General features: G+C 71.5%; 109 protein-coding genes and 1 tRNA gene (2 of these 110 cut by a window edge). 37 read left to right on the forward strand and 73 right to left on the reverse strand.

Annotated elements, in window-relative coordinates; translation table 11 throughout:
• Both BCF33_RS05510 and ilvN read left to right on the forward strand, forming a co-directional pair.
• Nucleotides 1–386: the end of a BCCT family transporter gene (locus tag BCF33_RS05510; RefSeq protein WP_106159870.1), read on the forward strand. Its footprint begins 1,330 nt before the window's first position; only the last 386 of its 1,716 coding nucleotides appear in the window; its start codon lies off the left edge, out of view; the stop codon is at nt 384–386.
• Between the two features lie 70 nt (nt 387–456).
• Complete coding sequence (ilvN, locus tag BCF33_RS05515) at nt 457–1,026, forward strand: acetolactate synthase small subunit (protein ID WP_106159871.1); 570 nt, start codon at nt 457–459, stop codon at nt 1,024–1,026.
• A 56-nt stretch (nt 1,027–1,082) separates the two neighbouring features.
• Here ilvN and BCF33_RS05520 read toward each other — a convergent pair whose 3' ends face one another.
• From BCF33_RS05520 to BCF33_RS05560, 11 genes are all read right to left on the reverse strand, one after another.
• Nucleotides 1,083–1,631 carry an EF-hand domain-containing protein gene (locus BCF33_RS05520; protein WP_106159872.1) on the reverse strand — a complete coding sequence of 183 codons (549 nt, stop codon included), beginning with the start codon at nt 1,629–1,631 and terminating at the stop codon, nt 1,083–1,085.
• Nucleotides 1,632–1,830: 199 nt separating this feature from the next.
• Complete coding sequence (locus BCF33_RS05525; protein ID WP_106159873.1) at nt 1,831–2,277, reverse strand: EF-hand domain-containing protein; 447 nt, start codon at nt 2,275–2,277, stop codon at nt 1,831–1,833.
• Nucleotides 2,278–2,387: 110 nt separating this feature from the next.
• Nucleotides 2,388–3,164, reverse strand: coding sequence for an enoyl-CoA hydratase-related protein (locus BCF33_RS05530; RefSeq protein WP_106159874.1), 777 nt, complete (start codon nt 3,162–3,164; stop codon nt 2,388–2,390).
• 26 nt (nt 3,165–3,190) lie between these two features.
• The gene (locus BCF33_RS14450) at nt 3,191–3,322 is read right to left on the reverse strand and encodes a hypothetical protein (RefSeq protein ID WP_281260005.1); all 132 of its coding nucleotides are present in this window, start codon (nt 3,320–3,322) and stop codon (nt 3,191–3,193) included.
• A complete protein-coding gene (locus BCF33_RS14180; protein WP_170073276.1) occupies nt 3,319–3,492 on the reverse strand; it encodes a hypothetical protein in 174 nt (57 codons plus the stop codon). Before BCF33_RS14180 ends, BCF33_RS14450 begins: the two co-directional genes overlap by 4 nt.
• Nucleotides 3,485–3,961: a holin family protein gene (locus BCF33_RS05535; RefSeq protein WP_106159875.1), complete on the reverse strand. Its 477-nt coding sequence runs from the start codon at nt 3,959–3,961 to the stop codon at nt 3,485–3,487. Before BCF33_RS05535 ends, BCF33_RS14180 begins: the two co-directional genes overlap by 8 nt.
• Nucleotides 3,952–4,560, reverse strand: a complete 609-nt coding sequence (locus tag BCF33_RS05540) for a holin-associated N-acetylmuramidase (protein ID WP_106159876.1) — start codon at nt 4,558–4,560, stop codon at nt 3,952–3,954. The genes BCF33_RS05535 and BCF33_RS05540 overlap by 10 nt, the downstream gene beginning before the upstream one ends.
• 78 nt (nt 4,561–4,638) lie before the next feature.
• Nucleotides 4,639–5,082, reverse strand: a complete 444-nt coding sequence (gene ccmE / locus BCF33_RS05545) for a cytochrome c maturation protein CcmE (RefSeq protein ID WP_106159877.1) — start codon at nt 5,080–5,082, stop codon at nt 4,639–4,641.
• Complete coding sequence (gene argC, locus BCF33_RS05550) at nt 5,079–6,101, reverse strand: N-acetyl-gamma-glutamyl-phosphate reductase (protein ID WP_106159878.1); 1,023 nt, start codon at nt 6,099–6,101, stop codon at nt 5,079–5,081. The genes ccmE and argC overlap by 4 nt, the downstream gene beginning before the upstream one ends.
• A 39-nt stretch (nt 6,102–6,140) precedes the next feature.
• Nucleotides 6,141–6,950: a glutamate racemase gene (locus BCF33_RS05555; protein ID WP_106159879.1), complete on the reverse strand. Its 810-nt coding sequence runs from the start codon at nt 6,948–6,950 to the stop codon at nt 6,141–6,143.
• 49 nt (nt 6,951–6,999) lie between these two features.
• Nucleotides 7,000–10,413 carry an indolepyruvate ferredoxin oxidoreductase family protein gene (locus BCF33_RS05560; RefSeq protein ID WP_106159880.1) on the reverse strand — a complete coding sequence of 1,138 codons (3,414 nt, stop codon included), beginning with the start codon at nt 10,411–10,413 and terminating at the stop codon, nt 7,000–7,002.
• 147 nt (nt 10,414–10,560) lie between these two features.
• Here BCF33_RS05560 and BCF33_RS05565 point away from each other — a divergent pair, with 147 nt between their 5' ends.
• Nucleotides 10,561–11,460 (forward strand): LysR family transcriptional regulator, encoded by a 900-nt coding sequence (locus BCF33_RS05565; protein ID WP_106159881.1) that lies wholly within the window; start codon nt 10,561–10,563, stop codon nt 11,458–11,460.
• Between the two features lie 177 nt (nt 11,461–11,637).
• On the opposite strand, the gene BCF33_RS05570 is transcribed toward BCF33_RS05565, so the two are convergent.
• Nucleotides 11,638–12,135 carry a hypothetical protein gene (locus BCF33_RS05570; protein ID WP_106159882.1) on the reverse strand — a complete coding sequence of 166 codons (498 nt, stop codon included), beginning with the start codon at nt 12,133–12,135 and terminating at the stop codon, nt 11,638–11,640.
• A 67-nt stretch (nt 12,136–12,202) separates the two neighbouring features.
• Here BCF33_RS05570 and purL point away from each other — a divergent pair, with 67 nt between their 5' ends.
• The 3 genes from purL to grxD all read left to right on the forward strand — a co-directional run bounded on the left by purL (nt 12,203) and on the right by grxD (nt 15,103).
• Nucleotides 12,203–14,353, forward strand: a complete 2,151-nt coding sequence (gene purL / locus BCF33_RS05575; RefSeq protein ID WP_106159883.1) for a phosphoribosylformylglycinamidine synthase subunit PurL — start codon at nt 12,203–12,205, stop codon at nt 14,351–14,353.
• A 127-nt stretch (nt 14,354–14,480) separates the two neighbouring features.
• On the forward strand, nt 14,481–14,717 hold the full coding sequence (locus BCF33_RS05580) for a BolA family protein (RefSeq protein WP_106159884.1): 237 nt from the start codon (nt 14,481–14,483) through the stop codon (nt 14,715–14,717).
• Between the two features lie 11 nt (nt 14,718–14,728).
• A complete protein-coding gene (gene grxD / locus BCF33_RS05585) occupies nt 14,729–15,103 on the forward strand; it encodes a Grx4 family monothiol glutaredoxin (RefSeq protein ID WP_106159885.1) in 375 nt (124 codons plus the stop codon).
• Here the strand turns inward: grxD and BCF33_RS05590 are convergent.
• Nucleotides 15,100–15,534 carry a cell division protein ZapA gene (locus BCF33_RS05590; protein WP_106159886.1) on the reverse strand — a complete coding sequence of 145 codons (435 nt, stop codon included), beginning with the start codon at nt 15,532–15,534 and terminating at the stop codon, nt 15,100–15,102. The two genes, grxD and BCF33_RS05590, sit on opposite strands and share 4 nt — an antisense overlap.
• Nucleotide 15,535: 1 nt before the next feature.
• A complete protein-coding gene (locus BCF33_RS05595; RefSeq protein ID WP_106159887.1) occupies nt 15,536–16,054 on the reverse strand; it encodes a hypothetical protein in 519 nt (172 codons plus the stop codon).
• 198 nt (nt 16,055–16,252) lie between these two features.
• On the opposite strand from BCF33_RS05595, the gene tkt reads away from it, so the two are divergent.
• The 5 genes from tkt to BCF33_RS05615 are packed head-to-tail and all read left to right on the forward strand — an operon-like array spanning nt 16,253 to nt 20,317.
• Nucleotides 16,253–18,268 (forward strand): transketolase, encoded by a 2,016-nt coding sequence (gene tkt, locus BCF33_RS05600; RefSeq protein WP_106159888.1) that lies wholly within the window; start codon nt 16,253–16,255, stop codon nt 18,266–18,268.
• Entirely contained in the window at nt 18,268–18,411 is a 144-nt protein-coding gene (locus BCF33_RS14185; protein WP_170073277.1) for a hypothetical protein, read from the forward strand. The genes tkt and BCF33_RS14185 overlap by 1 nt, the downstream gene beginning before the upstream one ends.
• Before the next feature lie 59 nt (nt 18,412–18,470).
• Nucleotides 18,471–19,484: a type I glyceraldehyde-3-phosphate dehydrogenase gene (gap, locus tag BCF33_RS05605; RefSeq protein ID WP_106159889.1), complete on the forward strand. Its 1,014-nt coding sequence runs from the start codon at nt 18,471–18,473 to the stop codon at nt 19,482–19,484.
• Nucleotides 19,485–19,537: 53 nt separating this feature from the next.
• Nucleotides 19,538–19,897, forward strand: coding sequence for a RidA family protein (locus BCF33_RS05610; protein WP_106159890.1), 360 nt, complete (start codon nt 19,538–19,540; stop codon nt 19,895–19,897).
• Between the two features lie 30 nt (nt 19,898–19,927).
• On the forward strand, nt 19,928–20,317 hold the full coding sequence (locus BCF33_RS05615) for an STAS/SEC14 domain-containing protein (RefSeq protein ID WP_106159891.1): 390 nt from the start codon (nt 19,928–19,930) through the stop codon (nt 20,315–20,317).
• Between the two features lie 4 nt (nt 20,318–20,321).
• Here the strand turns inward: BCF33_RS05615 and BCF33_RS05620 are convergent, their stop codons facing one another.
• Both BCF33_RS05620 and BCF33_RS05625 read right to left on the reverse strand, forming a co-directional pair.
• Nucleotides 20,322–21,113: an extensin-like domain-containing protein gene (locus tag BCF33_RS05620; protein WP_158259354.1), complete on the reverse strand. Its 792-nt coding sequence runs from the start codon at nt 21,111–21,113 to the stop codon at nt 20,322–20,324.
• Nucleotides 21,110–22,066 carry a L,D-transpeptidase family protein gene (locus tag BCF33_RS05625; RefSeq protein WP_106159893.1) on the reverse strand — a complete coding sequence of 319 codons (957 nt, stop codon included), beginning with the start codon at nt 22,064–22,066 and terminating at the stop codon, nt 21,110–21,112. Before BCF33_RS05625 ends, BCF33_RS05620 begins: the two co-directional genes overlap by 4 nt.
• A 170-nt stretch (nt 22,067–22,236) precedes the next feature.
• Between BCF33_RS05625 and BCF33_RS14190 the strand changes: the two genes are divergently transcribed.
• Nucleotides 22,237–22,395, forward strand: a complete 159-nt coding sequence (locus BCF33_RS14190) for a hypothetical protein (RefSeq protein WP_170073278.1) — start codon at nt 22,237–22,239, stop codon at nt 22,393–22,395.
• An 80-nt stretch (nt 22,396–22,475) separates the two neighbouring features.
• On the opposite strand, the gene coaD is transcribed toward BCF33_RS14190, so the two are convergent.
• Both coaD and BCF33_RS05635 read right to left on the reverse strand, forming a co-directional pair.
• Entirely contained in the window at nt 22,476–22,979 is a 504-nt protein-coding gene (gene coaD, locus BCF33_RS05630; protein WP_106159894.1) for a pantetheine-phosphate adenylyltransferase, read from the reverse strand.
• Between the two features lie 54 nt (nt 22,980–23,033).
• Nucleotides 23,034–23,465: a CBS domain-containing protein gene (locus tag BCF33_RS05635; protein ID WP_106159895.1), complete on the reverse strand. Its 432-nt coding sequence runs from the start codon at nt 23,463–23,465 to the stop codon at nt 23,034–23,036.
• 116 nt (nt 23,466–23,581) lie between these two features.
• On the opposite strand from BCF33_RS05635, the gene BCF33_RS05640 reads away from it, so the two are divergent.
• Entirely contained in the window at nt 23,582–25,081 is a 1,500-nt protein-coding gene (locus BCF33_RS05640) for a CoA-acylating methylmalonate-semialdehyde dehydrogenase (RefSeq protein WP_106159896.1), read from the forward strand.
• A gap of 117 nt (nt 25,082–25,198) precedes the next feature.
• On the opposite strand, the gene BCF33_RS05645 is transcribed toward BCF33_RS05640, so the two are convergent.
• Nucleotides 25,199–26,356, reverse strand: coding sequence for a M20 aminoacylase family protein (locus BCF33_RS05645; RefSeq protein ID WP_106159897.1), 1,158 nt, complete (start codon nt 26,354–26,356; stop codon nt 25,199–25,201).
• 345 nt (nt 26,357–26,701) lie between these two features.
• Between BCF33_RS05645 and BCF33_RS05650 the strand changes: the two genes are divergently transcribed.
• From BCF33_RS05650 to BCF33_RS05665, 4 genes are all read left to right on the forward strand, one after another.
• Complete coding sequence (locus BCF33_RS05650) at nt 26,702–28,417, forward strand: peptide ABC transporter substrate-binding protein (protein WP_106159898.1); 1,716 nt, start codon at nt 26,702–26,704, stop codon at nt 28,415–28,417.
• A 67-nt stretch (nt 28,418–28,484) separates the two neighbouring features.
• A complete protein-coding gene (locus BCF33_RS05655; protein WP_106159899.1) occupies nt 28,485–29,522 on the forward strand; it encodes an ABC transporter permease in 1,038 nt (345 codons plus the stop codon).
• Complete coding sequence (locus BCF33_RS05660) at nt 29,515–30,558, forward strand: ABC transporter permease (RefSeq protein ID WP_106159900.1); 1,044 nt, start codon at nt 29,515–29,517, stop codon at nt 30,556–30,558. Before BCF33_RS05655 ends, BCF33_RS05660 begins: the two co-directional genes overlap by 8 nt.
• 66 nt (nt 30,559–30,624) lie before the next feature.
• A complete protein-coding gene (locus BCF33_RS05665; RefSeq protein ID WP_106159901.1) occupies nt 30,625–32,025 on the forward strand; it encodes an MATE family efflux transporter in 1,401 nt (466 codons plus the stop codon).
• Here BCF33_RS05665 and BCF33_RS05670 read toward each other — a convergent pair.
• From BCF33_RS05670 to BCF33_RS05695, 6 genes are all read right to left on the reverse strand, one after another.
• Entirely contained in the window at nt 32,009–33,304 is a 1,296-nt protein-coding gene (locus BCF33_RS05670) for a DUF3422 family protein (protein ID WP_106159902.1), read from the reverse strand. The two genes, BCF33_RS05665 and BCF33_RS05670, sit on opposite strands and share 17 nt — an antisense overlap.
• Before the next feature lie 338 nt (nt 33,305–33,642).
• Nucleotides 33,643–34,467, reverse strand: coding sequence for a glutathione-dependent disulfide-bond oxidoreductase (yghU, locus tag BCF33_RS05675; RefSeq protein ID WP_106159903.1), 825 nt, complete (start codon nt 34,465–34,467; stop codon nt 33,643–33,645).
• A 94-nt stretch (nt 34,468–34,561) separates the two neighbouring features.
• Nucleotides 34,562–35,122, reverse strand: a complete 561-nt coding sequence (locus tag BCF33_RS05680) for a hypothetical protein (protein WP_106159904.1) — start codon at nt 35,120–35,122, stop codon at nt 34,562–34,564.
• 186 nt (nt 35,123–35,308) lie between these two features.
• A complete protein-coding gene (locus BCF33_RS05685; RefSeq protein ID WP_106159905.1) occupies nt 35,309–36,808 on the reverse strand; it encodes an NAD(P)(+) transhydrogenase (Re/Si-specific) subunit beta in 1,500 nt (499 codons plus the stop codon).
• Nucleotides 36,805–36,996, reverse strand: coding sequence for a hypothetical protein (locus BCF33_RS05690; protein ID WP_106159906.1), 192 nt, complete (start codon nt 36,994–36,996; stop codon nt 36,805–36,807). Before BCF33_RS05690 ends, BCF33_RS05685 begins: the two co-directional genes overlap by 4 nt.
• A complete protein-coding gene (locus BCF33_RS05695) occupies nt 36,993–38,558 on the reverse strand; it encodes a Re/Si-specific NAD(P)(+) transhydrogenase subunit alpha (RefSeq protein WP_106159907.1) in 1,566 nt (521 codons plus the stop codon). The genes BCF33_RS05690 and BCF33_RS05695 overlap by 4 nt, the downstream gene beginning before the upstream one ends.
• Before the next feature lie 185 nt (nt 38,559–38,743).
• On the opposite strand from BCF33_RS05695, the gene kynU reads away from it, so the two are divergent.
• Nucleotides 38,744–39,937, forward strand: coding sequence for a kynureninase (kynU, locus tag BCF33_RS05700; RefSeq protein ID WP_106159908.1), 1,194 nt, complete (start codon nt 38,744–38,746; stop codon nt 39,935–39,937).
• 53 nt (nt 39,938–39,990) lie between these two features.
• Nucleotides 39,991–40,434 (forward strand): GNAT family N-acetyltransferase, encoded by a 444-nt coding sequence (locus BCF33_RS05705; protein ID WP_158259355.1) that lies wholly within the window; start codon nt 39,991–39,993, stop codon nt 40,432–40,434.
• On the opposite strand, the gene BCF33_RS05710 is transcribed toward BCF33_RS05705, so the two are convergent.
• The 3 genes from BCF33_RS05710 to BCF33_RS05720 form a co-directional block, all read right to left on the reverse strand.
• Nucleotides 40,431–41,516: an HWE histidine kinase domain-containing protein gene (locus BCF33_RS05710; protein WP_106159910.1), complete on the reverse strand. Its 1,086-nt coding sequence runs from the start codon at nt 41,514–41,516 to the stop codon at nt 40,431–40,433. The two genes, BCF33_RS05705 and BCF33_RS05710, sit on opposite strands and share 4 nt — an antisense overlap.
• Nucleotide 41,517: 1 nt before the next feature.
• Complete coding sequence (locus BCF33_RS05715; RefSeq protein WP_211292356.1) at nt 41,518–41,877, reverse strand: response regulator; 360 nt, start codon at nt 41,875–41,877, stop codon at nt 41,518–41,520.
• Between the two features lie 77 nt (nt 41,878–41,954).
• Complete coding sequence (locus BCF33_RS05720) at nt 41,955–42,659, reverse strand: D-lyxose/D-mannose family sugar isomerase (RefSeq protein WP_106159912.1); 705 nt, start codon at nt 42,657–42,659, stop codon at nt 41,955–41,957.
• 84 nt (nt 42,660–42,743) lie between these two features.
• Here BCF33_RS05720 and BCF33_RS05725 point away from each other — a divergent pair, with 84 nt between their 5' ends.
• Nucleotides 42,744–43,331 carry a hypothetical protein gene (locus BCF33_RS05725; protein ID WP_106159913.1) on the forward strand — a complete coding sequence of 196 codons (588 nt, stop codon included), beginning with the start codon at nt 42,744–42,746 and terminating at the stop codon, nt 43,329–43,331.
• Here BCF33_RS05725 and BCF33_RS05730 read toward each other — a convergent pair.
• From BCF33_RS05730 to BCF33_RS05750, 5 genes are all read right to left on the reverse strand, one after another.
• Complete coding sequence (locus BCF33_RS05730) at nt 43,328–44,095, reverse strand: gamma-glutamyl-gamma-aminobutyrate hydrolase family protein (protein WP_106159914.1); 768 nt, start codon at nt 44,093–44,095, stop codon at nt 43,328–43,330. The two genes, BCF33_RS05725 and BCF33_RS05730, sit on opposite strands and share 4 nt — an antisense overlap.
• A gap of 86 nt (nt 44,096–44,181) precedes the next feature.
• Nucleotides 44,182–44,607 (reverse strand): GlcG/HbpS family heme-binding protein, encoded by a 426-nt coding sequence (locus BCF33_RS05735; protein WP_106159915.1) that lies wholly within the window; start codon nt 44,605–44,607, stop codon nt 44,182–44,184.
• Nucleotides 44,608–44,704: 97 nt separating this feature from the next.
• Nucleotides 44,705–46,837, reverse strand: coding sequence for a malate synthase G (locus BCF33_RS05740; protein ID WP_106159916.1), 2,133 nt, complete (start codon nt 46,835–46,837; stop codon nt 44,705–44,707).
• Nucleotides 46,838–46,872: 35 nt separating this feature from the next.
• Complete coding sequence (locus BCF33_RS05745) at nt 46,873–47,058, reverse strand: DUF2256 domain-containing protein (protein WP_106159917.1); 186 nt, start codon at nt 47,056–47,058, stop codon at nt 46,873–46,875.
• A 140-nt stretch (nt 47,059–47,198) separates the two neighbouring features.
• Entirely contained in the window at nt 47,199–47,396 is a 198-nt protein-coding gene (locus BCF33_RS05750) for a hypothetical protein (RefSeq protein ID WP_106160231.1), read from the reverse strand.
• A gap of 99 nt (nt 47,397–47,495) precedes the next feature.
• On the opposite strand from BCF33_RS05750, the gene pepN reads away from it, so the two are divergent.
• Together pepN and BCF33_RS05760 are read left to right on the forward strand one after the other, a co-directional pair.
• Nucleotides 47,496–50,054 (forward strand): aminopeptidase N, encoded by a 2,559-nt coding sequence (gene pepN / locus BCF33_RS05755; protein ID WP_106159918.1) that lies wholly within the window; start codon nt 47,496–47,498, stop codon nt 50,052–50,054.
• 119 nt (nt 50,055–50,173) lie between these two features.
• Complete coding sequence (locus BCF33_RS05760) at nt 50,174–51,049, forward strand: 1-acyl-sn-glycerol-3-phosphate acyltransferase (protein ID WP_106159919.1); 876 nt, start codon at nt 50,174–50,176, stop codon at nt 51,047–51,049.
• Nucleotides 51,050–51,123: 74 nt separating this feature from the next.
• Here BCF33_RS05760 and BCF33_RS05765 read toward each other — a convergent pair whose 3' ends face one another.
• Nucleotides 51,124–51,684, reverse strand: coding sequence for a type 1 glutamine amidotransferase domain-containing protein (locus BCF33_RS05765; RefSeq protein ID WP_106159920.1), 561 nt, complete (start codon nt 51,682–51,684; stop codon nt 51,124–51,126).
• Between the two features lie 56 nt (nt 51,685–51,740).
• Nucleotides 51,741–52,403, reverse strand: a complete 663-nt coding sequence (locus tag BCF33_RS05770) for a transglycosylase SLT domain-containing protein (protein ID WP_106159921.1) — start codon at nt 52,401–52,403, stop codon at nt 51,741–51,743.
• Nucleotides 52,404–52,566: 163 nt separating this feature from the next.
• On the opposite strand from BCF33_RS05770, the gene gatB reads away from it, so the two are divergent.
• Nucleotides 52,567–54,075, forward strand: coding sequence for an Asp-tRNA(Asn)/Glu-tRNA(Gln) amidotransferase subunit GatB (gene gatB, locus BCF33_RS05775; RefSeq protein WP_106159922.1), 1,509 nt, complete (start codon nt 52,567–52,569; stop codon nt 54,073–54,075).
• A 62-nt stretch (nt 54,076–54,137) separates the two neighbouring features.
• A complete protein-coding gene (locus tag BCF33_RS05780; protein WP_106159923.1) occupies nt 54,138–54,704 on the forward strand; it encodes a hypothetical protein in 567 nt (188 codons plus the stop codon).
• On the opposite strand, the gene BCF33_RS05785 is transcribed toward BCF33_RS05780, so the two are convergent.
• Nucleotides 54,701–54,973, reverse strand: a complete 273-nt coding sequence (locus BCF33_RS05785) for a BolA family protein (protein WP_245883732.1) — start codon at nt 54,971–54,973, stop codon at nt 54,701–54,703. The two genes, BCF33_RS05780 and BCF33_RS05785, sit on opposite strands and share 4 nt — an antisense overlap.
• Nucleotides 54,974–55,106: 133 nt before the next feature.
• On the opposite strand from BCF33_RS05785, the gene BCF33_RS05790 reads away from it, so the two are divergent.
• The 3 genes from BCF33_RS05790 (at nt 55,107) to cobS (ending at nt 58,125) form a co-directional block, all read left to right on the forward strand.
• Nucleotides 55,107–55,733, forward strand: a complete 627-nt coding sequence (locus BCF33_RS05790) for a J domain-containing protein (protein WP_106159925.1) — start codon at nt 55,107–55,109, stop codon at nt 55,731–55,733.
• Nucleotides 55,734–55,882: 149 nt separating this feature from the next.
• Complete coding sequence (locus BCF33_RS05795) at nt 55,883–57,064, forward strand: sensor histidine kinase (protein ID WP_106159926.1); 1,182 nt, start codon at nt 55,883–55,885, stop codon at nt 57,062–57,064.
• Between the two features lie 77 nt (nt 57,065–57,141).
• Nucleotides 57,142–58,125 carry a cobaltochelatase subunit CobS gene (gene cobS / locus BCF33_RS05800; RefSeq protein WP_106159927.1) on the forward strand — a complete coding sequence of 328 codons (984 nt, stop codon included), beginning with the start codon at nt 57,142–57,144 and terminating at the stop codon, nt 58,123–58,125.
• Nucleotides 58,126–58,167: 42 nt separating this feature from the next.
• Here cobS and BCF33_RS05805 read toward each other — a convergent pair whose 3' ends face one another.
• Nucleotides 58,168–59,118: a hypothetical protein gene (locus BCF33_RS05805; RefSeq protein WP_106159928.1), complete on the reverse strand. Its 951-nt coding sequence runs from the start codon at nt 59,116–59,118 to the stop codon at nt 58,168–58,170.
• Nucleotides 59,119–59,270: 152 nt separating this feature from the next.
• Here BCF33_RS05805 and cobT point away from each other — a divergent pair, with 152 nt between their 5' ends.
• From cobT to BCF33_RS05820, 3 genes are all read left to right on the forward strand, one after another.
• Entirely contained in the window at nt 59,271–61,136 is a 1,866-nt protein-coding gene (gene cobT / locus BCF33_RS05810; RefSeq protein ID WP_106159929.1) for a cobaltochelatase subunit CobT, read from the forward strand.
• 84 nt (nt 61,137–61,220) lie between these two features.
• Nucleotides 61,221–63,017 carry an aminopeptidase P family protein gene (locus BCF33_RS05815; protein WP_106159930.1) on the forward strand — a complete coding sequence of 599 codons (1,797 nt, stop codon included), beginning with the start codon at nt 61,221–61,223 and terminating at the stop codon, nt 63,015–63,017.
• A 90-nt stretch (nt 63,018–63,107) separates the two neighbouring features.
• Nucleotides 63,108–63,446: a DUF427 domain-containing protein gene (locus BCF33_RS05820; protein ID WP_106159931.1), complete on the forward strand. Its 339-nt coding sequence runs from the start codon at nt 63,108–63,110 to the stop codon at nt 63,444–63,446.
• Between the two features lie 7 nt (nt 63,447–63,453).
• Here the strand turns inward: BCF33_RS05820 and BCF33_RS05825 are convergent, their stop codons facing one another.
• The 14 genes from BCF33_RS05825 to BCF33_RS05890 form a co-directional block, all read right to left on the reverse strand.
• Nucleotides 63,454–65,139, reverse strand: a complete 1,686-nt coding sequence (locus BCF33_RS05825) for a chloride channel protein (RefSeq protein ID WP_106159932.1) — start codon at nt 65,137–65,139, stop codon at nt 63,454–63,456.
• 94 nt (nt 65,140–65,233) lie between these two features.
• Nucleotides 65,234–66,877 carry a DNA repair protein RecN gene (gene recN / locus BCF33_RS05830; RefSeq protein ID WP_106159933.1) on the reverse strand — a complete coding sequence of 548 codons (1,644 nt, stop codon included), beginning with the start codon at nt 66,875–66,877 and terminating at the stop codon, nt 65,234–65,236.
• Between the two features lie 855 nt (nt 66,878–67,732).
• Nucleotides 67,733–68,563: an outer membrane protein assembly factor BamD gene (locus tag BCF33_RS05835; protein ID WP_106159934.1), complete on the reverse strand. Its 831-nt coding sequence runs from the start codon at nt 68,561–68,563 to the stop codon at nt 67,733–67,735.
• Between the two features lie 77 nt (nt 68,564–68,640).
• Complete coding sequence (gene lpxC / locus BCF33_RS05840; RefSeq protein WP_106159935.1) at nt 68,641–69,561, reverse strand: UDP-3-O-acyl-N-acetylglucosamine deacetylase; 921 nt, start codon at nt 69,559–69,561, stop codon at nt 68,641–68,643.
• A 208-nt stretch (nt 69,562–69,769) separates the two neighbouring features.
• Nucleotides 69,770–71,455, reverse strand: a complete 1,686-nt coding sequence (gene ftsZ, locus BCF33_RS05845; RefSeq protein WP_106159936.1) for a cell division protein FtsZ — start codon at nt 71,453–71,455, stop codon at nt 69,770–69,772.
• Between the two features lie 300 nt (nt 71,456–71,755).
• Nucleotides 71,756–73,084 carry a cell division protein FtsA gene (ftsA, locus tag BCF33_RS05850; protein ID WP_106159937.1) on the reverse strand — a complete coding sequence of 443 codons (1,329 nt, stop codon included), beginning with the start codon at nt 73,082–73,084 and terminating at the stop codon, nt 71,756–71,758.
• The gene (locus BCF33_RS05855; RefSeq protein ID WP_158259356.1) at nt 73,081–73,968 is read right to left on the reverse strand and encodes a cell division protein FtsQ/DivIB; all 888 of its coding nucleotides are present in this window, start codon (nt 73,966–73,968) and stop codon (nt 73,081–73,083) included. Before BCF33_RS05855 ends, ftsA begins: the two co-directional genes overlap by 4 nt.
• The gene (locus BCF33_RS05860) at nt 73,956–74,909 is read right to left on the reverse strand and encodes a D-alanine--D-alanine ligase (RefSeq protein WP_211292357.1); all 954 of its coding nucleotides are present in this window, start codon (nt 74,907–74,909) and stop codon (nt 73,956–73,958) included. The genes BCF33_RS05855 and BCF33_RS05860 overlap by 13 nt, the downstream gene beginning before the upstream one ends.
• A 70-nt stretch (nt 74,910–74,979) precedes the next feature.
• Nucleotides 74,980–75,906 (reverse strand): UDP-N-acetylmuramate dehydrogenase, encoded by a 927-nt coding sequence (gene murB / locus BCF33_RS05865; RefSeq protein WP_106159938.1) that lies wholly within the window; start codon nt 75,904–75,906, stop codon nt 74,980–74,982.
• Nucleotides 75,907–75,979: 73 nt separating this feature from the next.
• On the reverse strand, nt 75,980–76,240 hold the full coding sequence (locus BCF33_RS05870) for a DUF2484 family protein (protein ID WP_106159939.1): 261 nt from the start codon (nt 76,238–76,240) through the stop codon (nt 75,980–75,982).
• Nucleotides 76,237–76,506 carry a DUF2484 family protein gene (locus BCF33_RS05875; protein ID WP_106159940.1) on the reverse strand — a complete coding sequence of 90 codons (270 nt, stop codon included), beginning with the start codon at nt 76,504–76,506 and terminating at the stop codon, nt 76,237–76,239. The genes BCF33_RS05870 and BCF33_RS05875 overlap by 4 nt, the downstream gene beginning before the upstream one ends.
• Nucleotides 76,503–77,927 carry a UDP-N-acetylmuramate--L-alanine ligase gene (gene murC, locus BCF33_RS05880; RefSeq protein ID WP_106159941.1) on the reverse strand — a complete coding sequence of 475 codons (1,425 nt, stop codon included), beginning with the start codon at nt 77,925–77,927 and terminating at the stop codon, nt 76,503–76,505. The genes BCF33_RS05875 and murC overlap by 4 nt, the downstream gene beginning before the upstream one ends.
• Nucleotides 77,924–79,030 (reverse strand): UDP-N-acetylglucosamine--N-acetylmuramyl-(pentapeptide) pyrophosphoryl-undecaprenol N-acetylglucosamine transferase, encoded by a 1,107-nt coding sequence (locus BCF33_RS05885; protein ID WP_425432751.1) that lies wholly within the window; start codon nt 79,028–79,030, stop codon nt 77,924–77,926. Before BCF33_RS05885 ends, murC begins: the two co-directional genes overlap by 4 nt.
• Nucleotides 79,027–80,187 carry an FtsW/RodA/SpoVE family cell cycle protein gene (locus BCF33_RS05890; RefSeq protein ID WP_106159942.1) on the reverse strand — a complete coding sequence of 387 codons (1,161 nt, stop codon included), beginning with the start codon at nt 80,185–80,187 and terminating at the stop codon, nt 79,027–79,029. The genes BCF33_RS05885 and BCF33_RS05890 overlap by 4 nt, the downstream gene beginning before the upstream one ends.
• Nucleotides 80,188–80,498: 311 nt before the next feature.
• Here BCF33_RS05890 and ileS point away from each other — a divergent pair, with 311 nt between their 5' ends.
• Together ileS and BCF33_RS05900 are read left to right on the forward strand one after the other, a co-directional pair.
• Nucleotides 80,499–83,495, forward strand: coding sequence for an isoleucine--tRNA ligase (ileS, locus tag BCF33_RS05895; protein WP_106159943.1), 2,997 nt, complete (start codon nt 80,499–80,501; stop codon nt 83,493–83,495).
• A complete protein-coding gene (locus BCF33_RS05900) occupies nt 83,479–83,718 on the forward strand; it encodes a DUF3253 domain-containing protein (protein ID WP_106159944.1) in 240 nt (79 codons plus the stop codon). The genes ileS and BCF33_RS05900 overlap by 17 nt, the downstream gene beginning before the upstream one ends.
• Nucleotides 83,719–83,783: 65 nt before the next feature.
• On the opposite strand, the gene BCF33_RS05905 is transcribed toward BCF33_RS05900, so the two are convergent.
• The 4 genes from BCF33_RS05905 to BCF33_RS05920 form a co-directional block, all read right to left on the reverse strand.
• Entirely contained in the window at nt 83,784–84,506 is a 723-nt protein-coding gene (locus BCF33_RS05905; RefSeq protein WP_106159945.1) for a DsbA family protein, read from the reverse strand.
• 149 nt (nt 84,507–84,655) lie between these two features.
• Complete coding sequence (locus BCF33_RS05910) at nt 84,656–86,551, reverse strand: acyl-CoA synthetase (protein ID WP_106159946.1); 1,896 nt, start codon at nt 86,549–86,551, stop codon at nt 84,656–84,658.
• Nucleotides 86,552–86,801: 250 nt separating this feature from the next.
• Nucleotides 86,802–87,206, reverse strand: a complete 405-nt coding sequence (locus tag BCF33_RS05915) for a response regulator (RefSeq protein ID WP_106159947.1) — start codon at nt 87,204–87,206, stop codon at nt 86,802–86,804.
• Nucleotides 87,203–88,693 carry an ATPase domain-containing protein gene (locus BCF33_RS05920; protein WP_158259357.1) on the reverse strand — a complete coding sequence of 497 codons (1,491 nt, stop codon included), beginning with the start codon at nt 88,691–88,693 and terminating at the stop codon, nt 87,203–87,205. Before BCF33_RS05920 ends, BCF33_RS05915 begins: the two co-directional genes overlap by 4 nt.
• Before the next feature lie 254 nt (nt 88,694–88,947).
• On the opposite strand from BCF33_RS05920, the gene BCF33_RS13890 reads away from it, so the two are divergent.
• Nucleotides 88,948–90,105 carry a sensor histidine kinase gene (locus tag BCF33_RS13890; RefSeq protein WP_146132786.1) on the forward strand — a complete coding sequence of 386 codons (1,158 nt, stop codon included), beginning with the start codon at nt 88,948–88,950 and terminating at the stop codon, nt 90,103–90,105.
• An 18-nt stretch (nt 90,106–90,123) separates the two neighbouring features.
• Here BCF33_RS13890 and BCF33_RS05940 read toward each other — a convergent pair whose 3' ends face one another.
• From BCF33_RS05940 to BCF33_RS05965, 6 genes are all read right to left on the reverse strand, one after another.
• Nucleotides 90,124–90,486, reverse strand: a complete 363-nt coding sequence (locus BCF33_RS05940; RefSeq protein ID WP_158259358.1) for a response regulator — start codon at nt 90,484–90,486, stop codon at nt 90,124–90,126.
• Nucleotides 90,487–90,508: 22 nt separating this feature from the next.
• A complete protein-coding gene (locus BCF33_RS05945) occupies nt 90,509–91,759 on the reverse strand; it encodes a sensor histidine kinase (RefSeq protein ID WP_158259359.1) in 1,251 nt (416 codons plus the stop codon).
• 80 nt (nt 91,760–91,839) lie between these two features.
• Nucleotides 91,840–93,639: an ABC transporter transmembrane domain-containing protein gene (locus BCF33_RS05950; protein ID WP_106159953.1), complete on the reverse strand. Its 1,800-nt coding sequence runs from the start codon at nt 93,637–93,639 to the stop codon at nt 91,840–91,842.
• A 115-nt stretch (nt 93,640–93,754) separates the two neighbouring features.
• Nucleotides 93,755–93,828, reverse strand: a tRNA-Gly gene (locus tag BCF33_RS05955).
• Nucleotides 93,829–94,143: 315 nt separating this feature from the next.
• On the reverse strand, nt 94,144–94,815 hold the full coding sequence (locus BCF33_RS05960) for an SOS response-associated peptidase (protein WP_106159954.1): 672 nt from the start codon (nt 94,813–94,815) through the stop codon (nt 94,144–94,146).
• A gap of 48 nt (nt 94,816–94,863) precedes the next feature.
• Complete coding sequence (locus tag BCF33_RS05965; protein ID WP_106159955.1) at nt 94,864–95,910, reverse strand: aldo/keto reductase; 1,047 nt, start codon at nt 95,908–95,910, stop codon at nt 94,864–94,866.
• 211 nt (nt 95,911–96,121) lie between these two features.
• Here BCF33_RS05965 and BCF33_RS05970 point away from each other — a divergent pair, with 211 nt between their 5' ends.
• On the forward strand, nt 96,122–97,150 hold the full coding sequence (locus BCF33_RS05970) for an L-dopachrome tautomerase-related protein (protein WP_106159956.1): 1,029 nt from the start codon (nt 96,122–96,124) through the stop codon (nt 97,148–97,150).
• Between the two features lie 108 nt (nt 97,151–97,258).
• On the opposite strand, the gene ychF is transcribed toward BCF33_RS05970, so the two are convergent.
• Nucleotides 97,259–98,356: a redox-regulated ATPase YchF gene (gene ychF, locus BCF33_RS05975; protein WP_106159957.1), complete on the reverse strand. Its 1,098-nt coding sequence runs from the start codon at nt 98,354–98,356 to the stop codon at nt 97,259–97,261.
• 325 nt (nt 98,357–98,681) lie between these two features.
• Between ychF and BCF33_RS05980 the strand changes: the two genes are divergently transcribed.
• Nucleotides 98,682–99,653, forward strand: coding sequence for a threonine dehydratase (locus BCF33_RS05980; RefSeq protein ID WP_106159958.1), 972 nt, complete (start codon nt 98,682–98,684; stop codon nt 99,651–99,653).
• On the opposite strand, the gene BCF33_RS05985 is transcribed toward BCF33_RS05980, so the two are convergent.
• Nucleotides 99,650–99,838: a hypothetical protein gene (locus tag BCF33_RS05985; protein WP_106160235.1), complete on the reverse strand. Its 189-nt coding sequence runs from the start codon at nt 99,836–99,838 to the stop codon at nt 99,650–99,652. The two genes, BCF33_RS05980 and BCF33_RS05985, sit on opposite strands and share 4 nt — an antisense overlap.
• A gap of 112 nt (nt 99,839–99,950) precedes the next feature.
• Here BCF33_RS05985 and trpA point away from each other — a divergent pair, with 112 nt between their 5' ends.
• Nucleotides 99,951–100,742, forward strand: coding sequence for a tryptophan synthase subunit alpha (gene trpA, locus BCF33_RS05990; RefSeq protein ID WP_106159959.1), 792 nt, complete (start codon nt 99,951–99,953; stop codon nt 100,740–100,742).
• Nucleotides 100,743–100,751: 9 nt separating this feature from the next.
• On the opposite strand, the gene BCF33_RS05995 is transcribed toward trpA, so the two are convergent.
• Nucleotides 100,752–102,065, reverse strand: a complete 1,314-nt coding sequence (locus BCF33_RS05995) for an aminotransferase family protein (protein WP_158259360.1) — start codon at nt 102,063–102,065, stop codon at nt 100,752–100,754.
• Nucleotides 102,066–102,166: 101 nt separating this feature from the next.
• On the opposite strand from BCF33_RS05995, the gene BCF33_RS06000 reads away from it, so the two are divergent.
• Nucleotides 102,167–103,345, forward strand: coding sequence for an alpha-hydroxy acid oxidase (locus tag BCF33_RS06000; protein WP_106159961.1), 1,179 nt, complete (start codon nt 102,167–102,169; stop codon nt 103,343–103,345).
• Here BCF33_RS06000 and BCF33_RS06005 read toward each other — a convergent pair.
• From BCF33_RS06005 to cyoE, 9 genes are all read right to left on the reverse strand, one after another.
• Entirely contained in the window at nt 103,342–104,760 is a 1,419-nt protein-coding gene (locus tag BCF33_RS06005; RefSeq protein ID WP_106159962.1) for an FAD-binding oxidoreductase, read from the reverse strand. The two genes, BCF33_RS06000 and BCF33_RS06005, sit on opposite strands and share 4 nt — an antisense overlap.
• 344 nt (nt 104,761–105,104) lie before the next feature.
• Entirely contained in the window at nt 105,105–105,701 is a 597-nt protein-coding gene (locus tag BCF33_RS06010; RefSeq protein WP_106159963.1) for a GNAT family N-acetyltransferase, read from the reverse strand.
• A complete protein-coding gene (locus BCF33_RS06015; protein ID WP_106159964.1) occupies nt 105,701–106,969 on the reverse strand; it encodes a M16 family metallopeptidase in 1,269 nt (422 codons plus the stop codon). Before BCF33_RS06015 ends, BCF33_RS06010 begins: the two co-directional genes overlap by 1 nt.
• Nucleotides 106,966–108,351: a threonine synthase gene (gene thrC, locus BCF33_RS06020; RefSeq protein WP_106159965.1), complete on the reverse strand. Its 1,386-nt coding sequence runs from the start codon at nt 108,349–108,351 to the stop codon at nt 106,966–106,968. The genes BCF33_RS06015 and thrC overlap by 4 nt, the downstream gene beginning before the upstream one ends.
• Entirely contained in the window at nt 108,351–109,001 is a 651-nt protein-coding gene (locus BCF33_RS06025; protein ID WP_106159966.1) for an SURF1 family protein, read from the reverse strand. Before BCF33_RS06025 ends, thrC begins: the two co-directional genes overlap by 1 nt.
• A gap of 139 nt (nt 109,002–109,140) precedes the next feature.
• Nucleotides 109,141–109,941 (reverse strand): cytochrome c oxidase subunit 3, encoded by an 801-nt coding sequence (locus BCF33_RS06030; RefSeq protein WP_106159967.1) that lies wholly within the window; start codon nt 109,939–109,941, stop codon nt 109,141–109,143.
• Between the two features lie 4 nt (nt 109,942–109,945).
• Nucleotides 109,946–110,512 (reverse strand): cytochrome c oxidase assembly protein, encoded by a 567-nt coding sequence (locus BCF33_RS06035; RefSeq protein ID WP_106159968.1) that lies wholly within the window; start codon nt 110,510–110,512, stop codon nt 109,946–109,948.
• A complete protein-coding gene (locus tag BCF33_RS06040; RefSeq protein ID WP_106159969.1) occupies nt 110,513–110,734 on the reverse strand; it encodes a hypothetical protein in 222 nt (73 codons plus the stop codon).
• On the reverse strand, nt 110,731–111,147 hold the final stretch of the coding sequence (gene cyoE / locus BCF33_RS06045) for a heme o synthase (RefSeq protein ID WP_106159970.1). The gene runs 519 nt beyond the window's last position; only the last 417 of its 936 coding nucleotides appear in the window; the start codon falls outside the window, past its right edge; its stop codon occupies nt 110,731–110,733. The genes BCF33_RS06040 and cyoE overlap by 4 nt, the downstream gene beginning before the upstream one ends.

Genomic DNA, 111,147 nt, shown 5'->3' on the forward strand with positions numbered 1-111,147 from the left:
TCCAGTTCTCCGAGACGGGCTACGCCGGCGTGGCCGACGCCCCGCTGGAGCTGCAGCTCTTCGCGATGCTCGCCGAGCTGCCGCTGGCGCAGATCACGTCGCTGCTGGGGATCGTCCTGGTGATCGTGTTCTTCGTCACCTCGTCGGACTCGGGCTCGATCGTGATCGACACGATCACCGCGGGCGGCAAGATCGACGCGCCGGTGCCGCAGCGGGTGTTCTGGTGCACCTTCGAGGGCGCGATCGCCGTCGCGCTCCTGCTGGGCGGTGGGCTCGCCTCGCTGCAGGCCATGGTCGTCTCGACCGGCCTGCCCTTCACGATCGTCCTGCTGCTGATGTGTTGGGCAATCCTCAAGGGCCTCGCGTCCGAGCGGAAGGCCCAGTGATCCCTCGGCGGCGCCCTTCCGGGGGCGCCGCCGACTTGACCCGCGCCCCGGGCCGGGCGCAGATGCACCCATGTCAGCGCTGAAGATCGAACCCGGCTCCACCAGCCATTCCGCCTACGACCTGCGCGCGGGCTACGAGGCCCGGGACGAGCGGCACACCCTCGCGGTGATCGTCGACAACGAGGCGGGGGTCCTCGCCCGCGTCATCGGCCTCTTCTCCGGCCGCGGCTACAACATCGAGAGCCTGACGGTCGCCGAGGTGGACCACGAGGGGCACCGCTCGCGCATCACCATCGTGACCACCGGCACGCCCCAGATCATCGAGCAGATCAAGGCCCAGCTCGGCCGCATCGTCCCCGTCCACGAGGTCCACGACCTGACCGTCGACGGCCCCTCCGTCGAGCGCGAGCTCGCGCTCTTCAAGGTGGCGGGAACGGGCGACAAGCGGGTCGAGATGCTGCGCCTCGCGGACGTGTTCCGCGCCAACGTCGTCGATTCGACCCTCGAGTCCTTCATCTTCGAGGTGGTCGGCACGCCTCAGAAGATAGACGCCTTCGCCGACCTCGTGCGCCCCCTCGGCCTCGCCGAGATGGCCCGTACCGGCGTCGCCGCCCTCTCCCGCGGCTCGGCCGCGGTCTGAGAACGAAGAAAGGGGCCGCCCGAGGGCGACCCCTTCTTCAATCCGTCATCCGCCGATCAACGGTTCAGGATCACGATCGCGTCGTCGGAGTAGAGCTCCGTGAAGTCGAGGCGATTGTCGTCGTTCACGTCCATGTCCTGATAGTCCGCCTGCTCGAGGCCCGGGAAGTAGGGCGTCAGCTCGGCATACTCGACGAAGCCGCTATCGTTGGCATCGACGGTCTCGCGATCGATGATGCCCTCGAGCATCGGGACGTCCGTGATGATCACGTTCGACTCGATCTCTGCCGGCAGACCCGGCTGCAGGTCGTCCGCCGCGATGGCCGTCGCGTTCTCACCGTTGATGAGGACGTTGTTGCCGTAGCGGGCCAGGATGTCCTGCGCTTCGCTTGTGTCGTACTCGCGCGAGTCGAGGCGGTTGTCGTCGTTGATGTCCATGTCGTTGAAGAACACGGGGTCGAAACGGGGCCAGATCGACTCGATTTCGGCGAGGCTGATGAAGCCGTCATCGTCGATGTCGGCGGCCTCGAATTCGATGAAGCGGTCGGTGTCGGCGAAGGCCGCCGTGCTGGCGAGGATCGCGGCGGTGGCGAGAATGCGTTTCATATGCGTCGTCCTTTCAGAAGTGCGTGTGCGACGGCTCGCTAAAGCCGTTGCACCTACAATGCCGCCCGGCGGACATGGGTTCCTGATGGATAACAGATACTTGAACGATCATCCCAAGCGATGGCGGCCATCCGACGCGAGCGGGCCGCCCCAACTTCGGGGGCGGCCCTCAGGATCTTGGCGTCGGTGCCCTTCAGGATCAGTACCGGTTCAGCTCCGCCTGCACCTCGTCGGCGTAAAGCTCGTTCGCATCGACGAGGCCATCGCCATTGGCGTCGATCCGGCCGTAATAGCCCTGCTGCAGTCCGGGGTAGGACCGCTCCAGCTCGTCGTAGGACACGAGGCCGTCGCCGTCCGCGTCGATCACCCGGATCCCGACCACGTTCGCATCGGCCGGTTCATAGCGGGACAGCACCGTCTGCGCCTCGGGGGCGACCAGCTCGGACGCGTCGATCCGGTTGTCGTCGTTGGTGTCCACGTCGTCGAAGAAGACGCGCTGCAGCCCGGGGTAGGACGCCCGAAGCTCGCCGAACGAGGCGAAGCCGTCGCCGTTCAGATCGACGTCGGCGATGTCTTGGACGGCGTGGGCGGCGGTCCCGGCGAGGGCGGCGGCCGCCGCGGCGGCGAGGATGGAGAGACGGGTCATAATGGACGATCCTTCTTCTGCGTGCGTTCGCCCCTCAACCCGAACCCCCGGAGGGAAGGTTCCGCCCGCGCCTTTCGGCCCGCGCCGCGTCGCAAGGCCCCGGCGCCCCCTCAGCGGCCTTCGAAGGCCGGGGGGCGCTTCTCGGCGAAGGCCACGACGCCTTCCTTGAAGTCCCGCGTTGCGCCCATTCGGCCCTGCACCCGCGCCTCCAGCGCAAGCTGATCCTCCAGCCCGTTGCCCCAGGCGCCCCGGATCGCCTCCTTCACGCCGCGATAGGCTTCCGTCGGGCCGCAGGCGAGGTGCCGGGCCCGGTCCCACCAGTGCTGGGCGAACCCCTCGTCGGGGACGGCCTCCCAGATCAGGCCCATCCGGTCGGCCTCCCCCGCCGTGACCTTGTCCGCGAAGAGGGCCATGCCCATCGCCTTCGCCGCGCCCACCTGCCGGGGCAGCCACCACGTGCCGCCCGCATCCGGTATCAGCCCGATCCGCGTGAAGGCCTGGATGAACACCGCCCCCTCGGCCGCGATCACCACGTCGGCCGCCAGCGCCAGGTTCGCCCCGGCCCCAGCCGCCGGCCCGTTCACGGCGGCGATCGTGGGCACCCGGCAGTCGAAGATCGCCCGCAGCATGGGCACGTACTCGTCCCGCAGAGTCCGCTCGAGGTCGATGTTGGCCACGTTCGCCCGGTCGCCCAAGTCCTGCCCCGAGCAGAACGCCCGCCCCTGCCCGGTGATCACCAGGCACCGCGCCTCGCGCTCGGCGGCCTTCACGGCATGGGTGATCTCGGCGCGCATCTGCGTGGACAGCGCGTTCATCACGTCGGGCCGGGCGAGCGTCAGGATGGCCACGTCCTCGCGCACCGCGTACTTGATCGCCTGGTATTCCATCCGCCCGCCCCGCTGAACCGCTCCGTTCATTCCCTGCCACGCCCCGCCCTCGTTGGCGAGGCCGAACGCAGCGTCTGCGCCGCCCTCTCCGCCGCGCGCCGCTGCGCCTCGGCCTCGGCCTTCAGGGCCTGCCCGGTCAGCCGCTTCCACAGGGTCATCGCATCCGCTCCCGCACCGTGACCGACAGCTCGGTCAGCACCTCCGAATTGCGGCGAAGCGCCTCGCGCACCGCCGCCTCCTTCTGCAGGTCCCGCCAGAGCAGGAAGAACACCAGCGCCACCCAGGGCCCCCCCTCGGCCAGGGCGGCGATCCAGAACCCCTCACCCATCGCGCCATTCCTCCAGGGCGGCGTTGGGGCGGGGACGGGCCGCCGCGATGGCACGCCCCGCGGCCAGCGTCTCCGCGATCGACCGGCGGAACTCCTGCGCGCGGGTCTGGTGGCGGGCGCCGAAGTAGAACGACACGATCGCCCCCATCAGCCACCACAAGGGCTCGGGCACCAGCGCGATCCCGGCCATGCGCGCGGCGAACCATTCGGGCGCCCACATCGCCGACACGAAGAGGCCCAGCGTCCCCAGCGCCATCGCCGGGCGCGGCAGGCGGTTCACCCCGTCCATCACCCGGTCGAAGAGGCCCCGCCCGCCCCGGAACTCCGCCCCGAACTGCGCGAGGCTCTCCATCCGTCCCTCGTGCGCCCGCACGCCCGCCCCTTCGGCGTTCTCGCGGAAGACCTCCGCGACCTCGCGCAGCCCGTCCCGCCCGAAGACCAGGTCCAGCACCCTCCCGATCAGCCCCATCCCGCGACCCTCTCCCGATGCTCGGCGGACGTCAGGCGGAAGCGCTCGGCCACGAACTCCTCCGCGCGCAGGATCCAGCCGCCCTTGCCGCCGTCCCTTCGCCGCGCGAACTTCCGCAACCGGGGCCGCCGGCGCGCCAGGGCGTAGTACCATTCCCGCCGGGCGATGCCGTAGGCGTCCGCCAGATGCGCCGGGGCGCGGGCCAGCGCCCGGTGCGCCGCGCCCGCCGTGAGGGGCCCGATGATCCCGTCCACGACCAGGGGCTCGCCCATCTCGGTCAGCAGCTCCTGCAGCACGCGCACCGCCGCCGACCCCGCGTTGACGTAGAAGTCGAAGACGGACGGCCTCAGCGCCTCGGGCAGCAGGGCGATCCCCGGCCTGTCGTGATACTCCCTCACGAAGATGGCGGCGGCCCGCTCTGGCGTCATCGCGCGCACGTCCGCCACGCCAACCCGGCCGTCCCCCGTCAGGTCCAGTCCCAGCCTCCGCAACGTCCCCACGGTGACGCCGTGCTTGGTCGCGCCGCCCGGATCGTCCGGGTCGTCCACGAACCCGCCCTCCCGGCGCACGATGTCCCTTGCGATCCCCGATACGTCCATCTCCGCCCCCACGGCTGCCCGTGCGAGGAAGGATGCCCGCCGGAGGTTAACGGCGGCCGAACGCACCGTACGGTGCCCTCAGCCCTCCTCGCCCCCGCGATAGACCCCCTGCTCGCGCAGGGCGTCCGCGACCTCGCGGGGCATGTAGGTCTCGTCATGGCGGGCCAGCAGCTCCGACGCGGTGAACACCCCGTCCTCCAGCCGCCCCAGGGCGACCACCCCCTCGCCTTCGCGGAAGAGGTCGGGCGTGATCCCGGTGTAGCTGACGCGCACCGCCGCGCCCCCGTCGGTCACGTCGAACACCACCGTCTCGCCCTGGCTGACGAGGGTTCCCTCGGCCACCAGCCCGCCCACGCGGAACACCTCCGAAGGCGGCGGCGGCGCCTCGGCCACCTGCGAGGGCGAGCGGAAGAACGAGATCCCGTCCCGCATCGCGTAGCCCACCAGCGCGGTCGAGGCCGCCAACAGCACGACCGCCAGCGCGATCACCTGTATCCGCCGTGTCTTCTTCAACGATCTCATGGGAATACCGGGACGACTTCAAGTCCCGCCTCCTCTGGCAGCCCCAGCATCAGGTTGGCGTTCTGGATCGCCTGCCCGCTCGATCCCTTCGCCAGGTTGTCGAGGGCGCCGACCACCAGCGCCCGACCCGGAACCCGGTCCTCCGCGACCCCGATCTTGCAGAGGTTCGACCCCCGCACCGACATGGTCGAGGGCAGCCCCTCGGGCATCACGTGGACGAACCGTTCGCCCTCGTAGGCGGCCTCCAGGGCGTTCCGAACCTCTCGCGCGTCGCCCTTCACGTAGGCCGTCGCCAGGATGCCCCTGTTCATCGGCACGAGATGCGGCGTGAACCGGATACGGACGTCACGCCCGGCGGCCAGCGACAGCTCCTGGTCGAACTCGCCCAGGTGCCGGTGCGTCCCCCCGTAGCCATAGGCCGACGCGCCCTCGGCCAGCTCGGCGTAGAGCAGCCGCTCCGTCGCCGAACGCCCCGCCCCCGTGGGCCCGCATTTCAGGTCGAGGATCAGATCGTCCGGGTCCGCCACCCCGGCGGCCACGAGGGGGCGCAGCACGAAGAGCCCGCACATCGCATTGCAACCCGTGCCCGCGACCAGCCGGGCCTTGGAAATCTCGTCCCGATAGACCTCCGTCAGCCCGTAGACCGCTTCGGGCTGCACCTCCGGGGCGAGGTGTTGCGTGCCGTACCACCTCTCGTACTCCGCAGGATCGCGCAGACGGAAGTCGGCCGACAGGTCCACGACCTTAAGGTCGCGCGGGAAGTCCTTGATGACGCTCTGGCTCGTCCTGTGCGGCAGCGCGCAGAAAACCAGGTCCAGCGCGGAGAGGTCGATTTCCTCGATCTTAACCAGTTCGGGAAGATCGAGATGGTCGAGATGCGGGAACACCTTCTCGATCGGCCGCCCCGCCTTCGAGTTGGCCGAGAGGGCCCCGATGCGAATCGACGGATGCCCCGCCAGCAGCCGGATCAGCTCGGCCCCCGTGTAGCCGGAGGCGCCCAGGATGGCGACGTTCTTCATCGTGCTCGAACCTATGTGGGAAACGGGGAAACGGAAGGCTCACGCGCCCTCGAACCGCACCTCGCGCTTCAGGAACCGGGTCGCGTGGTCCGCGACCCTGCGCGGATCGCCCGTCGTGACGAACCCCCCCTCGCCCGTGCCGCCCATACCCGGATGCCGCCCGAGGTAGTTCGCCAGCGATTCGGCCACCAGCGCGGGCTGCGACAGCACCCGGCAGCCCTCCGGCAGCGCGTCGCGGAAGACGTCCTCGACCAGCGGGTAGTGCGTGCACCCCAGCACGGCCGCGTCCGGCCCCGGCATCTTCCTGAGCAGCGCGTCGACATGGCTGCGGACGAGGGCCTCGGCCAGGATCATGTCCCCCTCCTCGATCGCGTCCACCACGCCCCCGCAAGCCTGCGCCTCCACGTCCACGCCCACGGCGCGGAACGCCAGCTCGCGCTGGAACGCGCGGGAGGCCACGGTGGCGGGCGTCGCGAAGAGGGCGACGTGCCGCGCCCCCACCTCCCGCGGGGGCGAGTTGTCGCCCCAGTCCCGTTCGGTCAGCGCCTCGATGAGTGGCACGAACACCCCCAAGACCCGCTTGCCCTCCGGCACCCCCGCCTCCTGCATCCGGCGCAGCGCCGCGGCGCTCGCGGTGTTGCAGGCCAGCACGACCAGATCGCAGCCCCGTCCCCACAGGTCCCGGACGGCGCCGTCCGTCAGGTGGAAGATGTCCTCGGCGTCGCGCACCCCGTAAGGCGCGTTGGCGCTGTCTGCGTAGTAGAGGAAGGGCGTGTCCGGCAGCGCCCTCTCGGCCTCGGCCAGCACGGTCAGCCCGCCCAGCCCGCTATCGAAAACGCCAACCGCCATGCACCGATCCTCCAGCCCCGGCCCGCCTAGGCCGGGCGGGCGCGGATGTCTATTCGGCCGCCTCCCGCACCGGCCCCGCGCGCAGCGCCGCCAGCAGCTCCCCGCGCCGCGCGGCCGCGGCCCTGGCGTTCGCCGCCTTGACCGGCCCGAAGCCGCGGATGGACAGGGGCAGCCGCGCCCAGGCCTCCGCCGCCTCGGGGTTCCCGGCGGCGAGGGGCAGCACCGCGCCGAGGTCCCGCTCGTACTCGTCGATCAGCGCGCGCTCCATCCGGCGCTCCTCCGTGCGGCCGAACGGGTCCAGCACGGTGCCGCGCAACCCCCGCATCCCCGCCAGCAGCGGCCAGACCCGGTCCATCCACGGGCCGAAGCGCCGCTTGCGGGGCCGCCCGGCGGGGTCCCGGCCCGGCAGCATCGGCGGGGCGAGGTGGTAGGACACCCGCCCGCCCCCCTCGAACGCCTCGGCGACCCTGCGGCGCGTGTCGCGATGCAGCCGGGCGACCTCGTACTCGTCCTTGTAGGTCAGGAGCTTGCCGAACCCTTCGGCCACGGCGGGGCGCAGGAAGCCCGGCGCGCGGCCCACCGCGGCACGGAACCGGGCCACGGCCCCCTCGCCCGAATGGTCCCGGACCCGCCCCTCCCAGGCGGCGATCCGCTCCTCGTCGGTGCGGGGCGTCGCCGGGGCCTCGGGCGCCAGGAAGGCGGCGGCCTCCTTCGGGCGGGCGACGGCCCAGCGGCCCAGGGCGAAGGCCCGGACGTTGCCCTCCACCGCGGCGCCGTTCAGCTCGACCGCCCGCAGGATCGCCGCCTCCGACAGCGGGACGAGCCCGCGCTGCCAGGCCGCGCCCACCATCAGCATGTTGGCGAAGATCGTGTCCCCCAGCGCCGCCTTCGCCAGCGCCGAGGCATCCAGCGCGGCGAGCCTCGCGCCCAGCCGCTCCTCCAGCCGTGCGCGCAGCGTCTGCGCCGGCAGCGCGAACCCCGGGTCGCGCGTGAAGTCGCCCGTCACGGTCTCGGCCAGGTTCACGACCGCGCCCGTCCGGCCCGGCGCCGTCAGCGCCAGCGTCGCCGCCCCGGCGGTCGTCACCAGATCGCCGCCGATCACCGCGTCGGCCTCGCCCAGGGCGACGCGCACGGCGCTGATGTCGCCCGGCTCCTCCGCGATGCGCAGGTGGATGTGCACCGCCCCGCCCTTCTGGGCGAGGCCAGCCATCTCCATCATGCCGGCGCCCTTGCCCTCGAGATGCGCCGCCATCGACAGGACCGCGCCGACCGTCACCACGCCCGTCCCTCCGATCCCGGTGACGACCGTGGCGTGGGTGCCCTCGATCGCGGGCAGGTCCGGCACCGGCAGGGGGCCGACCTCGACCGCGCGGGCCTCGGCGCGGCGGGGCGCGGCGCCCGCCACGGTGACGAAGGCCGGGCAGAACCCGTTCACGCAGGACGCGTCGAAGTTGCACGAGGACTGGTCGACCATCCGCTTGCGGCCGAACGGCGTCTCCAGCGGCACGAGCGAGACGCAGTTCGACTGCACGCCGCAATCGCCGCACCCCTCGCAGACCTCCGGGTTGATGAAGACCCGCTCGGCGGGGGGCGGGAAAGCCCCGCGCTTGCGGCGGCGGCGCTTCTCGGCCGCGCAGGTCTGCACGTAGAGGATCGCCGTCACCCCGGGACGCGCGGCCATCTCGCGCTGCACCGCGTCGAGCTCGCGGCGCTCGCGCACCTCGACCCCGGCCGGCAGGCCCTTCGGATCGAACCCTTCCGCGGGGTCGTGGACGACCGCCACGCGGCCGACCCCCATCGCGACCAGCTCCGCCGCGATGCGATGGGGGCCGAGGCCCCCTTCGTTGCCCTGCCCGCCGGTCATGGCGACCGCGTCGTTGTAGAGGATCTTGTAGGTCATCGTCGTGCCGGCCGCGACCGCGGCGCGAACCGCCTGTATGCCCGAGTGGTTGTAGGTCCCGTCGCCGAGGTTCTGGAAGACGTGCCCGCGCGTGCTGAACGGCGCCTCGCCGATCCAGTTCGCGCCCTCGCCGCCCATCTGGGTGAAGCCCGTCGTCTCGCGGTCCATCCACTGCACCATGTAGTGGCAGCCGATCCCCGCATAGGCGCGCGCGCCCTCCGGCACCTTGGTCGAGCTGTTGTGGGGGCAGCCCGAGCAGAAGTAGGGCAGCCGCGCCGCGACGTCGGGGGCGCCCGCGCGCCGCGCCTCCGCGATGCGCGCCAGCGCGGCCTCGATCCGGTCGGTGCGCCGCCCCTCCTCCAGGAGGATGCCGCCGAGCTTGGCCGCGATGTCCACGGGGTCGAGCGCCATGCGCGTCGGGAACAGCTCCTCTCGCCGTGCCCCGGCCTGCGATCCGCCCTTGTGCCAGCCATGGACCCGCCGGCCCTGGCGGTCGTCGAAGATGGCCTCCTTGATCTGCACCTCGAGCAGCTTGCGCTTCTCCTCGACCACGACGATCAGGTCGAGGCCCTCGGCCCACCCGCGAAGCCCCTCCATGTCCAGCGGCCAGACCTGCCCGACCTTGTAGGTGGTGATCCCCAGCCGCGCCGCCTCGTCCTCGTCGATCCCGAGAAGGCCGAGTGCGTGGACGAGGTCCAGCCAGTTCTTCCCCGCCGCGACGAGGCCGATCCGCGCCCCGCGCCGGCCCCAGACGCGCCGGTCCATCCCGTTCGCGCGCGAGAACGCCTCCGCGGCGGCGCGCTTGTGGTCGATCATCCGCGCCTCCTGGGCCTGCGGCGTGTCCGCCAGCCGGATGCCCAGCCCGCCCTCGGGCATGGGGACGTCCGGCCGGACGAGGCGCAGCCGGTGCGGGTCGCCGTCCACCACGGCGGTCGCCTCGACCGTATCCTTCATCGTCTTGAGGCCGACCCAAACCCCCGCGAAGCGGCTCAGCGCCCAGGCGTAGAGCCCATGGTCGAGGATCTCCTGCACCCCGGCCGGCGAGACGACGGGCATGTAGGCGTCCACCATCGCCCAGTCGGACTGGTGCAGCGTGGTCGACGACTCGCCCGTATGGTCGTCCCCCATCGCCATCAGCACGCCGCCCAGGGGCGCGGTGCCGGCCATGTTCGCGTGCCGCATCACGTCGCCCGAGCGGTCCACGCCCGGGCCCTTGCCGTACCAGAGGCCGAACACCCCGTCGTATCGCCCCTCGCCGCGCAACCCCGCCTGCTGCGTGCCCCATAGCGCGGTCGCGGCGAGATCCTCGTTCAGGCCGGGGTGGAAGGCGATCCGATGCTCGGCCAGCAGCCGCGACGCGCGGCCCATCTGCATGTCCACCGCCCCGAGGGGCGAGCCCCGATAGCCCGTCACGTAGCCGGCCGTGTCGTACCCGGCGGCCGCGTCCCGCGCGCGCTGCATCAGCACCAGCCGCACGAGCGCCTGCGTCCCGTTGAGAAGGACCGGCGACTTCGAAAGGTCGAGCCGGTCGTCCAGAGAGACTTCGCGAAGTCCTGCGGTCACGTCCTGCCCTCCCCATTCCGGATCGCGGCCACTCTAGGTCAGCTTTGCTGACCGACCAAGCCGCAAAGCGCGCCATCGCGGCGTTACCGCTACCGAACGACGACCCGAGGTCGTATGCCCGGCCCCATAGCACCAGGAGAATCGCCGATGGACTGGGACAAGCTGCGAATATTCCACGCGGTGGCGGACGCCGGCAGCCTGACGGCGGCGGGCGATACGCTGCACCTGTCGCAGTCGGCCGTCTCCCGCCAGATCCGCGGCCTGGAGGAGCAGCTGAACACGACCCTCTTCCACCGCCACGCCCGCGGCCTCATCCTGACCGAGCAGGGCGAGCTGCTGTTCGACGCGACCCGCGCGATGACCAAGCGCCTCGACGCCGCGTCCGCCCGCATCCGCGACAGCGAGGAGGAGGTGTTCGGCGAGCTTCGCGTGACCTCCACCGTGGGGTTCGGGATGCTCTGGCTCGCGCCGCGCCTGTCGCGCCTCTACGACCGTTATCCCGACCTCAACCTCGACCTCATCCTGGAGGAGCGGGTCCTCGACCTGCCCATGCGCGAGGCCGACGTCGCCATCCGCATGAAGGAGCCCGCGCAGGCCGACCTCGTCCGCAAGAAGCTGCTGTCGATCCGCATGGCCCTCTTCGCGACGCGCGAGTACCTGGATCGCCACGGCGCCCCGGAGGACGAGCGCCAGATCGGCCAGCACCGCCTGATCTGCCAGCACCCGAACGCGATCCAGGTCGCGGCCGGCGCGCAGCTCGTCCAGGGGCTGATGACCCATGGCGTCCCCAACGTGTTGTGGGTGAACAATTATTTTGGGGTCGGGCAGGCGGTGGTGAACCATCTGGGGATCGGGATCCTGCCGAACTACATGGCGGGCGACGACCCCCGCCTGATCCGCGTCCTGCCCGAGGTGGAATCGGGCGAGGTGCCCGTCTTCCTCGCCTACCCGGAGGAGCTGCGCTCCTCGAAGCGGGTGGGCGCCTTCCGCGACTTCGTCACCGAGGAGATCACCGCCGCCCGCCGGGCCGGCGCGCTCGATGGCTGACGGCGCCCGGAAAACAGGCGGTTTGCCGCGGATGCATAGCGGATATGCAAAGCGATCGGTCCATCGCGCTTGATCGGCCCCGGCGGCGATCATAGCTGGCCGCTGTCCGGGAGGACTCGCTTCTCCCGTACGACCTCCCTGTTGGACTTGGCCGGAGCGAAGGCTCCGGCCTTTTTTTCATCCGAGCAGGCAGTCCCCCAGGGACAGGGCCACCGTGATCCGATCGCCCGGCCCCCTCGGGATGCCGTCCACGTCGATCTCGATCCGGTCCGCCTCGATCCTCACCCGCTCCGGCGGCATGGGGATGCTCGTCTCCTCCGCCACCAACGCACCGCCCTCGAACGTGGTGCATCCGGCCCCGGCGAAGGTCAGGACGTAGCCGTTGAAGGTGCCCAGCCGGTCGCCCCCCTCGATTGCGCGATCCGGCCCGTATCCAATGGTCAGCCGGTCGCCCGCGACGTCCACCACCGCCGGGACGGCGCGGTAGCCGCCGTCGTCGTCGGCCGCGTCGAACCCGAACTCCGGCCCGTCGCCCACCACGGCCGCGCGCGGATCGGCCGAGGCGAGGATGGCGCCCCCCTCGCCGCGCAGCTCGATCCACATGGTCAGCCGGAGCCCGTCCAGGCCCTCGGCGCCCGCGGACGTCGCCAGCAGGATCAGGGCCAGGGCGCGCATGCCCCTGCCCTAGCACCTCGGCGGGGGCCGGGCTAGGACGCCGCCCGGGCACCCGGGGGGGAGATTCATGGATCCGAAGATCACGCCGGAGCTGGTCGAGGCGCACGGGCTCAGCCCCTCCGAATGGGACCGCGTGCTGGACATCTGCGGCCGCGAGCCAACCTGGACCGAGCTGGGCATCTTCTCGGCCATGTGGAACGAGCACTGCTCCTACAAATCCTCGAAGCGCTGGCTGCGGACCCTTCCCACGAAGGGCCCGCAGGTCATCTGCGGCCCCGGCGAGAACGCGGGCGTCGTGGACATCGGGGACGGCGACGCGGTCGTCTTCAAGATGGAGAGCCACAACCACCCCTCCTACATCGAGCCCTTCCAGGGCGCGGCGACCGGGATGGGCGGCATTCTGCGGGACGTCTTCACCATGGGCGCGCGGCCCGTGGCGGCGATGAACGCCCTCTCCTTCGGGGGGGTGGATCATCCCCGCACCCGGACCCTCGTCCACGGCGTCGTCGCGGGGATCGGCGGCTACGGCAACGCCTTCGGGGTGCCGACCGTGGGCGGCGAGGTGCGGTTCGATCCCGCCTATGACGGCAACTGCCTCGTGAACGCCTTCGCCGCCGGCATCGCGAAGGCGGACGCGATCTTCTACTCCGCGGCCTCGGGCGTGGGGCGGCCGGTCGTCTACCTGGGGGCCAAGACGGGGCGCGACGGCGTCGGCGGCGCCACCATGGCCTCGGCCGAGTTCGACGACACGATCGAGGAGAAGCGCCCGACCGTGCAGGTCGGCGATCCGTTCACCGAGAAGAAGCTGCTCGAGGCGTGCCTCGAGCTGATGGACACGGGGGCGGTGATCTCGATCCAGGACATGGGCGCGGCGGGGCTGACCTGCTCGGCCGTCGAGATGGGCGACAAGGGCGGCCTCGGCATCCGCCTCGACCTCGACGCGGTGCCCGTCCGCGAGGAGGGGATGACTGCCTACGAGATGATGCTCTCCGAAAGCCAGGAGCGAATGCTCATGGTGCTCGACCCCGCGAGGGAGGCCGAGGCGCGGGCCGTGTTCGACAAGTGGGATCTGGACTTTGCCGTCGTGGGCGAGACGATAGCCGAGGATCGCTTCCTGGTCCTGCACGGCGGCGAGGTGCAGGCCGACCTGCCCCTCTCGACCCTCGCATCCTCGGCCCCCGAATACGACCGTCCATGGGAGGCGACGCCCCCCGCCGAGCCGACTGGCGAGCTGCCCCGGATCGGCGCCATCGACGCGCTGAAGGCTTTGATCGGCCACCCGAACCATGCCCGCAAGCAATGGGTGTGGGAGCAGTACGACCACACCGTCCTCGCCGACACGGCCGTGCCGCCGGGGCGGGGCGCGGGGGTGGTGCGGGTCCACGGCAGCGGCAAGGCGCTGGCGTTCACGGCTGACGTGACCCCGCGCTACGTCCTGGCGGACCCGGTGGAGGGCGGCCGCCAGGCGGTGGCCGAAGCGTTCCGCAACCTCTGCGCGAAGGGCGCGACCCCTCTCGCCGCGACGGACAACCTGAACTTCGGCAATCCCGAGAAGCCCCGCATCATGGGTCAGCTCGTCGGCGCCATCCAGGGGATCGGCGATGCGTGCGAGGCGCTGGGCACCCCGATCGTGTCGGGCAACGTGTCGCTCTACAACGAGACGGACGGCCAGCCGATCCTGCCCACGCCCACCATCGGCATGGTCGGCCTGCTGGACGACCTCGGCGACCTCATCGACGGCGATCCCCGCGAGGGCGACCTCGCCCTCCTCCTCGGCGGCGCAGGGGGGCATCTCGGGCGCTCGGCGCTCCTGGCCGCGCTGGGCCGCGACGAGGGGCCGCCGCCGCCCGTCGACCTCCGCGCCGAGCGCGCGGCGGGCGAGTTCGTGCGCGAGAGCCGGGCCCTCGTCGGTGCGTGCACGGACCTGTCGGACGGGGGGCTCGCGCTCGCCGCGTTCGAGATGGCGGCCGGGGCGGGCCTCGGCGTTCGCATCGAAGGCGACCTTCCCACCCTCTTCGGCGAGGATCAGGGCCGCTACCTCGTCGCCGCGAGCTTCGATCAGGCCGAGGCGCTGATGGTGGCCGCCGGCCGCGCCGGCGTGGCGGTGGAGGCGGTGGGCGGCTTCGGCGGCGCCGAGGTCCGGCTGGGCGGCGACGCGGCGCCACTCGCGGACCTCGAGGCCCTCTGGCGCGGGGCCTTCGCGAAGGCGCTGGGGTGAGGCCTCCGCCGTCGGGCCGGGAAGCCGGACCGGGAATGCGCCCGGAGGAAGGCCCGGCCGCGCGGTGCCTGTCCCATTGCACGCCCCCCGCCATCCGCCTACCTCTGACCGGGAAAGGACGCCGCCCATGCCCATGCACACCCACCAGATCGAGACCCTGCTGCGGGAGAGCTTCCCCAACGCCCGGATCGAGGTCTCGGGCCAGGACGGGGTCCACATGTCGGCGGTCGTCGTCGACGAGAGCTTCCGGGGTCTCAACCGCGTCCAACAGCAGCGCGCGGTCTACGCCGCCCTGAAGGGCAGGATGGACGGCCCCGACGGCGAGCTGCACGCCCTCGCCCTCACCACCCGCGCCCCCGACTGATGGAGAGACCGATGCCCGACGCCACCGCCCCCGCCCAGGACCGCATCCGCGAGACCGTGGAGGCCAACGACGTGGTCCTCTTCATGAAGGGGACCAAGGCGATGCCTCAGTGCGGGTTCTCCGCCAAGGTCGCGGGCGTCCTGAATTACATGAACGTGCCCTACAAGGACGTGAACGTCCTCGACGACATGGACGTCCGGCAGGGGATCAAGGACTTCTCCGACTGGCCGACCATCCCTCAGCTCTACGTGAAGGGCGAGTTCGTCGGCGGCTGCGACATCATCACCGAGATGACCCTGTCGGGCGAGCTGGACGAGATGCTGGAGGCCAAGGGCGTCGCCTTCGACAAGGATGCCGCCGAAGAGATCCGCAAGCACAACGGCTAGCGGCCGGGGGCCCGGCCCGCCGGCTCGGCCTCCTCCTCCTGGGGCAGCGACTTCTCCAGCCGCTCGGCCATCGCCTCGGCGCGGCGGGCGGCGGCCTCGACGGCGGCGGGCAGGCCCGGGGGCACGATCCCGACCTCGACGGTGCGCGGCTCGGGCTCGGGGCGGTCCTTCAGCTCGGCCAGCTTGGCGTCGCGTTCCGCGACCGCCGCCTCCGCACGGCGCAGCTTCTCCTCCAGGCCGGCGGTCTTGTCGGCCAGCATGAGCCCGGACATCAGCAGAAGCTGCCCCTCGGGCATCCTGCCCATCTGGCCGACCAGCACGCCCGCCTCGCCATCCAGAAGCCCTGCGGCGGCGCGGAGGTAGTGCTCCTCGCCTTCCTGGCAGGCGACCTCGAACTCGCGGCCTCCGATGGTGACGGTCACGGCGGGCATCTCAGGCCTCCTCCGGCATGGCCATGATGGGCGAGACTTCCTCGATCAGACGGTCCAGGTCGTCGCGGTCCGCCTGCCGCTGCAGGCGCAGGGCCTCCAGCTCGGCGGCCGTGGCGCGGTTGACGAGGTCCGGCTCCGCCAAGCCCTCGGCCATGGCGTCCCGCAGGGCGCCGCAGTTCTCGCGCAGGCGCTGGTTGACGCCCCGCAGCTGGCGCGCCTCGCGCTCGTGATCCTCGAGGCGGGCGCGCAGATCCGCAAGCTCGGCCTCCAGCTTCGCGACATGCGTGGTCTGCCTGCGCTTGAGCGCGCGCACCCGGTCGTCGAGCTGCGCGGCGGCGTCACGCTCGGCCTCGAGCTCGGCCTCGAGACGCTCGACCTCGGCGGGGTCGGCGGGCTCGGGGCGCGGGGCGGCCGAACGCTCGACCGCGCCCTCCAGCCGGTCGAGCGCCTCGACCAGCCGGCGCTCCGCCTCGGCGAGCTCGGCCGGCATGCCGCCTTCGATGTGCACGGAATCCTCCATCCGGTCCCCCGTCCCGATCCTCCGGGCCGCCGCCTTACGCACGGCCCGTCCCCTTCGCCCGATTCGCGTCACCATACCGAGGATTGCGCGCTTGGCACCCCCCGGCAGGACGGCGGCGCCCCCGTGGCGGGCGGTTGCCGCCTCCTGCCGCCTTCGCTAGCAGGCGAAACGACAGCCCGCACCAAGGAAGGACGCCCCATGGACATCGCTGCCCTTCGCGAAGCGCACCCGGACCACTGGCGGCGCGCCGCGGCGATCCGCACGCTCACCCTCGACGCCGTGGCCGCGGCGAACTCCGGCCATTCGGGCGCGCCGATCGGGCTGGCGGACGTGGCGACGGTCCTCTGGTCGAAGCACCTGAAGTTCGACGCGGCCCATCCGCAATGGCCTGACCGCGACCGGTTCATCCTGTCGAACGGCCATGCCTCGATGCTGATCTACGCGCTGACCTACCTTACCGGGATGCCCGGGATGGACCTGCAGCAGATCAAGGACTTCCGGCAGTGGGGGTCCAAGACCGCCGGCCACCCCGAGCGCGGGCACGCCCCCGGTGTCGAGACGACGACCGGCCCGCTGGGCCAAGGCCTGGCCAACGCGGTCGGCAAGGCGATGGCCGAGGCGCACCTGCGCGCCGTCTGGGGCGAGAAGGTCGTCGACCACCACACCTTCGTCTTCGCCGGCGACGGCTGCCTGATGGAGGGCATCTCGCACGAGGCGATCGCGCTGGCGGGAATGCAGAAGCTCGACCGGCTGATCGTCTTCTTCGACCACAACGGCATCACCATCGACGGCAAGGTCTCGCTGGCCGACATCACCGATCAGCGCGAGCGTTTCGACGCGTCAGGGTGGGACACCTTCGCCTGCGACGGACACGACCCCGACGACATCGACCGCGCCATCCGCGAGGCGAAGGCCTCGCCCCGCCCCGCGATGATCGAGTGCCGGACCCACATCGCCCTCGGGGCGCCTCAGCAGGACACCGCCAAGGGCCACGGCGCGATCACCAAGCCCGAGGACGTCGCCGCCACGAAGGAGGCCTACGGCATGGCCGCGGGCTCCTTCGTCATCGAGGACGAGGTGAAGTCCTGGTGGGAGGAGGTCGGCGCCCGCGGAGGCGAGGCCCATGCCGAATGGCGCGCCAGGCTCGACAAGCTCTCCAAGGGCAAGCGCGCCGAGTGGGACCGCGTCGAGGCGGGCGAGGCGCCGAGGAAGCTGCAATCCACGATCCGCGCGCTGAAGAAGCAGGCCGTCGAGGCGATGCCCAAGCTCGCCACGCGCGCGGCCTCCGAGAAGGTGCTGGAGGTGGTGAACCCGATCATGCCCGAGACCTTCGGCGGCTCGGCCGACCTGACGGGGTCCAACAACACCCAGGCCGGCGGCATCACCGTGTTCGACCCGGAGAACCGGGCCGGCCGCTACGTCCACTACGGCATCCGCGAGCACGGGATGGCCGCCGCCATGAACGGCATCGTCACCCATGGGGGCCTGCGCCCCTATGGCGGCACGTTCCTCGTCTTCTCGGACTACGCGCGGGGGGCGATCCGCCTCTCCTCGCTGATGGCGGTGCCGACGGTCTACGTGATGACGCACGATTCCATCGGCCTGGGCGAGGACGGGCCCACGCACCAGCCGGTCGAGCATCTGGCCGCCCTGCGCGCCATGCCGAACCACCTGGTCATCCGCCCCGCCGACCAGGTCGAGACGGCCGAGGCGTGGGAAATCGCGCTGACGTCCATGACGACGCCCGTGACGCTCGCCCTGTCGCGGCAGGGCCTGCCCGCGGTCCGTTCCAAGAACACCAACAAGAACCTCGTCTCGCAGGGTGCCTACGTCCTCGCGGAAGCGGAGGCGAAGCGGCAGGTGGTGCTCATGGCGTCGGGCTCGGAGGTCTCGGTCGCGATGGACGCGAAGGCCGCGCTGGAGGCGGACGGGATCGGCGCGCGCGTCGTCTCCGTCCCCTGCATGGAGCTCTTCTGGCAGCAGGACGAGAGCTATCGCCGCCGTGTCCTGCCGGGCGGCGCCGTGCGCGTGGCCGTCGAGGCCGCCGTCCGCCAGCCCTGGGACCGGTTCCTCCTCGGCGAGCGCGGGCGCGAGCAGAAGGCCGGCTTCGTCGGCATGGACGGCTTCGGCGCCTCGGCCCCGGCCGAGACCCTGTTCGAGAAGTTCGGCATCACCGCCGACGCCGTGGCGGAGAAGGCCAAGTCCCTCCTCTGATGGCGGACAGGGCCTGGCTGATCCTGGGGCTGGCGATCGCGGGCGCGATCGCCGCCGACGCCCTTCTGAACGACGGCCGTGCCCTGGTATTCCTCGGCAACCGGTTCCTGCAGCTTCTCTGGTGGCTGGCGTTCTGGCGTTAGGGGCCGCATAAGCCCGGCGAACCCCTCGGGGTCGGAGAACTGCAAGAACGGAGGGCTTCATGGCCGTCAAAGTCGCGATCAACGGGTTCGGCCGCATCGGCCGCAACGTCCTGCGGGCCATCGTGGAATCGGGCCGCACCGATATCGAGGTGGTCGCCCTCAACGACCTCGGCCCCGTCGAGACGAACGCCCACCTCCTGCGGTACGACAGCGTCCACGGCCGCTTCCCCGCCGAGGTGACGACGTCGGGCGACACGATCGACGTCGGGCGCGGCCCGATCAAGGTCACGGCCGAGCGGAACCCGGCCGACCTGCCCTGGTCCGACGTCGACATCGTGCTGGAGTGCACGGGCATCTTCACCTCACCCGAGAAGGCGCGCGCCCATCTCGAGAACGGCTCCTCCCGGGTGCTGATCTCGGCCCCGCTCTCTCAGGCGACGGGCGCGGAGAAGACGATCGTCTACGGCGTGAACGAGGACACGCTGACGGGCGAGGACCTGATCGTCTCGAACGCGTCCTGCACGACCAACTGCCTCGCCCCCGTGGCGAAGGTGCTGAACGACGCGGTCGGCATCTCGAAGGGGTTCATGACGACGATCCACTCCTACACGGGCGACCAGCCGACGCTCGACACGCTGCACAAGGACCTCTACCGCGCGCGCGCGGCGGCGCTGTCGATGATCCCGACCTCGACCGGCGCGGCCAAGGCGGTCGGCCTCGTGCTGCCCGAGCTCGACGGAAAGCTGGACGGCGTGGCGATCCGAGTGCCGACGCCCAACGTCTCGGTCGTGGACCTGACCTTCGAGGCGGCGCGCGACACCAGCGTGGACGAGATCAACGAGGCCGCCCGCGCCGCCGCCGGATCCGGCCCGCTGCAGGGCATCCTCGGCGTCACGGAGGAGAAGCTCGTCTCCTCCGACTTCAACCACGACCCCCGCTCGTCGATCTTCGCGACCGACCAGACGAAGGTGATGGAGGGCCGGATGGTCCGCGTCCTCTCCTGGTACGACAACGAGTGGGGCTTCTCGAACCGCATGGCCGACACGGCCGTCAAGATGGGCCGGTTCCTCTGACCGAACGGCGCGACATCAACCCCCCGGGGCTCTGGCCCCGGGCGGGCTTCCCCATGAACCACGGGGTCCTGGAGCCGGACGGCCGCCGGCTGCACGTGACCGGCCAGGTCGCCTGGGACGAGGAGGGCCGCGTCCTCCATTCCGGCGACGCCGGCGCGCAGACGGCGTACGCGATGGGCCTGATCGAGCGGATCGTGGCGGCAGCGGGCGGAACCCTCGCCGACCTCGTCTCGATCACGACCTACTACGTCGATCAGGACGACTACGCCGCCATCACCGAAGCCCGCCGGATCGCCCTGGACGGGACGACGGGCCCGGCTACGACCGGCATCCGCGTCGCGGGCCTCGTTCACCCGGACCTTCTGGTCGAGATCGCCGCCATCGCCGTCATCCCGGAACGCGGGGAATCCTGACGGCGTTGGGTCGCCAAAGGAGTACCGACCATGTCCCTCGCCCATGGCTTCGCCGAGATCGCCGCCCAGGACCGGCCCGACATCCTCGCCTTCCGCGTTACCGGCGCGCTCGACAAGGAGGGCATCCACGCCCTGGCCGAGCGGGCGAACGACTGGATGGACGCGCTGCCCGGCAAGGGCTCGCTCCTCCTGATCTTCGAGGCGGCCGAGGCGGACGACCTGCCTTCGGGCACCTTCGACGGCGAGATGCTGAAGGCGCGGTTCAAATCGCTTCGCAAGCTGGAGAACTACGTCGTGGCGAACGCCCCCGGCTCGGCGGGCACAATGGTAGAGGCGTTCGGCAAGGTCCTGCCGCTGGAGGCGAAGTCCTTCGACACCAGCGCCGAGGCTTGGGCCTTCCTCGGCGCACGTCCGGCCTGATCACCTATTGGCAGAGGCGGTATCCACCCCTGCGTTCCTTGATGTCCAGGTGGAGGTGGTTGGCATGGGCCGCGTCCGCGCCGGGCCCGAGCACGGTCGTGAAGTAGAGGCAGGACGCCGCGCGCACGCTGCGTTGGAAGGCCTCGGCCAGCGTCCCCTCGTCCTCGCGCGGCTCGATGGCGACGGGAGGGCCGTCGGCGAACTCGAACCCGGTGATATCGACGGCGTTGCCGAACGAGTGCTCGGATAGCGGCCCGTCCGCGCTGTTGTTCCGCCGGCGGCACATGTAGCCGTTGCCCGTGCCGACGCGCACGACCTCCCCACGTCCGAGGATCTCGGCGGCCGGCGTGACGTGCCGGTCGATCCAATCCGCGACCGAAAGCGCGGTCTCGCAACGGACGGTGATCGGAGGGGTCAGACGCGCGCCGCCCGAAAGCTTCGAGAGGAGGACCGGGTTCACGATCCCGCAATCCCGATCCTCCTCCGTCGACACGGCATCAAGGCGCTCGAATGTCGCCCCCGCCCCTTCCAGCTCGGCGAGGCAGGCGGCGAGCGCCTCGGGACCCTCGGCCAGCTCCTCCGCGATGCCGGGTCCGGCATCCGGAACCGCATGCGCTGCCGGCCCCCCGCGTGTCTCGGCGTCGATGGCGGCGATGGGCCCCTCGTCCTGGCGCGCCTCGGGGTCGGGGCGCGGCTCGGGCGCGGGCGAGGTGGCGGGCGGCACCGCCGGCGCGCCGGCATCCTGCGCAAAGGCCGCCCCGCCGATAAGCGCGGCGGCAAGGATCGCGCGGATCAACGCAGGAACTCGACCGTGGCGCCCTGCTCGACCATCCGCCCCAGCTCGTCCGCGTCCCAGTTGGTCATGCGGACGCAGCCATGGCTCTGCGCGTCGAAGAGGCTGGACGGTTCGGGCGTGCCGTGGATGCCGTAGGTCGGCTCGGTCAGGTCGATCCAGGTGCCGCCGATCGGATTGTTCGGCCCGGGCGGCAGGATCAGCATCTCGTCGTTGTCGCCTTGTTGGAAGTTCTCGTCAGGGTCGTAGGTGTAGTTCGGCTCGTAGGCGACCGCCTTGACCTCGTGCGTGCCCGACGGGCTCGGGTTGTCCTCGCTGCCGACGGCGACGGGATAGTCAGTGAGGATTTCGTCGTTCGTATCGAAGGCGCGCAGCCGGCCCGCGGGCACGTCGATCTCGATCCGGGCGACCGTTCCCTCCATGCGGTCGCCGGGGGCGGCGACGGTGATCGTCTCGCCCGGCTGGAAGGCGGCGCCGGGGTTCATGTTCCGCAGGACGTCCTCGTCCATGTGGAAACGCTCGGCCAGCTTCTCGGGGACCGAGGTGTAGGCGAGGGCATCCATCTCCGCGCGTTCGGCATAGTCCTGCGGGATGCCGCCCACGAGGCCGGATGCGTCGTCCTGTGTGATGGTGTAGCTCTGGGTGATGGCGCCTGCATCGGGGCCGCTGAGCGCCTCCCACACGTCCTCGTCCATGACGCCGTCCGCCTCCAGGCCCTCGCGCATCTCGAAGGCGCGGGTCGCCGTCTCGGTCATGCCACCGGAGTAGCCGTCGATGATGCCGGGGCTGACGCCCGCACGGTCCAGGAGGACCTGCGTCACGAAGGTGATCGCCGACTGTCCGTCCGGCAACGCGCCGCCGTCATAGGTGGCGGATTCGATCTCCTCCGCGGTGGGTGCGGCGAACGCGGGAACGGCGAGGAGCGGGGCCATCAGGGCGGCGATACGGAAGTGCATGGGGATCGAACGCGGCGGCGGGCTGATCGGTTTCCCAGGCGCCCCGCCCATGCATTCAGTGCAAGGCGGACCTTCGATGTCGGAAGTTGTTTCTGCGATGCGGCAAGTCCAGATCGGACGTGCCGCGGGGCGATGCCGCGCGGCTATCAGCATATCAGAAGGAGTGTTCCATGGGCTTCATCCAGACCATCCGCGACGCCGCGGCCAAGCGCCGCCGCTACCAGCAGACCCGCCGCGAGATCGCGCGCATGCCGATCGACGTCGCGCTCGACCTCGACATCCATCCGGGCGACGCGCACGTCATTGCGCGGCAGGCCGTCTATGGCTGAGGGCGACACGGCCGCGGAGGGCGGCACGGACGGAAATACCTAGGGGCGGCCATCCACGCGATGCGCCGCCCCTTTCATTTCTAGGACAGGTCCTGCGACAGGCGGGCCAGAAGGGCCTCCCGCACCGCGGGCGTCACGAAGGGCGCGACGTCCCCGCCCAGCCTGGCGATCTCCTTCACCAGCCTCGACGCGATGGCCTGGTGCTGGGCGTCGGCCATGAGGAACGCGGTCTCGACCGAGGCGTCGAGCTGCCGGTTCATTCCCACCATCTGGAACTCGTACTCGAAATCCGCGACCGCGCGCAGGCCGCGCACGATGACGCCTGCGCCGACGTCGTGGGCGCAGTCGATCAGAAGGTTGTCGAAGGGGTGGACGGCGATCTCCATCCCCGTCTCCGCCATGACGGCGGCGCATTCCGCCTCGACCATGCGGGTCCGCTCGTCGAGGGAGAAGACCGGATCCTTGCCGCTGTTCACCGCGACGCCGATCACGAGGCGATCCACCAAGGCCGCCGCCCGACGGACGATGTCGAGGTGACCCAGCGTGATCGGGTCGAACGTTCCCGGATAGAGCCCGATCCGCATCCCCGCCCTCCCCTTCTCAAGGCGCGGACGGGGTCGCCGGGCGTCCCGCCGGCGTCAACCGCCCGTCACGAAGTCCCGCAGCGCGTTGCGTTCGTCCCGCACCTCTTCCAGCCGGTACTTCACGATGTCCCCGAGCGAGATGAGCCCGGCGAGCGCCCCGTCCTCCAGAACGGGCATGTGGCGGAAGCGCCCTTCGGTCATCCGCTCCAACACGCCGCGCGCCGTGTCCTCGGCAGTGCAGGTCTCGACCTCCGTGGTCATCGCCTCCTCCACGGGCATCTCCAGCGCGGACGCCCCCCGCCGGGCGACCTCGCGCGCGACGTCCCGCTCCGAGAGGATGCCGGCCACCCGCCCGCCATCCGGGGTGACGACGACCGTGCCGATACGGTGCTCGGCCAGGCGCTTGACCGCGTCCAGAAGCGTGGTTCCCGGCGGGACGGTCACGATGCCGCCGGCCTTTCCCTTCAGCACTCGCTTGACGGTCATGGGCGCTCCCTCCTTCAGGTCCGCTCAGGCTGCGCGGGGCGCCGGTGCGCTGTCAATCGCTGGCGCGGGCCCTGCGGGGCGGCTAGGCATTCCCCGAATGGGCGGAGGATCGCGGCATGAGAGAGATCGGGCACTGGCTGGACGGGGCCGAGGCGGCGGGCGGATCGGGCCGCATGGCAGACGTGTTCGACCCGTCGACGGGCGAGGTGCAGGCCCGCGTCGCCCTCGCCTCCGGGGCGGAGGTGGATGCCGCCGTCGCCCGCGCGGCCGAGGCTCAGCCCGCGTGGGCCGCGACGAACCCGCAGAGGCGCGCGCGCGTCATGATGGCGCTCGTGAACCTTCTGAACCGCGACAAGGACAAGCTGGCCGAAGCCCTGTCGCGCGAGCATGGCAAGACCCACGAGGACGCCAAGGGCGACGTGCAGCGCGGCCTCGAGGTGGTCGAGTTCTGCATCGGCGCGCCCCATCTCCTGAAGGGCGAGTACACGGACGGCGCCGGCCCCGGCATCGACATGTACTCGATGCGCCAGCCGCTGGGGGTGGTGGCCGGGATCACGCCGTTCAACTTCCCGGCCATGATCCCGCTGTGGAAGCTGGCCCCGGCCCTCGCCTGCGGCAACGCGATGATCCTCAAGCCCTCCGAGCGGGATCCGACGGTGCCCATGATGATCGGCGCCCTCCTGAAGGAGGCCGGGCTGCCCGACGGCGTGTTCCAGGTGGTGAACGGCGACAAGGAGGCGGTGGACGCCCTTCTCGACAACGACGCCGTGCAGGCGGTCGGCTTCGTCGGCTCCACCCCGATTGCGCAGTACATCTACGCCAGGGGCTGCGCGAACGGAAAGCGCGTGCAGGGCTTCGGCGGCGCGAAGAACCACATGATCGTCATGCCGGACGCCGATCTCGACCAGGCGGCCGACGCGCTGGTGGGGGCGGGATACGGCGCGGCGGGCGAGCGATGCATGGCGATCTCGGTCGCCGTCCCCGTGGGCGAGGAGACCGCCGACCGCCTGATCGAGAAGCTCAAGCCCCGGGTCGAGAAGCTGAACGTCGGGCCCTGGCACGACAGGGACGCCGACTATGGCCCCGTGGTCACCGCCGCCGCGAGGGAGAACATCGAGCGGCTCGTCGCCTCCGGCGTCGAGGCGGGGGCCGAGCTGGTGGTCGATGGGCGGGACATGACCGCGCCGCAGGGCTACGAGGGCGGCTTCTGGGTGGGCCCGCACCTCTTCGACCGGGTCACGCCGGAGATGGAGATCTACCGGAAGGAGATCTTCGGCCCTGTCCTCGCGACCGTGCGCGCGGGCACCTACGAGGAGGCGCTGTCCCTCGCCATGGATCATGAATACGGCAACGGAACTGCGATCTTCACCCGCGACGGCGACGCGGCCCGCGACTTCGCCGCCCGCGTCAACGTCGGCATGGTCGGGATCAACGTGCCGATCCCGGTGCCGCTGGCCTACCACACGTTCGGCGGCTGGAAGAAGTCGGTCTTCGGCGATCTGAACCAGCACGGCCCGGACGCCTTCCGCTTCTACACCCGCACCAAGACGGTCACCGCCCGCTGGCCCTCGGGCATCAAGGAAGGGGGCGAGTTCTCCATCCCCGTGATGGAATAGGCGGGCCGGCGCGTCGAAGGACGTGAACGGCGTCCGGGCGGCGCCCAGGGCCCGGATGCCGCACCGCCCGGAAGGCGGAGGACGCCCGGCGTTGCGCGCCGCCTGCCGGCCGCGGCACTAGCTCGGCGCCAAGCGCCGTTCGGCCAGCTCGACCCAGAGGGAGGCGCCGGCGGGGATCGCCTCGTCGTCGAAGTCGTATTCGGGGTGGTGGACCGGGGCGGTGTCGCCGTTGCCTACCAGGATGTAGGCGCCCGGTCGCGCCTCCAGCATGTAGGCGAAGTCCTCGCCGCCCATCACGAGGGGCGCGTCCTCGCACCCGCCCGAAACGGCGCGCGCGGCCTCGCGCATGTGCTCCGTCTCCGTCTCGTGGTTCACCATGACGGGATAGCCCCGCTCGTAGTGGACGGTCGCCATGGCGCCGAAGCCCGCGGCGATCCCTTGCGCGATCTCCGACAGGCGCCGCTCGGCCATGTCGCGGACATCGGGGTCCAGCGTGCGGACCGTGCCGACCATCCGCAGGGTCTGCGGGATGACGTTGTGCGGCATGGTCGGGGTCTGGATGCCCGTGATGGACACCACCACCTGCTTCGTCGGGTCCGCGTTGCGCGAGGCGATGGTCTGCATCGCCGTGATCACGTGCGCCGACACCACTACGGTATCGACCGCCTCCTGCGGCTTGGCGGCGTGGCCGCCCTTGCCCTCGACGACGATCTCGAACTGATCGGCGGCCGCGAAGAACGCCCCCTCCCGGATCGAGAAGCTGCCGACGGGCTTTCCGGGCCAGTTGTGCATGCCGTAGACCTCGTCGATGTCGAAGCGGTCCATCATGCCGTCCCTGACCATCTCGTCACCGCCGCCGCCGCCCTCCTCGGCGGGCTGGAAGATGACGGCGACGCGGCCCGCGAAGTTCCGTGTCTCGGCAAGGTACTTCGCCGCCCCGAGCAGCATCGCCGTGTGCCCGTCATGGCCGCAGGCGTGCATCGCGCCCGGCGTCCGGGAGGCGTGCTCCGCGCCCGTCGCCTCGTGGATCGGCAAGGCGTCCATGTCCGCCCGCAGGCCCACGGTGCGGCCGGGCCCGTTGCCCTCGACGATGCCGACGACGCCCGTGCGGCCTATGCCCTCCACCACCTCGTCGCAGCCGAAGGCGCGCAGCTTCTCGGCCACGAAGGCCGAGGTTCTGTGCGTGTCGAACAGCAGCTCGGGGTGGCGGTGCAGGTCGCGGCGCCATTCGGCGATCTCGGGCTGCATCTCGGCCAGGCGGTTGCGGATGGGCATGGGGTCTGGTCCTCGCGAAAACGGATCGCTGCGCGGCCCGGCCGCCGCCCGCGCGCGGACATGACGGGGCGCGGGCGGGGATCGGCGCCGGGCGGCGCAGGCACGGGGCCCACCCTGCGCGCGCCTTGGGCGCGGGTCAACGCGGCGCTTGCGGCGCGGGGCGCTTTGACTTGCCGGATCGGGGCCGATCCGCCAACGTGCCGGCACGACCGGGGGCGACCCGCCTGCCGGTTCCAACGACGACCGGAGCAGAGAATGCCGCAAAGGCATCGTTCGCAGAGCCGACGCCCTTCCCGGGCCGGCCCCGCGCGCCCCGGCGCGACGACTTCCAGCAAGGAGACCACCATGAACATCAAGGCGACCCTCCTCGGCGCCGCGGCGACCGGCCTCGCACTGTCCGGCGCGGCCGCGGCCCAGACGGGCGAGCGCGGCCGCGACGGCGAGCTGCGCATCATCTACTGGCAGGCCCCGTCGATCATGAACCCGTTCCTGTCGGGCGGCACGAAGGACGTCGAGGCGGCCTCCCTCGTGCTCGAGCCGCTGGCGCGCTACGACGCCTCGGGCGAGATCGTTCCCTGGCTCGTCGAGGAGGTGCCCACCGTCGAGAACGGCGGCATCTCCGAGGACCTGACCCAGATCACCTGGAACATCACGCCCGGCCTCACCTGGTCGGACGGCACACCCTTCACCTCCGCCGACGTCGCCTTCACCTACGAGTACTGCACCGACCCCGAAGGAGGCTGCGCCCAGGTCACCAAGTTCGAAGGCGTCGAGAGCGTCGAGACCCCCGACGACCTGACGGTGGTGGTCAACTTCGCCCAGCCCACGCCCTTCCCCTACGGGCCCTTCGTCGCGGTCGAGAGCCCGATCCTCCAGGCCGCGCAGTTCGAGGACTGCGTCGGCGCGGCGGCCCCTTCCTGCACGGAGGAGAACTACAACCCGATCGGCACCGGCCCCTTCGTCGTCACCGAGTTCCGGCCCAACGACGTCATCACCTTCGAAGCGAACGAGAACTTCCGCACCGAAGGACAGCCCGCCTTCCAGACCGTCACGTTCAAGGGTGGCGGCGACGCCACCGCGGCGGGCCGCGCGGTGATGGAGACGGGCGAGTTCGACTACGCCTGGAACCTGCAGCTCGCCCCGGAGGTGATCGCCCAGATGGAGGCCGGCGGCCTCGGCACCGCCGTCGCCGGCTTCGGCCCGCTGGTCGAGCGGATCATGCTGAACAACACCAACCCCGACCCGTCCCTCGGCCCGGACGAGCGCTCGGTGGTGCGCCCGCATCCGTTCCTGTCGATCCCGGAGGTCTATCAGGCCATGTCCATGGCAATCGACCGCCCCCTCCTCGTCGAGATCGGCTACGGCCAAGCCGGCCGCGTGACCTGCAACTGGGTCCCCGCGCCCGAGATCTACGCCTCGACCTCCATGACCTGCGACGAGCAGGACATGGAAGGGGCGAAGGCCTTGCTCGACGGGGCGGACATCGTCGACCGCGACGGCGACGGAGTGCGCGAGACGCCCGAGGGCGTGCCGCTCTCGATCCTCTACCAGACCTCGACCAACGCGGTGCGCCAAGACTTCCAGGCCCTCATCAAGGAGTGGTGGGAGGAGCTCGGCCTGGAGGTCGAGCTGCGCAACGTCGACTCCTCGGTGTTCTTCGGCGGCGACCCGGGCAGCCCGGATACGTTCCAGAAGTTCTACGCCGACGTCGAGATGTACGCCAACACGTTCAATGGCACCGATCCGCAATCCTATCTCGGCAACGGTCTGTGCGACGAGGCGCCGACCCCGGCGACCCAGTGGCAGGGCGAGAACATCGCGCGCTTCTGCATGGAGGAGTACGACGCCCTTCACGCAGAGCTTCTCCAGACCGCCGAGACCGAGGAGCGGGCCCGCATCGCACGCGAGCTGAACGACATGATCGTGCAGAACGGCGGGATGATCCCCCTCGTCCATCGGGGGCGCCTGTCGGCGCACGCCAACGACCTCGGCGGCGTGGACCTCAACGTGTGGGACAGCGAGCTGTGGAACGTCGCCGAGTGGCATCGCACCGGCGAGTGAACTCTCATACGGCTCCGGCGGCACGTCCGCCGGGGCCGGCACACCCCTGAGGGGGGAGAGGGGGGCCATGCTCACCTACACCATCCGCCGGATCGGCATCGCGATCCCGACGCTGATCCTGATCGCGCTGACGATCTTCCTCCTCCTGGAGCTGGCGCCGGGCGATCCGATGGCGCAGGTGCCGCTGACCGTCCCGGCGGAGGTCAAGCAGCAGATGCGCCTCGCCCTCGGCCTGGGCGAGCCGCTGCCCCTCCGGTTCTGGAAATGGTCCGTCCAGGTCTTTTGGATCGAGCCGCAGGTCTTCGTGGACTGGCTGACCCGGGATTCGTGGCTGCTGGGCTGGCTGCCGGACACGAACCTATACGACGGGCGGCTGCGGGTGATCTCGTGGCAGACGCGGGGGCCAGTCTTCGACATCATCGTGCAGCGCCTGCCGCAGACCCTCTGGGTGGTGGGGCTGGCCTACGTGGTGGGCGTGCTGATCGCGATCCCGATCGGCATCATCTCCGCCTACCGGCAGTACTCCTGGTTCGACAACGCCGGCACGTTCGTCTCGATGATCGGCTTCTCGGTGCCGCCCTTCTTCTCGGGCGTCCTCGTCATCGTGATCTTCTCGGTCCAGCTCGGCTGGTTCCCCTCGATCTACGACACGACGCACAGGGTCACGGACTGGGACAGCTTCGTCCTTCAGTTCAAGCAGATGATCATGCCCGTCATGGTCCTCGCATTGCAGACGACGGCGCAGATCAGCCGCTACATGCGCGCCTCGATGCTGGACAATTTCGGCCAGGACTACGTCCGCACCGCCCGCGCGAAGGGACTGCGCGAGCGGTCGGTCGTCCTCGTCCACGTCCTGCGCAACTCGATGATACCGGTCGTCACCGTGGTCGCGCTGGGCGTGCCGGCGATCTTTGGGGGCGCCATCATCACCGAGCAGGTGTTCAAGGTGAACGGGATCGGCCAGCTCTTCATCACGGCGCTGCAGGCGAACGACCTGCCCATGGTGCTGACGGTCGCCTTCATCTTCGCGGTGCTGATCATCGTCTTCAACCTGATCGCCGACCTTCTCTACGGCATCCTCGACCCCCGGATCCGCTATGACTGACGCCGCCGGCCCCAAGCCCGGCCTCGCCGCCGCGGGCGCCGTGACCCCTGCCGAGGTCGAGCCGATCCCCCTGGACGAACCCACCGGCTCGCAGTGGCGCGACGTCTGGCGGCAGTTCCGCTCGCACCGGGGGGCTATGGCCGGGCTGATGGTGTTCGGCGTGATCCTCCTCGCGGTGCTGATCGGTCCCTGGCTCTGGCCGTACGACCCGACCGAGACGGACATCCGCGCGCGCAACACGCGCTGGATCTTCGCCTGCCTCGCCCTGCCCTGGGGCGAGGTCGGGTCATGCTTCCTCGACCCCGCCTCGTCGGGCCTGAAGGCGAGCTGGACGCACCCGTTCGGCACCGATCAGCTCGGCCGCGACCTTCTCGCCCGCCTGATGGGCGGGGGGCGCGTCTCGATGGCGGTGGGGGTCGCCGCGATGGCGCTGGCTCTGGTCCTTGGCACGGCGGTCGGGGTGGCTGCGGGCTACTTCCGCCGCGTCGACGGCCTGCTGATGCGGTTCACGGACCTCTTCCTCGCGCTGCCGCTCCTGCCGCTCCTCCTCGTCGCGGTGCTCCTCTTCCGGGATCAGCTGAACGCGGCGCTGGGACCCGAGTACGGAATCTTCGTGCTCATCGTCTTCGGCATCGGCATCACCTCGTGGATGCCCACGGCGCGGATCGTGCGGGGCGACGTCCTCGCCCTGAAGGAGCGGGAGTTCATCCTCGCCGCCCGCGCCGTCGGCACCCGCGACGGCGGCATGATCGCGCGTCACGTCCTGCCCAACGTCCTGTCCCCGATCATGGTATCGGCGACGCTCGGCATAGCGACGGCCATCATCACGGAGTCGGCGCTCAGCTTCCTCGGCCTCGGCTTCCCGCCCGACTTCCCGACCTGGGGGCGTCTCCTCTTCGACGGGGTGGACTACCTCCAGTCCTATCCCGAACGGGTCGTGTGGCCGGGCCTCGCGATCTCGCTGACGGTGCTGGCGGTGAACTACATCGGCGACGGCCTGCGCGACGCGCTCGACCCGCGGCTGCGGGGCCGCTGACGCGCCCTGCGGAGGCGCACAGGCGCCTGGTAGGAACGTTCCGCACGATCGGCCCGTTGCCCCGGCATGGCCGTCACCCGCGACTTGACCGAAGGGCCCGTCTGGCGCGCCCTCGCCGCCGTCTCGGCGCCCATGACGCTGGGCATACTCGCTGTGTTCTCGGTCGGGATCGTCGACGCGATCTTCCTCGGCATGATCGGCCGGACCGAGCTGGCGGCGGTGGGCTTCATCTACCCGGTCACCGTCGCCGTGACCTCCCTTTCGGTCGGCCTCTCCGCAGGGGCCAACGCGGCGCTGTCGCAGTCGCTCGGCCGGAAGGACGAGGTGGCCGCCACACGGCGCAAGGGCATCCACGCGACCCTCCTCGCGACGGTGCTCTCGCTCATCGTGGGGGCGGCCTTCTTCCTCCTCGACGCACCGCTCTTCCGCCTTCTCGGCGCGTCGGGCGAGGTTCTGGACGCGGTCGTCCTCTACACCCCGATCTGGTCGCTCTCCTTTCCGTTCCTAGTCTCGATGATGGTGGTGAACGCGATCTTCCGCGCCCATGGTGACGGCACCACGGCGGCCGGGGTCATGGTCCTGTCAGCGGTGGTGAACGTCGCGCTCGACCCGGTCCTCATCTTCGGCTGGGGGCCTATTCCCGGGCTCGGCATGGCGGGTGCCGCTTGGGCCACGCTGGCGGGGCGGGTCGCGGCCCTCGCGCTCGCGCTGGGGATCGCCTGGCGGCGGGGCCTTCTCGACACCTGCCGCTCCCCGCTGAAGGACTTCGGCGCCAGCGCGCGCGAGATCGCGGGCGTCGGGGGACCCGCCGCTTTCTCCAACGCCATCAATCCCGCGGGGCTCGCCATGGTCACGGCGGCCGTCGCGACGGTGGGCGACGCGGCCGTCGCGGGCTTCGGCGCGGCCTCGCGCGTGCAGTCGCTGATCCTCGTGCCGCTCTTCGCCCTGTCGGCCGGGATCGGGCCGGTAGTCGGCCAGAACTGGGGGGCCGGGAAGCAGGACCGCGCACGCACGGCGCTGAAGCAGTCCTGGCTGTTCTGCGCGGGCTTCGGCCTTCTTGCGGCCACGGTCGTCACGGTCTTCGCCCATCCCATCGCGGACCTCCTCGCCGCGGGGGAGGAATCGCGCCTCTACGCCATCCTCTACCTTCGGGTCATCTCTTGGTCGCTCTTCGGCTACGGAGTGCTCGTGGTGGCGAACGCGGCGATGAACGCGCGATCCAAGGCACGGTGGTCGATGATGCTCGGCATCCTCCGGACCTTCGGCCTCTTCCTGCCGCTGGCTTGGATGGGCGTGTGGGCCTTCGGATATCCCGGCATCCTGGCGGCGGCTGTGGTTGCCAACGTGACGATAGTTTGGGCCGCGGCTGTCGCCGCCCGGGCGACGGGCCTTCTTCGCACCGACGCCGCGCCGATCCGCGTCCCGGCGGAGCGCGCGCTCGCGGTGTTGCCTAAACCCGCCTCCTGACCCGGCGGACGATCCACCAGACCGTCACCGCGACGACCGGCACGGTCGCGGCCGTGAACCAGTAGCGCGGCACCCCGCCCGCCGCCTCCGCGAAAGGCGCGAGAAGGTACACGACGAGATTCACGGCATAGTAGGAGATCGCCACGAGGCTGAGCCCCTCGACCGCCTTCTGAAGCTGCAGCTGGGCGTCGGCCCGCTGGTCCATGCTGGCCAAGAGCTCCTGGTTCTGGGCCGAGCGCATGACATCCACCCGCGTCCGAAGGAGGCCCGAGACGCGCATCGCCCGCTCGGCCATGGCCTCCATCCGGCGCTGGGTGGCCTTAACGGTTCGCATGGCCGGATCGAAGCGGCGCATCATGAACTCGCCGAAGGTCTGGCGCCCGCCGAACCGCTCCTCGCGCAGCACCTCAATCCGCTGGTTCACGATGGCCTCATAGGCACGCGACGCCCCGAAGCGGAACGAGGAGGAGGCGAGCAGCGCCTCTAGCTCGGCCGAGGTGGTCAGAAGGCCCCGCAGCGTGCCCTCCGGATCCTCGATGTCGCCCGTGCAGTCACCCATCAGCGTGGAGAGCGCGGCGTCGAGGCGCGCCAGCTCGCGCCCGACCGAGCGGACGCGGGCGAGGCCCAGCATCGACATCGCCTTGTAGGTCTCGATCTCGCAGAGGCGCTGGACGATCCGTCCTATCCGTCGCTCGCCCGCGTGGTCGTGCACCCAGACGGCGAACCGCATGTGCCCCGCTGCGTCGATCCGGAAATCGCCCGCGATGGTCGCGCTGCCGTCGAGGACGTCCGATACGGCCAGGCTCTCGCCGACGAACCACTTGCCGAGGCGCGCGCGGATGGCGTCGTCGCCGGGGTGCATCTCGACGCGGATTAGGGCGCTCGTCATCCGCACGCCGGGCGCCTGCGCCAGCCAATCGGCCGGGAACGAGGAGAAGAGCGTGCCGTCGAAGGGCCGTTCGCTCACGCCGTCGCCCATGAGGGTGTAGGTGACGAACTCGGTATGCGCCTCCCACTTCAGCTCGTGCCGGCCGAGGCGGCCGAACCAATGGGTCGCCCCCGGTGGCGGGTGCGGCGCCCCGAACCGGTCGAGCAGCGCGAGAAGATGGGCGAAGTCCGCGTCGCGGTCGCGCCCGGCGGCGTCCTCGGGGCGCTTGATGGCCAGATAGGCGGCATGGCACGGCGCGGAGAGCGCCGGAAACGGCCGCGCGTGCAGCTCGTTCGCCAGCGCATAGCGCAACTCGTGGTCCCTCAGACCTGCCGTAGCCGTCCCGTCCATGAGATCGACTTTAGTGCACCGAGCGATGCGAGGAAGAGCGGGCGCGCAGGGCGGTCCTTGCGAAGTGCCGTTGCGGCAACCATCGGGACCGGAGGCCGGCGTTGATCGACAGCGTCTCTAAGTCGTCGAGACTGGGAATGACTTCGCTGCCGCTCCGCGCGGCCCAACAGCCGATCGCTTCACAGGTCATGCCATGGCCGAGCGCATCGCCAACCTGTCCGTAGAAGTCGAACGCGCTGCCCAAGATCGCAACGCCCTCGGATTCGCCCTTTTCGAAGGCTTCGCGTCAATCGAGGTAGGCGGGTTTCCCGCCGGACACGAAGGCGCCATGGATGCAGTCAATCGAGATCGCCGGCGGAATGCCGTTCGGCGACGCCGCCTTCCTCGGGGGCGGTGGGACGGTTCACCTTGCGGCCGCGCAGGACCGCGGGACGCGCGTCGATGGCCTTCGCCCAGCGCATGACGTTCCCGTACTCCCCCACCGACAGGAACTCGGCCGCGTCATAGGCGCGCCCGAGGACGAGGTTGCCGTACCACGGAAAGGTCGCGACGTCCGCGATCGAGTAGCCAGCGCCGCCCAGCCACTCCACCTCCGCGAGCCGCCGGTCGAGGACGTCGAGCTGGCGCTTGGTCTCCATCGCGAAGCGGTCGATCGGGTATTCCTGCGGGAAGGGTGCGTAGGCGTAGAAATGCCCGAATCCCCCGCCGAGATAGGGCGCCGAACCCTGAAGCCAGAAGAGCCAGTTCAACTCCTCCGTTCGGTCGGCGCCCCGGCCGAGGAAGGCGCCGAACTCCTCCGCGAGGTAGAGCAGGATCGCGCCCGACTCGAACACCCGCCGTCCGTCCTTGCGGTCCAGCAGCGCGGGGATCTTCCCGTTCGGATTGATCGCCGTGAAGCCGGAGCCGAACTGGTCCCCCTTCGAGATGTCGATCAGCCAGGCATCGTACTCGGCGTCGAATCCTGCGGCGAGCAACTCCTCGAGGAGGATCGTCACCTTCTGCCCGTTTGGCGTGCCGAGCGAGTGGAGCTGGAACCGATGCTCGCCCAGGGGCAGTTCGGCATCGTGCGTGGCCCCCGCGACGGGCCGGTTGGTCGTGGCCCACTTCCCCCCGCTCTCCCGATCCCAGGTCCAGACCTTCGGTGGGGTGTAGTCTTCAGCCATCGGGCACGCTCCGTCGTCGTTCGCATCGGTTCGGGCGCCGGCGAACGGCGCGGGATTGGGGGCCGCGGGGCGGAAGACGCCCCGGCCCGGAGGATCACATCATCGCAGTGACCATGCAGGTCGCCATCTCGATCTCGGCATCGTCATCGACATCCGACAGGCGCACCGTGCAGATCGTGGCGCTGGTGAACGGACCGGACGGCATGTCCATTCCCTCGGGCGGGTTGAGGGTGCCGCTCTCGTAGAACGCGACCTCGGCGCCGATGCGGTTGTCCGGCACCTGCCAGGCACCGCGGACCATAACCTCTAGGTCGTAGTCGTCGATCATGTCGCCGGTCATGCCCTGCATGCCGCCGGCCTGCATCGCGAACTCCTCCAGCTCGGAGGCGTCGATGGCCATGGTGAAGGCTGCCGCCGGCCCTTCGGATGACAGCGCCGTGCCGGCGAAGTAGAACGGCGCCTCGTCGGCGGTGTTCTCGGACATCCAGCCGGCGATGCCCTTCCAGTTCCCCGACTGCACGGCGGAGGTCGCCTCGTCGGCGATCGGGTTGAAGAAGTCGTTGGCGATCTGCTGCGCGTCGCCGCCCGACTGATCCTGCGCGAGGGCGGGAACGGCGAGCATGGCGATCGCGGCTGCGGAGGTGAGGATGCGCATCGTGGTCTTCCTTCTTGGCGTGTGTGCAGGAACGGACGTGCCGTCCCATCCGCAAAACGAAGATGGGGGGAGGGCGCGTTCCTCCGCGGGGGCAGGAAAACGCATGACACTCCGCACCCCCGGGCAATCTTCCGCCAAGCCGGCGGTACCCCCCCGGGGGGAAGAGGGACTTCGCGCCCGCGCCCTTCAGTCCAGCCGCTTCAGCAGCGCATCCACGGACGCCTTCGCATCACCGTAGAACATGCGCGTGTTATCCTTGTAGAAGAGCGGGTTCTCGATCCCGGAATAGCCCGTCCCCTGCCCCCGCTTGCTTACGAACACGTCCTTCGCCTTCCAGACCTCCAGCACCGGCATGCCGGCGATGGGGCTGTTCGGATCGTCCTGCGCAGCCGGGTTCACGATGTCGTTCGAGCCGATGACGATCACAACGTCCGTGTCCGGGAAGTCGTCGTTGATCTCGTCCATCTCCAGCACGATGTCGTAGGGCACCTTCGCCTCGGCCAGGAGGACGTTCATGTGGCCGGGCAGCCGTCCGGCGACGGGGTGGATGGCGAAGCGCACCTCCTTGCCCTTCGCCCGCAGCTTGCGGACCAGTTCGGACACGGATTGCTGCGCCTGCGCGACGGCCATGCCGTAGCCCGGCACGATGACGACGGAGGACGCCTCCTCCAGCGCCGCAGCCACGCCGTCGGCGTCGATGGCGACCTGCTCGCCCTCGACGGCCATCTGCTCGCCTGCGGCGCCGCCCCAGCCGCCGAGGATCACCGACAGGAAGGAACGGTTCATCGCCTTGCACATGATGTAGCTCAGGATCGCGCCGGAGGATCCCACCAACGCGCCCACCACGATCAGCAGGTCGTTCCCGAGGCTGAAGCCGATCGCCGCCGCCGCCCAGCCAGAATAGCTGTTCAGCATCGAGACGACGACCGGCATGTCCGCCCCGCCGATCCCCATGATGAGGTGGTAGCCCACGAAGAGCGCCGCGAGCGTCATCAGAAGCAACCACCCCCCCCAGCCGGTCGCCATGTAGAGGACGAGGCAGAGGAGCGAGACCCCTAGCGCCGCCGCGTTCAGCCCATGCCCGCCGGGAAGCTGCCGCGCACCCGTGTCCACCCGCCCGGCTAGCTTGCCATAGGCGATGACGGAGCCGGTGAAGGTCACCGCGCCGATGAACACGCCGAGGAACAGCTCGATCCGCAGGATCGCGATCTCGGCCGGGATCTTGGTCGCCACCAGCGCCGCGAATCCCCGGAAGGCTCCGGCGATCTCGGCGGCGGCGATGGCCTGGACCGGGTCTATGGGCTGGCCCGCATAGGGAAAGGGCACGCCCACGGCGCCGAACGCCGCCTGGACGCGCTCGATCTCGACATGGGCGTTGAAGCCCACGAACACCGCCGCCAGCCCGACGAGGGAATGCATCGCCGCGACCAGCTCGGGCATCTGCGTCATCTGCACCCGCCCGGATAGCTGCCAGCCGATCACCCCGCCAAGGGCGATCAGGATCAGCGACAGAAGCCACAGCCCCGATCCCGGGCCGATCAAAGTGGCGAAGATCGCCAGCGCCATCCCGACGATGCCGTACCAAATGGCGCGCTTCGCGCTCTCCTGCCCGGAGAGCCCGCCGAGGGACAGGATGAACAGCACGGCCGCGACGACGTAGGCTGCGATGGTGAAGCCGCCTGTCATTCGGCGTCCCTCCGGGATTTCAGGAATTTAGAGAGGATGAAGAGGTCGATCACCGCCACGAGCGCGCCGGCCGCCGCGCCCAGGAACGTGCCCGCCGTTCCCGTGCCCAGCGCGAAGGCCGCGATCAGCGCGCCCGCCACCGCGCCGAGCGCGGCCGTCAACACGGTGAGAAGGCGGCCGGACCTCACGACCGCTCGAACATGGCCAGCATGCGGCGCGTCACCAGGAACCCGCCGAAGATGTTGATCCCGCACATGAACACCGCGAGCGCCGCCAGGATCAGCACAAGCCACGAGCCAGAGCCGATCTGCATCAGCGCCCCGAGGATGACGATGGAGGAGATCGCGTTCGTCACCGCCATCAGCGGCGTGTGCAGCGAATGGGCGACGCCCCAGATCACCTGGAAGCCGACGAAGCAGGCCAGGGTGAAGACGATGAAGTGCTGCAGGAACGAGAGCGGCGCGACGAGGCCGACGAGCAGCACGAGGAGCCCCGCCCCGGCGAGAAGGCCGACCTGGCGCTTCGTCTCCTCCCGGAAGGCGGCGACCTCGGAGGCGCGCCGCTCCTCGGCGGTCTGCTCGGGGGGCTTCTCCTTCCTCGGGGCCGCCGCGATCGCCTTGGTCTTCGGCGGCGGCGGCGGCCAGGTGATCGCCCCCTCGTGGACGACGGTGGCGCCCCGGATGACGTCGTCCTCCATGTCGTGCACGATCACGCCGTCCTTCTCGGGCGTCAGGTCCGCCAGCATGTGCCGGATGTTGTTGGCATAAAGCGTCGAGGCCTGCGCCCCCATCCGGCTGGCGTAGTCGTCGTAGCCGATGATCCTGACGCCGTGCTTCACGACGACGGCGCCACGCTTCGTCAGCGTGCAGTTGCCCCCGTTCGCCGCGGCGAGGTCCACGACCACGCTTCCGGGCTTCATCGACTGGACCATGTCCTCGGTCCAGAGCTCGGGGGCCGGGCGGCCCGGGATCAGGGCCGTGGTGATGACGATGTCCATCTCGGGCGCCAGCTCGCGGAACTTCGCCAGCTGCGCCTCGCGGAACTCGGGGGATGAGGGGGCCGCGTAGCCGCCCGTCTCGGACCCGTCCTGCGCCTCCTCGAAGTCGAGGAACACGAACTCCGCGCCCATCGACTCGATCTGCTCGGAGACCTCGGGCCGCACGTCGAAGGCGTAGACCTGCGCGCCCAGCGAGGTCGCCGTGCCGATGGCGGCCAGCCCCGCGACACCCGCGCCGACGACCAGCACCTTCGCGGGCGGCACCTTGCCGGCCGCCGTGACCTGGCCGTTCAGGAAGCGGCCGAACTGGTTCGCCGCCTCTATGGTCGCACGATAGCCCGCGATGTTCGCCATCGAGGACAGCGCGTCCATCTTCTGCGCCCGGCTGATGCGGGGCACCATCTCCATCGCGACGATCGTGGCGCCCTCGTCGGCGGCCATCTCCATCAGGGCGTTGTCCTCGGACGGCCCGACGAAGGAGATCAGCGTCATGCCCTCCTTCAGCCGCTTGGCTTCGGCTTCCGTCGGCTTGTTCACCTTGACCACGACGTCGGACTGGTTCCAGAGCGCGGGCGCGGTCTTGACGACCTCGACGCCCGCGGCCTCGTACTCGGCGTCCGAGAAGCCCGACGCGGCGCCAGCGCCGGCTTGGATCAGGCAGTCGTGGCCCAGCTTCCGTATGGCCTTCGCGCTGTCCGGTGTCATGGCAACCCGGGTCTCGGGGGACTGCTCCTTCGGGGCGCCGATCCTCATGGCCGTCCTTTCCGCCACTTCCGGGCTCCGCGTCGTCGTCCGGCGCGGCATCCCCGCCACTATGGCCGCCGCGCCACCGGACGCAACAGCGGCAGGGGCCGCACCTGTGGCACGCGCGCAACGCCCCGCCCCCGGCCGGCCTATTGCCCCGTCCCTCGCGAAGCATGCGCGCTACGCTTTGGACGATGACGGACTTCGCTGCCACGAAAGCCGCCTTCGCGCTGCCCGAAGGCGTCGCCTATCTCGACGGAAACTCGCTCGGGCCTTTGCCGAAGGCGGCGCCGGGGCGCGTTGCCCATGCCATGAAGGCCGAATGGGGCCGGCGCCTGATCCGCGGCTGGAACGAATGCGGCTGGATGGCCGCGCCGACGGCCCTGGGCGACCGCGTCGGACGCCTGATCGGCGCGCCACCGGGCACGACCGTGATGGGCGACACGCTGTCGGTGAAGGTCTACCAGGCCCTCGCCGCCGCGCTGGAGATGCGGCCCGACCGGCGGGTGATCCTGTCGGACACGGGCAACTTCCCCTCCGATCTCTACATGGCCGAAGGGCTGATCCGCACCCTCGGCCAAGGACACGAGCTGCGCCTCGTCGCGCCCGAGGCCGTGGAGGAGGCGATCGGGGAGGACGTCGCGGCCCTCATGCTGACGGAGGTCGACTATCGCACCGGCCGGCGCCACGATATGCGCGCGCTGACGGCCAGGGCCCATGCGGCGGGCGCGCTGGCGATCTGGGACCTCGCCCATTCCGCGGGCGCCATTCCGGTCGACCTCTCGGCGGCCGGGGCCGACTTCGCGGTGGGCTGCACCTACAAGTATCTCAACGGCGGGCCGGGCGCGCCGGCGTTCATGCACGTGGCCTCCCGGCACCTGGACCGCGCCCGCCCCGCCCTCTCGGGCTGGCTCGGCCACGAGGCGCCCTTCGACTTCGATCTGCACTACCGCGCCGGCACGGGGATCGACCGGATGCGCGTCGGCACGCCCCCCATCTTGCAGCTCGCCGCGCTGGAGGCGGCGCTGGACGTCTGGGACGACGTGGACATGACCGCGCTCGACGCTCGCCGGGCCGCCCTGACGGACCGGCTCGTCGTCGCCGTCGAGGGGTCGTGCGAGGGGGTCGCCCTCGCCTCGCCGCGCGACGCCGGCCTGCGCGGCTCGCAGGTCTCCTTCCGGCACCCGGAAGCCTACGCCGTGATGCAGGCGCTCATCGCGCAGGGCGTGATCGGCGATTTCCGCGCGCCCGACATACTGCGCTTCGGGCTCGCCCCCCTCTACAACGACGAGGCGGACGTCGACCGTGCCGCAGCGGTCCTCGCGGAGGTGCTCGCCACCCGCGCCTGGGATGCGCCGGAATACGCTGCGCGCAAGGCCGTGACATGAGGGCCCGCATCCGCCCGTTCCGCGCGGCCGACGCCTGGACCTGCCGACGGATCATGTACGATTCCATCCATGTAGGCGCCGCCAGGCACTACGACCGCGCCCAACGGGCCGCTTGGATCGACAGCCCCCAGCCGCCCGAGAGTTGGCTCGACCGGCTAGCGGATCACGTCACCCTCCTCGCCGAAGAGGTGACGGCGGAGGCGGACCTGCCCGTCGCCTTCGGCACTATGCGCCGCGACGGGTATCTCGACCTTCTCTTCGTCCGGCCGGAGGTCATCGGAAGAGGCGTCGCCGGTCCGCTCCTCGACGCGCTGGAGGAAGGCGTCGCCGATGCGTGCCCGCCCCGCTTCCACGCCCGCGCCTCGCTGATGGCGCGCCCATTCCTCGAGCGGCGCGGCTGGTCGGTCACCGCCGAGGCGCCGCAGACCCGGACGGGCGTCACCTTGCCCGCCTTCGACATGGAATGGATCGTCCTCGGCTCGGAGGACGCGGCCTAGGCCGCGGGGGCGGCAGCGGGCGCCACCGGGAAGTCCAGCTCGAAGCGCAGGCGGCCCCGGCCGTGCTCGCGGCGCATCCGGCCCTTCAGCGCGGCGACGCACTGCTCGGCGAGCACTGCACCGAAAGCAGCCGGCGCTTGATCGGTCGGGCCCGCAACTCCGCCAGGGACCGTCTCCTCCCATATGAAGGCCGCATGGCGGGCTTCCTGCCGCGCCAGCGTCACGCGAAGGGCACCGTCCGACCGGCCCAGCGCGCCGCGCTCGGCGGCTTCGCCCGCCAGTTCGTAGACGAGCATCGCCAGTGTCGCGGCGTCCGCGGTCGGCAGGACGATGCCCGGCTGGACCTGCAGGACGACGCGGGATCCGCCCCCTTCCTTCCAGGGTGCCAGCGCCGCCTCCAGCACGTCGAGCGCAGGAACCGAAACCGCCGCCCCCCCGACCCCTCGCGCAAGGCGGGACGAGATCGCGTGCGTGTCCGCCAGCGCCTGCACCTGTCCCCGAAGGGTCCTTGCGAACGACGCCCGGTCCCCGCCGAACCGCTCGCCCATGTTCACGAGCGCCCGGATCGCGGCGAAGGCGTTCTTCACGCGGTGGTCCATCTCCTCGGCCATGGCCTCCAGCCGGGCCTCGGCCTCCTTGGCCTCCGTCGCGTCCCAGTTGACGCCGATCATCTGCAGCGCCGTGCCGTCCGGGGCACGCCGGGTGACGTGACCCCGCGCGCCCAGCCAGCGCGACCGGGCACGGTCCGTCTCGAGGTCGACGCCAATGTCCCGGAACTCGACCTCGTAGAAGGCGTCGTGCTCGAGCGACGCGGCCACCTCGACCTGCACGCGGGGGAGGTCGTCGGGATGCATGCGGGCGTAGACCTGGTCGGCAGGCCAGGGCTGGTCGTCGAAATCGAGCTGCAGGAGGTCCGCCACCACCGTGTCCCCGGTGACCATGTTCGACGGGATGTCCAGGGTCCAGGTCCCCATGCGCCCCGCCTCCAGCGCGACGAGCGCGCGGCCCGCAGCGTCGACGGCGTCCATCCCGCCCAGCCGCTCGCGCAGCCGATCCGCGAAGGAAGAGGATGCCTTCGTCATCTCAAACGGCCTGCGAGGCGAGGGTACGCACGAGCACCTCGTTGCGCGACGGCTTGGCGAGGATCGTCGCGCCGGGAAATCGCCGCTGAAGCCGCTCGAGGCGCGCATGGCCGGAATGGAACACCAAGGGCACGCTCCGCTCGGCCAGCTTCTCGGCCAGGGGGAAGACATCGCCGTCGGGCAGGCGAACGTCCAGGAGCGCGACGTCCCAGGCCCCGTCGGCGTGACCAAGCCCCTCGGCCAGATCCCCGGCCGAGACCACCGTTGCGCCGTGCTCCTCCAGGAGCCAGCTCAGATCGAGGCGAACGAGGAACTCGTCCTCGACGAGAAGCACCGTCCGCCCCGCCAGATCATTCGCCACGGTTCCTCGCCACCCTGTCCGCCCGCGGGACATTATGGTTCGCGGGCTACAGGTCAACGCTTCGTCCGTGCGCCTCCTCAGCGCCCGGTCGGAGTGGCCTCCGACAACCACAGGTCGTAGTCCGAGACGAGCAGGCGCGCTGGCGCCTCGTCCTCCTCGATATCGCTGAACCGTCCGATCGGATCGCGGAACACGTTGTCCGTCTCGTCGTCGTTCACTGTCGAGACCTCGCCGACCAGCACCGCGCCGCCCTCCCCCCAGAAGGCGTGCCAGTCGCCCGGCATCAACGTCACGGACTCCCCCCGGGCGAGACGCAGCACCTCGCCGGGGGCGAATTCCCGCGCCGTGCCGTCCACCAGCACCGTACCGCCCCGGCCTTCGTCGAAGCGCCCCTCCCCGTCCGAGCCGTGGAGTTGCACCGCCAGCGTCCCGCCGCCCCGGTTGATGATGTCCTCGGCCTTGATGCGGTGCGTGTGCATCGGGGAAAGCTGCCCCTCCTGGGAGACCAGCAACTTCTCGGCGTAGGCCATGCCCCGCCCCGCAGCGAGGTCGCCGGGGCGACCGTTCCGCAGCGTGAAGAGGACCAGCCCCATCTCGTCGAACCGCCCTGCGCCGTAATCGGTCACGTCCCAGCCCATTCGCGCCTCGGCGATGCGGGTGCCGGCGGCGCGCCGGACAAGCTCCCACGGGCCCCAACGGGCGAAGGGGGGCAGGACGAACCCGTGATCGCGCATCATGCCCTCAGCGCGCGCGATGACTTCGTTGACGACGGAACGTCTCATCCCGGCCCCCGTTGATCTTTCCGACCATATAACGTCATGCCAGCCCGCCGGCGACCGCCGGACTCCCCTCGAAGGAGATCCTACATGAAGAACGTGCTCCTCGCCGTCGCCGCTACGATCTGCGCCATGCCGGCCCTCTCGCAAACCGAGCCGGGGGACGACATAGGCGGCATCGGCACCGCCACGTGCGAAGACATCTCCGGCGTCGAGAACCTGCCCCTGCTCGCCCAGGCTACGGATTGGGGGCTGGGCTATCTCGCCGGGCGGCAGGACGGTGGGCAGGATGTCACCGAGGCGGCCACCCTCTCGACCGCCGATCCGGCGGACGTGGCGATTGCGATCGGCACCTACTGCCGCGAGTATCCCTATGCCCTCGTCCTCGATGCGGCGCGGGACTACGGGCTCGACGTGTTCGCCGAAGGGCCCCGGCCCGATCCGGCGCTCGGCCCCGATCTGCCCAACAGGCGCCCCGCCGCGCGGCCCGAGGACTGGCCCCCCGCGGCAGCCATCGTGGCGAACGTCCAATATTCGGACGGCCAGTCGAACCTCATCGCCACCTTGCGGCGCATGACGGAGGGCGAACCGACGACCGAGGACCGTCTTTCGACGCAGTCGCGTCCCTCCGGCGTCGTACCCGGCCTGCGACCGATGCCGCGCCCGGACCGGATCTAGGCGGCGGCGGCGGGCCGTTCCCCGGCCCGCCAAGCGCGGCACGCCGCCCCGAACGCGGTGAAAAGGGGCGCGCTGACTGGATCGGCGGCAGCGCGCCATTCCGGATGCCACTGCACCCCCAGCGCGAAGCCCGGCGCACGGTCGATTCGGATCGCCTCGGCGGTGCCGTCGGGCGCGCGGCCCTCGACCACCACGCGCGGTCCCGGCCGGTCGATGCCCTGTCCGTGCAGGCTGTTCGTCCGCACCACCTCGCCGCCGAGGAGCCGTGCGAACGTGCCGCCCGGCGTCAGCGCCACGTCGTGGCGGAGGGCGAACTTCTCCTCCAGGGTGCCGTCGGGGGGCATCCGGTGGTTGTCGCGCCCCGGCAGGTCCCGGATCTCCGGGTGGAGGGTCGAACCGAAGGCGACCGCCATTTCCTGGAAGCCGCGGCAAATCGCGAGGAACGGTTGGCCCGTTCTCGCCAACGCGCGGATCAGCGGCAGCGCCAGCCGGTCGCGGTCACGGTCGAAGGCACCATGCGCCTCCGTGGCGGCCTCGCCGTACTCCTCCGGATGGACGTTGGGGCGTCCCCCGGTGAAGAGGAACCCGTCGCAAGCGACCATCACCTCGTCCAGCGTGCCGTAGCAGGGGGCCGCCGGAACGATGAGGGGCACGCCCCGGGCGGCATCGCGCACGGCCTCGCAGTTCAGCGTCCCGGCCGCGTGCACGGTGTACTCGTCGTTGATGAGGTAGCTGTTGCCGATGATGCCGATGACGGGACGCATTGGGGGGACTCCTTCGGCGCCACCCATATCCCGCTGCCGCCCGGGCCGGAAGCCGCAGCGGCGCACACCGCGCTGTGCGCCGTGCCCTATGCCTCCGCGACGAGCTTCGCCGCCTCGACCCCCGCGACGGCGGCCTCGGCGTCGTTCTCGGAGGTGTCCCCGGTCACGCCGACCGCGCCGGCGAGGCGCCCGCGACCGTCCCGCATCAGGACGCCCCCCGGAACGGGCACCACCTGCCCGCCGAAGAGGCCGTTCATCGCCCCCATGAAGTAGGCTTGGCCCTCGGCGCGGGCCATCTGCGCCGACCCCGGCATGCCCAGCATCACCGCGCCGAATGCCTTGCCGTGCGCGATGGCGAAGCGTCCGGGCGCGGCGCCGTCCTCGCGCTCGAAGGCGACGACGTGACCGCCCGGGTCCAGCACCACGACCGAGAGGGGGCTCAACCCCATCTCGCGTCCCTTGCTCAGCGTGGCCCGGATCACCGCCCGCGCCTTCTTCAGACCGATGGACATGCCTTCTCCTCCCTGCTGCACCGTCACTTTCGCCCCGGGCGGCGCCGAAGGGCACACGGGCCGAAGACCGGGGAAGACAGGGCCGGTGCCGCTCCGTCTAGCTCGCCTTCGCGACGCGCCGCCACTCGTGCAGGAGCGGTTCGGTATAGCCCGAGGGCTGCTCGCGCCCCTCGACCACCAAGGCCCGTGCCGCCTTGAAGGCTGGCCCGTCGAAGCCGGGCGCCATGTCGCGATAGCCCGGATCGCCTGCGTTCTGCGCGTCGACCTTCGCGGCCATCTTGCGCAACCCCTCGTCCACCTGCTCTTCGGAGATGACGCCGTGATACAGCCAGTTCGCGAGCGCCTGCGACGAGATGCGGCAGGTCGCCCGGTCTTCCATCAGGCCGACGTCGTGGATGTCGGGCACCTTCGAGCATCCCACCCCGGCATCGACCCAGCGCACCACGTAGCCGAGGATGCCCTGCGCGTTGTTGTCGACCTCTGCGCGGACCTCGTCGTCCGAAAGGTTGCGACCCTCCATCAGCGGGATCGTCAGGAGATCCTCCAGGGACCTCCGCTGGCCGCCCGCGGCCAGCTCGCGCTGCCGCTCGGCCACGTCGACCTGGTGGTAGTGCATCGCATGCAAGGTGGCGGCGGTGGGCGACGGTACCCAGGCTGTGTTCGCCCCGGCCGCGGGATGGGCGATCTTCTCGCGCAGCATGTCGCCCATGCGATCGGGCATGGCCCACATGCCTTTCCCGATCTGCGCCCGACCGCGCAGCCCGCAGGCCAGGCCGATGTCCACGTTCCGGTCCTCGTAGGCCTCGATCCAGGGCTGCGACTTCATCTCGCCCTTCGGAACCATCGGCCCGGCTTCCATGGAGGTGTGGATCTCGTCCCCGGTGCGGTCGAGAAAGCCGGTGTTGATGAAGGCCACCCGATCCTTCGCAGCGCGGATGCACTCCTTCAGGTTGGCGCTCGTGCGTCGTTCCTCGTCCATGATGCCCAGCTTCACGGTGTTGCGCGGCAGGCCGAGCATGTCCTCGACGAAGTCGAAGACCTCCACGGCGAAGGCGACCTCCTCGGGGCCGTGCATCTTCGGCTTGACCACGTAGACGCTGCCCCGGGCCGAGTTGCGCGGCCCCTCGGTCTTCGCGAGGTCGTGCATCGCGCAGAGCGTGGTGACGGCCGCGTCCAGCAGGCCTTCGAACTGCTCCTCGCCCTCGACGGTGACGGCGGGGGTCCGCATCAGGTGCCCGACGTTCCGCACCAGCATCAGCGCCCGACCCTTCAGCGTGACCGCCGTCCCGTCGGGCCCGGTCAGCGGGATGTCGGGTTTCAGCCTGCGGGTGAAGGTCCGGTCGCCCTTGGCCACTTCCTCCGTCAGGTCGCCCTTCATCAGGCCCAGCCAGTTGCCATAGGCCAGCGCCTTGTCCTCGCCGTCCACGGCCGCGACGGAATCCTCGCAGTCCATGATCGCCGAGAGGGCCGATTCCAGCCAGACGGAATCTATCCCCGCGGGATCGTCCTTGCCGATGGGCCCTTCGGGTTCCACGCGAACCTCGACCCCGAGGCCGTTGTGCCGGAACACGAAGCGCCCGTCGCCCGACCCGACGAACGCGGAGGGCCTCACGAGGGCCGCGCCGCCCGGCTCGGCCACCAGGGCACCGTCCCGGACCGCGAGGCCGGTCACCTCGGCCCAACCGAGCCCTTCGAGCGGCACCGTGCGATCGAGGAAATCCTTGGCCTCCGCTATGACCTTCGCGCCCCGCTCGGGGTCGTAGCCCCGACCCGCGGGCGCCTCCATGATCGCGTCCGTGCCGTAGAACGCGTCGTAGAGGTTGCCCCAGCGCGCGTTCGCGGCGTTGAGCGCGTAGCGCGCGTTCATGATCGGCACCACGAGCTGCGGACCAGCGATCTCCGCGATCTCGGGGTCGACGTTCTGCGTCCCGATCTCGAAGTCGGGCCCTTCGGGAACGATATAGCCGATCTCGCGCAGGAACGCCTCGTACTCGCCCATGTCGATGGCCTGTCCGCGCCGATCGCGATGCCAGGCGTCGATCCGGTCCTGAATCTCCTCGCGGCGGTCGAGAAGCGCTTGGTTGCGCGGACCGAATCTATCCAGCAGACGCGCGAGGCCAGCCCAGAACGCGTCGCCCTCGACGCCCGTCCCGGGCAGGGCGCGCTCCTCGATCAACTCGTACAGCGCCCCGTCGATGCTCAGGCCATGGGTCTCGATGCGCTCGCTCATGGGGCGTCTTCTCCGTATAGCGTCCGCGCCGCCCGTTACCGGCCGGACGCGGGGTCGTCCAGCCGCTCGCTCCGGCGCCGCCTCGCGTCGCGGCGACAGCGATCCGAGCAGTGACGCACCTCGTCCCAGTCGCGGGCCCATTTGCGGCGCCACGCGAAGGGCCGGCCGCAAGTCGCGCAGTCCTTCACGGGAAGGTCGGCCTTCCGGCGCATCCGAGCCATGAAACCTCCTGCCCGGAAAAGCGTCCGCCCCGCTCTTCCATCGCGTCGAGGACACGGCGCCCGCGCCGTCGCGCGCCCAGGCTCACTCGCGCCGTTCGTGCCGGCGGACCTGCCCCCTCCCGCTCGGGAATCAGGCGGGCCTACTCGGTGACGATCACCTCTCCGGTGCGGCCGTCCACCACGGCATCCGAACCCTCGGGATCGTTGCCGTTGATGATGACGAACGCCACCAGCCCGACGAGCAGGACCACGGCGAAGAGGACGGCGACGCCCATCCCCCCCAGGGCCGACTTGTGCTTCTTCTCCTGCTTCTCGACATTGGTGTCGGGTGCGGACATGGCGTCCTCCTCGATGGCTGTCCCGGCGCGGTTGCGCCCCTCGTTCGGGGAAATAACGTGTCCGTCCGGCGGGATGTTCCGCGCATCGGAGGTCGCAGCATGAAGCAGCCCGCCGCCCAGGCGGTCCACCTCGCGGACTACGCGCCGCCGCCATGGCTGGTGGACGAGGTCCACCTGGTATTCCGCCTCTCGCCGCAGGCGACGCGGGTGCTGTCGCGCATCCGGTTCCGGCCGAACCCGGCGACGGAGGACCGGACGTTCCGCCTCGACGGGGATGGGCCGCGCCTCGTCCGATGCGCCGTGGATGGGGCCGAGGCCGCGCCCGAGGTGCGGGAGGCGGGGCTGACGCTGACGCCGCCCGACCGCCCCTTCCTCTTCGAAGCCGAGGTCGAGATCGACCCGGAGGCGAACACCGCCCTTTCCGGCCTCTACATGTCGAACGGCATGTTCTGCACCCAGTGCGAGGCGCAGGGCTTCCGGCGGATCACCTTCTATCCCGACCGGCCGGACGTGATGGCCCCCTTCACTGTGCGGATCGAGTCGGACCTTCCCGTCCTCCTCTCGAACGGGAATCCCGGTGCGGCGGGGAAGGGCTTCGCCGAATGGCACGACCCGCACCCCAAGCCGGCCTATCTCTTCGCGCTCGTCGCGGGCGACCTCGTGCCGCAGCGGGACACGTTCGTCACCTCGGACGGGCGCGCGGTCGACCTCGCGGTGTGGACCCGCCCCGGCCCAGACGAGGGGCGCTGCGCCTTCGCGATCAAGTCGCTGAAGACCGCCATGCGCTGGGACGAGGCGGCCTACGACCTCGCCTACGACCTGGACGTGTTCAACATCGTCGCGGTGGACGACTTCAACATGGGAGCGATGGAGAACAAGGGGCTGAACGTCTTCAACTCCTCCGTCGTCCTCGCCTCGCCGGCGACGGCGACTGACGATCAGTTCGCCGTCATCGAAGCCGTCGTCGCGCACGAGTACTTCCACAACTGGACGGGCAACCGCGTGACCTGTCGCGACTGGTTCCAGCTCTGCCTGAAGGAAGGGCTGACCGTCTTTCGCGATCAGCAGTTCAGCGAGGATGTCCGATCCGCCGCTGTGGAGCGGATCCGCCAGGCGCTGGCGATGCGCGGCCAGTTCCGCGAGGATGCAGGCCCCCTCGCCCACCCCGTCCGGCCGGAGAGCTACGTCGCGGTCGACAATTTCTACACGGCGACCGTCTACGAGAAGGGCGCCGAGCTCGTCCGGATGCTCAAGTCGATCGTCGGGGACGAGGGCTACCGGGACGCCCTGCGCCTCTACTTCGCGCGGCACGACGGCCAAGCCGTGACGATCGAGGACTGGCTCCAGGTCTTTCGCGACGCGACTGGCACGGTGCCCGAGCACTTCGGACGTTGGTACTCCCAGGCCGGCACCCCCCGCGTCACGGCGGAAGAGGAGTGGGAGCCGAAGGAAAGCGGGGGCGGCACCTACACCCTGCGCCTCGCGCAGGAGACGCCGCCGACGCCAGGCCAGCCCTGCAAGGCGCCCATGCCCATCCCCGTCCGCACCGGCCTTCTCGGCGCCGACGGGTCCGAGCTGGTCGAGGAGCGTGTGCTGCTTCTGGAGGAGGCTGCGGGGGAATGGACGTTCGACCTGCCCGAACGGCCGGTCCCGTCGCTCCTCCGCGGCTTCTCGGCGCCCGTGATCCTCCGCCGGGAGGCGGACGACGCCGAGCGCGCGTTCCTGCTGGCCAACGACCCCGACCCGTTCGCCCGGTGGGAAGCCGGGCGCAGGCTGGCGACGCGCCTGCTCTGCCGCATGGCGGGCGGCGCCCGGGCGGACGATGCTCTTCCGCAGGCACTGCGCGCCCTCGCCACCGACGATGCCCCCGACCCCGCCTTCCGCGCCCTCTGCCTCGCGCTGCCGTCGGAGGACGACGTGGCGCAGGCGCTTCACGACGACGGGGCGGCCCCCGATCCGGACGCGGTCCATGCCGCCCGCGAGGCGCTGCGGCTTGCGGTGTCGAAGGCGATGGAGGACGTGCTTCCCGGCCTTCGCGGCGCCATGCGGGTCACGGCGCCCTACAGGCCCGACGCCGAACAGTCCGGGCGGCGAGCGCTCTGGGGCGCCGCGCTCGGGTACGAGGCGCTTCTCGACGCCGCCCCCGCGCAGGCCGCCTATTGCGAGGCGACGAACCTCACGGAGGAGATCGCCGCCCTCTCCGCACTTCTCGCGGCGGGGCACGGCGCTGCGGAGGCCGAGGATTTCCGCGAGCGGTGGTCGGACGAGCGGCTGGTCCTGGACCGGTGGTTCTCGCTGCAGGTCAGGTTCGCCGCACCGGAGAAGGCCGCGGGGACCGCCGAGGCGCTGGCACGGCGGCCGGAGTTCGATCTTCGTAACCCCAACCGCTTCCGGGCCGTGTTCGGCGCGCTCGCCGGCAACCATGCGGGCTTCCATAACGCTTCGGGGGCGGGCTACGACACGATGGCGGACTGGCTGCTCAAGCTCGACGCGCTGAACCCGCAGGCCGCGGCGCGCATGTCGACGACCTTCGAGACCTGGCGCCGCTTCGACCCGGACCGGCAGGCCAGGGCCGGCGCCGCGCTGGACCGCATCCTTGCGGCGAAGGACCTGTCGCCGGACCTCCGCGAGATGGCCGGGCGGATTCGCGACGCCTGAGAAACGCCTTTTCGGCAGGCGCCCGCCGGGGGGAACCGCCCGCCGATTGGGCGGTTTGGCGATCGAGCGGGTCCGTCTAGCGTCGCCCCGTTGTCATACGCCGCGCCTAGGGGGGTCGCATGAGCGAGACGATTCGGGAGCGGCTCGACCCGCTCATCCTCGAACGGGCCCCTTGGCTGCGGCGGCGGATCGCGGCGGCACCGCGCTGGGTGCTGGACCGCATGCTCGGCTACCATCACGCACTGGAGGTCGGGGCGGAGATGGACCCCCTCCCCGGCCCCGAGATCATGGCCCGCGTGGGCGAACGGCTCGCCAAGCGCGTCGAGGTGCACGGGCTGGGCCATGTTCCCGCCGAGGGACCGGTGATGCTGGTGGCGAACCATCCGACCGGCATCGGCGACGGGGTCATCCTGCACCGCCTCCTCGCGCCGACGCGGCCCGACCTCTACTTCATGGCGAACGCGGACATCCTGCGCGTGCTGCCGCAACTCGCCCACATGATCGTGCCCGTCGAATGGCGCGAGGACAGGCGTTCGCGCGCGAGCGCCCGGCAGACGCTGCTCGACCTGAAGAAGGCTTGCGAGGGCGGGCGCCTCGGGATCGTGTTCCCCTCCGGCCGGCTCGCCGAGCGGCGAGGGCTGACCCTGCACGAGCGGCCTTGGATGCACTCGGCCGCCGCGATGGCGCGCAAGTTCGACATGCCGGTCGTCCCGGTGCACGTCACGGCGCGCAACAGCGCCCTCTTCTATGCGTTGGACGCCGCCCACCCGACCCTGCGGGACGTGACGCTGTTCCACGAGACGTTGAACAAGGACCGCCAGCGCTATCGCGTCGCGTTCGGCCCCCCGGTGCTGCAGCGCGACCTGCCCGCCAGCCCGGAGGAGGCCACGCGCATCCTGCGGGAGGGCGTCCTGGCCCTTGCGCCGCCGCACGTCCCGCTCGGTTCGCGATGGATGCCCGACTTCCGCCGGGCGAGCTTCCCCCTCAGGGCCTGAGCCTCATGGCGAGGCTCAGGCCCATTGGAGGATCGGCCGGCCCCTAGGGGCTGGCCTCGTCGACCGCTCCGACGTCAGGCGGCCGGGCGCTGATGGCGGCCTTCCTCGACCTCCTCGACGATCTTGCCCACGAAGGCGTCGAGGTCGCCCGGGTTGCGGGACGTCACGATCCCGTTTGAGACGGCGACCTCCCGGTCGACCACTTGGGCCCCGGCGTTTTCGAGGTCCGTGCGGATCGACTTGTAGCCCGTCATCTCGCGGCCGCGGACGACGTCGGCCTCGATCAGCAGCCAGGGGGCGTGGCAGACCGCGGCGACGACCTTCTCGGCCTCGACGAAGGCGCGGACCATCTTCACCGCCTTCTCGTTCACCCGCAGCAGGTCCGGGTTGATCTGGCCGCCAGGCAGGACGAGCGCGTCCCACTCGTCCACCGCGACCTCGTCGAGGGAGAGGTCGACCGGCACGCTCTCGCCCCAGTCGCCACCGTCCCAGCCCTTGATCTCGCCCGTCTCGGGGGATGCGACCTTCACCGTCGCACCCTTGGTGCGCAGGTCCTTCAGGGGCTTCATCAGTTCGGACTGCTCGAACCCGTTCGTGGCGAGGATCAGGATCCTCGCGTTCTCGATGGCAGGCATGTCATCCTCCGTTGCGTGTGCGGAGCGGAAACGGACAGGGCCGCCTCCGCGTTCCGTCACTCGGCGGAGGCGAGCTGCGTCATGTCCCCCGACTGCGCGCAGAATGGCTGGGACGAGACCCAGCGGCGCATGTCCTCGCGCTTGCGGGCGGAATGGAACGGGCCCCAGTCGGCCGCCACGCCGCGCATCCCGCGCGAGATCACGCCGTCGCGCGCCACCGTCGACGACATGATGCGGACCGCGCAGCGCAGGTTCGCCGGTCCGTCCTGCAGCGCGATGCCGGAGCGCGCCTCGCAGCCGTAGCCGCGCGCGGTGCTGGGCAGGATCTGCACCAGCCCGTGCCAACGCCCCCCGCCGCCCACGGCGGCCGGCCGGTGCGTCGATTCGTGCCAGGCGAGCGCGGAGATGAGGCCAGCCCAGAAGGCGCGGCGCTCGAACTCGGACGCCTGCGGGTAGGCGGGGCACCAGCTTTCGATGTCGGCGGGGACCATGTCCGGAAGGGCTTCGCCATGGGAGGCGAGCGCGTTCATCGTCGCGAGGGTCCACTCGGGTCCCTCCGAACGGTGCGACCAGCGCAGGATGGGCTGCGCGGGGACGGCCTCGGGCTCCTCCACTGGGGAGAGGCCGGCGAAGTTGAACGGGGCCTGCACGGCCTCCGAGCAGGCGGAGAGGGCGAAGCCGGCGGCGAGGGCCGCCGCAAGTCCGAGGGTGCGTATCATCAGCGAAGTCATCCTGCGGTATTCCGATTCCCGCGACTCGTGACGAAGACCACACTCCGGCGCAACGCAGGGGCGAATGCCACGGCGAAATCGGCGGATTCGGGCCTTTCTTCCGATGCCCTGGGGGCGTATCTCGCGCGCGCACCAGCGAAAGGCACGCGACATGCTCGACCTAACCTACCCCGCACCCGCGCCGAAGGTGATCCAGGGCGCGAAGGAGGATTGGGAGCTGGTGATCGGCCTGGAGGTCCATGCCCAAGTCGCTTCGAAGGCCAAGCTGTTCTCGGGCGCGTCGACGGCCTTCGGGGCCGAGCCGAACAGCAACGTGTCCTTCGTGGACGCGGCCATGCCGGGGATGCTGCCCGTCATCAACGAGTTCTGCGTCGAGCAAGCGGTGCGGACCGGGCTGGGGCTGAAGGCCGAGATCAACCTGGCGAGCGCCTTCGACCGCAAGAACTACTTCTACCCCGACCTGCCGCAGGGCTATCAGATCTCCCAGCTCTACCACCCCATCGTCGGCGAGGGGGAGGTGCTGGTCGAAATGGGCGACGGCACCGCCCGCACCGTGCGGATCGAGCGCATCCACCTCGAGCAGGACGCCGGCAAGTCGATCCACGACATGGACCCGACCCTGTCCTTCGTGGACCTCAACCGCACCGGCGTCGCCCTGATGGAGATCGTCTCGCGCCCCGACATCCGCGGCCCGGAGGAGGCGGCAGCCTACGTCGCCAAGCTGCGGCAGATCATGCGGTACCTCGGCACCTGCGACGGCAACATGCAGAACGGCAACCTGCGGGCCGACGTCAACGTCTCCGTCTGCCGTCCGGGGGACTACGAGAGGTACCAGGAGACCCAGGAATTCTCGCACCTCGGCACCCGGTGCGAGATCAAGAACATGAACTCGCTGCGCTTCATCCAGGCCGCCATCGAGCACGAGGCCCGGCGCCAGATCGCGATCCTCGAGGACGGCGGCGCAGTCGTGCAGGAGACGCGCCTCTACGATCCGAACCGGGGCGAGACGCGGTCGATGCGCTCCAAGGAGGAGGCGCACGACTACCGCTACTTCCCGGACCCCGACCTCCTGCCGCTGGAGATCGAGCAGGGCTGGGTCGACGCGATCGCGAGCGCCCTGCCCGAGCTGCCGGACGAGAAGAAGGCGCGCCTGATGGCCGAATACGGGATCAAGGACTACGACGCCTCGGTCCTCACGGCCGACGCCGAGAGCGCGGCCTTCTTCGAGGCGGTCGCGAAGGGCCGCGATGGCAAGCAGGCCGCCAACTGGGTCATCAACGACCTCTTCGGGCGGCTGAAGGCGGACGAGACGGCGTTGGCCGACAGCCCCGTGAGCGCGGCGCAGCTGGGCGGCATCCTGGACCTGATCGGGTCGGACAAGATTTCCGGCAAGATCGCGAAGGAGCTGTTCGAGATCGTCTGGACCGAAGGCGGCGACCCGGCCTCCATCGTGGATGAGCGGGGAATGGCCCAGGTCACGGACACGGGCGCGATCGACGCCGCACTGGACGAGATCATCGCCGCCAATCCCGCCCAGGTCGAGAAGGCGGGCACGAACCCCAAGCTCGCGGGCTGGTTCGTCGGGCAGGTCATGAAGGCGACGGGCGGCAAGGCGAACCCCAAGGCCGTGAACGAGGCCGTGCGGCGGAAGCTCGCCTGATGGCGCCTTCCGGGGCGGCTGCGGACGCGCTAGGACGCCTTGGGGTGAAGAGGGGGCCGAGCATGACCCGCTACGAGTACAGGCTGATCCAGGCGCCGACCGAGCCGCCGAAGATGAAGGGCGTGAAGGGCGCGGTGCCGCGCTACCTCCACGGGCTGACGGAGGCGATGAACGAGATGGGCGCCGAAGGCTGGTCCTATGTCCGGGCGGATCGGCTGCCCGTGACGTCCCGCAAGGGGCTGCTGCGCCGCCGCGACGTGCACGAGGAGCTGGTGATGGTGTTCCGGCGCGACCGGGCGGAGGGCGGCGCGGCCGGCGCAGCACCGGTCCATGCGCGGCCCGACCACCCGTCGCACTGGCCCGAGGCGCCCGCCCCAGAGGCGGCCGGCGAGCTTTCCGATGCGCCGGCCGAGGCCACGCCCGCCCCCGAGCCCCTGCCGGAGCATAGGCGAGAGGACGAGCCCCCCGAGGCGCCGCGCCTCGTGAAGCGGCCCGCCTTCACCGCCGCGCCTGCCACCGCGTCGGGCGAGAGGCCGCCCCCGCGCCTCTTCGCGGGGACGGGCAAGCTCGCCTCGCGGACGGGCGGGGACGGCCCCAGGCTTTCGGCCCGGCGGGACGAGGGGGGCTAGCCCCCCTCCCTCTCCTCTGGCGCGCGAAGGTCGAGCTGGAGCGCATGGATCGCGTTCACGATCCGCTCGCCCAGCGCCGCGTGCACGGCGCGGTGGCGGGCGAGGCGTCCCTGCCCGGCGAAGGCCGGCGCGGTCATCGAGACTTCGAAATGGCTCTCGCCTCCTGCTGGGGCGCCGGCATGCCCCGCATGGGCCGCGCTGACGTCGCGCACCTCGATTGCGGTCGGCGCGAGGACCTTGCGCAGCGCTTCCTCGATCCGATCCCGCATGGTCACCTCCGCATCCATTTTCCCGGTCTCCCCTCTTCCATGCCGCGCCGTAGTGACTAAACTCTCGCCTCCCCCGCGGTCCAGCCGGAGGGGGCGGGTCCGGCCGCAGGCCGAATAGGAAGGGGACGAGAAGATGGCAAAATCCGACCCGTTCGGCTTCGACATGCGTGCCTCGACCGACAAGAAGAAGCGCCAGAAGACGCGGCGCGGCATGTCTGGCGCGTTCGAGACCTCGAAGCGCATCTGCGAGCATCCCGGCTGCGAGGAGCGGGGCCAGTACCGCGCCCCGAAGAATCCCGACGTGCTCGACGACTACTACTGGTTCTGCAAGCAGCACGTGCGCGAGTACAACCTGAAGTGGAACTTCTTCAACGGCTCGACCGAGGAGGAGTTCTTCGAGCAGGTCCAGAGCGACCGGGTGGGCGAGCGCCCGACCAAGCCCTTCAAGCAATCCGCGGAGGAGCGGGCCTGGGCCCGCCTCGGGATCGACGACGCGCACGAGGTCCTAGGCGAGAACGCGACCCGCAACCCGGGCCGTTCGGCGGGCCGTCGCCTGCCGCCCACCGAGCGCAAGGCGCTGGAGATCCTGGAAGCGCGCGACGACTGGACGAAGGTCCAGATGCGCAAGGCCTACAAGGCGCTGGTCAAGGTGCTGCACCCTGACATGAACGGCGGAAACCGGGCCGACGAGGACCGCCTGCAGGAGGTCGTCTGGGCCTGGGACCAGATCAAGGACAGCCGCTCCTTTCCCGATAGGTGACGACGTCATCCGACTTCCGGGGACAATGTAGCAAAGTTGACACTTTCGTTGCGTAACTGCAAACTGGTTTAGATCGGCTCCGAGGGTGCCGCCCTCGGGTCACGGGGGGTCGGACCCTTTGTTGCCGGGGACGGATCGGGGTTGGCGAAGTGGACGGTTTCGCGATGCTGGAAGGGGATCCGACGATGCTGCAGGGCGGCTCGCCTCTGCGGCGGTACGGACTTTCGATCGGGACAACGGATCCCGACCTCGACCGCCTGGCAGCGCTGGCCGCCCGCATGGCGGAGCTGCCGCGGGCAGCGGTCGCGCTGAACGACGGGCGGCGCGCGCATCATGTCGGCGCATGCCTGCCCGGCGGATCGGAGGATGCCGCCCTGATACATGACGACCCCGTCGTGCCGGATCTGATCGCCCGCAGCCCCGACGCCGGGATCGTGATGTGCCGCGACCTTGCCGACGATCCGTCCTTCGCCCGCCGGCCGGTGCACGCGGTTCACGGGATACGGTTCGTAGCCGCCGCGCCTCTCTACGACGCGGACCATGTCCTGATCGGTGCGCTGGAGGTCGCCGGTCCCGAGCCGCACGAATTGGACGAGCGTGCACGCTACGCCCTGCCCCCCCTCGCCCGGCAGGTCATGGCCAACCTCGAGCTGCGCCGCATCGCCGCCGCGGAGGCCCGCGCCATCCGCGCGCTGGAGAAGCAGAACGCCCGCCTGCGCGCGGCGCTCGACAGCGAGCGGATCCTGAAGATGGAGATCGATCACCGGGTCAAGAACTCGCTTCAGATGGTGTCATCGCTCCTGCAGATGCAGGGTGCCCAGTCGACCTCGGGCGAGACGCGCGCCGCGCTGGCGGCCGCACGGGGGCGGGTGCAGGCGATCACCTCGATCCACGCGGCGCTGCATCGGGTCTCGCAGATGGACCGCGTGTTCCTGCCGACCTTCGGCAACTCGCTGATCGAAGAGCTGCGAAAGGGCGCGCCGGAGAACGTCGTCCTGCTTCCCCGGATGGGCGCGGTCGACCTGGAGACGTCGCAGGCGAGCGCCCTCGCGATCCTGATGAACGAGTTCATCGCGAACTCGCTGAAATACGCCTTCCCCGACGGGCGGGACGGAACCGTGTCGCTGGACATCGGATGCCGGGGCGGGCGCGTGCGGGCCCGGTTCGAGGACGACGGCGTGGGCCACGACCCGGCCGCGCCGAGGGGCGAGGGCCTCGGCACGCGCATCATGGAGGCGGTCGCGGGCCAATTGGGGGCCGAGCTGGACTTCCTCGCGTCGCCGCGGGGGACCGCGCTCGCCTTCGAGTTTCCGCTGGGGGCGCGGGCCTGATCCTTTCCCTTGAAGGCGGCCGGGATATGTCGCATCGGGCGATCCCGACGCGCATTCCCACGGAAGGCAGGACACCCATGGCCGACGGCTCCAGGACCGACATGCACCCCACCGAGCAGGTCAGCGTCCGCGAGACGTTCGGGATCGACAGCGACATGACCGTGCGGGGCTTCGCCGATCCCACCGACCGGGTGCCCGCGCGGGACGAGACCTACAAGTTCGACCCGGACACGACGATGGCCATCCTCGCGGGGTTCAACTGGAACCGCCGGGTGATGATCCAGGGCTATCACGGCACCGGCAAGTCCACCCATATCGAGCAGGTCGCCTCGCGCCTCAACTGGCCCTGCGTCCGGGTGAACCTCGATTCCCACATCTCTCGCATCGACCTGATCGGCAAGGACGCGATCAAGCTGCGGGACGGCGTGCAGGTCACGGAGTTCCAGGAGGGCATCCTGCCCTGGGCGCTGCGGAACCCCTGCGCCATCGTCTTCGACGAATACGACGCCGGCCGCGCGGACGTGATGTTCGTGATCCAGCGGGTGCTGGAGACGGACGGCAAGCTGACGCTTCTCGACCAGAACGAGGTCATCACCCCGCATCCCTACTTCCGCCTCTTCGCGACGGCGAACACGGTCGGCCTCGGGGACACGACGGGCCTCTATCACGGCACGCAGCAGATCAACCAGGGCCAGATGGACCGCTGGTCGCTGGTCGCCACGCTGAACTACCTGAACCACGACGCGGAAGCGGCGATCGTCCTGTCGAAGGCCCCCCATTACAACACGAAGGAGGGGCGCCGGACGGTGGATCAGATGGTTCGCCTGGCGGCGATGACCCGCACGGCCTTCATGAACGGCGAGCTGTCGACGGTGATGTCCCCCCGCACGGTGATCGCCTGGGCGACCAACGCAGAGATCTTCCGCAACGTGGGCTACGCCTTCCGCCTGACGTTCCTGAACAAATGCGACGAGTTGGAGCGCCAGACCGTCGCCGAGTTCTATCAGCGTTGCTTCGACGACGAGTTGCCGGAGAGCGCGGTGTCGATGACGCTGGGATAGAGGTTCCGGCCCGCCCCCGGGGGGCGGGCCGGACCGACGCGGTCAGCCGCCCTGCTGCTGGCCCTGCATCAACTGCTGCATAAGCATGCGGCCCTGTTCGCCTTGCGGGATCACGAGGACGATGTTGCCGCCGCCCTGCTGGCCCGAACCGTCGCCCATGGCGGGCGGGAACTGGCTGCCCACGGCGTTCGCGCCGAGCAGGAGACGCAGGAGCGCCTGATCGCCGCCCCCCGCAGCCTGCTGGTTCAGCATCTGGCGGTCGAAGCCGCCGCCCTGATCGCCGCCATGGCCGTCCGCCGCCATGCGCTGTTGCTGGGCGCGCCTTTCGAGGTTGGCCTGGACCTGGCGGCGCATCTCGGCCTCGCGCGCCATGTCGGCTTGAGCCCGGCGATCCCGGTCCGCATCGGCCTGCGCGTCCGCATGGGCACGGGCGAACGCCGCACCCTGGGCGTAGCCCTCGCGGAAGCCCGCCGCGAAGAGCTCCATCGCGACGCGCTGCATCGCGCCGGCATCCATGCCGTGCATGGGCATTCCGGCGCCGTCCGTCGCGCCGATCCGGGCGCCGTCCGCCTGCCGCGCCAGCTCGGTCAGGTCGGGCTCGCGCTGGGTCGCGCCGGTCTGGCCGCCCGCTTGCCCCCCGCCCTGATTGCCGGCCGTCCGCGTGCCGGACTGTTCGGCCGCCTGGTTGCCGCCTTGCCCGGACGTCTGGCCGCCAGCCTGCGCGGTGGCCTGACCGCCGCTCTGGCCGGCGTTCTGATTCCTGCTCTGGCCGGTGGTGCGATAGGTGGTCACCCGCTCTCCCTGGCCCTGCGCGGCCTGGGTGGCGTCGTCGGCTTCGCCGACCAGCAGCGCATCGCCTTCGGTGGCATCGACCGGCTCGTCCACGCCGGTCTCGGCGCTCCCGATGGGCTCGACGCCGACCTCTTCGGCGGTCGTGGCGGCTTCCTGGCCGAAGGCGGCCGTCGTCAGGCCGAGGCTGAGGACCAGCGCCATCGCGGTTTGCGTCCTTTGCTGTAGCATCTCCGGGTTCTCCCTTCATGTGCGTGTGCGGACCCCTGCGGGGTCGTGGATCAAACCCTTCGGGAGTCCCTGCCGTTCCCATCCCCCCCTCGTCGCGGCGCCGCCGGGCGGCTACATTCCGCGCCATGAGTCAGCCCGATAGCCCAACCGAAACGTTCAAGAAGGCCCTCGCGGAGGCGACGCGCACGCTCGCCGACGATCCGGACCTCGCCATCACCTACTCCGTCGACCCGCCGGGGATGACCGCCGATGGCGTGAGGCTGCCGCAGGTCTCGCGCCGCATGAAGGCGGACGAGATCGTCGCCGCGCGCGGGGCCGCGGACGGCTATGCGCTGCGCCGCCGCTATCACGACGCGGGGACGCATGCCCGCTACCGCCCGGAAGGGCAGATGGCGCGCGACCTCTACGAGGCGATGGAGACCGCCCGCTGCGAGGCGGTCGGCGCGCGCCACATGCCCGGCACCGCGGGCAACATCGACGCCCGCATCGGCCAGGAGGCCGAACGGCGCGGCTACGACCAGATCTCCCAGGCGTCCGAGGCGCCGCTGGCGGTCGCGGCGGGCTATCTGATCCGCCAGCTCGCCACGGGCCGGCCCCTGCCGGAAGGGGCGCAGAACGTCGCCGACCTCTGGCGCGAGTTCGTCGAGGGCCAGGCGCAGGAGACGCTGTCGGGGATCGACGACGCGCTCGAGGACCAGGGTGCCTTCTCGCGCCTCGCGCGGCAGATCATCGACGACCTGGGCTACGGCGACCAGCTGGGCGAGGACCCGGACGCGGAGGACGACGAATCCGGCGAGGACGCCGAGGCGGAGGAGGACGAGAGCCCGCCCGAGGACGGCGGCGAGCAGGACCGCCAGGACCAGGACGACGCCGCCCCCGAACGCGAGCAGGACCGCCAGGAGGACGAGGGACAGGCCGAGGTCCACGAGGGCGAGTCCCCCGACATGGAGGACGCGGAGGAGGCCGAGATGCCCGAGGGCGAGGCGCCGCTCGACCCCCCTCCCCCGCAGCCCGCCTCGGAGGCGGACCCGGACTACAAGGTGTTCGACGCCGCGCATGACGAGGTCGTGGGCGCCGAGGACCTCGCCGAGCCGGCCGAGCTGGAGCGGCTGCGCGCCTATCTCGACCAGCAGCTCGAGCCCTTGAAGGGCGCCGTCAGCCGGCTGGCGAACAAGCTGCAGCGGCGCCTTCAGGCGCAGCAGAGCCGATCATGGTCCTTCGACCAGGAGGAAGGGGTGCTGGACGCCGGACGCCTGGCCCGCGTGGTCGCCAACCCCACGACGCCCTTGAGCTTCAAGGTCGAGAACGAGACCGAGTTCCGGGACACGGTCGTCACGCTGCTGCTGGACAACTCCGGCTCGATGCGGGGGCGGCCGATCTCGATCGCGGCGATCTGCGCGGACGTGTTGGCCCGGACGTTGGAGAGGTGCCAGGTCAAGACCGAGATCCTGGGCTTCACCACCGTCGCCTGGAAGGGCGGGCGGGCGCGCGAGAAGTGGCTGGCCGAAGGGCGCCCCCCCGCGCCCGGCCGTCTGAACGACCTGCGCCACATCGTCTACAAGGACGCGGACGCGCCCTGGCGGCGCACGCGCGACAATCTCGGGCTGATGATGAAGGAAGGGCTCCTGAAGGAGAACATCGACGGCGAGGCGCTGGAATGGGCGCATGGGCGGCTGGCGCGGCGGCACGAGGCGCGGAAGATCCTGATGGTGATCTCGGACGGGGCGCCCGTGGACGATTCCACACTGTCCGTGAACCCCGCGAACTACCTCGAGAAGCACCTGCGCGACGTGATCGCGATGGTCGAGCGGCGCAAGCTGGTCGAGTTGCTGGCCATCGGCATCGGTCACGACGTGACGCGCTACTACGACCGCGCGGTGACCATCACGGACGTCGAGCAGCTGGCCGGCGCGATCACCGAGCAGCTCGCCGCGCTCTTCGACGCCGATCCGCGGGCGCGGGCGCGGGTGATGGGGATGCGCGCGGCGTAGGGCGGAGCCCGGTCCGCCGATGGCGAAGCGGCCTCCGGCCCACGGTGGTGGCGCGCCCCAGCCACCGGGGCTAGACCCGCGGCCATGCTCCAGACCTTCGACGCCACGACCTCGCCCGACCAGTCCCCGCCCCGCCTGAAGGCCCTGCGCGCCGCGATGGCCGACGCCGGGGTCGACGCCTTCCTCGTCCCCCGCGCGGACGCCCACCAGGGCGAATACGTCGCCCCCGCGGACGAGCGGCTCGCTTGGCTGACCGGGTTCACCGGATCGGCCGGGTCGGCGGCGGTGACGGGGGCCCGCGCCGCCCTCTTCGCGGACGGCCGCTACCGGGTTCAGGGCCGCGCGCAGGTTCCGGACGAGGTCGAGGTGGTCGCCTGGCCCGACACCAAGGTGGCCGATTGGCTGATCGGGGCCTTGTCCGAGGGCGGCAAAGTCGGCCTCGACCCCTGGCTGCATACCGAGAAGGAAGTCGCGGCGCTGCGCAAGGCGCTGGACCCGAAGGCGATCGCGCTGGCGCCGGGGGCGAACCTCATCGACGCGATCTGGCCGGACCGCCCTGCCCCCCCGGTCGGCGAAGCCTTCGATCAGCCCGTCGATTTGACCGGCAGGACCAGCCGCGAGAAGCGGGAAGAGGTTGCCGGCATCCTCAGGGAGGCAGATCAAAAGGCCGTCGTGCTGACCCTGCCCGACAGCATCTCTTGGCTCTTGAACATCCGCGGCTCGGACATCCCTCGGAACCCGGTCGTGCAGGCCTTCGCCATCCTTCACGAGGACGCGCGCGTGGACCTCTTCCTCGATCCCGCCAAGGTCGAGGGGCTGGACCCCGACCCCGCGATCGCGGTCCATGCGCCCGCGGCTATGCCGGCCGCGCTCGCCCACTTGTCGGGCCCGGTGCGCGTGGACCCCGAGACCGCACCATTCGCGGTGTTCGAGGCGCTGCGCGAGGCGGGGGTGACGATCTCCGAAGGGCCCGATCCCTGCCTTCTGCCCAAGGCCCGCAAGACCCCCGCCGAGCTGCGGGGCGCGCGCGACGCCCATCGCCGGGACGGGGCGGCCATGGCGCGCTTCCTCCACTGGCTGGACGCGAACGCGCCGGGCGACCTGACGGAGATCGCGGTGGTCGAGGCGTTGGAGGGGTTCCGGCGGGGGACGAACGCCCTGCGCGACATCTCCTTCGAGACGATCGCCGGGTCGGGTCCGCACGGTGCCATCGTCCACTACCGGGTGACCCGGGGCACCGACCGGCCCCTTCGGGCGGGCGAGCTGCTGCTGGTCGACTCGGGCGGGCAATACGTCGACGGCACGACCGACATCACCCGCACGGTTCCCGTCGGCCCCGTCGGCCCCGTCGGCGCGGAGGAGCGCGCGGCCTTCACCGCCGTCCTGCGCGGCATGATCGCCGTCTCGCGCGCGCGCTTCCCCAAGGGCTGCGCGGGCCGCGACGTCGATCCGCTGGCGCGGCAGTTCCTTTGGGTCGAAGGCCGCGACTACGACCACGGCACGGGGCACGGGGTGGGCAGCTATCTGTCGGTCCACGAAGGGCCGGCCCGGATCAGCCGGGCCTCCACGATCCCGCTTGAGGCGGGGATGATCCTCTCGAACGAGCCGGGCTACTACCGCGAGGGCCAGTTCGGCATCCGCATCGAGAACCTCGTCGCGGTCCGCCCCGCCGAGGCCGAGCCGGGGCGCGAGTTTTTGGGCTTCGAGACCCTGACCCTCGCCCCCATCGACCGCCGCCTGGTCGACGCGCGGGCGATGGCCCCGGCGGAGGTCGCTTGGCTCGACGCCTACCACGCCCGCGTCCTCGAGGAGATCGGCCCCCTGGTCGAGCCGAAGGTCCGCGGCTGGCTGGCGAGGGCCTGCGCGCCGCTGAGGCCGTAGGGTCCGACCCGCGGCGGCGGCGCCGCGGGCGGCGTTGGGCTTCCGGCCCGGGCCGCGCTAGCTTCGGAAGGAACAGGGGAGGAGCGCCAAGTGGCAAAGATCACCATCCGGCCCGCTGAGGGCACCTATTGCGTCCGCGCGGGCGGCGCCGTGCTGGGCGAGACGACGCATGCGCTGGAGCTGCGCGAGGAGGGGCACGACCCGGTGATCTACGTCCCGCGCGAGGACGTCGCGATGGCCTTCCTCGACCGCTCGGGGAAGAGCACCCACTGCCCCCACAAGGGCGATGCGGCCTACTACTCGGTGGTGACGAAGTCCGTGACGATCCCGGACGCCGTCTGGACCTACGAGGAGCCCGAGCCGGGCGTTGCCGAGATCAAGGACCACCTCGCCTTCCAGCCGGGCGAGGTGACGGTCGAACGGGTCTGATCCCGCGTCACGAATGCTCTTCCGCCGACACGGCCGCCAGCGCGCGGTTGTAGGCGGTCAGGGCGTCCACGCGGTGCAGGCTGCCGACGACGTGCGGCGTGCCGTCGTCGGACCGCTCGACCACCGGCACGAAGAGGGTGACGGCGGGATGCTCGAAGAGGGGCATCGCCACCTCCAGCGTCGCGCCTTCCTCGGCCATCACGCCGGCGTCCAGGATCGCCTGGAGGGCGCCTTCGTCCGGGTAGCGGGGGCTGCCCGGCAGGCGCATGGTCCGGCCCACGCGAAGCGTCCCCCAGAGGTAGGATTGCGGCCCCGCGGCCAGGTGGATGCCCCGCCGTTCGAGCTGGGCGAGGAAGAAGGAGCGGTGCACGAGGCGCGAGGCCAGCGCCGTCGAGAGCGACACCGACACCATCACGGCGATCCCCGTCTGCCAGTCGCCCGTCAGCTCGAACACGATGAGCGTGGTCGAGATCGGCGCCCCCAGCACCGCCGCGGCCACCGCCCCCATCCCGGCGAGCGCGTAGAGCTGCGCGCCCGAGGAGAGGCCCGGGAAGGGGATCGAGGCGACGAGGCCGAAGGCGAGGCCTGTCAGCGCCCCGACCATCAGCGCCGGCGAGAAGATGCCGCCGCCCATCCGCCCCCCGAGGGTGATGGCCACCGCCACGACCTTGAGCACGGCGAAGACGAACGCCTCGCGCAGCAGGAGGTCCCCTGAGAGCGCGTCCGACACCGTCTCGTAGCCGACGCCGATGATGAACGGGAACCAGATCGCCAGCGCGCCGAGCATTGCGCCCGCCACGGCCGGGCGCATCCAGCGGGGCATGCCGGTCGCTTCGCGCAGCCTGTTGCCCATGCTCTCGGCCGCGAAGACGGCGCGTATCAGGACCACCGCCACGAGACCCGAGGTCAGCCCGAGGATCATGAATGCCGGAAGCTCGACGTAGAAGGCGAGGATGGTTCCGGCCTGCTCGTACTCGGTCATGCCGCCGAGGTTCACCCGGTTGATCACCGTGCCCGCCACGGCCGCGATGGCGATGGGGGCGAAGGCGTGGACCGCGAAGTGGCGCAGCACCACCTCGAGCGCGAAGAGCGCGCCGGCGATGGGCGCGTTGAACGAGGCCGAGACGGCCGCCGCCACCGCGCAGCCCAGAAGGTCGCGCCCCGTCACGCCGTCCGCCTTGATCCAGCGCGACACCTTCGAGGCGATGACCGCCGCGAGGTGCACGACCGGCCCCTCCCGCCCCGACGAGCCGCCCGTCCCGAGCGTGATCAGCGATGCGGCCGCCGAGGCGAGGCCGGCGCGCCCCTCGACCCGGCCGTCATGGAGGGCGGCGCCCTCGATCACGTCGGCGACGGTGCGGGCGCGCGCGTCGGGGGTGAAGCGGTGCAGGATCAGCCCCACGACGAGGCCGCCGGCCGTCGGCACCGCGATCAGCCACCACCAGGGCAGGTCCGCCGCGAAGGTCCCGAGGCGCGAGGGATCGTCGGTCCGGTAGAGCAGCTCCTGCAGCCATGCAATGCCGAGGCGGAAGCCGAGCGCGGCGAAGCCCGCCGCGATTCCGATGAAGAGCGCGAGGAACCAGAACTGAAGCTGCGACGGCCCCTTGGCCCGGATGACGCGCAGCCCCTCGGCGCAGGTCCGCACGGCCGTGCGCCACTGGCGGGCGAAGGGGTTCGGGTCGGGCGCGTCCACGCCCCGGGCTTAAGCCCGCCCGCCGCGTCATGGAATGGCAGGGGGACGTTTCCACGCCGGTCGGAGGACGGGGGCCGCAGGCCCGGAGCGCGCGTCAGGCCGTCAGCAGCGCCTGCGCCGCGTCGCGGGCGGCGGGGGTGATGGTCTCGCCCGAGAGCATGCGCGCGATCTCCTCGACGCGGCGGGCGGGGTCGAGGGCGGTGACGGTCGAGACGGTCACGTCCGCCTCGACCCGCTTCTCGACCCGCCAGTGATGCGCCCCGAGGGCCGCCACCTGCGGCGAATGCGTGACGACCAGCACCTGCGCGCCCGCCGCGATCGCCGCGAGGCGGCGCCCCACCGCGTCGGCCGTCGCGCCGCCCACGCCGCGGTCGATCTCGTCGAAGATCATGGTGATGCCGGTCGCCCCGCCCGTCAGGCAGACCTTCAGCGCCAGCAGGAAGCGCGAAAGCTCGCCACCCGAGGCGATCTTGGCCAGGGGCCCCGCGGGGGCGCCGGGGTTGGTGGCGACGGTGAAGGCGACCTCATCCGCGCCGTCGGGCCCGGGTTCGGACGGGGCGATGCGGGTCTCGAAGACCGCGCGCTCCATCTTCAGGGGGGCGAGCTCGGCTGCCATGGCGGCGTCGAGGGCGGCCGCCGCCTCGTGGCGGCGCGCGGAGAGGGCGGCAGCGGCCTCGCCGTACGCAGTCTCGGCGACCCGAAGGGCGGCGCGCAGGTCGGCGATGTCCCCCTCGCCCCGGTCGAGCGCCTCGAGGCGCCGGTTCATGTCCTCGGCGAGCGCGGGCAGTTCCTCGGGCGTGACGCCGTGTTTGCGGGCCAGCGCGCGCAGGGCGAAGAGCCGCTCCTCCGTCTCCTCCAGCTCGCGCGGGTCGAAGGCGAGGTCGTGGAGCGCGTCCTCGATGCCCTGCTGGGCTTCGGCGAGACCTTCCAGCGCGCGTTCCAGCGCGGCGATCGGGGCGTCGAGGCGGCCCTCGGCGGCGTCCGCGCCGTCGCCCAGCCAGCGGATCGCGTCGGAGGTCTGCCCCTCGGCCCCGTCATAGGAGATGGCCTGGCCGGCCTTGGCGATGTCCTCGCGGATGCGGGCGCTGGCCTGCATGAGGCGGCGGCGGGCGTCGAGCGCCTCGTCCTCGCCCGGGCGGGGGTCCATCTTCGACAGCTCGTCCGCGGCGTGGCGGACGAATTCCTCTTCCTTCCTGGCAGCTTGCAGCGCCTCCTCGGCCTCGGCGAGGGTCTTGGCGGCGGCGCGGCGGGCCGCCCATGCGGCGCGCACGGAGGCGAGGTCGGCACCGGCGAAGGCGTCGAGGAGGGCGCGGTGGCCGGCGGGGTGCAGCAGGCCCCGGTCGTCGTGCTGGCCGTGCAGTTCGACCAGGGTGTCGGAGAGGCGGCGCAGCACCTCGCCCGAGACGCGTATCCCGTTGACCCAGGCCGTCTTTCGCCCGTCGGCGGTGTTCACCCGGCGGAAGATCAGCTCGTCCTCGGGCTCGATCCCGGCCTTCTCCAGTACGGCTTCGGCGGGGTGGCCCTTCGGCAGGTCGAAAGCGGCCGTCACCTCGCCCCGCTCGGCGCCGGCGCGCACCAGCTCGGCCCGGCCGCGCCAGCCGAGGACGAAGCCGAGGGAGTCGAGGAGGATCGACTTGCCCGCCCCCGTCTCGCCCGTCAGCACGTTCAGCCCCTCGCCCATCTCGAGCGAGAGCCGGTCGATCAGCAGCATGTCCTTGATCTCGAGCGAGCGGAGCATCGGGGCCTTCGGGGGCGGTGGACGACCCAAGGGAGATGGCATCCCGGGGCCGAAGAATCGAGGGGTCCGGGGCGGATCGCCCCGCAGGCCCCCGGGAACGGGCGCGGGGCGGAGCGCATCTTTCGGGGTGTCGGGAGAGGGGGAACGAATCCTGCAGCGTCGGTCTGTTGCGCTTCGATAGCGGGCCGAGCGAGCCAGCGCGCGGTGCGTGAACCATTTCGCAACCTTTCGCCTCTATCCTCACCCGTGGAAACCGATGCGTGGAGCGGCGGGATGCGACGACGAGGCGGCGACATGCCGGGGCCGGAGGGCCGCCGGAGGTGCGGGACGGCCGCGCGGACGTCGGCGCCCTGCCCGGCGGCCGGGGAAGGCATGCCGGCAAATCCCGCGACGCAAGCCGTTTCGGCACGCATCACGGGCGCCGCAGGGGCCGCGTGCGGCGCGGTGGAGGCGGTCCGGCACCCTTGCTGGACGGGAGGGCCCCGCCCTCGCCCGAGGCAGGCGGGAACGGTGCCGCACATGCGGTGGGAAACGCCGCATCCGATCCGCCGCTGCGATCCGCCGCGGCGCCCGTCCTCGCGGCAGCCGTGCCCGATGACGGGCGCGGCGAACGCGATGCCCGGCCGGGTCGGCGCCTCGGAGGACGGGCCGGCGGATCACATTCCCGACCCGTGCGCAGAGCCCGGAAGGACGGGCCCAGCACTTGCCGGCCGGAGCGTCGGCCGCCCGTGCCCGGTTCGACCGCGCGCGCATCGAGGGGACGTGACCTGCAACGATCGGAAGGCCGGACGCCCGGGATACCTGCGCGCGGCGATCGGGACGCGGGGGAGCGGCGCCCCGCGAAAGGCCCCCGCGCTAGATCTGATCGCCCCTGACGACGCGGCGGTAGACCGTTCGCAGCCAGCTTTCGCCCGCCGCCTCGGGCGCGAGGCCGCGGCCGCGCAGGAGGGCGAAGGCGTCCTGGTAGAAGGGCGAAGAGCGGTAGTTGTAGCCGAGGATCGCGCCGGCGGTCTGCGCCTCCTCCAGGAGGCCGAGGGAGAGGTAGGCCTCGACGAGGCGCAGCAGGGCCTCGGGCGTGTGGGTGGTGGTCTGGAAGTCCTCGACCACGACGCGGAACCGGTTGACGGCGGCGGGGAAGTAGCCGCGGGCGAGGTAGTACCGCCCGATCTCCATCTCCTTGGCGGCGAGGTGATCGAAGGCCAGGTCGAACTTGAGGACGGCCGAGCGGGCGTATTCCGAATCGGGGTAGAGCTCGATCACCTCGCGCAGGGCTTGAAGGGCCTGGAAGGTCAGGCCCTGGTCGCGGCCGACGTCGTCGATCTGGTCGTAGTAGGAGAGCGCGAGGAGGTACTGCGCATAGGCGCTGTCCTCGGACCCGCGGAAGAAGTCGAGATAGCGCTGCGCGGAGGCGCGGGAGAGCTCGTACGCGTCGGCCTGATGGTAGGCGAAGGCCTGCATGATGAGGGCGCGCTGCGCGAGCTCGCTGTAGGGGTAGAGCCGCTCGACCTCGCCGAAGTAGCGGGCGGCCTCCTCCTCGTCGCCGGCCTCGAGCTCGAACTCGCCGCGCTGGAAGATGGTGGCGGCGTCGAACGTGTCGAGGGGCGCCTCCTCGCGGGTGGCGGCCCCGCAGCCGGCGAGAAGGCCCAGAAGGGCGGCCGTCGCCGCGATGCGTCCCGTGCTGGTCATCCCTGCCCTCCCGGCCTTTCGGCAGGTGCTAGCACGGGGCGCGGCGAGGGCAAACGGCCCGCGGGCCGCCGCGCGCATCAGATCGCGCGGGGAAGGTCGGCAGGCACCACATGGGCGCCGGGCAGCGCCTGGGCGCACGCCTCGTCGCAGGCCACGACGTGGTAGGCGGACGGGTCCGCGAAGAGGGCGCGCAGAAGCTGGTTGGTCAGCGCGTGCCCGGCGCGGTGGCCCACGTAGCGGCCGAGGATCGGCATCCCCGCGAGGGCGAGGTCGCCGAACGCGTCGAGCATCTTGTGGCGCACGGCCTCGTCGCGGCGGCGCAGGCCACCGGGGGAGAGGACGTTCGCGCCGTCCACGACGACCGCGTTCTCGAGCGTGCCGCCGAGGGCGAGGCCGCGGGCCTGCATGGCGTCGACGTCGGACTTGCGGCAGAAGGTGCGGCTGTCGGACAGCTCGCGCAGGAAGGAGCCGTTGGCCGTCGCCATGGCGTATTCCTGCCGGCCGATGGCGGCGTCGGCGAAGTCGATCTCGAACCGCATCTCGGGGGCGGTCGCGGGCTCGAGGCGGGCGAAGGCCTCGCCGCGGCGGACCTCGACTGGCGCGAGGATCTCGATCGCGACGACCGGCGCGGCCTGAGGGACGATGCCGCGCGCGAGGATCGCCTCGGCGAAGGGGCGGGACGAGCCGTCGAGGATCGGCACCTCCTCGGCGTCGATCTCGACGAGGGCGTTGCGCACGCCGCAGCCCCATAGGGCGGCCATCAGATGCTCGGTGGTGCGCACGGCAACGCCATCCTCGTTCTCGAGGCGGGTGCAGAGCTCGGTCGGGGTGACGACGTCCCAGAGGGCCGGGACCATCGGGTCGCGCCCCGAGACGTCCGTGCGGCGGAACCAGATGCCGTGATCGGCCGGCGCGGGGCGCAGGCGCAGCGTCGCCAAGGCGCCGGAATGAAGGCCGCGTCCTTCGATGGTGATGTCGCCGCGAAGCGTCGCTTGCATGATACCCAACCCCTAGCTTGCCTGTGACCGGCGCCGGTTGGCCCGACGTCCGGAGCGGTCCCTTCCCCAAAGGCCGCATCGGGTAGGTATGGCCAGCCCCCCGTCCACGCAAATCACGGGATGCAACGGTTCGGTAACAGTGCAAGCCGTTGTCGCAAAATGAAAAGGGCCGCCAGTGGCGGCCCCGTTCGTTCCCGGATGGAAACGGTCAGTTCGCTTGGCGGCGCAGGAAGGCGGGAATCTCGATCCGCTCGTCCTCCGGCTCCTCCATGCCCTGGGGGGCGGGCGCGAAGTCGGGCTGGCGCGGCGCGTCGCCTCCGGCGCCGGTCATGCGGCCGATCAGCCCGCCGAAGCCGCGGTTCCTCGGCTCGGCCGGCGAGACGTCCCGCTCGGCGGCGAGGACGGGGCGTCCCCGCTCGGCGGCGGCGGCGCGCAGGCGGGCGAGGGTGTCGCCCCCTGCGCCCTCGGGGGCCGCGGCCCGGGCGCGGGGCCGCTCGGCGGCGGGGGCGCGCCGCGGGGCGACGAAGTCGGAGGGCTCGCCGTCGAAGCCCTCGACGAAGGCGCGCTGGGGCCTGGGGGCGGGCTCGTAGGCGGGCGCGGGAAGCTCGTCGCCGCCGGGGGCCCGGTCCTGCGCGCGGACCTGCGCGGGCCCCTCCTCGCGGGGGGAGGGGGCGAAGCCGTCGAACGCCTCCGGCTCGGGCTCGGCCCTCTCGCGGGGCGCGGGCGCGGCCTCGGCGGCGGGGCGGAAGTCGGGCTGGAAGTCGGGGCGGAAGTCGGGCGCGGGGGGCGCGGCCACCACGGCGGGCTCGGGGGCGGGGGCTTCCTCGACCGGGGCGGGCGCCTCGTCCGCGACGGGACGGGCGATCGGCTCGGAGAGCTTGCGGCGCGGCACGGGGGCGGGCTGCGTCTCGGCGTTGGCGTCGATGCCCGTGGCGACGAGCGAGACGCGGATGCGCCCCTCCATCTCGGGGTCGAGGGTCGAGCCGACGATGATGTTCGCCTCCTCGTCGACGGTCTCGCGGATGACGTTCGCGGCCTCGTCCAGCTCGTAGAGGGTCATGTCGGGGCCGCCGGTGATGTTGATCAGCGCGCCCTTCGCACCGGCGAGGCTGATGCCGTCGAGCAGCGGGTTGGCGATCGCGGCCTCGGCGGCGCGCTTGGCCCGCTCGCTGCCGTCCTCGATCCCGGCCTCGCCGGTGCCCATCATGGCCTTGCCCATCTCGTCCATCACGGAGCGGACGTCCGCGAAGTCGAGGTTGATGAGGCCCGGGCGCACCATCAGGTCGGTCACACCCTTCACGCCCTGGTAGAGCACGTCGTCGGCCATACCGAAGGCGTCGGTGAACGTCGTCGCCTCGGAGGCGAGGCGGAAGAGGTTCTGGTTGGGGATGATGATGAGGGTGTCGACGTGCTTCTGGAGCGCCTCGATCCCCTCCTCGGCCTGCTTCATGCGGCGAGAGCCCTCGAACTGGAAGGGCTTGGTCACGACGCCGACGGTCAGGACGCCCAGCTCGCGCGCGGCCTGGGCGATGACGGGCGCGGCCCCGGTGCCCGTGCCGCCGCCCATCCCGGCGGTGATGAAGCACATGTGCGCGCCCGCGAGATGGTCGATGATCTGCTCGAGCGTCTCCTCGGCGGCCTGCTGGCCGACCTGGGGGCGCGCGCCGGCGCCCAGCCCCTCGGTCGCCTTCACGCCGAGCTGCACCCGGTGCTGCGCGTCCGACTGCGAGAGGGCCTGCGCGTCGGTGTTGCCGACCACGAACTCGACCCCGTCGAGGTTCTTCGCGATCATGTTGTCGACCGCGTTGCCGCCTGCGCCGCCGACGCCGAAGACCGTGATGCGCGGCTTCAGCTCCTCCCCGTCGGGGGAGGACATCGTGAGTGTGAGTGCCATGTGCCTGTCCGCCTGTCTGCTCTGCGATGGGGCCCGTTCGCCGGGCTTCGTCCGATTGAGAGGACGTTAGAACAGGACCCGGGGGGCCGTCACGCGGAAAACACGGGGTCGATTCGCCGAACGTTCCGAATGTGGCAATTCGCGTGGCGGGCGTTGCGCCGAGGTCGCAGTGTTCCCCGGGCGTTCACGCCGGCGTTGCCCGCAGGTCACGCGGGATTTCCGCCCATGGGCCGCCCCGCCCGCCGCACCGCATGCCGCACCGCCCGCCATCCGGGCCTGCCGCCGCCCCGGGCGGGCACCTCACCAGTTAGAGCGCATCCATTGGATCGCCCGGCGCAGCGAGCGGGCGGGGAAGGTCGTCGCCGCCGCCTCGAAATCCCACCACTCGTCCTGCGGCTCGGCCGCGAAGAGGCCGAGGCCCGTGAGCGCGGCGAAGGACGGCCCGGAGAGGGTCTCGGGCGCGCCGCGCACGCGCATGGGGCGGCCCTGGCGCACCTGGGTGCCGAGCACGCGCGCGGCCAGCGTGGTCATGCCGGGGATCTCGGACCCGCCGCCCGTCAGCACCACCTGCTGGTTGGGCAGGTGGTCGAAGCCCGCCGCGTCGAGGGCGGCGCGCACCTCCTCGAGGATCTCCTCGACGCGGGGGCGGACGATGCCGATCAGCTCCGCCCGGGTGGCCTGGCGGCTGTCGCGGTCCCAGTCGCCGGTCCCGCCGCCCAGGGCGATGGGCTCGCGGTCGTCCTTGCCCGTGGCCTGCAGCCCGCCCTGGAGGCACTTTATCCGTTCGGCCCGCTCCTCCGCGATCTGGAGGCCCTGGGAGATGTCGCGCGTGACGTGGCGGCCGCCGAGGGGGATCGAGTCGGCGTGGATCATGTGCTTGCGGAGGAAGACGGAGATGCCCGTCGCGCCGCCGCCCATATCGACGCAGGCGGCGCCCAGCTCCTTCTCGTCCTCGACGAGGGCGGCGAGGCCGGCGGCGTAGCCCGCCGAGACGACGCCCGCCAGCTCGAGGTCGCAGCGCTTCACCACGGAGGCGAGGTTGCGGAGCGCCGCGCCCTCGGCCGAGACGAGGTGGAGGTCGCAGGTCAGCCGCCGCCCGACCTGCCCGCGCGGGTCCGCGAGGCCCGAGCGGTGGTCGAGCGCGAAGTTCACCGGATGGGCGTGGAGGACGGGCCGGTCCTCGCCCAGGGGGGGCATCTCGCAGGCGGAGAGGACGGCGGCGACGTCCCCCTCCTCGACGGTGCCGTCCTCGATCACGTGCTCGCCCGAGAGGCCGTAGGAGCGGGGCGCCCCGCCCGAGAGCGAGGCGATGACGTGGTCGACCCGCACGCCGGCCATCTTCTGGGCGGACTGCACGACCGTGCGGATCGCGCGCTCGGCCTCGGTCATGCCGGCGATCTCGCCCAGGCGCACCCCGCGCGAGCGGGTGGCCGCGGCGCCGATGACGCGCACGCGCCCGTGCCCGGCCATGCGGCCGACGCCCGCGCCGACGGGCTCGGCGTCGTCGACGCGCAGCACGAAGCAGCCGATCTTGGAGGAGCCGACGTCGAGGATCGCCACGTAGCCGCGCTGAAGGGCGGCGCGGCGGACGGCACGCATCTGGCGTTGGCGGGCGTAGATGTCGCTCATTCGCGGTCTCCGGCGGCGAGGGTGAGGGCGCGCGCGGCGGCAACCTGGGCGCGCGCGGGTTCGAGAAGGCGGATCAGGGGGCGCGCGGGGTCGCGCAGGTCGAGATGGGTGACGGCCCGCTCGAACAGGCGCTCGCGGGCGTGGAGGCGCGCGGCGACCTCCATCGCGGCGGCGGGGCCCGCCGGGGGCAGCATCACGCGCTGGCCGCCCGAGAGGACGGCGTCCCAGCGGCGGTGGCCGACGCGCACGAGGGCGCGCAGCTCGGGCAGGAGGGGGCCCGCGGCATGCACCACGTCGAGCGCGGAGGACGCCGCCGAGGAGGCGCCCTGCCCCACGAGGAGCGGCAGGCCGGGGTGATCGGCGCGCCGGTCGGCGTCGGCGACGCGGCGGCCCTCGGGGTCGATCAGCACGAGCCGCTCGCCCGTGCGCCAGACGAAGGCGGGCACCCGTTCTGAGAGGGCGACGCGCAGGCGGCCGCCCGAGACGGAGAGCTCGGCGTCCGCGACGGCGTCGAAGGCGGTCGCGGCCTCGCGCAGGGCCGGAAGGTCGAGATGGAAGGAGGAGGCGGGCAGCGCGCCGCCGAGCACCTCGGCCACGGCGGACGCGGTGTCCGCGGAGGCGCCGGTGACGGTGAGGCCGGAGACGATGAACTCGGGCCGGGTCTCGAAGGCGTGGCGCGTCTCGGCGGCCCAGGCGAGCGCGGCCTCGCGGTTCGCGGCCACCCCCCAGCCGACCAGCGCGGCGAGCGCGGCCGCCGGCGCCCAGCGCAGCGCCGCGCGCCGCACGAGGGGCGTCAGCCACAGCCGCTGCGCCCGGTAGGCGAGGCGCGAGGGCGCGTAGTCGCGGCGGACGGCCGGCGCGGCGCGGCGGATCAGCGGTCGCACGAGGCGTCCTCCGCCAGGAAGGCGCAGAGCGCGGGGAAGGACATGCCGTCGTGGAGCGCCTGCTCGGGCGTGAGCGAGGTCGGCGTCATGCCGGGCTGGGTGTTCGTCTCGAGCGCGAGGAGGGCGCCGGTGGCGTCGTCGAAGCGGAAGTCCGTGCGCGAGAGCGACCGGCAGCCGAGGGCGCGGTGCGCGGTCAGGGCGTGGGCGCGGCAGGCCTCGGCGATCCCGGAAGGCAGGTCGGCCGGCAGGACGTGGCGCGAGCCGCCCGTCTCGTACTTGGCGGCGTAGTCGTACCAGCCGCCCCCGGCCGAGAGGATGTCGGTGACGGCGAGGGCGCGTTCCTCGCCGGGGGCGCCGATGGCCGAGACCGTCAGCTCGCGCCCCGGGGCGAAGGCCTCGACCAGCACCTCGCCCGGCATCTCGGGGCCGAGCGCGGGGGGCCGGTTCGCGCCCTCGGGGACGATGTGGACCCCGACGGAGGATCCCTCGGCGTTGGGTTTGACCACGTAGGGCGGCGGCATGGCGTGGGCGGCGGCGGCCTCGGCCCGGGGGACGATCCGGCCCGTCGGCACGGGCACGCCCGCGGCGGCGAGGACGGTCTTGGCGCGTTGCTTGTCCATCGCGAGCGCCGAGGCGGCGACGCCCGAATGGGTGTAGGGAAGGCCCAGCACCTCGAGCATCCCCTGCACCGCGCCGCCTTCGCCGAAGGGGCCGTGCAGGGCGTTGAACACGACCTCCGGGCGCGCCGCGCGCAGGCGGTCCGGCAGGGTGCGGACGTCCGTCCCCTGCCCCGCGTCGATCTCGACGACGTCGTATCCCGCCTCGCGCAGCGCCGCGGCGCATTCGCGCCCCGAGGACAGGGACACCTCGCGCTCGGCGGAGGGGCCACCCATCAGAATCGCCACGCGGGAAAAGCGCCTCTCGGCCATTGCCCGCCTCATGTCCCGGCGGGCGCCTCGTCTCGGGCCCCTCGCCTTTCTGCTCGTTCGGCCCCTCTCTCTCGGGGGCCTTTCAGTCCGGCCGGGTCTCGCGCCCGATCCGGATCACCTCCCACTCTAGGAGATGGCCGGAGGTGTCCGCCACCCTCTTTCGGACGTGCTCGCCCAGCGCCTCGAGTTCCGTGGCCGTGGCGCCATCAAAGTTCTCGAGGAAGTTGGGATGCTTGGGCGACATGCGCGCGCCGCCCATGGCGTGGCCGCGCAGCCCCGCCCCGTCGATCAGCTTCCAGGCCTTGAGATCCATCGGGTCGCCCGCCTCGCCCGTGGAGGAGTAGCCGGCGGGGTTGCGGAATGTCGAGCCCGCGGTGCGGTCCTTCGTGGGCTGCGTCTCGTCCCGGCGGGCGAGCTGGTCCTTCATGCGGGCGCGGAGGAGATCGGGGTCGCCCTCGGGCGCGTCGAAGGCGACCTCGGTGACGACCGCGCCCTCGGGGAGCGCGGAGGAACGGTAGGCGAAGCCGATCCCGTCGTTGGGGATGGTGGCGAGCGTGCCGTCCCGCAGCACGGCGCGGACATGGCGCACGCGGTCGGCGGCGTAGGTGCCGTAGCAGCCCGCGTTCATCGCGACGGCGCCGCCCGCCGTGCCGGGGATGGTGCGCAGGAAGGTCAGGTCGCGGCCCGCGTCGGCGGCGGCGGTGGCCACGCGCATGTCCAGCGCGGCGGCCCCGGCGATCACGTCGCCCTCGACCCGGGTGGCGTTGAAGCCCCGCCCGAGGCGGATCACAACGCCGGGGATGCCGCCGTCGCGGACGATGAGGTTCGAGCCGACGCCCATGGGAAAGACCGGCACGTCGGGGGGCAGGTCCTTCAGGAAGGCGGCGAGGTCCGCCTCGTCGGCGGGCTGGAAGAGCCAGTCGGCGGGGCCGCCCACGCGCAGCCACGTCAGGTCCGCGAGGGCGCGGCCCTCGGCCAGGCGGCCGCGGGGGGTGGGCATGCGGGTCATGGCCCCTCCCCCGGTCGGAGGGCGGGGATCGTCCCGGCCGCGACCGGGGCGACGACGAGGAGGAGGGGCACGGTCATGCGAGGCGTCGGCGCAGCCAGCCGAAGCCGCGGCGCAGCGGCCATCGCAGCACGAGGCAGCCCGCCGCGAGGGCCAGGAGGCCCTGCCCCGCGCCGCCCGCGAGGAAGGTCCAGGCCAGCAGCGGCAGGCCGGCGGCGAGCAGCGCCCAGGCCAGGGGCCAGTGCGCACGCCGCGACGGCAGCATGGAGAGGACGGCGGCCGCGACGATCCAGAGGCAGACCCAGACGAGCGGCGCGGCGAGGGGGCCCGCGCTCATCGCGGCAGCGGGGGCGGCGTCCGGCCGCGCAGGACGGCCCCCGCCCAGCCGCAGGCGAAGCGCAGCGGGTTCCGCATCACCGAGAGCAGCGCGAGCGCGGGCGGGATCAGCCAGGGCCAGCCATGCGCGGCCGCGATCCAGAGCGCCAGCGCGGCCCCGCCGGGCAGGAGCAGCATCACCGGCCAGAGCTGCCGGCGCACCGGCAGGAGCGCGGCGACGCCTGCCGCGAGCGCCCAGAGGCGGGCGAGGAGGACCGGCAGGCTCATCCCAGCGCGGCGGGGAGCGTGCCCACCCAGCCGGAGATGGAGCCCGCCCCGAGGCAGACGAAGATGTCGCCCGGGAGCGCCACCTCGCGGAAGAGCGCGGCGAGCCCGGCCTCGCCGTCGGCGACGGCGCGGGCGTCGCGGTGGCCGGCGCGGGTGAGGCCGGCGACGAGGGCGTCGCGGTCGGCGCCGTCGATCGGCGCCTCGCCGGCGGCGAACACGTCCTGAATGCCGGCGACGTCCGCGTCGACGAAGGCGCCCGCGAACTCGTCGAAATGGTGCGCGAGGCGGGTGTAGCGGTGCGGCTGGTGGACGGCGATGACGCGCGCGCCCTCGCGGTCGGACACGGCCTGGCGGGCGGCCTTGAGGACGGCGGCGATCTCGACCGGATGGTGGCCGTAGTCGTCGATGATGGTGACGCCGTCCACCTCGGCCACGGTGGTGAAGCGCCGCCCGACGCCCTGGAAGCCCGCCAGCGCGCCGCGGACCTGGTCGTGCGTGAGGCCGAGATGCAGCGCGACCGCGACGGCCGAGAGCGCGTTCGAGACGTTGTGGTCGCCCGGCATGGGCAGGCGGCAGTCCCGGATCGTGCCGCCGACGCGCAGCTTGATGTCGAAGCACGCGACGCCGCCCTCGTAGCGCAGGTTCACCGCCCGGACGTCGGCCTGGGCGTTGAAGCCGTAGGTCACGATGCGCCGGTCCGTGGTCCGCCCGGCCAGCGCCCGGACCTCCGCGTGGTCGGTGCAGAGGATCGCGAGGCCGTAGAAGGGGATGGCGGCGACGAAGCGGTCGAACCCCTCGCGCAGGGCCTCGATCGTGCCCCAGTGGTCCATGTGCTCGGGGTCGATGTTGGTGACGATGGCGACCGTGGCCGGAAGGCGGTTGAAGGAGCCGTCGCTCTCGTCGGCCTCGACGACCATCCACTCGCCCTGGCCGATCCGCGCGTTCGAGCCGTAGGCGTGGATGATGCCGCCGTTGATGACCGTCGGGTCCATCTCGCCCGCGTCGAGGAGGGCGGCGACCATGGTGGTCGTGGTGGTCTTCCCGTGCGTGCCCGCGATGGCGACGTTCGACTTCATGCGCATCAGCTCGGCCAGCATCTCGGCCCGGCGGACGACGGGGATGCCGCGGCGGCGCGCCTCGTCCAGCTCGGGGTTGCCGGGCTTGATGGCGGTGGAGATGACGACGACCTCGGCGTCGCCGAGGTTCTCGGCCCTCTGGCCGATGGAGACGTCCGCGCCCCGCCCGGCGAGGCGCTCGGTGATCTTCGACGCCTTCGCGTCCGAGCCCTGGACCGTGAAGCCGTGGTCGAGCAGGACTTCGGCGATGCCCGACATGCCGATGCCGCCGATGCCCACGAAGTGGATCGGCCCGAGGTCCAGGGGAAGCCGAGTCGGGCGGAAGAGGTGGGCGGCGGCGTTCATGCTGGCACTCCTGCGGCGGCCTCGACCATGTCGGCCAAGGCCCGGGCGGCGTCGGGCTTGCCGACGGAGAGGGCCGCGCGCGCCATGTGCTGCGCGGCGTCGGGGTCTTGCAGTATCGCGGCGATATGCTGGGAAAGGGTCCCGGGGTCCACCCGCCGCTCGGGCATGAGGACGGCGGCGTCGGCCTCGGAGAGGCCGCGGGCGTTGGCGGTCTGGTGGTCGGCCGTGGCGGCGGCGAAGGGGATCAGGATGGAGGGCCGCCCGATCACCGAGAGGTCCGCGACCGTCGAGGCGCCGGCCCGCGCGATCACGAGCTGCGCCTCGGCGATGAGGCGGGGCATGTCCTCGAAGAAGGGGGCGATGTCGGCGGGCACCCCCGCCGCGTCGTAGGCGCGGGCCGCCCCCTCGGCGTCCTCGGCGCGGGCCTGGTGGGTGACGCGCAGGTTGCGGCGCAGGTCGTGCGGCAGGAGGGCGACCGCCTCCGGCACCGCCTCGGACATGATGCGCGCGCCCTGGCTGCCGCCGAACACCACGAGCGACATCGGGTAGTCGCCCGGCGGGATGTAGGGCGCGGCGGCGCGGTCGCGCACCGCCTGGCGGACCGGGTTGCCCGTGTGCAGCGCCTCGACGCCTTCGGGCAGCTCGGTCGGCCAGGTGCCGCAGGCCACGGCGAGGACGCGGGTGGCGAAGAGCTGGTTGACCCGCCCGAGGACGCCGTTCTGCTCGTGGATGAGGCGGGGCAGGCGCAGCGCGGTGGCGGCGGCGAGCGCCGGGATCGAGGGGTAGCCGCCGAAGCCCACGACGCAGGCCGGGCGGTTCCGGCGGAAGCGGGCCATGGCAGCGCCCGCGCCGCCCATGATGCGGAACGGGGCGGCCGCCTTCGCCAGCGCGCCGCCGCGCGCGAAGGTGGCCGACCGCACCTCGCGCACGGGGACCTGGCGGGGGAAGCCGCCGGCGTACCGCGCGCCGCGGTCGTCGGTCATCAGCTCGACCCGCCAGCCGCGGGCGAGCATCTCCTCGCCCAGGGCCTGGGCGGGGAACATGTGCCCGCCGGTGCCGCCCGCGGCGAGGGTGAGGAGCGGCCCGTCCGTCATGCCCGTCATCGCCCCTCCATCGCGTCGACGAGCGCGCCCTGCGGCCGGTGCCGCGTCAGCGCCAGCAGCGTGCCGACCGCGATCCCCGTCGCGATGAGCGAGGAGCCCCCGTAGGAGACGAAGGGCAGCGTCATGCCCTTGGCCGGCAGCAGCCGCACCGCGACCCCGGTGTTGATGAGGGCCTGCACCCCGAAGGCGCAGACCATGCCGGTGCCCGCGAGGCGGGCGAACGCGTCCCGCTCGCGCAGGAGGCGGTGGAGCGAGCGGACCACCACGATCCCGAACAGCGCGAGGATCCCCATGACCATCATCAACCCGAACTCCTCCGCGGCGACGGCGATGATGAAGTCGGTATGGGCGTCGGGAAGGCGGACCTTCACCTGCCCCTCGCCGATGCCGACCCCGAAGAAGCCCCCCTCGCGGATGGCGCCCGTGGCGTAGCCGATCTGGGTGCGGGGGTCGATCTCGGGGTTGAGGAAGCCGTCGATGCGGCGGGCGAAGTGCTCGGAGTTGCCGTAGGCCACCATGCCGAAGGCCACGACCCCCGCCCCGAGGGACGCGATCAGCGGGATCGACGCGCCCGCCACGAACCACATCACCCCCCAGGAGAAGAGGACCAGCGCCGCCTGCCCGAAATCGGGCTGCAGCGCGAGGAAGGCGACGATCAGCAGGGTCAGCCCGAAGGAGAGCGCGCGCCCCGGGATGCCGCCGGGCTGCGCGGCCCCCGCCATCAGCCAGGCGGCGGTGACGACGAAGCAGGGCTTGAGGAACTCGGACGGCTGCACGGAGGCGAAGCCGAGCGAGTACCAGCGCGTCGCGCCCTTGCCGAAATCCGTGCCGAGCACCGGCAGGAGCGCGACGGCGACGAAGGCGAAGGCGAACCCGATCGTCCCGAGGCGCCGGATCGTGCGCGGCGTCATCATGGAGAGGACGAGCATCACGCAGATGGCGAGCGAGGCGAAGATGGCCTGCCGCTCGACGTAGTGGAAGGAGGGCAGGCCGTTGCGCCGCGCGAGGGTCGGCGAGGCGGCGAGGCCGAGGATCAGGCCGATCGCGACCAGCGCCAGGATGCAGGCGAGCGTCCAGCGGTCGAGGCTGCGCCACCAGCGCGGAAGCACCGGGTCGCGCGGGGCGGCGTAGGGCGCGCCGTGCACCATCTGGGTCATGGGGGCCTCGCTTCGCCTGCCGCCCGTTGGCCGGGTCTGCCCGCATCGCTAGCCCAAGGCCGCAGGCGGCGCCACGCAGCGGCGGCGGAACCCCGCCGGTGTGGGGCGGCGGGAACACGAGCGGCCCGGCCCGCCCCCGGGGGGACGCGCGCGCGGCGCAGGCGCGCTGGACCCCGCACCTGCCCCCCGCTAAGGACCGCCGCATGCCTGACGCGCGCCTCTTCCGAATTACCCGCCCGGCGGGCTGAGGGACCACCCCTCCGCCCGGCCGGGAGACACACGCCCCACGCACCCCACCGACGGACGGCCCGATGCCCTCAGATCAATCGCCGGACTACAAGGCGACGCTCAACCTTCCCCAGACCGACTTCCCCATGCGCGCCGGCCTGCCCAAGCGCGAGCCCGAGTGGCTGGCCCGCTGGGAGCGGCTGCGCGTCTACGACACCCTGCGCGAGCAGGCCGAGGGCCGCCCCTCCTTCGTGCTGCACGACGGGCCGCCCTACGCCAACGGCAACCTCCACATCGGGCACGCGCTCAACAAGATCCTGAAGGACATGGTCGTCCGCTCGCGCCAGATGATGGGCTTCGACAGCCGCTACGTGCCCGGCTGGGACTGCCACGGCCTGCCGATCGAGTGGAAGATCGAGGAGAAGTACCGCGCGAAGGGCCGCGACAAGGACGCGGTCCCCGTGATCGAGTTCCGCCAGGAGTGCCGCGAGTTCGCCGCCCACTGGGTCGACGTCCAGCGGGAGGAGTTCAGGCGCCTCGGCGTCACGGGGAACTGGGACGACCCCTACCTGACGATGGCCTACCACGCCGAGGCCGTCATCGCGGGGGAGTTTCAGAAGTTCCTGATGAACGGCACGCTCTATCAGGGCTCGAAGCCGGTGATGTGGTCGCCGGTCGAGAAGACCGCGCTGGCCGAGGCGGAGGTGGAGTACCACGACCGCCCCGTGGACGCGGTGTGGGTGGCGTTTCCGGTGGAGAAAACGGGCCTGTCAAACGACGATCTCGACCGGGAGATTGCAGCGCGGCGCACGTTCTCCGCCGCCCAGGACTACGAATATGGAGCGGCAGAAGAGAAACGGGACCGTTCGGAGCTCCCGTTGGAAGGATCGAAGGTCGTCATCTGGACCACCACCCCTTGGACCCTGCCCTCCAACCGCGCGATCGCCTACGGCCCGGGCATCGACTACGGCCTCTACGAGGTCACGAACACGCCGGAGGAGTGCTGGGCGAAGGTGGGCGACCGCTACCTGATCGCCGACGCGCTGGCCGAGGAGGCGCTGGGCGCGATGCGCCTGACGCCCGAGACGTGGCGGAGGCTGCGAGGCGTCTCGGCGGACGAGCTGTCGGCGCTGACCTGCGCCCATCCCCTGCGCGGGGCCGAGGGCGCGGGGGGCGAGTGGGACTACGACGTGCCGCTGCTGGCCGGGGATCACGTGACGGACGACGCCGGCACCGGGTTCGTGCACACCGCGCCCTCCCACGGCGACGACGACTACATGCTCGGCCGAGAGCACGGGCTGGAGATCACCCACAACGTCGAGCCCGACGGCACCTTCCGCGCGGATCTCCCCTTCTTCGGGGGCGAGGCGATCGTCCGGCCGAACGGCAAGCCAGGCGGCGCGAACAAGGCCGTCATGGAGAAGCTGATCGAGGTCGGCGCCCTGCTCGCCCGCAAGCGGATCACGATCTCCGACGCCCATTCCTGGCGCTCCAAGGCGCCCGTCATCCGCCTGAACCGGCCGCAATGGTTCGCGGCCATCGACCAGACACTGGACGACGGGATGGACGCGCACGGCGACACGATCCGCGCCCGCGCCCTGACCTCGATCGACGAGCTCGTCGAATGGGTGCCCCGGCGCGGCCGCAACCGCCTCCATTCCATGGTCGAGAACCGGCCCGACTGGAACCTCTCCCGCCAGCGCGCCTGGGGCGTGCCGCTGACCTGCTTCACGAGGAAGGGCGCGAGGCCGGGCGACGAGGGCTTCCTGCTGCGCGATCAGGCGGTGAACGCCGCCGTCGTCGCCGCCTTCGAGGCCGAGGGCGCCGACGCCTGGTACGCCAACGGCGCGAAGGAGCGGTTCCTCGGCGAGAGGGCGGATCAGTACGACCAGGTCATGGACATCCTGGACGTGTGGTTCGACTCCGGCTCGACCCACGCCTTCGTGCTGCGGGACCGTCCCGACGGGACGCCCAGCGGGATCGCGGACGTCTACCTCGAGGGGACCGACCAGCACCGGGGCTGGTTCCAGTCGTCGATGCTGCAGGGCTGCGGGACCATCGGGCGGGCGCCCTACCGGGCCGTCGTGACGCATGGGTTCACGCTGGACGCGAAGGGCATGAAGATGTCCAAGTCCATCGGCAACACCATCGCCCCGCAGGAGGTGGTCGCCCAGTACGGCGCCGACATCCTGCGCCTTTGGGTCGCGCAGTCGGACTGGACCGCCGACCACCGCATCGGCCCCGAGATCCTGAAGGGCGTCGCGGACGGCTATCGCCGCCTGCGCAACACGCTGCGCTTCGTGCTGGGATCGCTGCCCGATGAGGTGCCGGCGATGCCGGAGGACGCGCCCTCCCTCGACCGCTGGGTGCTGGGTCGGCTGCGCGAGGTCCACGAGGAGGTCGTGGCCGGCTATGCCGCCTACGACTTCGCCCGCGCCTGGCGGACGGTGTTCGAGTTCGCGACGGTGGACCTGTCGTCCTTCTACTTCGACGTCCGCAAGGACGCGCTCTATTGCGACGGACCCTCCTCGCCCCGCCGGCGGGCGGCCGAGCACGTGCTGGGCGCCATCCACGAGCGTTTGACCGCATGGCTCGCGCCGATTCTCGCCTTCACCGCGGAGGAGGCGTTCCTCGAGCGGCATCCGGGCGAGGACGCGTCGATCCACCTTCGTGACTTCCCCGGAACGCCCGAGGACTGGCGCGATGAAGCGCTGGACCGAAGCATGCGGGAGGCGCGCCGCGTGCGCCGCGCGGTGACCGGCGCGCTCGAACTGAAGCGGCGCGAGAAGGCTATCGGCTCCTCGTTGGAGGCCGCGCCCGTCGTCCACGTGGACGGCGAGACGGCCGCGATCCTGGAGGGCTTCGACTTCGCCGACCTCTGCATCACCAGCCGGATCGCCGTCACCGCCGCGCCCCCGCCGGACGACGCCTTCCGGACGGAGGAGGCGCCAGGCGTGGCCGTGGCGTTCGCCCGCGCCGAGGGAGAGAAGTGCGAGCGCTGCTGGAAGGTCCTGCCCGACGTCGGCACGCATCGTCACCCCGGGGTGTGCGCGCGCTGCGACGATGCCCTCGGAGGCTGAGGTCCGGTCCGCCCTCCTCGCCCTCGCCGCGGAGCGTCGGGGGCGGACCTTCTGCCCCTCGGAGGGGGCGCGCCGCCTCGCGGAGGACTGGCGCCCGCTCATGCCGCTCGTGCGGACGCAGGCGGCCCGGCTCGCGCGGGAGGGGCGGCTGGTCGCCACGCAGGGCGGCGCGAAGGTGGACGCCGATGCTGCCAGGGGTCCGATCCGCCTGGGCGCGCCCTAGCCCCCGTTCGCTCGCCCGGGGTGCTGTCCGGAACGGCGCCTTCGGCGGCCGCCCCGAGCGCGGTGTCAGCCCTCGCGCGCGTTCGCCACGGCCTCCTCCAGCTCCTCCAGCGGCACGGCGCCGGGGATCACGCGGTCGCCGATCACGAAGGCGGGCGTGCCCCCGATGCCCAAGGCGTCCGCGAGGGCGCGGGACCGCTCGATGTGTTCGTCCGCCGCGCCGCCGGCCAAGGCGGCCTCGATGGCGTCGAGGTCCATCCCGGCCTCTTCGGCGGCGGCCATGGCGGCGGCGGCGTCCGCACGGCCGCCGTCCATCAGCGCCTTGTGCATCTCGGTCCAGCCGTCCTGCCCCATCGCGGCGAGCGAGACGCGCGCGGCGGCCACGCTCTCCTCCGAGAGGATGGGGAACTCGCGCATCACGACGCGCACCTGCGGGTCGGCGGCGATCAGCGCCTCCACCGTGGGGGCGACGCGGCGGCAGAAGCCGCAATTGTAGTCGTAGAACTCGACGACAGTGACGTCGCCGTCGGGATTGCCGAGGACGGGCGCGTCCTCGCCGCCGAAGAGGTCGTCCGACAGGTCCGACACGGCCTCGGCGCGGGCGGCCTCCTCGGCGGCGGCCTCGCGCTGCTGGAGGATGGCGACGGCCTCCATCACGACCTCGGGGTTCTCGAGGATGGCCTCGAGGGCGAGATCCTTCACCCGTTCCTCCGTCAGCTCCTGCGCCGCGGCGGGCGCGGCGAGGGCGGCGCCCACGAGGAGCGGGGCGAGGGCGGTGCGTCGGATCATGGGGGCGTCTCCGTCTTGCGTGAGTCCATCTTGCATGGGCCGGGGACATCCTACCGGCCTGCCGGCCGGGCGCCAGACGCGATCACGCAGGCGTCAGGGGCAGGCGGCGGCCCGCCCCCTGCCCGTCCGCCGGCGCGGCGCCGGGGCCGTCAGGCCACCTGCCCCTCGGCCCATTCCCAGGGCCGGGTGTAGGCGCCGAGGGTGTGGGCGACGTCGCCCTCCTGAACCTCGCCAGTCTTCTCGACCCGGGCGACGAGGCCGCGGTGCTTGTCCTCGACGACCTCGGCCACGCGCGCGTTCAGCCCCGCCTCGGCAAGCGCGGCGTCGTAGACGCGGGTGATGGCCCGGCGGCGCAGGTCGGGCTTGAACACCTTGCCCACGGCCGTCTTCGGAAGCTCGTCGATGATCTCGAGGTGCTTGGGGTGCGCCGCCCGCTCGCCGATATGCTCCTTCGCGTAGGCCAGGAGGTCCGCCTCGGAGGTCTGAGCCCCCTCGACCAGCTCGACGTAGACGCAGGGCAGCTCGCCCGCGTGGGCGTCGGGCTGGCCGATGGCGCCGGCCATGGCGACTGCCTCGTGGCCGGCCAGCGCCTCCTCGATCTCGGCGGGGTCGATGTTATGCCCGCCCCGGATGATCAGATCCTTCGCCCGCCCCGTGATGAAGAGGTAGCCGTCCTCGTCCACGCGGCCCAGGTCGCCCGTGCGGAGGAACTTCCGGTTTCCGACCGTGTGGTAGAGGTTCTCGTTCTTCGAGGGGTCCGTGTAGGTCCCCGTCTCGAGGACGCCCGGGTTCGACACGCAGATCTCGGCCACCTCGCCGCTGGGCGGCTCGGTCCCGTCATCCTTGAGGATCAGGACCTCGGTATAGGGGAAGGGAATCCCGACCGAGCCGATCTTCTTCTCGCCGCCCACGGGGTTGATCGAGACGAGGCAGGTGCACTCCGTCAGGCCGTAGCCCTCCAGCAGCTCGATCCCGGCGGCCTTCTCGAACCGCTTGAAGAGCTCGACCGGAAGGGGCGAGGAGCCCGAGAACGCCATCTTTATCTTCGAGAGGTCCGCGTCGACGGGCCTTTGCATCAGCGCGGAGATCGCCGTCGGCACGGTGATCAGGAAGGTGACGCCGTATCGCTCGCAGAGCTTCCAGAAGTTGTCGAACACGCCCTCGCCCCGGTAGCCCTGGGGCGTGGGAAAGACGACATGAGTGCCCGAGCGGGCGCAGGCCATGAAGATCACGTGCACCGCGAAGACGTGGAACATGGGCAGGGGGCACATGATCACGTCCTCCTCGCTGAAGAGCAGCGCGGCGCCGAGCCAGCCGTTGTAGACGATCCCCGACTGGGTGTGCTGCGCGAGCTTGGGCATGCCCGTGGTGCCGCCAGTGTGGAAGAGGGCGGCGACCCGGTCCTCGGAGGACGGCTCGAAGGTGAGGGTGGTGGGCTGGCGGGACAGCTCCTTGTTGAAGTCCAGCACCTTGGCCTTGTGCGCCACGGGGTTCTTCGGCCGGATCATCCCGGCGACCCACGACCGCGGGGGCGAGAGGTAGCGCAGGAGGTCGACCTCGAGCACCGTGTGGACGTCCGGCGCGTCCTCGAGGGCCTTCGCGACCTTCTGGGGCACGTCGGTCTTGGGGAACGCCTTCAGGGTGACGACCACCTTCGCCCCCGTCTCGCGCAGGAGGGCGGCGATCTGCGAGGGATCGAGCAGCGGGTTGATCGGGCTGACCACGCCCGCCACGAGGCCGCCGCAGAGCGCCCAGACCGTCTCGGAGGCGTTGGGAAGGACGTAGGCGACCGTGTCCCCCTCCGCGATGCCGAGCGAGCGGAAGAGGTTCGCGGCCTGGTTGGTGCGCGACAGCAGCTCCGACCATGTCACCGTCTCGCCCTTGTCCTTCAGCGAGGAGGTCAGCTGGAAGCTGACAGCCGGGCGGTCCGGGAACTTCCGAGCCGTCTCCGACAGCATTTCGTAGAAAGTCGCGGGCTTGGGCTGGTCGTCCCAGGAGACGTCCTGGATCGCGCCCCGCGCCTCGAGCGAGCTGAAATCGAGCATGGCTTCCTCCCTTGGCGGCACCCCTCCCCGGGCGGCCGCTTCTCGTTGGGGCGGAGGATGCCTTGGAACGCGGGTGCGCGGCAAGGTGGTGGCATCCGTGCCCGGCCGAACGGACGCGGCGTCAGGCACGGCGGGGTCGGCGGCCGAGACGGCGGCGGGCCGCGGCGCGTCCCGGGCGCCGGATTCGCCCGTGGATGCGCCCGTGCGGGGCGCGGGGCCGCCGGGCTTCGGCGCGCCGCCCGGCCCCCGATCAGCGCGAGGAGGCCGCCTTGCGCCCTTCGCGCAGGTCGTCGCCCTCAGCGCCGTTGAGGAGCCGCTCGACGAGTTGGACGAGGCGGTCCTCGTGGTAGGGCTTCTGCAGGAAGCCCTGGTAGAGCCCTTCGTCGCGGCCGGGGACGCGGCGCTCGGGCACCGCGCTGGTGAGGACGACCGGCATGGCGATGCCTTCGGCGCGCGCGGCGCGGATCATCTCGACCCCGTCGAGCGACGGCATCATGAAATCCGTGACGACGACGTCGAACCCGCCGGCGCGCATCGCCTCCAGCCCCTTGCGACCGTTCGGCCGCACGACGACCTCGTGCCCTTCGTCCTCCAGCGTGATGCTGACGAGCAGCGCCACCGCCGCCTCGTCCTCGACGAGAAGAACCCGGCTCATCGAACCCGCCCTCCGCCCGCCGACGCGCTTGTGGGCGAGACGACCGTCGCGCTCGTGGTGGTATCGGCGAGCCTTTCGTGGCCGGAGACGTCCCGAAGGACGATGCCCTCGGCCGTGACCTCGAACTCCTGCGAGATGTGGTCGAAATCGCTGTCGCGGATCTTCAGCACGGAGATGCGCCGGCGCACCGCATTGCCGTCGAGCGTATAGTGCAGGATGATCGTGTTGTCGATCGTGCCCGACAGCTCCTCGACGGCCAGCGCCTCCGGGAAGAAGAGCTGCGGCACCTCGCGGGTGTAGATCGTGGTCGCGCCCTCGGCCTTGAGGATGTCGTTGAGGGCGCGCAGGAACGAATGGATCCGGCCCGGGAATGTCAGCGGCCGCTGCAGGGCGTTGATCCCGTCGATCACCACCCGCCGCGCCCCCGTGCGGCGCACCGCCGACACGATGCGCTGCCCCAGATCGTCGATGAGGTTCTCGAGCGGGGGCTGCCAGACGACCTCGAGCGCGCCGCTCTCGCGGAGGGCGTCGAGGTCGACGCCGACGGACGTGGCCTTGCGCGCCAGCCTGTCGGGCGTCTCGTAGAAGCCGAAGAACAGGCCGCGCTCGTCGGGCGTGCACTCGCCCAGGAACTGCATGGCGACCGTGGTCTTGCCGCTGCCCGTGGGGCCCAGGACGACGCTGGAGGACCGCTCGGGGATGCCGCCGCCGATCATGGTGTCGAGCGCGTCGACACCAGTCGGGAGCCTCGTGTCGGAGGTGCCGGGCACCGGCTCGCGGGATGCCTGCGTCTCGAGGCGCGGGAAGACGGTGAGGCCATCCTCGCCGATGCGGTATTCGTGCCGCCCGCGCAGGAAGGCCGAGCCGCGCTGCTTGTGGACGATCAGCGTGCGGAGCGCCCGCTCGGCGCGCAGCTCGTCCTGGAGCTCGATCCAGCCGTCGACCATCGTGTACTCCGGCGAGGAGGACGCGCGCGACTGGTTCGTCAGCAGGAGGATCGTCGTCTCCGTCAGCGCCGCCTGCTGGCCGATCTCATGGACGAAGGCGCGGAAGGCCGCGTCCGCGTCGCGGCCCCCGGCGTGGTCGCGCGCGGCGAAGAGGCCGTCGATGACCAGGAGCGCGGGCCTGCGCTTGCGCAGCTCCGCCGAGACCAGGCGGATCAGCGCGTCCGGCCCCTCGTCGCGGATGGTGGCGTACGCGCCGGCGTAGTAGACGCGGTCGGGGATGTGGGCCGGCTCGAAGAAGGAGAAGCCGTTCATGTGCGAGAACATGCGCCCGAAGCTTTCCGCGAGGAGCGTCAGGTAGAGCGCGCCCTCGCCGCGCCGCGCCCTCTCGTGGCAGATCTGGTTCGCCATGATGGTCTTGCCGGCGCCGGGCGGCCCTTGGACGATGTAGGCGGACCCGCGCACCAACCCGCCGCCGAGGATCTGGTCCAACTGCGGCACGCCCGTCCCCATCCGTTCGATCGGCGCGATCTCGGGGTGCATGCCGGCATCGTCGTCCGTTCGGCCCGCGTCGTTTATGCTCTCGCTCCAATCGTCGTTCGCCGCCGAGCGGCCGGATGCGGTGTCGCGCAGTCTTCCCCGGCGGGCACGCGCGGCGCAAGCCCACCTTTGCATCTTGCGATTCCCGGCGCGGTCGGGTTTTCTGCCGGTGGTGGAATGGGATGCCGTGATCGGCACGCTCGGGGGACGGGGAATCCGCAGCGGCTGGCCAGCATGGACGGGCGAGTGGACAGTGAATGCTGCAGGACGTGAACGACGAAGCCTACGAAATCGATAGGCGCCGGACGCGTCAACACGAGTCGATGACGCGGTTCGGCCTGTTCGCGCTGCGCACGGAAGAGCCGGACGCATTGCTGCAAGGCGCCTGCGAGGCGGTGGCCGAGGGCGTGGGTGCGCCCTTCGTGAAGGCGCTGCGCTACCGCGAGGCCCATGACGACCTCCTCGTCCGCGCCGGCTTGGGCTGGCCGCCGGGCGTCGTCGGCGAGGCGACGCTGGGCGCCGACCACGGGTCGCCGGCGGGCTACGCCTTTCTCACGGGCGAGGCGGTGCGATCCAACGACCTGCGCGGCGAGACCAAGTTCCGCACCCCGTCGTTGCTGCGCGAGAACGGCGTGCGGGCCGCCATCAACGTGCCCATCGCGGACGGCGACAGGCCCTATGGCGTGCTGGAGGCGGACAGCACCGTGCCGGACGCCTTCGTGCCGGAGGACGCGACCTTCATGCTGAAGGTCGCCAACACGCTCGCCGTCGCGCTGGAGCGTTCGGCTGCGCGGCAGGAGATCCTGCGGATGAAGGAGCGGCAGCGCCTGCTCGCCCAGGAGATGAGCCACCGGGTGCGCAACCTGTTCACGGTCGTGCACGCCCTGATCGGCATCTCGGAACGCTCCGCCCGCAACGAGGACGATCCCATGGCCGCCTTCGGGATCCTGCGCGAACGCATCGGCGCGCTGGCGACCGCCAGCACGATCGGCACCGCGGACGCGAGGTCGGACAACGCCTCCGTCGATCCGGCGATGCTGTCGCGGGAGGTGCTGGCGCCCTATGGCGACCCCGTCACGGTCGAGGGGGACGTCCCGCTCGTCCCGGATACGTGGGCGATGCCGATCGCCCTGGTGCTGCACGAGCTGGCGACCAATGCGGTCAAGCACGGATCGCTCTCCGTCGCGGGGGGGAAGGCCGTGCTGCGCTGGAGCGAGGAGGACGGCACCCTCGCCGCCCGGTGGTCCGAGCATGGCGGCCCGCCGTTCGAGGGGATGGACGAGGGACGCGGCTTCGGCGCGCGCATGATGAAGATGGTGCTCACCCAGGTGAGCGGCTCGATCGAGCGCACGGCCCACGAAGGGGGGCTGGTGGCGACCCTTCGGATCGCCCGGCCCGCCGACGCCGCCCCCTAGCGGGTTCCACGCCGCCGTTCAGGCCGCGGCGATGACGCGGAGCAGCTCGGTCGCGTCGTAGGGCTTGGACAGCGTCGCCAGGGGATCGAGCGGCAGCAGGCTGGCCCGCATGGCGGGGTCGAGGTTGCCGGACGCGAACACCAGAGCGACGTCAATCTCGGCGCGCACCCGCTCGGCCACCCTTCGCCCGGACCCGCCGTCCGCGAGCCGCAGGTCGACCACCATCAGGTCGGGCCGCGCCTCGAGCGCCATCGCGACCGCCTCGTCCTCTCGCGCGGCGGTGCCGACCACCTCGTAGCCGGCCGCCTGGAGGGTCAGCTCGACGTCGAGGGCGATCAGCAGCTCGTCCTCGACGATCAGGACACGGTCGATGCCCCCCACGTGATCGGCGGACCGCGATGCGTCAGACTTCGAAGGCAATGCGGACAGACCAACCATTCTCACGTTCCTGCGTCACGGTCGCGCCGAGCTGGCGGGCCAGGGTGGAGACGAGCGTCGCGCCCAGGCCCCCTTGCGAGGACGGAAGGCCCGGCCCAGGGGGCCGACCACCCCGAAGCTCCCCGTTACCGAACGGCCCACCGGGACCATCCGTTCCGGCCCATGTGCCGTCGTCCGACACCTCGAGCGCGACGCGGCCCTCGCCGTCGCGGGCGAGCGACACCCGCACATGGCGGTCCGGCGCGTCCGCCCCCTCCCCCCCATCCTCGGGGAAGGCATAGGCGAAGGCGTTCGTGACGAGTTCGTTGACGATCAGGGAGAGCGGCACCGCCTTCTCGGCCCGGATGGTCACGGGCTCGGCCTCGACGGAGAGGGCGATGCCGCGCGCCTCGGCGTCGAAGCCGTCGGCGAGCGTGGCGCAGAACCGCCTAAGATGGTCGCCGAACTCGACCGTGCGGACGTCGTCGTCGTGATAGAACGCGGCATGAACCGCGGCCACCGCCCGCAGACGGGCCGAGGCGGCCTTCAGCACCGCTGCGCCTTCGCCGTGCGCGGCGCGGGCCTGCAGCGACATGATCGCGTCGACGAGCTGCAGCGAGTTCTTGACGCGGTGGTTGACCTCGCCGAGCAGCGTCTCCTTCTCATCGAGGAGGCGCCGTTCGTCGTCGATGTCCACGAGGGCGACGGTGGCGCCCACGCGGTTGCCGTCCGCGTCGCGGACGGGCTCGCCGATGACCCGCATCCAGAACATCGAGCCGTCGCCCCGGCGGTAGTTCACGTCGATCTCGGAATGGTCGACCCCGTCCCGTATCACCCGCGACAGGGGGTACTCGCAGCTCTCCACCTGGCGGCCGTCCGCATGGAACGAGACCCATTCGCCGTAGGATTCCGCGTCGGCGGAATGCAGGACGGGGTGCTTGAGCATCCGCTCGACCCAGGCGTTGCCGTGCAGGATCCGGCCGCGCGCGTCGGCGAGGACGACGCCGACGGGCACGGTCTCGAGCATCGCCTCGAGAAGCGCGAGGCGCGCCTGGGCGTCCGATGCAGGGGCATCCCCCTCCGCCTCGGGGTCGTCCGGCGTCGCGGCCCGCCATGCCATCGTGGCGCGCGCGGCCGAAAGCTCGCGCCGGAGGCGGTCGTTCTCGGCGCGCAGGGCCGCGACCTCCTCGGCTGGCCCCGGCCCCGCCGCAGGGCCGTCCCGGGTGTCGTCTCTCATCCCTGCCATCCGATCTCGGCCATGGTCACCCATGCCATAGATAGTGCGCCGGCGCGAGCCCCGCCATGGACGCCGCGCGGCTATTCCGCGGCGATGCCTTCGGTGAACTGGAGGCGGGCGAGCCGGGCGTAGAGGCCCCCTTCGGCGACGAGGGAATCGTGCGTGCCTTCGGCGACAAGGCGACCTTCGTCGAAGACAAGGATGCGGTCCGCACGCTTCACCGTGGCCAGCCGGTGCGCCACCACCACCGTCGTCCGCCCGCGCGACAGGCGCGCGAAGGCGGCCTGCACGGCGGCCTCGGATTCGGCGTCGAGGGCCGACGTCGCCTCGTCCAGCAGGAGGACCGGCGCGTCCCGCAGGATGGCGCGGGCGATGGCGATGCGCTGGCGCTGGCCACCCGAGAGCATGACGCCCCGCTCGCCCACCTCGCTGTCGTATCCCTCCGGCAGGCGCAGGAGGAACTCGTGCGCGGCGGCGGCCTTCGCGGCGGCCTCGACCTCGGCGTCGGTGGCGTCGGGGCGGCCGAAGCGGATGTTCTCGCGTGCGGTGGCGGCGAAGATCACCGGCTCCTGCGGGACGAGGGCGATGCGCCGGCGGAACGCGGCGCGCGTCATCTGCCGCAGGGGTACGCCGTCGAAGCGGATCGCCCCCTCCTGGGGGTCGTAGAACCGCAGGAGGAGCTGCAGCACGGTCGTCTTGCCGGCCCCGGACGGGCCGACGAGGGCGACCGTCTCGCCCGGCGCGATCTGGAAGCTCGCGCCCCGCAGCGCTGGCAGCGCGGGGCGGGCGGGATAGGCGAAGGTCACGTCGTCGAAGGTTATCGCGCCGCGGGCGGGCGTCGGAAGCGGGACGGGGTCGGCAGGGTCCTCGACCGAGTCCGCCGCGCCGATCAGCTCGACCAGCCGCTCGGTCGCGCCGGCTGCGCGCTGCAGCTCGCCGAAGATCTCGGACAGGGCGGCCACGGCGCCGGCGACCATCACGGCGTAGATCAGGAACTGCGCCAGTTCGCCGATGGTCATGACGCCTGCGGCGACGTCGCGCGTTCCCACCCAGAGGACGCCGGTGATGCCCGTGAAGGTCAGGAAGATGACGATCACCGTCATCACGGCCCGCACCCCGATCCGCCGCCTCGCGCTGCCGAACGCCGCCTCGGCAAGCGCCCCGAACCGGCCGCGCACGGGCCCTTCGGCCGTGAAGGCCTGGACGGTCTGCGCGGCCAGCAGCGCCTCGGACCCGTTGCCCGAGCTGTCGGCGATCAGCTCCTGGTTCTCGCGCGAGAGGCGCCGCAGGCGGCGCCCCAGCGTGAAGATCGGGACGAGGATCGCCGGCACGAGGAGGAGCACCAGCGCCGTCAGCTTGGGCGATGTCCAGATCAGCAGCGCCAGCCCTCCGACGAGGAGGAGCGCGTTGCGGAGCGCGATCGAGACGGAGGAGCCGATCACAGACAGGAGGAGCGTCGTGTCCGTCGTGATGCGGGAGAGGACCTCGCCCGTCATGATCCGCTCGTAGAAGGCGGGCGAGAGGCCGATGACCCGGTCGAACACCGCCTTGCGGATGTCGGTCACGACCCGCTCGCCCAGCCGCGTGACGAGGTAGTAGCGCAGCCCCGTCCCCACCGCGAGCGCGCCCGCGATGGCGAGCGCGGCGAGGAAGTAGCGGTCCAGCAGCGCGATGCGCGCCGCGTCCAGCCCGGCGCCGAACCCGTCCACCACCCGCCGCACCGCGAGCGGCAGCGCCAGCGACAGCATCGCGGTGACGACGAGCGCGCCTATCGCCAGCGCGAAGCCCCCGAGATAGGGCCGCATGAACGGCGCCAGCGCCGCGAGGACCTTCAGGTCCTTCGAGGACTGGCGGTCCTGCTCCTCCGGTGATCGGGCCATAGGTCTTCCCCCTTCCGCGGGCAGGTAACGGCCGCGGTCAGGCCCGGCAATGCATCACGCGGCCGCGCATGGGGACGGCGCGAGGGACGCGCCGGACCGCGCGAGCAGGTTGGAATGGAGCGGGCGGCGGGAATCGAACCCGCATCTCTTGCTTGGAAGGCAAGGGTCTTACCATTACACAACGCCCGCGCTGGGATGCTTCTAGCCCCTCGCCGCCCCCGGCTGCAAGCTGCCCGCTCCCGCCCGGGCGGGGTACTTGCCGACAGGCGCTTGTGCCGGACGCCCTACCCCGAAGCGGCGAATGTGGCAGGGTCGCCACTTCGAGGCGGCGGCAGTGACGCTTCGAGGCGACATCCCGAACCGAACGGTCTAGTCTTTACCCAGCGGCACCCCCGACGGAGGCGAGACCGGAGGGAATCGGAACGGCGCCGCTGAACCTCCCTGGTAGGGGTCGCGTCCTGGTGGTGGCGCGGCCCCTCTCCTTTTTCCGGGGGGCCTTCCGGATCATGCGGGGTTAATTGGTCGAACGAGCCCCTCGCCCGCCGCGCGGTTCGAGTTCACCTCCGTGCTCACGCGCACCGCGTCCATCGTGCCCTCCGGCGACGGGCGCATCAGCGCGGCGGCGCCATGCCCCTCCTCGCCCAGCCAGAGGGCCCAGTCCCCGGGGCGGAGGATCAGGGGCTGGCGGTGGTGGATCGCTGCGACATCGGGTCCGGCCTCCACGGTCACGATGGCCGCTGCGCGGAGCGCCTCGCCGTCCCGCCCCCACGGCTGCCAGAGGCCGCCGAAGACCATCGGCGCGCCGTCCCGGCGGGTGACCCACCAAGGCAGCCGGTTGCCATCCGCGTCCTTCGTCCACTCGTAGAACCCGTCCGCCGGGATCAGGCAGCGCCGCTCGCGCACCGCGTCGCGGAAGGCGGGCTTCTCCGCGACCGTCTCGGCCCGCGCGTTGATCAGGAGCGGGCCGCCGTTCGGCTTGGCGTACCAGCGCGGCACGAGACCCCAGCGGAAGGCCGTCAGGCGCCTGACGCCCCCCTCCCGCGCGATGGCGGGGATGCGGTTCGTGGGGCAGACGTTCCAGTTGGGGACAGGCGGAAGGCCGTTGTCCACGAGGTCCGCGTCGAAGGCGTCGCGCATCGCCTCTGGCGGCAGGGTGATCGCATAGCGTCCGCACATGCCGCCCCAGCTAGCGCGGCCGCCCCCGAAGGGCAGCCGCCCGGCCGTTCAGTAGGGCATGGGGTGGGCGCGGTGCACCGCGTCGATCCGGTCCATCACCTCGTTCGGCAGCGGGTCGTCCGAACAGTCGAGGATCGTGCGAAGCTGCTCGATCGTCGTGGCGCCGAAGATGGGGATGCAGGGGAAGGGCCGCGTGAGGCAGAAGCGCAGGGCGAGGTGAACCGGCTCCATCCCGATCTCGCGGGCGAGGGCGACGTAGGCCGCCGCGGCGGCGAGGGCGCTGTCGGTGAAGCGCCCGCCGAGGCCGTCGTTGATCGCCGCGCGGCTTCCCTCGGGCTTCGCCCCGCCGGCGTACTTGCCCGTCAGGAATCCGCAGGCCAGCGGCGAGAAGGCGAGCAGGGTCACCCCCTCCTGATGGCCCAGCTCGGCGAGGTCGGTGTCGTAGCGCCGGTCCATGAGCGAGTACTCGTTCTGGATGGCCTCCACGCGCGGACCCCGCCCCGCCTCGGCCTGCGCGAGCCAGCGGGTCGTGCCCCAGGCGGATTCGTTCGACAGGCCCCAGGCGCGGATCTTGCCGGCCTTCTTTGCCTCGTCCAGCGCCTCGAGGCAGTCCGCGATATTGTCGTCGACCTCGGCCTTCGGGGGCTGGCCGGACGGATCGTAGTCCCAATACTGCCGGAAGTGATAGGAGCCGCGGTTCGGCCAGTGCAGCTGGTAGAGGTCGACCCGGTCCGTCCTGAGCCGCCGGAGCGAGCCGTCCAGCGCCTCGCGGATCACGTCGCCGTCGACCATCCGCCCCTCGCGCACGAACGATCCGTTCTCGCCCGAGCACTTGGTGGCGATCACGAGCTCGTCCCGGCGGCCCGTGCGGCGGATCCAGTCGCCGACGATGGCCTCGGTGCGCCCGACAGTCTCCTTCCGGACGGGATTCACGGGGTACATCTCGGCCGTGTCGAGGAAGTCGATGCCGTGGCCGAGGCAGGCGTCGATCTGCTCGTGCGCGTCCTCCGGCGGGGTCTGGGTGCCCCAGGTCATCGTCCCGAGGCAGAGCGCGGAGACGTCGATGCCGGACCGGCCGAGGGTGGTGCGTTTCATAGGTGGTGCGTCCTTGGATGTTCGCCGGGACCATAGGGCGGACGCCGCCGAGCGGAAGGGCGGGCGGCCCCCGCCCCGGGTCGTCCGGCGGACGTGGCGGCGCGAACGGGCCCTTCCGGGTCATGGCCGGTGGCGGGGGGAAGCGCCCGGAACCGCGTGATCGGCGTCCGCGTTCCCGTCCCAGCGATGTGATTCGGTGACGGAGGGTGCGATGGAGCCCGATCTCGAGCCGCTCTGGGCGGCCCAGCGCGTCTGGAACGGCGTCGCTCTCGATGCGGACGGCACCCCCTATGTCAGCTTTCCTTCGGCGGACGGACGCGGGGTGCAGGCGGCGAGGATCGGGCCCGGCGACGCCCTCGTCCCCTTCCCGGACGAGCCGTGGAACCGCCTGCGGAGGGAGCCCGACCCCGACGCCGGCTTCGTGAACGTCAACGCTCTGCGGTTCGGGCCCGACGGGCTCTTGTGGATCGTAGACGCGGGGGCGCCCGGGATCGGAGAGGCCGCAGTCGAGGGAGGGGGGCGCCTTCTCGCGTTCGAGGCGGCGAGCGGCACGCTCGCACGGACGATCGACCTCGCCCCTGCCCTAAAGGGGAAGAGCTATGTCGACGACATCCGCTTCAACGGCGACCATGTCTACGCCACCGACGCCGGCGATCCCGGACTGATCGTGATCCGCCTCTCCGACGGCGCCATGCGCCGCGTGCTCGGCGGGCACCCGAGCACGACGGATCGGCGCCCCATGCGGGCGGACGGCACGGTCCTGCGAACGAAGAAGGGCGATGAGCTGCGGGTCCATTGCGACCAGCTCGAGGTCTCGCCGGATGGCCAATGGCTCTATTACCAGCCGGGAAGCGGGCCGCTCTACCGTCTGCCGGCCGACCTGCTGAACGACTTCGGCACCCAGGAGGACGCGCTCGCCGCCGCCGTCGAGACCTCCTTCGACAGCCCGACCACCGGCGGCACGGCCATCGATGCCGAAGGAGCGATCTACCTGAACGCGCCCGACACGCGCACGTTGATCCGCATCGCGCCGGACGGCGCCTCGGAGGTCCTGCTGCAGGACGACCGGCTGATCTGGGCGGACGCGATGTGGCTGCACCGCGACGGCTGCCTCTACATCCCGGCCACCCAGCAGAACCGCACGCCCGGGTTCAACGGCGGGCGGATGGCGGTCGAGTATCCGGTGTGGATCTACCGCCTGGAGATAGGCCGGCAGCCCGCACCGAACGATCACGCGTGAGAGCCCGCCGACCGGCCGCCGCCGGCACATGATCGTGAAGCCGGCGATGCCCCCGCGCCACCCTTCGGCGGGGGTGAGGCGGCATGCCCGCGGATCGGCGGCGCCGCGTCACGCCCCGTGGAGGAAGTTCATCACGTCGCCGTCCTTCACGACGTAGCCCTTGCCTTCGGCGCGCAGCCTGCCGGCGTCGCGGGCGGGGGCCTCGCCGCCCAAGGTCACGTAGTCGTCATAGGCCACGGTCTCGGCCCGGATGAACTTCGCCTCGAAGTCGCCGTGGATCACGCCGGCCGCGCGGGGCGCGGTGGTGCCGCGCGGGATGGTCCAGGCGCGCGCCTCCTTCGGACCCGCGGTGAAGTAGGTCTCGAGCCCCAGGAGGTCGTATCCCGCGCGGATCAGGCGGTCGAGGCCGGGCTCCTCCAGCCCCAGGGTCTCCAGGAAGTCGGCCTGCTCCTCCTCGGGGAGCTGGGCGATCTCCTCCTCGATGCGGGCGGAGATCACGACCGAGCCGGCGCCCTGGGCCTCGGCCATCCGCTCCACCGCGGCAGAGTGGGCGTTGCCCGTCCCCGCCTCGTCCTCGGCCACGTTGCAGACGTAGAGCACGGGCTTCGTCGTCAGGAGCTGCAGCCCCCGCCACGCCTTCGCCTCGTCCTGCGAGACCTCGACGGTGCGGGCCGGGCGCCCCTCCTCCAGGGCGGCCTTCGCGCGCTCGAGCAGAGCCTGCTGGAGCTTGGCCTCCTTGTCGCCGCCCTTCAGCTTGCGGACGAGGTTCGCCGCCCGCCGTTCGATCCCCTCCAGGTCGGCGATCATCAGCTCGGTCTCGATCGTCTCGGCGTCCGCGACCGGGTCCACGCGCCCTTCCACATGGGTGACGTCCCCGTCCTCGAAGCAGCGCAGGACGTGCGCGATGGCGTCCACCTCGCGGATGTTGGCGAGGAACTGGTTTCCCAGCCCCTCGCCCTTCGAGGCGCCCTTCACCAGCCCGGCGATGTCGACGAACTGGATTCGCGCGGGGACCGCCTGCTTCGACCCCGCCACCTCGGCCAGCTTCGCCAGCCGGGCGTCGGGCACCGCCACGTCGCCGACATTGGGCTCGATCGTGCAGAAGGGGAAGTTGGCGGCCTGCGCGCTAGCCGTTTTGGTCAGGGCGTTGAAGAGCGTGGACTTGCCCACGTTGGGCAGGCCGACGATGCCGATGGAAAGCGCCATGGGGTCCTCCGGGAAGCGGCCCGCGATATGGGCGGGCCGCGCGGAAGGGTCAACGCCCGGCGACGTGCCCGGCCTTCACCATCCGAAGGTCTCGCCAGAAGCCCAGAGGGCGGTCACCGCGGCGGCCTCCGCCACGGCGCAGCCGCCGAGGGCAGCGAGCGCGAGGAGGGCGGAGGCGAGGCGAAGTGCGGGCATGGCGATTTCCTTTCGTCTGTCCATGCGGGCGATCTGACGGGACCGGGGCCGCCGCGCGAGTGCGGCAAACCCTACCGCGTACCATCACGCCCGCGTTGACCCGGCACCCGCCCGGTGCCCCTCTGCACGCATGCAGTTCACGATCGCCGACCTCGAATCAGCCGCCGCCCTCGTCCACTCCCGCATGGAGCCCACCCCCCAGCGCCGCTGGCCCCTCCTGGAGGAGGAGACGGGGACCGAGACATGGGTCAAGCACGAGAACATGACCCCCACGGGCGCTTTCAAGCTGCGCGGGGCGATCACCTTCATCGACTGGCTTCGGCGGGCCCATCCCGAAGTGCCCGGAATCGTCACCGCCACGCGCGGCAACCATGGCCAGGGCCAGGCGCGCGAGGCGGTCGCCGCGGGGTTGACGGCGCGGGTCTACGTCCCGCGCGGCAACGCCGCCGAAAAGAACGCGGCCATGCGCGCGTTCGGGGCCGAGGTGATCGAGCAAGGCGACGACTTCGAAGCCGCGCGCGAGGAGGCGATGCATGCCGCGGAGACGGAGGGTCTCTTCCCCGTGCCGCCCTTCCACGACGCGCTGGTGCGAGGCGTCGCTACCTACGCGTACGAGCTTCTGAAGGCCGTGCCCGATCTGGACGCGATCTACGTGCCCATCGGCTGCGGCTCGGGCATATGCGGAACGATCCTGGCGCGTGACGCGCTGGGTGCGAGAGCCGAGGTGATCGGCGTGGTCTCGGAGAACGCGCCCACGGCGAAGCTGTCGGTCGAGGCAGGGGACCTCGTGCCGACGAACGAGGCCCGGACCTTCGCGGACGGGATGGCCGTGCGCGTGCCCGTGCGCGAGGCGTTCGACATCTACCGCCGCGGCGCGGAACGCATCGCCGCCGTCTCGGACAGGGAGGTCGCCGAGGCGATCCGCCTCTACTTCCGCGCCACGCACAACGTCGCAGAGGGCGCAGGGGCCGCCCCGCTCGCCGCGCTGATGCAGGAGCGGGAGGCGATGGCCGGCCGCAAGGTCGCCGTCATCCTGTGCGGCGGCAACATCGACACCGACTGGATGCGGACCGTGCTGGCCGGCGGGTTGCCCGCCGTCTAGGCGTGCCGATCGCGGTTCCGCTCGAATATGATGACCCAGGCCAGGATCACGAAGGCCGGATGACCGAGGCCGCCCGAGAGGATGATCGCCGGCACCCAGAACAGGAACGACAGGATCCCGACGATGGGTCGCCCGGCGAGCATGATCGACAGGGGCGGCAGGAGGATGGCGAGGAGATAGTTCATGCCGTCCATATGGGGACGCCGGTCCGCGGTGCCAACTTGCGGCGGGCCCCGGCCTGGGGCAAGGCCTCCGCGGGCTTCGCGGCGTGCAGGGCCCGAACGGGGAGAGGGACGCATGGGACGGATCGGGGAGCGTTTCGCCGAGCTCGAGGCCGAGGGCAGGAAGGCCTTCGTCGCCTACGTGATGGCCGGGGACCCCGACTTCGACCGCTCGCTCGAGGTCGTGCGGGGGCTGCCGGCCGCCGGGGTCGACGTGATCGAGCTGGGCCTGCCCTTCACCGACCCCATGGCCGACGGCCCGACCATCCAGCTGGCCGGGCAGCGGGCGCTGGCGGCCGGCATGACGCTGAAGCGCACGCTCGCGCTCGCGCGGGAGTTCAGGAAGGGCGACCGAGCGACCCCCATCGTCCTCATGGGCTACTACAACCCGATCTTCTCGCACGGGGTCGACCGGTTCCTGCGCGATGCGAAGGCGGCCGGGATCGACGGGCTGATCGTGGTGGACCTGCCCCCCGAGGAGGATGCCGAGCTCTGCCTGCCCGCGCTCGCGCAAGGGATCGACTTCATCCGCCTCGCCACGCCGACCACGGACGACGCGCGGCTGCCGGCGGTCCTGCGGAACACCTCGGGCTTCGTGTACTACGTCTCGATCACCGGCATCACCGGCTCGGCCGTCGCGGAGGCCCGCGAGGTCGGCCCGGAAGTCGCCCGCATCAAGGCGGCCACGGACCTTCCGGTCGTCGTCGGCTTCGGCATCCGTGATCCCGAGGCGGCGAAGGAGATCGCGGGCACCGCGGACGGGTGCGTCGTGGGCTCGGCCATCGTGGCGCGGATCGCGGACGGAGAGCCGGCGGAAGACGTGCTCGCCTACGTCGCCGCGTTGGCGAAGGGCGCGCACGCCGCCTGACGCCCGGCCTCAGGCGGCCGCCCGGGCGCGGCACGCCTTGATGGACGCCTCCAGCACGTCCGTCATCCGTCGGAGATCCTCGTCCGTGGCGACATAGGGCGGGCACATGGCAAGCGTGTCGCCGATGATGCGGAAGAACACGCCCCGCGCCTCGGCCTCCGCGCCGACCTCGGCGCCGCCGAAGCCCGCGTCGGGCGCGATCTCGACGGCGGCTATGAAGCCCAGGCGCCGCACGTCGCCCACGCCGGGCATGCCGCGGAACCGCTCGAGCAGCGCGCCCAGCGCCTCGCCCTTCTGGCGGGCGACCTTCGGGGCGTCCATCTCCTCGTGGATGCGGATCGCCTCCAGCGCGACGGCGCAGGCAGCGGGATGGCCGCCATAGGTCACGCCATGCCCGAACGTGCCGAGCCGTGCCGACTGCACGTCCAGCGCGTCCGCCACCTCGGCCGACAGCCCCACGGCCGAGACCGGCGACATCGCCGCCGAGAGCTGCTTGGCCATCGTCATCAGGTCGGGCGCGAGGTCGTAGTGGTCGGACCCGAACCACGTGCCCAGCCGCCCGAAGCCGCAGATCACCTCGTCGGCGATGAAGTGGATGCCGTGCGCGCGCAGCACCTCGCGCATGGCGGGCCAGTAGCCCTCGGGCGGGATGATGACCCCGCCAGCGCCCATCACGGGCTCGCCGATCATGGCGCAGATCGTCTCCGCGCCCTCGGCGCGGATCGTCTCGTCCAGCTCGCGGGCGAGGCGGTCCGCGAGCTGGCGGTCGGACTCGTTGGGGTGCTTGTCGCGGTAGGGGTGCGGCCGGCCCACCCGCACGACGCCCCCCGGAAGCGCGAAGCCGTCGTGGACGTAACCCATCCCCGTGAGCGATGCGCTCATCCCGAGGCTTCCGTGATAGGCCCCGGTACGGGCGATCACCTTCATGCGCCCCGGCTCTTCGGTGGCGATGCGGAAGGAGCGGGCCAGCTTCACGGCCGTGTCCACGGCCTCCGATCCGCCGCAGGCGAGGAAGACCCGCGCGATGCTGCCCGGCGTCATCTCGACCAGCTTCGCGGCGAGGTCGTCGGCCGGCTTGGCCGAGCGGTTCTTGAAGCTGTGGTAGTAGCCCAGCGTCCTGATCTGATCGTAGGCCGCCCTCGCCAGGCGCTCGTCCGAGAAGCCTAGCGAGGCGCACCAGAGCCCCGCGACCGCGTCGAGGAAGCGGTTGCCGTCCGCGTCCGTGACCCATGCCCCTTCCCCGGCGACGATCTGGCGAGGGGCGCCGGCGGCGGGATCGGTAAACGGATAGAGCTGCATCGCGAGGTCCTCCTTTGCGGCCACGCTGGAGGCGCGGCTGCCAGGGCGCAATCCCGGAAGCGACATTCACCCGCTTCCGGTCGCATGGGGCGTCCGGTAAGGAAAGCCGGCCGGAAGGAGGCGCCATGCCCGTCATCACCGAGATCGAGGACCTCAAGCGCCTTCATCGCCGCCGCGCGCCGCGCATGTTCTACGACTACGCCGAGAGCGGATCCTGGACCGAGCAGACCTTCCGCGAGAACAGCAGCGACTTCGACCTCATCCGCCTGCGCCAGCGCGTGGCCGTGGACATGGAGGGGCGCAGCACCGCGGCGCGGATGGTGGGGCGGGAGGTCGCGATGCCCGTCGCCCTCTCGCCCGTGGGCCTGACCGGGATGCAGCACGCGGACGGCGAGATCCTCGCCGCGCAGGCGGCCGAGGCGTTCGGCGTGCCCTTCTGCCTCTCCACCATGTCGATCTGCTCGATCGAGGACGTGGCCGAGCACACGAGGAAACCCTTCTGGTTCCAACTCTACACCATGCGCGACGAGGAGTTCACGTCGGCCCTGCTGTCGCGCGCGAGGGCGGCGGGATGCGATGCGCTGGTCATCACGCTCGATCTGCAGATCCTCGGACAGCGGCACCGCGACCTGAAGAACGGGCTGACGGCCCCGCCGAAGATGACGGTCCCCACAATGCTGGACCTCTCGCGGCGCTGGGCCTGGGGCATGAGGATGCTGCGCACGAGACGGCGCTTCTTCGGCAACATCGTCGGCCATGCGAAGGGGGTGACGGACGCCTCCAGCCTATCGGTCTGGACGGCCGAGCAGTTCGACCAGCGCCTCGACTGGGCCAAGGTCCGGCGGCTGGCCGAGGAATGGGGCGGCACCGTGATCCTGAAGGGCATCCTCGACCCCGAGGACGCCCGCCGCGCCGTGGACGAGGTCGGGCCCGACGCGATCATCGTCTCGAACCATGGCGGCCGGCAGCTCGACGGGGCGATCTCCTCGATACGGGCGCTGCCGGGAATCGTGCGGGCGGTGGACGGGCGCTGCGAGGTGCATCTCGACAGCGGAATCCGGTCGGGCCAGGACGTGCTCAAGGCCCTGGCCATGGGGGCGGACGCGTGCTGGTCGGGGCGGGCCTGGGTCTACGGCCTCGGCGCGATGGGCAAGCCGGGCGTTACCGCGGCGCTGGAGGTCATCCTCAAGGAGCTGGACGTCTCCATGGCGCTCTGCGGGCGGAAGGACGTGGCGGACCTCGACCGCTCCGTCCTCCTCGTGCCGAAGGGCTTCGAGGGAGAGTGGGAGGACGGCGCCGCCTAGGCGGGTCGTCCGCGGCCCGGGGGTTCGGCGCGCCGGGGCAGCACCGCCCCCGGGTTCATGATCCCCGCCGGGTCCAGCGCCGCCTTCACCGCCCGCATCGCGGCCAGCTTGCCGGGATCGCCCGTCGCCGCGAGCTCGGCCGCCTTCAGCCGGCCCACCCCGTGCTCGGCCGCGATCGAGCCGCCCAGTTCCCGGACGAGGCCGTGGACGATGCCGGTCAGTGCCTCGGCGTCGTAGTCCCCGCGCGCGCGGCCCCTGGCGGGAAAGAGGTTGTAGTGCAGGTTGCCGTCCCCCAGATGGCCGAACGCGTTCAGCCGCACGCCCCGCCCCTCCAGGCGCCGCACGCCTTCCGCGATCATCTCGGGCACCATGCCGAGCGGCACGCTGATGTCGTGGCTCGCCAGGGCGCCCACGGCGCGGTTGCCGAGGGGGATCGACTCCCGCACGTCCCAGAGGGCGGCGCGCTGCGCCTCGGACGCCGCGAGGACGGCCTCGCCAGCCAGCCCGGCCTCCGCGGCCGCCTCGTAGATGCCCGCGAGGGCGTCCTCGGCGGCCGAGGGAAGGCCCAGCTCGATCAGGACGGACCAGTCCGGCGCGGGCGCCAGCGGCTGGCGCAGGTCGGGCAGATGCTCGGCCAGGAAGCCCAGGCCCACCCCCGAGATCAGCTCGAAGGCCGAGACGCCTTCGCCCGCCCGGTCGCGCGCGATCCCGAGGAGCTTCAGCGCCGCCTCCGGCGAGGGCACGGCGATCCAAGCGGTCGCGACCGAGGCGGGGGGCGGCACGAGGCGCAGCGATGCCGCCGTCACGATGCCGAGCGTTCCCTCCGCGCCGATCAGCAGGTGCCGGATGTCGTAGCCCGCGTTGTCCTTCCTGAGCCGTCCCGGCCCGCCCAGCACCGTGCCGTCCGGCAGCACCGCCTCGACGCCCACCGCGAGGTCCCGCATGTTGCCCCAACGCAGGACGTTCACGCCGCCCGCGTTCGCGGCTAGGAGCCCGCCGATCCGCGCGGAGCCCTTCGACGCGAGCGACAGCGGGAAGAGGCGCCCTTCCGCCTCCGCGGCCGCCTGGACGTCCGAGAGGATCGCGCCAGCCTCGCATATCAGGAGGTCCTCGGTGCGCGAGATCTCCCGGATGGCCGTCATCCGTTCGAACGACAGGATCAGGCAGCCCTCCGCCACCTGCCCGCCTACGAGGCCCGTGCCGCCGCCGAGGGGCACGATCCCCACCCGCTCGCGCGCGCAGGTCCGCACGAGGGCCGCGACCTCCGCCGTGCTCCGCGGCCGCGCGAGGAGGCCCGAGGCCGCACGCCACCGGCCCCGCGGCTCCTCCAGGTGGCGCGGCTCGGCCGTCGACAGGGTTCCGGGCGCGGCGGCCTCGAGGGATGCGCGCGCCTCCTCGGCGGGGCGAAGGGTCATGGCGGGGGCGCGGACGCCGGCGCGCCGATACCCAGGCGCGGCACGATGATCGGGCTGGAACGGACCCTGCCCACGGCGACGAAGCCGGGCGGACGCCCCCTGGCAAGCCGCCGGGACGATCGGTGAGGGCAAGGGCGCCCCCGAAAAGCCGAGAGCGGCCGCGACGACGCAGGTGCACCGCCGCGCTCTCTCCCGAGACAGCCCGGTCCGCCGTGCCTGCCGCACCCTCGCGAGGGGAGGCGGCGCGAGCAGGCCGGGCGGCGATGGCGGCGGGATCGGCAGGCGGCGGGCATGACCGTGAGCATAGACCGCCAAGGCGCGAAGGCGAAACGCGCCCGCCGCGCCTAGCCGGCGTCCGTCCGTCCCCGCCGGTCGCTTCGAAGGCAGGCGTAGAGGACGTGATTGCGCCAGCGCCCCCCGATCTGGAGGTAGCTCTGCGCCACGCCTTCGTACTTGTATCCCGCACGCTCCAGCACCGCACGCGAAGCGCGGTTCTCCGCGAGGCAGGCGCTCTCGATGCGGGAGAGGTCGAGCGCGTCGAACGCGTAGCCCACGACCGCGCGCAGCCCTTCGGTCATCAACCCCCGTCCGGTGAAGCCGCTGCCCAGCCAGTAGCCCGTCGTTCCGGCCTGCGAGGGGCCGCGGCGGATGTTGTCGAGGGTGATCGCCCCGGCGATGCGGCCTTGAGAGCCGCCGCCGTCCTTCTCGAACAGGAAGAGGGGCAGCCCCGTCCCCTGGCGCACCGCCCGCTGCGCCCAGTAGACGCGGTTGGTGAAGGCCCGTCGGGTCAGATGGTCGATGGACCAGACAGGCTCCCACGGCTTGAGATGCGCGGCGGACGTCTCCCGCAGGTTGGCCCAGACGCGCCAGTCGCGATGCTCGGGCGGGCGGAGGACGAGGCGCTCGGTCTCGATCCGGGGCGCCGAGGCCTGGCCGAACATCACGCTGCGAGGCGCGCGCGCACGGCATCGAGACCCGGCGCGGCCTCGGCCCGGCCATAGAGCGCCAACGCCGGCACCCCCTCCCCCGCCATCCTGGCGGAGACGGCGCGGACGTCGCCCGTGGTGACGGCATCGATCTTCTCGAGCACCTCCCCCACGGGAGGCACCCGGTCCCAGACGGCGGTGACCCGCGCGAGCCGCTCGGCCCGCGCCGAGGGGCTCTCCAGGCCCATGACCATGCCGGCCTTCATCTGCGCCCGCGCCCGCGCCACTTCGGCGGGGGACATGTCCGAGGCGGCGCGCTTCAGCTCGTCGAGGGTCAGCGCGGCCAGCTCGGCAACCTGCCCCGCATTGGTCCCGGCGTAGATCGTGGTCGTGCCCGTCTCGGAATAGGCGCCCGCCTGGGCGAAGATGCTGTAGCAGAGCCCCCGCTCCTCGCGCAGGCGCTGGAAGAGGCGGCTCGACATGCCGCCCCCGAGGGCGGTCGCGTGAATCTGCGCGGCGTAGACGGCGTCGTCGCGATAGCCCGGCCCCTCGAAGCCCAGGGCGAAATGAACCTGCTCGAGGTCGCGGATCACCCGCCGCTCGCCGCCCGTGAAGCGTGCGGCGGCCGGAGTCGAGGGCGCGCGCGGCTCGAGATGGCCGAAATGCCGCTCCGCGAGGCGCATCACCATGTCGTGGTCCACCGCGCCGGCGGCCGCGACGATCATCTGCCCCGGCCCGTAATGCGAGGCCACGAAGCGGCGCAGGTCGGCGGCGTCGAAGCGCGTCACCTTCTCGGCCGGGCCGAGGATGGTGCGCCCGAGGGGCTGGTCCGCGAAGCTCTCCTCCTGGAGCCAGTCGAAGATCACGTCGTCGGGCGTGTCCAGCGCCTGCCCGATCTCCTGCAGGATCACCCCGCGCTCGATCTCGATCTCGCTGGCGTCGAAGACGGGGTTCAGGATGATGTCGGCCACCACGTCCAGCGCCAGCGGGATGTCCGCGGGCAGCACCCGCGCGTAGTAGGCCGTCGCCTCGCGCGAGGTGTAGGCGTTGATGTAGCCGCCGACGTCCTCGATCTCCTCCGCGATGCGAAGTGCGCTGCGGGTATCGGTCCCCTTGAACGCCATGTGCTCGAGGAAGTGGGCGATGCCGTTCTCGCCCTCGTCCTCGTGGCGGGCGCCGGCATTCACCCAGACGCCGACGGCGGCGGACTCAAGGCCCGGCATCGCCTCCGTGACGACGCGAAGGCCGTTGGGGAGGCGGTCGAGGCGGGCTTCTTCGGTCAAGTGGCGCGGGTCTTTCGGATGTGCGCCTGAAGCGCGGAGAGGTCGTCGGCGATGCGCGTCACACGCTCGGGGCGGTCATAGAGATCACCCATGCGAGGGGGAAGAGGGGGGCGGACGCCGGTCGCCTCCTCCACCGCGTCGGGGAACTTGGCGGGGTGGGCGGTCGCCAGCGTCACCATTGGCGCGTCCCCTGGATGGGCTTCGGCGACATGGACCGCGACGGCGGTGTGCGGGCAAAGAAGCTCCCCCGCGTCGCGCAGGGTGCGGGCGATGGTCGCCTTCGTCTCCTCCTCCGAGGCGCGGCCTGAGGCGTAGACCTCGCGCAACGCCTGCAGCGCGCCCTGCGAGATGCCGAAGCCCCCCTGCGACAACTCGGCCATCAGCTGCCGGACGGCGCGCGCGTCGCCGCCATAGGCGAGATGCAGCGCCCGCTCGAAGTTGGACGAGACCTGGATGTCCATCGAGGGGCTGATGGTCGGCGCGACGCCGTCCGGGCGGTATTCCCCCGTCGTGAGCGCGCGGTGGAGGATGTCGTTGCGGTTCGTCGCCACGATGAGCCGTCCGACTGGAAGGCCCATGCGCTTGGCCACATGGCCCGCGAACACGTCGCCGAAATTGCCCGTGGGCACGGTGAAATCGACCGTGCGCCCCGGCGCCCCCAGGGCGGTGGCGGCGGCGAAATAGTAGACCACCTGCGCCAGCACCCTGCCCCAATTGATGCTGTTCACCCCCGCCAGGGCGACCTCGTCGCGGAAGCCGTGGTCGTTGAAGGCGGCCTTCACCAGCGCTTGGCAGGTATCGAAATCCCCATCGACCGCGATGGCGTGGACGTTCGTTTCCCCGGGCGTGGTCATCTGGCGGCGCTGCACCTCGGACACCCGCCCGTGCGGGTAGAGGACGAACACGTCCACGGCCGGGTTGCCGCGGAACGCCTCGATCGCGGCCGAGCCGGTGTCGCCCGAGGTGGCGCCGATCACGCAGAGGCGGTCGCCCCGCCGGCCCAGGACCTCGGCGAACATGCCGCCGATCAGCTGCATGGCGAAGTCCTTGAAGGCCAGGGTCGGGCCGTGGAACAGCTCCAGCAGGAAATGGTTCGGGGCCAACTGCCGGAGGGGTGCGCGCGCCGGATGGCCGAAGCCCGCATAGGCCGCGTCGATCAGCCGCCGGAAGGTCGCGTCGTCGAAGGCGTCCCCCACGAAGGGACGCATGACGCAGAAGGCGACATCCTCGTAGGGGCGTCCTGCGAGCGCCGCGATCTCTCCGGGAGGCAGCGCGGGAACCTCGGCCGGGACGTAGAGGCCGCCGTCCCGCGCGAGGCCGGTCATCATCGCGTCCTCGAAACCAAGCTCGGGAGCCTCCCCCCGCGTCGACACGTAGCGCATCACCCCTCCGTCCGGCGCGCTTGGCGCCATAGGAAATATCCCGCCATGCCCGCCCAGACCAGCGCGAGCCCGAACCATTGCACGGCATAGCCCAGGTGATTGTCCGGGATGCCGGCGGTGTCCAGCGGCACCGGCACCACGCCTTCGGGGGCGGAGGTCGCGCGCGCCACCACGAGGACCGGCTCCGTCTCCAGCGCCTCGGCGAGGAGGGCGACGTCCCGCGCTTCCCACCCGTCGGAGGGATCCGCCTCCTTCTCATCGGGCCAGTGAAGGTTTCCCTCCACCGCGATACGCCCCTTGGGAACCCGCGCCTCCTCCGTCGGTGAGTAGCCGCGGTCGAGAAGCACCCGCCGCCCGTCGTCGGTCCGGAATGGCGCCACGATCCGGTAGCCCGCACCGGGCCCCCGCCAGGTCGAGAAGACGCCGACCCCTTCCCCCACCGTCCCGGTCAGGGCGACGGGAAGGAAGCGGTCCGCTTCGGGATCGGGCGCGGCGGGAAGGGCGACGGGCTCCATCGTCCGGCGCGCCTCCACGTCGGCGATGACGGCGGCCTTCCACTCCGCCCGGTCCAGCTGCCAGAACCCCAGCCGAAGCAGGACGGCCAGCCCAAGGAGGGCGAACAGCAACGGCACGATCAGCCCTCGACGCATCAGCCACCCATCTCCGCTGGTAGGTCGCTGCTCGAAGAGCCGGACCCGAAAAGGAGAAGGCCGCCCCCGGAAGAGGGCGGCGTCCGGGTCGGAGGATGCCCGGCAGCGACCTCCGACCACGGCAGACGCCGTCCCGCCGCTAGGCGCCCCAGATGTAGATGGAGAAGAAGAGGAACAGCCAAACCACGTCCACGAAGTGCCAGTACCAGGCCGCCGCCTCGAAGCCCACGTGCTTCTCGGGGGTGAAGGCGCCGTTCTGCAGGCGGATCAGGCACACGGCGAGGAAGATCGTCCCGATGATGACGTGCGCGCCGTGGAAGCCCGTCGCCATGAAGAAGTTCGCGCCGTAGATGTTGCCCGCGAAGCCGAAGGCCGCGTGGGTGTACTCGTAGGCCTGGAAGAAGGTGAAGATCACCCCCAGCACGATGGCCAGGATCAGCCCGTTGCGCATGTCGCGGCGATTGTTCTCGTGAACGAGGGCGTGGTGCGCCCAAGTCGCCGCCGCGCCCGAGCACAGCAGGATCAGCGTGTTGATCAGCGGCAGGTGCCAGGGATCGAAGGTCTCGATCGAGGGGGGCGGCCACTGTCCTTCGGAGAAGGTCTCCATCGGATAGAGGGCGTGCTTGAAGAAGGACCAGAACCATGCCGCGAAGAACATCACCTCGGACATGATGAAGAGGATGAAGCCGTAGCGCAGGCCGATCCGCACCACGGGCGTGTGGTCACCAGCCGCGCTCTCGGCGGAGACCTCGGCCCACCAGCCGAACATCACGTAGAGGACGCCGACGAGGCCGGCGAGGAACACCCAAGGCGTGCCGGAGGCGGCCGGCGACATCCAGAGGACGCCCCCGAACAGCATCACGAAGCCGAAGACGGACCCGAGGAACGGATAGATCGAGGGGGGTAGGATGTGGTAGTCGTGGTTCTTGGCGCCTGCCATGCGTTCAGCCCTCGCTGGGTTCGTCGTTCAAGGCCGCCTGCTCGATCGTGGGATCGTCGAGGCGGTGGAAGGTGTAGCTCAGGGTGATCGTGTGCACGAACTGCGCGTCGCGGTCATCCACGATCTCGGGATCGACGAAGAAGGTGACGGGCATGCGCATCGTCTCGCCGGGCCGCAGCAGCTGCTCCTCGAAGCAGAAGCAGTCGATCTTCGTGAAGAACCCGCCGGCCTCGAAGGGCGCGACATTGTAGGATGCCCGGCCGGCGACCGGCACGTCGAGCGGGTTCGTCGCCTCGTAGAAGGCGATCGCCGTCTCGCCGATCGGAACTTCGACGGTGCGGATGACCGGCTCGAACTCCCATGGCATGTCGCGCTCGACGGAGGCGTCGAAGCGCACGCGAATCGTCCGGTCCAGGACGTCGCTCTCGTTCGCGACGGCGATCCCGGGATCGCCGCCGAAGCCGGTGACGCGACAGAACCAGTCATAGAAGGGCACCGACGCCCAGGCGAGCGCGCCCATCGTCACGACGACGCCGGCCGCCTGGAAGGCCGTCCGGGTCTTGGGATCCATCTACCCGTCCTCCCCCGGCAGCGGCGCGGGCGCATCCAGCGTCTCGGGCACCGCGAGCGCGGGGCGGGCGACGTGGTCGAAGCCCTCGACCGCCCCCGTGCCGTTTATCTTCACGACCGAGATCGCGAACACGACCACGATGAACCCGATCAGCGTCAGACCGAGGCCGACGTTCCGGGACCGCCGCCGCTCGTGCAGCTCATGGGTGGGGCGCAGCGTCATCGGAAAGCCCCCAGCACCGTGCCGTGCAGCGCCGCCTGCACCATGATCGCGCCGAAGAGCACGAAGAGGTAGGCGAGGCTGTCGCGGAACACCCTCTTCTCGACGGCGTAACCGTCCGCCTCGGCCATGACCTCGTCCCGCCGGAAGATCGCCCATGCGCCGCGGAGGAAGATGCCGTGCATCACGAGGGCGGCGGCGAGGTAGATCGGACCGCCCACGGAGGTGAAGGCCAGCCCCAGCGCGACCGGGGTCAGCGCCACGGTGTACCACCAGACATGCCGCCGGGTCGCCGGCCTGCCATGGGTGACCGTCAGCATGGGCACGCCGGCGTCGTCGTAGTCGGACCGCATGAAGAGGGCGAGCGCCCAGAAGTGCGGCGGGGTCCACATGAAGATCAGCAGGAACATCATCAC

The sequence above is a fragment of the Hasllibacter halocynthiae genome, assembly GCF_003003095.1.
GTDB classification, from domain to species: Bacteria; Pseudomonadota; Alphaproteobacteria; order Rhodobacterales; family Rhodobacteraceae; genus Hasllibacter; species Hasllibacter halocynthiae.

Coding starts and splice junctions, on each gene's coding strand:
- BCF33_RS05680 (WP_106159904.1), bottom strand. CDS start 35,122: ATGCGCATCCTCACCTCCGCAGCCGCGATCGCCATGCTCGCCGTTCCC.
- BCF33_RS05660 (WP_106159900.1), top strand. CDS start 29,515: ATGACTGACGCCGCCGGCCCCAAGCCCGGCCTCGCCGCCGCGGGCGCC.
- BCF33_RS05590 (WP_106159886.1), bottom strand. CDS start 15,534: ATGCCCGCCGTGACCGTCACCATCGGAGGCCGCGAGTTCGAGGTCGCC.
- BCF33_RS05625 (WP_106159893.1), bottom strand. CDS start 22,066: ATGCACTTCCGTATCGCCGCCCTGATGGCCCCGCTCCTCGCCGTTCCC.
- BCF33_RS05950 (WP_106159953.1), bottom strand. CDS start 93,639: ATGGCCCGATCACCGGAGGAGCAGGACCGCCAGTCCTCGAAGGACCTG.
- murB (WP_106159938.1), bottom strand. CDS start 75,906: ATGACCCGCATGCCCACCCCCCGCGGCCGCCTGGCCGAGGGCCGCGCC.
- BCF33_RS06025 (WP_106159966.1), bottom strand. CDS start 109,001: ATGCGTCGAGGGCTGATCGTGCCGTTGCTGTTCGCCCTCCTTGGGCTG.
- BCF33_RS05885 (WP_425432751.1), bottom strand. CDS start 79,030: ATGACGGGCATGACGGACGGGCCGCTCCTCACCCTCGCCGCGGGCGGC.
- BCF33_RS13890 (WP_146132786.1), top strand. CDS start 88,948: ATGCTGCAGGACGTGAACGACGAAGCCTACGAAATCGATAGGCGCCGG.
- BCF33_RS05870 (WP_106159939.1), bottom strand. CDS start 76,240: ATGAGCGCGGGCCCCCTCGCCGCGCCGCTCGTCTGGGTCTGCCTCTGG.
- BCF33_RS06005 (WP_106159962.1), bottom strand. CDS start 104,760: ATGACCCTTCGCCCCGCCGAGGAGGCGCGCGCATCCCTCGAGGCCGCC.
- recN (WP_106159933.1), bottom strand. CDS start 66,877: ATGCTCCGCTCGCTCGAGATCAAGGACATGCTGCTGATCGACCGGCTC.
- BCF33_RS05525 (WP_106159873.1), bottom strand. CDS start 2,277: ATGACCCGTCTCTCCATCCTCGCCGCCGCGGCGGCCGCCGCCCTCGCC.
- BCF33_RS05720 (WP_106159912.1), bottom strand. CDS start 42,659: ATGAGACGTTCCGTCGTCAACGAAGTCATCGCGCGCGCTGAGGGCATG.
- BCF33_RS05635 (WP_106159895.1), bottom strand. CDS start 23,465: ATGACCGTCAAGCGAGTGCTGAAGGGAAAGGCCGGCGGCATCGTGACC.
- ftsZ (WP_106159936.1), bottom strand. CDS start 71,455: ATGGCACTCACACTCACGATGTCCTCCCCCGACGGGGAGGAGCTGAAG.
- BCF33_RS05520 (WP_106159872.1), bottom strand. CDS start 1,631: ATGAAACGCATTCTCGCCACCGCCGCGATCCTCGCCAGCACGGCGGCC.
- murC (WP_106159941.1), bottom strand. CDS start 77,927: ATGAACGCCGCCGCCCACCTCTTCCGCCCGACTCGGCTTCCCCTGGAC.
- lpxC (WP_106159935.1), bottom strand. CDS start 69,561: ATGCAAGCGACGCTTCGCGGCGACATCACCATCGAAGGACGCGGCCTT.
- yghU (WP_106159903.1), bottom strand. CDS start 34,467: ATGGCTGAAGACTACACCCCACCGAAGGTCTGGACCTGGGATCGGGAG.
- BCF33_RS05655 (WP_106159899.1), top strand. CDS start 28,485: ATGCTCACCTACACCATCCGCCGGATCGGCATCGCGATCCCGACGCTG.
- BCF33_RS05815 (WP_106159930.1), top strand. CDS start 61,221: ATGCTCCAGACCTTCGACGCCACGACCTCGCCCGACCAGTCCCCGCCC.
- BCF33_RS05805 (WP_106159928.1), bottom strand. CDS start 59,118: ATGGCGCTGGTCCTCAGCCTCGGCCTGACGACGGCCGCCTTCGGCCAG.
- BCF33_RS05860 (WP_211292357.1), bottom strand. CDS start 74,909: ATGAGGCGGGCAATGGCCGAGAGGCGCTTTTCCCGCGTGGCGATTCTG.
- BCF33_RS05915 (WP_106159947.1), bottom strand. CDS start 87,206: ATGAGCCGGGTTCTTCTCGTCGAGGACGAGGCGGCGGTGGCGCTGCTC.
- BCF33_RS05725 (WP_106159913.1), top strand. CDS start 42,744: ATGAAGAACGTGCTCCTCGCCGTCGCCGCTACGATCTGCGCCATGCCG.
- BCF33_RS05615 (WP_106159891.1), top strand. CDS start 19,928: ATGTCCCTCGCCCATGGCTTCGCCGAGATCGCCGCCCAGGACCGGCCC.
- BCF33_RS05610 (WP_106159890.1), top strand. CDS start 19,538: ATGAACCACGGGGTCCTGGAGCCGGACGGCCGCCGGCTGCACGTGACC.
- BCF33_RS05685 (WP_106159905.1), bottom strand. CDS start 36,808: ATGACAGGCGGCTTCACCATCGCAGCCTACGTCGTCGCGGCCGTGCTG.
- BCF33_RS05890 (WP_106159942.1), bottom strand. CDS start 80,187: ATGACCCAGATGGTGCACGGCGCGCCCTACGCCGCCCCGCGCGACCCG.
- BCF33_RS05595 (WP_106159887.1), bottom strand. CDS start 16,054: ATGGAGGATTCCGTGCACATCGAAGGCGGCATGCCGGCCGAGCTCGCC.
- BCF33_RS05650 (WP_106159898.1), top strand. CDS start 26,702: ATGAACATCAAGGCGACCCTCCTCGGCGCCGCGGCGACCGGCCTCGCA.
- kynU (WP_106159908.1), top strand. CDS start 38,744: ATGACGGACTTCGCTGCCACGAAAGCCGCCTTCGCGCTGCCCGAAGGC.
- BCF33_RS05790 (WP_106159925.1), top strand. CDS start 55,107: ATGGCAAAATCCGACCCGTTCGGCTTCGACATGCGTGCCTCGACCGAC.
- BCF33_RS05835 (WP_106159934.1), bottom strand. CDS start 68,563: ATGACCAGCACGGGACGCATCGCGGCGACGGCCGCCCTTCTGGGCCTT.
- BCF33_RS05960 (WP_106159954.1), bottom strand. CDS start 94,815: ATGTGCGGACGCTATGCGATCACCCTGCCGCCAGAGGCGATGCGCGAC.
- BCF33_RS05670 (WP_106159902.1), bottom strand. CDS start 33,304: ATGGACGGGACGGCTACGGCAGGTCTGAGGGACCACGAGTTGCGCTAT.
- BCF33_RS06030 (WP_106159967.1), bottom strand. CDS start 109,941: ATGGCAGGCGCCAAGAACCACGACTACCACATCCTACCCCCCTCGATC.
- BCF33_RS05985 (WP_106160235.1), bottom strand. CDS start 99,838: ATGAACTATCTCCTCGCCATCCTCCTGCCGCCCCTGTCGATCATGCTC.
- BCF33_RS14185 (WP_170073277.1), top strand. CDS start 18,268: ATGGCGGACAGGGCCTGGCTGATCCTGGGGCTGGCGATCGCGGGCGCG.
- ilvN (WP_106159871.1), top strand. CDS start 457: ATGTCAGCGCTGAAGATCGAACCCGGCTCCACCAGCCATTCCGCCTAC.
- BCF33_RS06000 (WP_106159961.1), top strand. CDS start 102,167: ATGCCCGTCATCACCGAGATCGAGGACCTCAAGCGCCTTCATCGCCGC.
- BCF33_RS05945 (WP_158259359.1), bottom strand. CDS start 91,759: ATGAGAGACGACACCCGGGACGGCCCTGCGGCGGGGCCGGGGCCAGCC.
- BCF33_RS05750 (WP_106160231.1), bottom strand. CDS start 47,396: ATGTCCGCACCCGACACCAATGTCGAGAAGCAGGAGAAGAAGCACAAG.
- BCF33_RS05580 (WP_106159884.1), top strand. CDS start 14,481: ATGCCCATGCACACCCACCAGATCGAGACCCTGCTGCGGGAGAGCTTC.
- BCF33_RS05980 (WP_106159958.1), top strand. CDS start 98,682: ATGCAGTTCACGATCGCCGACCTCGAATCAGCCGCCGCCCTCGTCCAC.
- BCF33_RS05710 (WP_106159910.1), bottom strand. CDS start 41,516: ATGACGAAGGCATCCTCTTCCTTCGCGGATCGGCTGCGCGAGCGGCTG.
- BCF33_RS05565 (WP_106159881.1), top strand. CDS start 10,561: ATGGACTGGGACAAGCTGCGAATATTCCACGCGGTGGCGGACGCCGGC.
- coaD (WP_106159894.1), bottom strand. CDS start 22,979: ATGCGGATCGGGCTCTATCCGGGAACGTTCGACCCGATCACGCTGGGT.
- argC (WP_106159878.1), bottom strand. CDS start 6,101: ATGAAGAACGTCGCCATCCTGGGCGCCTCCGGCTACACGGGGGCCGAG.
- thrC (WP_106159965.1), bottom strand. CDS start 108,351: ATGCGCTACGTGTCGACGCGGGGGGAGGCTCCCGAGCTTGGTTTCGAG.
- BCF33_RS05570 (WP_106159882.1), bottom strand. CDS start 12,135: ATGCGCGCCCTGGCCCTGATCCTGCTGGCGACGTCCGCGGGCGCCGAG.
- tkt (WP_106159888.1), top strand. CDS start 16,253: ATGGACATCGCTGCCCTTCGCGAAGCGCACCCGGACCACTGGCGGCGC.
- BCF33_RS05665 (WP_106159901.1), top strand. CDS start 30,625: ATGGCCGTCACCCGCGACTTGACCGAAGGGCCCGTCTGGCGCGCCCTC.
- BCF33_RS05695 (WP_106159907.1), bottom strand. CDS start 38,558: ATGAGGATCGGCGCCCCGAAGGAGCAGTCCCCCGAGACCCGGGTTGCC.
- BCF33_RS05745 (WP_106159917.1), bottom strand. CDS start 47,058: ATGGCTCGGATGCGCCGGAAGGCCGACCTTCCCGTGAAGGACTGCGCG.
- BCF33_RS05965 (WP_106159955.1), bottom strand. CDS start 95,910: ATGAAACGCACCACCCTCGGCCGGTCCGGCATCGACGTCTCCGCGCTC.
- BCF33_RS05780 (WP_106159923.1), top strand. CDS start 54,138: ATGACCCGCTACGAGTACAGGCTGATCCAGGCGCCGACCGAGCCGCCG.
- BCF33_RS05770 (WP_106159921.1), bottom strand. CDS start 52,403: ATGATACGCACCCTCGGACTTGCGGCGGCCCTCGCCGCCGGCTTCGCC.
- BCF33_RS05875 (WP_106159940.1), bottom strand. CDS start 76,506: ATGAGCCTGCCGGTCCTCCTCGCCCGCCTCTGGGCGCTCGCGGCAGGC.
- BCF33_RS14190 (WP_170073278.1), top strand. CDS start 22,237: ATGGGCTTCATCCAGACCATCCGCGACGCCGCGGCCAAGCGCCGCCGC.
- BCF33_RS05970 (WP_106159956.1), top strand. CDS start 96,122: ATGGAGCCCGATCTCGAGCCGCTCTGGGCGGCCCAGCGCGTCTGGAAC.
- ileS (WP_106159943.1), top strand. CDS start 80,499: ATGCCCTCAGATCAATCGCCGGACTACAAGGCGACGCTCAACCTTCCC.
- grxD (WP_106159885.1), top strand. CDS start 14,729: ATGCCCGACGCCACCGCCCCCGCCCAGGACCGCATCCGCGAGACCGTG.
- ftsA (WP_106159937.1), bottom strand. CDS start 73,084: ATGAGCGACATCTACGCCCGCCAACGCCAGATGCGTGCCGTCCGCCGC.
- BCF33_RS05705 (WP_158259355.1), top strand. CDS start 39,991: ATGTACGATTCCATCCATGTAGGCGCCGCCAGGCACTACGACCGCGCC.
- BCF33_RS05765 (WP_106159920.1), bottom strand. CDS start 51,684: ATGCCTGCCATCGAGAACGCGAGGATCCTGATCCTCGCCACGAACGGG.
- BCF33_RS06035 (WP_106159968.1), bottom strand. CDS start 110,512: ATGGATCCCAAGACCCGGACGGCCTTCCAGGCGGCCGGCGTCGTCGTG.
- BCF33_RS05730 (WP_106159914.1), bottom strand. CDS start 44,095: ATGCGTCCCGTCATCGGCATCATCGGCAACAGCTACCTCATCAACGAC.
- BCF33_RS05740 (WP_106159916.1), bottom strand. CDS start 46,837: ATGAGCGAGCGCATCGAGACCCATGGCCTGAGCATCGACGGGGCGCTG.
- BCF33_RS05640 (WP_106159896.1), top strand. CDS start 23,582: ATGAGAGAGATCGGGCACTGGCTGGACGGGGCCGAGGCGGCGGGCGGA.
- BCF33_RS06010 (WP_106159963.1), bottom strand. CDS start 105,701: ATGTTCGGCCAGGCCTCGGCGCCCCGGATCGAGACCGAGCGCCTCGTC.
- ccmE (WP_106159877.1), bottom strand. CDS start 5,082: ATGAGATCGTTGAAGAAGACACGGCGGATACAGGTGATCGCGCTGGCG.
- BCF33_RS05910 (WP_106159946.1), bottom strand. CDS start 86,551: ATGCTCGATTTCAGCTCGCTCGAGGCGCGGGGCGCGATCCAGGACGTC.
- BCF33_RS06040 (WP_106159969.1), bottom strand. CDS start 110,734: ATGACGCTGCGCCCCACCCATGAGCTGCACGAGCGGCGGCGGTCCCGG.
- BCF33_RS05920 (WP_158259357.1), bottom strand. CDS start 88,693: ATGCACCCCGAGATCGCGCCGATCGAACGGATGGGGACGGGCGTGCCG.
- BCF33_RS05555 (WP_106159879.1), bottom strand. CDS start 6,950: ATGGCGGTTGGCGTTTTCGATAGCGGGCTGGGCGGGCTGACCGTGCTG.
- gap (WP_106159889.1), top strand. CDS start 18,471: ATGGCCGTCAAAGTCGCGATCAACGGGTTCGGCCGCATCGGCCGCAAC.
- pepN (WP_106159918.1), top strand. CDS start 47,496: ATGAAGCAGCCCGCCGCCCAGGCGGTCCACCTCGCGGACTACGCGCCG.
- cobS (WP_106159927.1), top strand. CDS start 57,142: ATGGCCGACGGCTCCAGGACCGACATGCACCCCACCGAGCAGGTCAGC.
- BCF33_RS05540 (WP_106159876.1), bottom strand. CDS start 4,560: ATGGACGTATCGGGGATCGCAAGGGACATCGTGCGCCGGGAGGGCGGG.
- BCF33_RS14180 (WP_170073276.1), bottom strand. CDS start 3,492: ATGGGTGAGGGGTTCTGGATCGCCGCCCTGGCCGAGGGGGGGCCCTGG.
- cobT (WP_106159929.1), top strand. CDS start 59,271: ATGAGTCAGCCCGATAGCCCAACCGAAACGTTCAAGAAGGCCCTCGCG.
- purL (WP_106159883.1), top strand. CDS start 12,203: ATGGATCCGAAGATCACGCCGGAGCTGGTCGAGGCGCACGGGCTCAGC.
- BCF33_RS14450 (WP_281260005.1), bottom strand. CDS start 3,322: ATGACCCTGTGGAAGCGGCTGACCGGGCAGGCCCTGAAGGCCGAGGCC.
- trpA (WP_106159959.1), top strand. CDS start 99,951: ATGGGACGGATCGGGGAGCGTTTCGCCGAGCTCGAGGCCGAGGGCAGG.
- gatB (WP_106159922.1), top strand. CDS start 52,567: ATGCTCGACCTAACCTACCCCGCACCCGCGCCGAAGGTGATCCAGGGC.
- BCF33_RS05900 (WP_106159944.1), top strand. CDS start 83,479: ATGCCCTCGGAGGCTGAGGTCCGGTCCGCCCTCCTCGCCCTCGCCGCG.
- BCF33_RS05735 (WP_106159915.1), bottom strand. CDS start 44,607: ATGTCCATCGGTCTGAAGAAGGCGCGGGCGGTGATCCGGGCCACGCTG.
- BCF33_RS05645 (WP_106159897.1), bottom strand. CDS start 26,356: ATGCCCATCCGCAACCGCCTGGCCGAGATGCAGCCCGAGATCGCCGAA.
- BCF33_RS05785 (WP_245883732.1), bottom strand. CDS start 54,973: ATGCGGGATCGGATCGAGGAAGCGCTGCGCAAGGTCCTCGCGCCGACC.
- BCF33_RS05530 (WP_106159874.1), bottom strand. CDS start 3,164: ATGGAATACCAGGCGATCAAGTACGCGGTGCGCGAGGACGTGGCCATC.
- BCF33_RS05535 (WP_106159875.1), bottom strand. CDS start 3,961: ATGGGGCTGATCGGGAGGGTGCTGGACCTGGTCTTCGGGCGGGACGGG.
- ychF (WP_106159957.1), bottom strand. CDS start 98,356: ATGGCGCTTTCCATCGGCATCGTCGGCCTGCCCAACGTGGGCAAGTCC.
- BCF33_RS05760 (WP_106159919.1), top strand. CDS start 50,174: ATGAGCGAGACGATTCGGGAGCGGCTCGACCCGCTCATCCTCGAACGG.
- BCF33_RS05905 (WP_106159945.1), bottom strand. CDS start 84,506: ATGATCCGACGCACCGCCCTCGCCCCGCTCCTCGTGGGCGCCGCCCTC.